The following is a 99,518-nucleotide window of genomic DNA, read 5'->3' as shown; positions in this document are numbered from 1 at the left end:
CGCCCGGCAACGCCGGACCGCGACCGGCTAACCGGAGGAAACAGGTGAGGCAACGACCTGGCGAACCGGAGGTTCACTGCTGAGGCAACGATCAGTTCACCCGGAGGTATTGACATGAGGCATCACGTGCCCGGTTGTGCGGCCGCCTCCGGGCCGGTAGACAGGACCGCATGCGCGACCCCCTGCCGCTCGATGCCGTCCTGCACTATCCCGACGCCGTGTCCCAGGTCACGGCCACGTCCGCCGGTGTCCACTGGCTGGCGACCATCGCCGCGGAGGACGGCCGGGTGACCGTGCGCCGCCTGGCCGACGGCACCGTGACCGACCTCACCCCCGAGGCACAGGTTCGCTCGCGCGTCATGGAGTACGGCGGCGGCGCCTACGCCGTCGACGGCCATCTGCTGGCCCATTGCGACGATCGCACCCGGCGCGTCTGGCTGGTCGACGGCGATCGCCGGACGCCCCTGACGCCGGCCGACTCGCCCTTCGTCTACGGCGGCCTGGCCCTCAGCGCAGCCGACGGAGTTCTCCTGGCGGTGCGGGAGGACCACTCCGCGTCGCCGGAGCCGCGCACCGAGATCGTCGCGCTGTCGCTGTCGTCGGACAATCCCGACGGCGGCCGCGTCCTGGTCACGGGCGCCGACTTCTACGCCGGCCTCCGCCTCCGGGCCGGCCAGCTCGCCTGGTACCAGTGGAACCACCCCGACATGAGCTGGGACACCAGCGAGGTCTGGACCGCCCCGCTCGCCGATCCCGGCCTCGCGCGCGCCGTGTCGGCCCGCCCCGGCGTGTCGGCCCAGCGGCCCCTGTGGCTGGATGACGGCAGGCTCGCCCACACCACGGACGAGTCGGGGTTCTGGAACTGGCGCGTCGAGGACGGACCCGCGTGGCGCGTCCCGCACGACTGCGACGTCCCCACCTGGGTCCTCACGCCCCCGGTGGCCGCCGTCGTGGCGGGCGGCGCCATCGCCTCCGTGGAGTTCGACGGCGGCATCGGGTCGCTGGCCGTGTGGGATCCCCGCACCGGCGCCGTCACCCACCCGCTCCCCGGGACGACGTCGATCGAGTCGGTCGCGGCACACGATGGCGTCCTCTACGCCGTCGCGGAGTGGCCGGACCGGCCCGCGACCCTGGTGGGGCTCCACCCCGACGGAACGCACCGCATCCTGGCCGGTGGCGGGTCCGGCCGGGTCGTCGCCGCCCCGCGGGCCGTCTGGGCAGACGGGCCGGCCGGCCCGGTGCACGCATGGCTCTACCTGCCCGGCACGCCCCGACCCCCGCTGATCGTGCTGACGCACGGCGGGCCCACCTCGATGACGACGGCGTCCTACGATCCCGGCATCCAGTTCTGGGTCTCGCGCGGATTCGCGGTGGTCGACGTCAACTACTCGGGGTCCACCGGCTTCGGACGCGCCTACCGTGACCGGCTGCGCGGCGCCTGGGGCGAGCTCGACGTCGCCGACGCCGCCGCGGTGGTCGGCGTCCTGGCGTCGGACGGGACCGTCGACGCCCATCGGGTCGCGATCACCGGCGGCAGCGCCGGCGGGTACACCACCTTGAAGTCACTCGTGTCGACCGACGTCTACGCCGCCGGCATCAGCCGCTACGGCATCGGCTACCTGCCGACCCTCGCCACCGACACGCACAAGGCCGAGTCACGCTATCTGGACTCGCTCATCGCTCCCTGGCCGGCCGGGCGCGAGGTGTACGAGGCCCGCTCGCCCATCAACCATCTGGACCGGCTCCGCACCCCGATGCTGATCCTGCAGGGCACCGACGACAAGGTGGTGCCCCCGGACCAGGCCGAGCGCATGGCGGAGGCAGTCCGCGCCGCGGGGCTCCCGGTGGCGCTGGTCATGTTCGACGGTGAGGGTCACGGGTTCCGCTCGATGTCGGCTCGGCGTGCCGCGTTGGAGTCGCAGGTGTCGTTCCTGGAGCAGGTGTTCGGGATGGCCCCCAGCCCTGACGTGCCGCGGCTCGCGATCGAGAACCTCTCCTAGTTCTCGCGGGGGCCGAACACCGCGGTCCCCAGCCGGACCGTCGTGGCGCCGTGCGTGATGGCGATGCGGTAGTCCCCTGACATGCCCATGCTCAGGTCGTCCCAACCGCCCCCGTCGGCGTCACGCAGCGCGTCCCGCAGCCCCGCGAGGGTGCGGAAGCAGGCCGCCACCGCATCGCGGTCCGGGCTGTTGACCGCCATGGTCATGAGGCCGCGGGCCTCGAGCAGGTCGTAGGGCCTGAGTGCGGCGGCGAACGCGGCCGCCTCGTCGGGCCGGACGCCGGACTTGGCCTCCTCTGCGGAGGTGTTGACCTGGATCAGGACCGGAAGGCGGCGCCCCGTTCCCTCCAGACGACGCTGGAGCGCCTCGGCCAGGCGGATGCTGTCCAGGGAGTGCAGTTCTGCTGCGAGCTCCGCGACCTGGCGGGCCTTGTTCGTCTGGACGTGACCGATGACGGCGAACCCGATCCCCTCCCCGTGCAGGGCCGCGTGCTTGGCGGCCATCTCCTGCACCTTGTTCTCGCCGAAGAGGACGTATCCGGCGGCGCGCGCCTCTCGGATGCTGTCAACAGTGTGGTACTTCGACACCGGCAGCAGCCGGACCTCGGCGGGGTCGCGGCCGGCCTCGCGGCAGGCGTCATCGATGTCGGCCCGGACGGCGGCCAGGCGCTCAGCGATGCTCGCCACGCCTCACCTCCCGATCGTCAGGGCCCCACGGTCCATTCAAGCACCGGCCGGGCGGGGACAGGCAATCGGGTGGGCCGTTGGCCCCCCCCCATACAGGCCAACGACCCACCCGGCCCGGATGAGTGAGCTGACCCCCACGGTAGTGCCCGTACGTGGCAGTGGCTGGCGCTGGTCCAATTCGGTACCGAACCCGTACGACCCGGTACGCCCGATCAGGGCCAACGGGCGCCCAGCGAGATGACGCCGAGCGCGGCCAGGGCGGCGAAGATGATGGCGAGCCCCGCGTAGCGGTCGGTCACCTCGGCCGGCACCCGCTCCGTCCCGACCGAGCGCCGGATGGCTTCGTACACCTCGCGCAGCTGACCGCTGTTCTCCGCCGCGTACTTCTTGCCACCCGAGAGTCGGGCGATCTCGGACAGCTCGTAGTGGTCGACGGCGACCCGCTGGCGTTGCCCGTCCTGCTCGACATAGCCGTTGTCGGTGCCGTACGCGATGGTGTAGACGGGAACCTCCTGGCTCGCCGCCAGTTCGGCCGCGCCGGCCGAGCTCCGGCCGATGTTGGTCGCGCCGTCGGACAGCAGGACGATCGCGGCGGGGGCGACGGCCTCCGGGTCGTCCGGGTCCGGGGCCACCAGCGTCAACGCCTTGAGGCTGGCGTAGACGCCCTCCCCGACCGCCGTCGAGGGTGCGAGTTGGACGGCGTCGATGGCCCGGGCGACGGCACCACGGTCGATGGTCGGGGGCACCGCGATGTCCGGCGTGCCCGCGAACGTGACCAGCGCCACGTTGAACCTCTCGGGCAGCGAGTCGATGAAGGCCTTGGCGCCGGCCTGGGCCGCCGCGAGCCGGTTGGGTTCGACGTCCTCGGCCTCCATGGACCAGGAGACGTCGAGCGCGACGACGATGGTGGCCCGGTCGCGCGGCTGATCGACGTAGTCCTTCGGCACCGCCCACGCGATGATGAGCGAGCCGAGGCTCAGGAGCGCGAGCAGGACGGCGCCGTGCCGCTTCCACGCGGCGTCACGGGGCAGGACGACCCGCAGGCGGCTGCTCATCGGTCGCTCGACGCGGCGCCCGGCGAGCAGGACGTACAGGACCGCGATGAGCGGGATGATGGCCAGCGCCCACAGCCGCTCGGGTCGCATGAACTCCAGCATGAGGGGCGTCATCGCGGCCACCTCGCGGCCATCATGACGGCCCCCAGAGCGGCCACGATGGCGAACCCCAGGGCGGCGAACGCGTACTGCGCCGTGATGGGCTTCTTGACGTCCTCATAGCCGACCACGGAGCCGATCTGTCGATACGCCGTCGCGAGGGACTCGGCGTCGTCGGCGTCGACCGAGCGTCCGCCGGTCTCGACAGCGATCCGCTCCAGCGTCGCGGCGTCGGGAGCGACGTTCTCGCGCTGGCCGTCGATGTCGACGAAACCGTTCTGGGTGCCGTAGGCGATCGTGAACACCGGGATGTCGCGGCCCTTGGCGCGGCTCACCGCCTGGTCCGGGGCTGCGCCCTCGGTGGAGGCGCCGTCGGAGAGCAGGACGATCATGGCCGGCGCCGGCTCCTCGTCGTCCTCTCCGGGGGGCGCCTGGTCCACCGCGCGCAGCGCGGCGTCGATGGAGTCGCCGATGGCCGTGCCGTCGGCGAGTTCCAGGGCCGCGATGGCGCGCTGCGTGACGCCCCGGTCAGTGGTCGGGGGGACGACGATCGAGGGGCGGCCGGACAGGGCGACCACGGCCACGTTGAAGCTGTCGGGGAGGTTCTCGACGAAGGTGCCGGCGGCGGACTTCGCCGCCTGGAGCCGGGAGGGCTCGACGTCCTCGGCCGACATGGACAGCGAGGTGTCGACCACGAGGACCACCGTCGCCCGCTCGCGGGGCTGACGCTCGGTACCGAGCGGGTTCGCGTAGGCAAGACCCAAGGCCACCAGAGACGCCAGCGACATCGCCACCGCGAGATGCCGGGTCCAGCGGCGCTGCGCACCGACGACGCGGTTGAGGACCCCGGTGTTGGTGAACCGCAACGCGACGCGGCCCTTGAGCCGCAGCAGCACGAGGTAGACGATGACGAGCACGGGCAGCAGGAGCAGCGTCCACAGCCGCTCCGGGTTCTCGAACTCCGGGATCACTTGCTCACCCCCTGGGGGGGCTGGTGCAGCATGCCCGCGATGCGCCGGTAGTTGAGGACGAACCGGGCGATGTCTGCCACCCAGTCCCGGTCCGTGCGGAGCTGGATGTGTCCGGCGCCGGCGCGCCGCAACGCGACGCGCACCCGCTCGCGCTGAGCCCGGGTGGCGGCGTCCATGCGGCGCCGGGCGGCGTCGTCGGAGGTGTTGACGTAGCGCGCGAACGAGGTCTCCGGGTCGTGGATGAGCATCTCGCCGACGTCGGGCAGCTCCAGTTCGTGTCGGTCGACGACCTCGACGCAGAGGACCTGGTTACGCACGGCCAGCCGGCGCACCGCCTTCTCCCACGGCGGCGGGACCTCGGGATCCAGCTCCGAGTCGCCCGGCGTGAGGAAGTCCGAGACGATCACGCGCATGCCGCGCCGCCGCTGGGACCGGGTCATGTGTTCGATGCCGTCGGCGAGTTCGAGGTCGCCCGGGGCGTGGTCCGGCACGATCGGCTCGACGAGCATTTTGCGCAGCAGACCGTAGAGCGCTGTGCGGCCTGAACGGGCGGGCAGGCGCTTGACCTGGTCGGGAAGCATCATCATGCCTCCGAAACGGTCGCCCATCCGCTGGCTGAGGAAGCCGATGGTGGCGATCGCCGCGATCCCCAGGTCGCGCTTGGTGACGCCCTCGGTCCCCCAGTTCATCGACGGGGTCACGTCGAGCAGGGCCCAGACCTCCAGCTCGCGGTCGGCCATGGTGTCGCGGACGTGCGGGACGGTCGTGCGGGCCGTGACGGCCCAGTCGATCTTGCGGACGTCGTCCTGGCCCGGCTGATAGACGCGCGCGTCGTTGGTGTCGGAGCCGGCACCCGGCAGCAGCCCCAGGTGGTCACCGTGGAGGAAGCCCTCCAGCCGGCGCACGATCGTCAGTTCGAGCCGGCGCAGGGCCGCCTCGGGGGCGAGCCGCGTCAGTGGGATCGTCGGCCCGGTGGGCGGCCTGAGGACCGACCATTCGGCGCCGCTCTCGTCGGGTCGGGCCACGGGGCGGTCCCTCAGCTGCGCCCGGGCTGGTGGGCATGGCTCTGGTGCGCCGCCTCGCGCTGCTGCTCGTTCCACACGGGTGTGGGTGCCGGAACCATGGCGACGATGCGGTCGACGACGTCGGTGGGGTTGATGTTGTCCGCCACGGCGTCGAAGGCCAGCACGATGCGGTGCGCCATGACGTCGCGGGCGACGGCCTGCACGTCGGTGGGGAGCACGTAGTCGCGGCCGTTGATGAGCGCCAGCGCCCGCGAGGCGGCCACGAGGCCCAGGGTCGCGCGCGGCGAGCAGCCGATCTGGATGACGCCGGTGAGGTCCGGCATGCCGAAATCGGCGGGGGTCCGGGAGGCGAGCACCAGCCGCACGATGTACTCGGCCACCAGGTTGTGGACGAACACGTTGGAAGCCATGTCCTGCAGATGGCGCACCGACGCCGGGTCGAGGACCCGGTTCGCCTCCGGCGGGCTGACGCTCATGCGGCGCAGAATCTCCAGCTCCTCGTTGCCGCGCGGGTAGGGCACATCCACCTTGAGGAGAAAGCGGTCCCGCTGGGCCTCGGGCAGCGGGTAGACGCCCTCCGACTCGATGGGGTTCTGGGTGGCGATGACGATGAAGGGCTTCGGCGCGGGGTAGGTGCGGCCCCCGATGGACACCTGCTTCTCGGCCATCAGCTCGAGCATCGCGGACTGCACCTTGGCGGGAGCTCTGTTGATCTCGTCGGCCAGGACGAAGTTGACGAACACGGGGCCGAGCTCGATCTCGAAGCTCTCCGTCCGCGCGGAATAGATGCGCGTGCCGACGATGTCCGAGGGCACGAGGTCCGGGGTGAACTGCACCCGCGCAAAGTCGCCGCCGACGACGGTCGCGAACGACCGGACGGCCAGGGTCTTCGCGACGCCGGGCACGCCCTCGAGCAGGCAGTGGCCCTTCGCCAGCAGCGCCACCATCAGCTGCTGCACCATGTGCTCCTGGCCGACGATGACCCGCTGCACCTGGCTGATCGCGTCGCCCAGCAGGCGTGCGGCCCCGGCGACGTCGCGCGGCAGATCGGTCTCGTCGATCGACGGTGTGCTCACGCGGTGACTCCTTCTGGTTCGGTCGTGACCCGCGCCCAACGATAGCGCCCGGAGGAAGCGCTCCCGCGGGCCCGAGCGCGCCGACCGGACACGCGCCCGCCCGGTGACGCGTGGTTTGATGGTACCGATGAGCACCCACGACGACGCCGGCCGCGACCCGGCCCCGATGGCCGGTCACCATCCGCTCCGCGACGACGACCCGGCGCGGGTCGGAGACTTCTGGCTCGACTCGCGCCTCACCGCGACCCCGGCCGGCACGGCGTTCGCGGCGCACGAGGACCGCGGAGACGCGGTCCTGCTCATCCTGCTGTCCGAGGGCGCGGCCGCCGACCCCGCGGCGCGCGCGCGCTTCGCCGGCGAGGTCAACGCCATGCACATCGACACCGTGGTCGCCCGCGGCGGGCAGGACCAGGACGACGGCCGCATGGCAGTGCGATTCCGCGGGGAGGCCGAGGACCCGGCCCTCGCGGACCACGGTCCGCTCGCCCCCTGGGCGGCGCTGGCCTTCGACGGCTCGCTGGCCGCCGTTCTGGAGGCCGACCGCGTGTTGCGGGCGGTCGACCTGTCGATGAGCCCGCCGCTCAGCGAGCCGTCCGGGCCCGACTACCGGCTGCACTGGATCGACCGCACGGGCACCGGACCGACCCGTGCGTGGCCGCTCCCCTGGCCCGGCCGCACGGACCGCGCCGGGTGGATCACGATGCTGGTGTCGTTCCTGCTCATGGCGCTGATCACCGCCGTCGCGATCCTGCTGGCGATCCTCGCGTTCCAGAACCAGCCGCCCGTCAACGCGCCCCAGCCGATCCCCTCGATGGGCGAGGGCAGCGGCTCCGGCTCGCCGTCCGGCTCGCAGACTGGCTCGCAGTCGGGTGAGCCCCAGTCGCCGTCGGGCAGCGGCACACCGTCTCCCGGCAGCGACCCGGGCCCCTACTCGGACAGCCCGTCGATGAACCAGCCCAGCGGAGAGCAGTCCGGTCCCGGCGCCCCGACGGTCAACCCTCGGCTCTGACCGGCCCAGCCGGCCGCGCTATGCTGGCGGCCCGTCACGGGGCGATAGCACAGCCGGTTAGTGCAGCGGACTCATAATCCGCGGGTCGCGGGTTCGAGCCCCGCTCGCCCCACTCAGGCGCCGACGCGCGACGCCACCTCCGACAACCACGCGGCCACCCCCGCCGGCCCGTCGGCCAGGACGTCGGCCCGGTCGCCGAGCGCCGGGAGCTCGGCCGAGCCGCTGACCACGCGGCAGGTGGCCAGACCGGCCGCCGCGAGGTCGTCCAGGAGATCGAACGCTGGCAGGTCGCCCAGATCGTCGCCGCACATCGCCACGACCAGCGCACCGGTCTCCTCGACGATGTCCCTGAGCGCCTCGCCCTTGGTGACCGTCGACGCGCGCAGCTCGAGGATGAATTTTCCGGGCTCCAGGACCAGGCCGTTGGCGGCAGCGATGCGCGCGACGTGCGGCTTCAGCTCGGCGAAAGCGGCCGCCGGATCCGGGCAGCGCCGGGTGTGCACCCCGACCGCCCGGCCCTTGTGCTCCAGGTGCACCCCGGGCGGGCCGACCTCGTCGAGCAGCCGCTCCAGCTCGACGGTGGCCACAGCGACGCTCTGCGGGGTCTCGGGCGGGGTGGCGACGCCAGTCGCCGCATCCCACCGCTCTGCTCCGTACTGGCCCAGGACCACCAAGCGGTCCAGGCCAGGCCGCTCCGCCAGCCGGCCGAGCCGCACCACCGTCTCGACCGGGCGGCCCGTGATGACGACGAGATGGCCCACTCGATGGCCCAACTCCGTGAGCGCGGTCGCGGCCGCGGGATGCAGCGCGGAGAGGTCCGGATCGTCGACGATCGGGGCCAGGGTGCCGTCGAAATCCATGGCGACAAGGACCCGGTCCGGGGCCGCCGCCGCGGCGTCGAAGAACTCGTGGGCTGCGTCTGAGATGGCTCGCCAAGAAGTCATGCCCACACTCTGCCACGGCGGATCGTCCCGGCCAGTCGCTAGGGTGTAGAGCAGGAGGAACCAATGTCGCAACTCGCCAGCTTCGTCGTCGTCGCCAATCGCCTGCCCGTGGACCGCGTCACCGCATCCGATGGGAGCGTGGACTGGCGGACCTCACCCGGAGGCCTGGTCACGGCGCTGGAACCCGTGATGCGCCAGCGCGGCGGGGCCTGGATCGGATGGCACGGGGCCGCGGACGAGCAGGTCGCCCCGTTCGAGCACGACGGCTATTCGGTGGTGCCCGTCCCCCTGAGCGCCGCCGAGTACGAGGAGTATTACGAGGGCTTCTCCAACGCCACCCTCTGGCCCCTCTACCACGACACCGTCGCGTTCCCCGAGTTCCATCGGGAGTGGTGGGACGCCTACGTGACCGTCAACCGTCGGTTCGCGGAAGCGGCGGCGGAGGCGGCCGACGAGGGCGCCACGGTCTGGGTACAGGACTACCAGCTGCAGCTGGTGCCGCAGATGCTGCGGGAGCTGCGGCCCGACCTCAGGATCGGCTTCTTCCTGCACATCCCCTTCCCCCCCATCGAGTTGTTCCTGCAGCTGCCGTGGCGCACGGAGATCCTCGAAGGGCTCCTCGGCGCGGACCTCGTGGGTTTCCAGGTCCCGGGCGGCGCCGCGAACTTCCTGCGCCTCGTGCGGCGGCAGACCGGCCTGAAGGTCGAGCGGGACCGTGTGAAGGTCACCGACTCCCATGCCAGCGTGGCGCGCGCCTACCCCATCTCCATCGACACGCAGGGTTTCGAGGACCTGGCGAACTCCCCTGAGGTCATCGCCGAGTCCGAGGCGTTGCTGGAGGAATTGGGCCACCCCAAGCGCATCTTCCTGGGGGTCGACCGTCTCGACTACACCAAGGGGCTGCGGCAGCGCATCCGGGCCATGGGAGAGCTGTTCGAGGAGGGCAAGCTGAACCCGGCGGAGGACGTGTTCCTCCAGGTGGCCACGCCCTCACGGGAGCGCGTGGAGGAGTACAAGCGCCTGCGCGACGACATCGATCTGCTGGTGGGACGCATCAATTCCGAGGTGGGGGGCATCGGCCGGCCCGCGATCGTCTACCGGCACGCCGGGTTCCCCCGCCAGACGATGGCGGCGATGTACCGCATCGCCGACGTCATGGTGGTGACGCCCCTGCGCGACGGGATGAACCTCGTCGCGAAGGAATACGTGGCCTGCCATCCGAACACCGGCGGAGCCCTCGTGCTCAGCGAGTTCGCCGGTGCCGCCCTGGAACTGAAGCAGGCCTATCTGGTCAACCCCTACGACCTCAACGGCATGAAGGCGGTCCTCATGCAGGCCGCCACCGATCCCCTGAAGGCGCGGGAGCGGCGCATGCGGGCGCTGAAGAAGCAGGTCAAGGCCAACACCATCGACCACTGGGCGGACGCGTTCCTCGGGGACTTAGCCGGGCTGGACTGATCGGGGGTCAAGCCGGCGTAGTGCCGGCGTCGACGCCGCCCCGTGCACCACGACCGACAGCAGGATCGTGAAGGCGACCGCCGACCAGAGCCACTGCTCGTCCGGGAGGGCGACCAAGCCACCGGCGTAGGCCAGGTAGTAGAGGGATCCGACGCCACGGACCCCGAAGAACGCCGCGACGAGTCGCTCGGCCGGCTGGAGTCCTCCGGGCTGGTCCGGGTCCCGCGGCGCCAGGGTGAGCGACACCCACGCGGCGAGGGGCCGGATGACGAACACGAGCGAGAACGCGAGGACGACGGCGCGCCAGTCCACGCCGCCGAGCAGGGTGCGGGTCAGCGCCATGCCTAGGAAGAGCAGGATGACGAGGATCAGCAGCCGTTCCAGATAGCCGACCACCTGATGCATGGCCCGATGGTGGTCGTGGTGGCGCTCGACGCTGCGTAAAGCCAGGCCGCAGGCGAACACGCCGAGGAATCCGTACCCGCCGGCGACCTCCGTCGCCCCGTAGGACAGCACCAGGGCGGCGACGGCCAGCAGCGGCTCACCGCGCTCCGCGATCCGCAGGCGGTGGTCCGCGGCCCGGAAGGCGAGCCGCCCGAGACCCCAGCCGACGAGCGCGCCGACCAGGACCCCGAGCAAGATCTTGCCGACCAGTTCCCAGGCGAGCCAGCCGGCTCCCCACTCGGAGACCGGCCCGCGGGATGCGAGGAACACGGCGGCGTAGACGAACGGGAACGCGAGGCCGTCGTTGAGGCCCGCCTCGGAGGTGAGCGCGAACTTCACCTCGTTGCGCTCGTCAGGCTCCGCTTCCTCCGCCGAGCCGCCCGTGCTCGGGCCGTCGACCTGCACGTCGCCGGCGAGCACCGGATCGGTGGGAGCGAGGCAGGCACCCAGCAGGAGGGCCGCCGGGGCGGCCACCCCCAGGACGGTCCATCCCAGGACGAAGATGGCGGCGATCGTCAGGGGCATCGCGACGAGCAGCAGCCGCCACGTCGGGGACCACGAGCGCCAGGTGTCTCTGCTCAGCGGCCGATCCAACGCGAGGCCCACGCCCATGAGCGCGACGAGCACGGCGACCTCGGTGACGTGCTCGACGACCTTCCGACCCGCGACAGGGTCGAGGGACCATCCGTCCGGCATCGGCAGCAGCCCGATGAGCATGCCGAGGAGCAGGAGCACCATGGGTGCGGACAGCGCGATCGACCGAACCAGCACCGGAGCCAGGACGGCGACGAACAACGCCAGCCCGGCTACCAGCCACACCGCATCGGCGCTCATGTCCGTGACTCCTCTGCCCTCACTCACGCAGTATGCCGTGCCAAGCCGGTGGAGGTGTTCGGCGGTCGGAGACGGCCTCAGCCGGGCTGGGCGGGACGAGGCAGACGCCCGCGGAAACAAGAACAAGCCGTTCTCACCAGCGTTCAGCTGGTCAGAACGGCTTGTCCGTCGGCTCCCCGGACTGGACTCGAACCAGTAACCCTTCGATTAACAGTCGAATGCTCTGCCAATTGAGCTACCAGGGATCAGTGGTTACCCACGCGAGGAAGAACGTTAGCAGATCATCCGTGATGCGGCGAAATCAGAAGTACTCGGTCTTCAGCCGGTCCGTCTCGGCGACCACGAGCTCCCGCGTCCGGGGATCGGCCAGGTCAGCGCCGCCCGACGGGACGGCGTACCAGTGCATGGTGGGATGGTGTCCGAGGCTGCGACGGCCGACGATCTGCACCTGGCCTCGCGGGGCCTCCACCGTGCTCTGCACCACCGTCGACGCCTGCACGCGTTCCTGGAACAGCTCCGGGAGTCGCCCCGGCTCATCCAGCCGGGCCTCGAATCGTTCGCCCTCGACAGTCCGCCACCGGAAGGTGCTGCCCTCGCCGGACCACGACCCGCTGCCGATCTCCTCCCATCCCCACACCCGCCAGGTGTCGCCCATGCGGCGGGCGAGGCCGGTTCGGGTGCCGACCAGCACCACCCCCTCGCCGATGCCGTGCGCGAGGACGTCAGCGCGGTGGCCGAGCACGGTGTCGAGTTCCTCGATCAGCTCGGGATCCAGGCGATTGAACAGCTCCATAGCACCATTGTGCTCCTCTGTGGACAACCGCGCCGCGCGTAGCGGATCCATCCACAGGCGGCGCGATCCGCCCCCCGGTGATCCCGGCGGCGGCCGAGGCTGGCGCCATGGACCTCAACACGATGCAGCTGCCCGCGGTCGATCTCCGCCCCGGGCAGGATGAAGAGCTCGCCCGCGCCGTCGAGGCCGGGGTGTACGCCGAGCAGCTCCTCGCCTCGCGGGGCGCGGATCCGGAGCTGGAACGAGTCGTGGCTCTGGGCAGGGAGGCCCAGGCCCGGATGTGGTCGGCGGGGATGCGCATCGCCATGCAGCAGGCGAGGCGCGCCGCAGTGGCCCGCGGCCTCCCCGCCGAGGACCTGTTCCAGGACGCCTGCGTCGCCGTGGCGGAGGCGATCCTCCGCTACGACTTCACCCGCGGGACCCGCTTCACGACCTTCGCGTTCGAGAGCGTGTCGTGGGCGTTGGGCGACGGCAGCCGCCATCGCACCGGCCGCCCCACCCTGACGCGGTGGGAACGCCGGGCCGCGCGGCGGCTCCGGGCCGAACTCGATGCACGGCAGTCGGCCGGTGCCGCGGCCGACCTGGGCGAGGCTGCGGCGGCCGCCGGCGTGTCGGCGGCCGCCGCCCAGCGGGCCATGGTGCGATGGCTGAGCCTCGACGAGGCGACGATCGCCGACCCCGCCACCGAGGACTCCTTCGCCGACGTCGGCCACGGCCTCGACTTCCTCGAGCTGCTCACCCCCCGGGACCGGCGGGTGCTGGAGTTGCGCTACGGCATTGGCGCCACCCCGCACACCCTGGCCGCGGCGGCCGAGCGGCTGGGCGCCTCCCCGTCGACGGTGTTCCGCTGGGAGCGCGAGGCGCTGATCGCGGCACGGGCGCTGCTCAGTGGCGACCGGACGACGGTGCCCGTCAGTGGACGATCGCCTCGCCCGCCCCTGCTCCCGTCATCGAGCGAACCTCCATCTCGATCGCGAACTCCTCGTCGCCGCGCCGGCTCGAGGTGACGGTGCCCAGGAAGCCTGCCAGGAAGGCGAGCGGCACGCTGACCAGGGCGGGGTTGTCGAGCGGGAACCACGAGAAGTCGATCCCCTCCCCCAACATCGACCCGGGCGATCCCGAGATCGCTGGCGAGAAGACGATGAGCAGGGTCGCCGACACGAGGCCGGTGTAGATGGACCACACCGACCCGCGCGTGGTGAAGCGCCGCCAGTACAGCGTGTACAGGATCGACGGCAGGTTGGCGGAGGCCGCGACAGCGAACGCCAGCGAGATCAGGAAGGCGATGTTCTGACCGTTGGCGGCGATGCCACCGAGGATCGCGAGCACCCCGACGACGACCGACGTGATGCGCGCGACGCGGACCTCCTGCGCCGGGTCGGCCTTGCCGTCCTTGAGGATCGAGTTGTACACGTCGTGGGCGAACGACGCCGACGCGGTGATGGTCAGCCCCGCCACGACGGCCAGGATCGTCGCGAACGCGACGCCGGAGATGACCCCCATGAAGACCTCGCCGCCGAGGCCGAGCGCCAGGAGGGGCGCCGCGGAGTTGGCGCCACCGGGGGCGGCGAGGATGGCCTGCTGCCCGACGAGCTTGGCGGCCCCGAGCCCCAGCACGAGAGTGAACAGGAAGAAGATCCCGACGAGGATGATGGCCCACACCGCGGAGCGGCGCGCCTCCCGCGCCGTGGGCACGGTGTAGAAGCGCATGAGCACGTGCGGCAGCCCGGAAGGGCCTGCGATGAGCGCCAGCGACAGCGACAGGAACGACAGCTTGGTGAACTCCGACGCACCGTAGCGGCCCATGGGCTCCAGCAGATCCTTGCCCGTGCCGGTGGCCGGATCCAGCGCCGCCTGCTGGGCCGCAAGGGCCAGCGCATCGAGGTTGAACCCGTCGCCCATCAGCACGAGAAGGGTCATCACCGCAGCGCCGGTGACGAGGAGCACCGCCTTGATCATCTGCACCCAAGTCGTGCCCTTCATGCCGCCGATGAGCACGTAGACGATCATCAGCACGCCCACCAGCCCGATCACCACGCCCTGCATCGACCGGTCCGAGACGCCAAGCAGCAGCGCGACCAGCCCGCCGGCACCGGCCATCTGCGCCAACAGGTAGACGAACGAGATCACGAGCGTGGAGGTGGCCGCCGAGAGGTAGTCGCCGGTGATCGCGAGTCCGTTCTGGCGGCCCGAGAACTTCGCGCCGCCCGTGTAGAAGTCCGATGCCTTGGACTTCTGCCGGCTGACGACGATGACGACACCGAGGGTGGCGGCGACGAAGACCGCGAAGACGCCGATGTTGATCAGCGGGTTGCCGTAGGCGGCGGCCTCCAGGGGGATCACAGGTCAGCTCCGTCCACGAGACGCTCACGCAGAACCGTCGACAGCGGGTCGAGTCGCCGGTCGGCGACCCGCACGTAGATGGCGGTCCACACCCACACGACGGCGAACTGGAACAGGCCGAGCACGATGCCGGTGTTGAGGCCCTCGAGGCCGAGGAAGGGGGCGGCCATGAAGTCGGTGGCGTAGATCGATGTCTCGACGTGAAGATAATGTAGGCAGGCCGATGCGGACAATGCAATACCGGACTTTGTCAGGTCGTCCCGGTCTGCCGTCTCCGGGCCGACGGGTGGCTCAGCTGAGCCCGACCGACAGCAGCTGCTTGCGACGCATCTCCAACTCGGTCAACTGCGCGAACTGGGCGCGGTGCCCGCTGGGGTCCTTCACCGGGTCCGTGCGCTGCAGGCGGGACTTGAGGTCCGCGATCTGCCGCGTCACGCGCGCCAGCTTGAGCCGAGAGCTGTGCTGCAGCGCATAGGTCTCGTCGGCCTCGCGCAGCAATGGCTCCACCACAAGGGCCACCATCAGCTGCCGCACCAGGTCCGACGGCGCGGCCGCGCGCAGCCGGTCGGTCCACGCCTCGCCCCAGGGAACCTCCGCGATGAGGCGGAAGACCGCGGCGTAGGCGGGGTGCGAGAAGTCCTCCGCCTCGACCGCGTTCCAGGCCTCGTCGAACGTCATGGGGCACTGCAACATGAGTTTGAGGGTGTCGCGCTCGAGCCTGAGGCCCGGGTCGTTCGGGTTCGGCCACGCGGGGTCCGGACGAGGAGCGTCGTCAGCCCCGTGGTCGGGCTCCGGAGACCGGTGACGGGCCCGCGACGCCTCACGGCGGACCTCGTCGACGTCCATGCCGAGCACGGCCGAGAGCTCACGCAGGTACTGGCTCACCAGGGACTGGTCCCGGATGGAGCTCAGCAGCTCCGCGCCCTCCCTGGCGGCCCCGAGCCGTCCGTCCGCCCGATCGAGGTCGTAGCTCTTGGCGATGTTGGCCATGACGAAGCGGTACAGCGGGATGCGGCGCGCCACGAGCTCCCGGACCGCCGCGTCGCCGTGCTGGAGGCGCAGGTCGCAGGGATCCAGCCCGGAGGGTTCCACCGCGACGTAGGTCTGGGCGATGAAGTTCTGGTCGCCCTTGAACACCTTGAGGGCGGCCGCCTGCCCCGCCTTGTCGCCGTCGAAGGTGAAGATGACCTCGCCGTGCAGGCCGTCGTGGGTCCCCATGAGGCGCTGGAGCAGGCGGGCGTGATCGTCCCCGAACGCCGTGCCGCACGAGGCGACGGCGGTCTCCACGCCCGCCAGGTGCGCGGCCATGACGTCGGTGTAACCCTCCACGATGACGGCCTGCGCCTTGCGGCCGATCTCGCGGCGGGCCAGGTCCAGACCGTAGAGCACCTGCGACTTCTTGTAGACCGGGGTCTCTGGGGTGTTGAGGTACTTAGCCGGCATGCGGTCGTCGTCGTAGAGGCGCCGCGCCCCGAAACCGAGGACGGCCTGCGCCGAGTCCCTGATGGGCCACAGGACGCGGCCGACGAAGAAGTCCCGGCCGCCCTGACGGGTGAGGCCGGCGGTCTGGAGGACCTCATCGGAGAAGCCCTGGGCGCGCAGCGTCTGCCGCAGCGCACCCCCGTGCCGGGGCGCGTACCCGATGCCGAAGCGCAGCGAGATCTCGCGGTCGAAACCGCGGCCGTGGAGGAAGCGCCTCGCCTCAACCGCCTCCGCGGACTCCAGCTGCGCGGCGAAGAACGCCTGCGCCGCCTCGTTGGCCTCCATGACGCGGCGGCGCATCCCGGGTGCCTGCGTCGGTCCTCCGTCGTCCTCGACGCGCAACACGATCCCGCTGCGGTCGGCCAGCACCTGCACCGCCTCGGTGAAGGACAGGTTCTGCTGCTTCTGCAGGAAGGTGATGACGTCCCCGCCCTCGCCGCAGCCGAAGCAGTAGAAGAACCCGCGCGCGGGCGTCACCGTGAAGGAGGGGGTCTTCTCGTCGTGGAAGGGGCACAACCCCTTCAGCGATCCGCCGCCGGCGTTGCGCAGCGCCACATAGCTGCCGACCACGTCGTCGATCCGGCTGCGTTCCCTGACCGCCGCGATGTCCTCGTCGTTGATCCGGCCCGCCACGGTGCCACTCTACCCGCTGCTCAGGCGCCGCGGCCGATGCCCTTCGGGAGTCGCTTCGGGTCCCAGCCCAGGAGGTGTCGGGCCTGCTCGAACGCGAACCGGTCGGTCATGCCGCCGACGTACGTGACGGCGCCCCGGACGAGATCGTCGCCGCGGTACTCGGCGGGCAGCGCCGCGGGCGACGCCAGGTAGAACTCGACCAGATCGGTGAGCACCCGCACCACCGTGTGCGACTGCGCGACGGATTCGGCGCGGGTGTAGATGCGCTCGTAGTTGAACCGGCGCAGCTCGCCGAGTGCCTCGGCGGTCACGGGGTCCATGCCGACGACGCCGGTGGCCGAGGTGGTGTCGATGACGGCGTTGATGAACGTCGCCAGCTGCTGGCGGCGGGTCACCCCCGCCACCTCTCGCACGACGGCGGGTACGTCGGCCGTGGCGACGATGCCGGCGGACACCGCGTCCTCCAGGTCGTGGGCGCAGTAGGCGATCCGGTCCGCCCACGAGACGATCTCGCCCTCGAGGGTCGCCGGCGCGGGGCGCGACCAGGAGTGGTTGCGGATCCCGTCGAGTGTCTCCGACGTCAGATTAAGGTCACGTAGAACGACGTCGGCCCCCCACGGGCCGTGGTCGTAGCCGCCGGCGATGAACCGGTCGAACGCGTCCTCCGACGCGTGGCCGCCGGGCCCGTGGCCGCAGTCGTGGCCGAGCGCGATCGCGTCGGCCAGCGTGACGTTGGCGCCGACCCCGCGGGCGATCGCGACCGCCGCCTGGGCGACCTCGACGGCGTGCGTGAGCCGGGTCCGCTGATGGTCCGTGGGATACACGACGACCTGGGTCTTCCCGGCCAGACGCCGGAAGGCCGCCGAGTGTACGATGCGGTCACGGTCGCGCTCGAAGCAGGTGCGGAACGGGTCCGGTTCCTCGGGTCGTTCCCGGGTACCGGCACCGACGGCGAAGCTCGCCTCCGGCGCGAGCGTCAGCCGCTCGATCTCCTCGCGCTGCTCCCTGCGCCGCGGCTCCCGGGCGCCGACCCGCGCGGTCGACGAGGCGTGCGCGGTGACGACGTCGTCGCCATGTCCGTGCATGGTCGACGCCCAGAGCCGGGTGCGCGGGAGCGGTGTGTCCATCGCTCCCAACCGTAGCCGAGGTCAGCGCTCCGACCGCGGCATCCACTGCGACAGTGGGTTGCCGACGTAGACCTGGCGGGGCCGGTAGATGCGCTGGCGAGGGTTGTCGGTGACCTCCTTCCAGTGCGCGATCCAGCCGGGGGTGCGCCCGATCGCGAACATCACGGTGAACATGTCCAGCGGGATTCCGATCGCGCGCAGGATGATGCCGGAGTAGAAGTCGACGTTCGGGTAGAGGCGTCGCGACGCGAAGTAGTCGTCGGCCAGCGCCGCCTGCTCGACCTCGCGTGCGATGTCGAGCAGGGGGTCCGTGATGTGCATGGCGTCGAGCAACTTGTCCGCCGCGTCCTTGAGGATGCGGGCGCGGGGATCGAAGTTGCGGTAGACGCGGTGCCCGAATCCCATGAGCTTGACGCCGGACGAGCGGTCCTTGACGCGGGCCAGGTAGGCCTCGGGCGTGATGCCGGTGGTGCGGATGTGCTCGAGCATCTCGATGACCGCCATGTTCGCGCCGCCGTGCAGCCGGCCCCACAGGGCGTTGACGCCCGCGGAGACCGACGAGTACATGTTCGCGCCCGACGATGCGACCATCCGCACCGTCGACGTCGAGCAGTTCTGCTCGTGGTCGGCGTGCAGGACCAGGAACATGTTGAGCGCGTGCGCCACCTCGGGGGTGGGCTCGTAGTCCCGGTACGGCACGGAGAACATCATGTGCAGGAAGTTCTCGGCGTAGTTGAGGTCGTAGCGCGGATACGCGATGGGCTGGCCGATGTGCGACTTGTAGGACGCCGCCGCGATCGTGCGGGTCTTGGCGATGAGGCCCGCGGCCGCGTACTTGAAGTGCGCCGCGTCGGTGGTCTCGATGTCGTGCAGCTCGTGCGTCTGCAGCGCGTTGATCATGGCCGACAGGATGGCCATGGGATGGGCGTCGGCGGGGAAGCCGTCGAAGTGCTTGCGCATGTCGCGGTGCAGTGCGGCGTTCTCGCTGAGCAGGTGGCGGAACTCGGTCCGCTCCTCCTCGTCGGGCAGCTCACCGAAGATGAGCAGCTCCGCGGTCTCGATGAAGCTGGACCGCTCCGCGAGATCCTCGATCGGAATGCCGCGATAGCGGAGGATGCCCTGCTCGCCGTCGATGAACGTGATCGCCGACTGGCAGGACCCTGTGTTGCCGTAGCCGTCGTCGAGTGTGATGAGCCCGGTGGTCGAGCGCAACGACGAGATGTCGATGGCGCGCTCCCCCTCGGTGCCGGTGACGACGGGCAGTTCGTAGCTGGTGCCGTCGATGATGATGGTTGCCGTCTCGCCCATGGAACCTCCTGGGACAGGGCCGGCCCCGGCCGGGCCGGCGCTGCGCTCAGAATAACGACGGCACGCCGCCGCCCCCGGGCGGCCCCTACTTACGCGTCTGGGCGCGGCCCATGAACAGCAGGGCGACCCCCATCACCGCGATGCCGAAGGCGCTGCTGCCGATCCGCTCCCAGGTGAGGACCTCCTGCGGTGTCCCGATGGAGACGAAGTAGGCGCTCACGAACAGGACGAGCACTGCAAGGAGCGCGACCGCGCGCCCCGCCTGCGCCCAGATCGGCAACTTCTTGCGTTCCGCCATCGTCATCCTCCGCTCACGCCGATCTCGGCGTCCGACAGGTCAAGTTCACACCCGGAGGTGTCGTCGTACCAACCGTAGGGCAGGACCACGCGCCCGCGGGGCGACCCCTGCCGACCGCGAGGCGTGCCGAGTTCCGCCACCGGGAACTGCGCCTCCGCGTCGAGAAGAGACACCAGCTCGCGCAGCTCCGCCAGGGACGACACCATGGCGAAGCGACGCCGCAGCTCCCCCACCGGATAGCCCTTGAAGTACCACGCCATGTGCTTGCGCAGATCCGTCAACCCGTGCCGCTCCCCCATGAGCTCGGTGAGGAGTTCGGCGTGCCTGATCAGCATGCGACCGACCTCCCCCAGCGCCGGCCGGTGCCGGAGCTCCTCGCCCGCGAAAGCGGCCGCCAGGTCCCCGAAGAGCCACGGGCGGCCGAGGCAGCCACGGCCGATCACGACACCGGCGCAGCCCGTCTCGTCCATCATCCGCAGCGCGTCCTCCGCCTCCCAGATGTCGCCGTTGCCCAGGACGGGGATGTCGACGGCGGCGACCAGCTCGGCGATCCGGGACCAGTCGGCCTCACCCGAGTAGGCCTGCTGGACAGTGCGGCCGTGCAAGGCGACGGCGGCGGCGCCCTCCTCCTGCGCGATGCGACCGGCGTCGAGGAAGGTCTCGTGCTCGTCGTCGATCCCGATGCGGGTCTTGATGGTGACGGGAACACCGAACTCGTCGGCAGCCTGCACGGTGGCCCGGACGATGGCCCGGAGCCGGTCTCGCTTGTAGGGCAGCACCCCGCCCCCGCCCTTGCGGGTGACCTTCGGCACCGGGCAGCCGAAGTTCAGATCGATGTGGTCGACGTCGAAATCGCGGATGAGGATGCGCGCCGCGTCGGCCATCACATCGGCGTCGACGCCGTAGAGCTGCACCGAACGAACGGTCTCGCCCGGGTCGAACCGGAGCATGTCGCGCGTCTTCGGGTCGCCGACGACGAGGCCCCGCGACGTGATCATCTCGCACACGTAGAGTCCGGCGCCCTGCTCCCGGCACAGCTGCCGGTAGGCCGCGTTCGTGACCCCAGCCATCGGCGCCAGCACCACGGGCAGGTCGACGACGACGGCGTCGGGACGGCTGGGGGCGTGCAGGCGCAGCGGCTGGACGGTGGGCATCGGGCTCCTGGGGGTGATGGGCGGCCCCCCAGCCTACGTCACGCCCCCGACGTCAGCCGAAGCCTGATCGCGGCGACGGCCGCTCCCCTGGCGAAGTCGCGGAAGTCCAGCGGCTGCAGCGCCAGGTCGGGCAGGTTCAGGTCCTCGCGCCAGTCCTCCGCCATCACCTCGCGGACGGCGTCCAGGGAGCCGCCGAGCAGGTCGATGCCCTCGCCGGTCAGGAGGATCCGGGCGGGGGCGAAGGCGATGGCGGCGGCCGCGGCCAGGTGGCCCATGGCCCGCACCGCGTCGTCGACAGCCCCGGCCGCCCGCGGCTCCGCCAGCGCCTCGCGGAATCCGAGCCGTCGCCCGACCGCCTCCGATGCCGCGGCGGCGACTGCGGGCTCCGACAACACGTCGCCGAAGATGCGGCCGTCGGGCAGCCACAACCGGCCGAGGATCGCCGCCGCCCCCTGGCAGCCGAGCAGGAGGTTGTCGTCGACGACGGCGCCGCACCCGACGCCCAGCCCGAACGTCACCACGACGAAGTCGGTCAGCCCCCGGCCCGCCCCGAACCAGTGGTGGTACAGCGTCAGGCCGTCGATGTCGTTCGCGGTGGCGCACGGCAGCCCGGTGAGGGCGCTGATCCGGCCGGCGAGGTTGCCACCGCCGGGCCAGCCCAGCATGCGGGTGGCGTGCAGCACCCCGTCGGGCTCGACCGACGCGGGGAGACACACCCCCACCCCCGCGGGGGTCGGGAACCGGGCGATCACCTCGACGAGACCCTGCGCCGTGGACTCCAGCGTGTCGGTGTCCAGACCGATCTCCTCGGAGTGCCACACCTGGCCGGCAAGACCGGTCTGCACCACCCACGCGTGGCCCGGCACGATCTTGACCCCCAGGAACTGCGCGGCCTCGTCGACGATCCGCAGCGGCACCGGTGGCCGGCCGATCTCCAGCGCCGACGGCGGCCCCTGCTCCAGCAGGCCCTGCTCGATGAGCGGCTTGGTGATCCGGGTCAGCGACCCCGAGGAGAGCCCGAGCATGCGGGCCACCTCGGCGCGGGAGATGGGCCCGTGGCGGAGCACGGCCAAGGCCACGCTCCTGGTGGTGGGGTCCATAAGGATCGGGTGCATCTCAGATCCGGTCGAGCTCGAAGATCACCGCGGTGTCGGGCAGCATCTGGGGGGCCCTGAGGCCGGTGTGCATCAGGACGTGGCCCGGCAGCTCGAGCGGTCCGGGGGCCGCCTCCCAGGGAACCAGGTGGATCGCGGGGATCCTCTGGTGGTCGATCACGGTGACCCGGTAGGTGGCGTCGGGGTCGAGGCCGGGGAAGCGCAGCATCCCGAGGCTGACCGCCGGGGACACACTCAGCATGGAGAGGGAGAAGATGGCCTTGTCATCGGCGACGACGCCCTTGAAGTAGCACTGCGGTTCGCGCATGTCGACGCGGACCTGACGGCCGCCGAGGAGGACGCGCCGGTTGTGCTTGTACCAGTCGATCCACCACCGCAACCGGGCCAGTTCGTCCTCCGTGGCCTGGGCCAGGTCCCATTCGATGCCCAGATGCCCGAAGACGGCGGTGGCCGCCCTGAACTCGATGTCGTGCCAGCGCGCCGTGCTGTGCGAGCGGCCGGAGGCGATGTGACTGCCCATGAACTCGGGCGGGAGGAGCTGGCCCGTCCACGGCAGCAGACGCTGCCGCTCGGCCGGATCGATCACGTCGGACACCCAGACGCGCTCCACGCGGTTCATCACCTCAAGGTCGATCCGGGCCCCGCCGGACGAGCAGGACTCGAACTCGACGTCCGGGTGCCGGTGCCGGAGCGCGTCGAGGAGTCGGTAGTACGCCCGGGTCTGAGCGTGCACGGCGGGCTCGCCGTGCGGCGCGGTGCCGGCGTCGATGAGGTCGCGGTTGTGGTCCCACTTGACGTAGTCGATCCGGTACTCCGACAAGATGGCGTCCATCTGGTCGAAGACGTGGCGCCACGCACCCTCAACGGACAGATTGAGCACGTGCTGGTAGCGCGACTCCACGGGCAGGCGTCCCGCCGGCTGCATGATCCACTCGGGGTGGGCGCGCGCGACGTCGGAATCAAGGTTGACCATCTCGGGTTCGAACCACAGTCCGAACTCCATCCCCAGGTTCTGCACGTGGTCCACGAGCGGGTGCAGTCCGTCGGGCCACACGTCCCGCGCGACGACCCAGTCACCGAGGCCGGCATGGTCGTCGCGGCGGGCGCCGAACCAGCCGTCGTCGAGCACGTAGCGTTCCACGCCCAGCGCCGCGGCCCGCTCGGCCAGATCGATCAACCGCGACGCGTCGTGGTCGAAGTAGACGGCCTCCCAGACGTTGAGCGTCACGGGGCGCTCCGGCGACGGGGCGTGCGGCAGCGCGCGCAGCCAGCCATGGAAGCGGTCAGCCTGGGCGTCCAACCCGTCGGCGTAGTTGAAGTACACCCACGGGGTGGCGTAGCTGTCGTCGCGGCCCAGGCGCACCTCTCCGGCGAGCAGGAGCTCGCCGCCGCTGAGGACCTGGTGTCCGATGAAGTCGCGTTCCGCCACGTGGAGGTGGTTACCGCTCCAGGCGGTGTGCACCGACCAGACCTCCCCGGAGCGGAAGCCGAAGCCGGGTGTGCCGGCGTGAAGGACGAAGGAGGAGTCCGCCCCGGTGCGGCCGTGGCGCCCCTCGCGCCGATGCTGGCCGACGAGGAACTCACGCCGCTGCGCGAAGCGCTCCACACCCCACCGGCCGGCGAAGTCGAGCAGCTCCGACGCGGCGCTGGGCACCGGCAGGCCAACGGTGAACTCGTCGACCGCGAACGGCGCGTCATCCAGGTTAGTCAGCCTGCCGCGGACCCGGATGAGACCCTGGTGCGTCAGATGGAACGTCAGGAGGAGGTCGAGCCGCGACTCCTCGGAGCTGGCGCGGAACTCGACGGTGGCGGCCCCCACGACGACCATCTCCCCGGCCGGTCGTCCGTCGACGGTGACCGACGTGACCGCCCAGTCCGGTGTCCAGTCGCGGCCAGCACGTGAGCCGATGAGTCCCGGACGGCCCGTCCAGCCGTAGCGTCCCTCGAGCAGCAGCCCGAAGCGGGGAGGCTCGTCGGGATTGTTCGGCCCGGCCTGGTACCGGTGGGCCAGGACCAGCGCATCGAACTGGTCCGACGTCAAGGGCGACAGCTCGTGACCCCAGTGGACGACCTCTGGCAGCCGCGCGCCGTCGACGACGAGCGCGACGGACACGCCCGCGGTGGTGAGGAGCAGTCTGCTGGTCATGGTGTCCTCTCGTTCAGTCGGTGTCGCGGGGAACGTTGACGCTCATCTCCTCGACGGGCAGGTAGGCGCTGGACTCGTCGACGGCGCGTGACAGGAGAGGAGTGAGGATCATCTTGGCGTCATAGCCGTTGAAGGAGCGGCGGTAATCCCCCACCGAGGCCCACCGACCCACCAGGGCGAAGAGATCCGGGTCGTCGAGGTTCTGCACCAGGTCGATGCCGAGGCAGCCGGGACGGGCCGACCACCAGTCGACGACGGCCCGGGCCTCCGCCAGGAAGCCGGGGCCGGGGGACGCGAATCGGGTGATGACGAGCATGGGACGGAAGGCTACTCCCGGGCCCGTGGTGGTCACGGACCCGGGATCACCGAGCGTCAGCCCTTGACGGCGCCCGCGGTGAGTCCGCGGACGAAGTACCGCTGCAGGGCGAAGAACACGACGAGCGGCAGGACCATGGACACGAAGGCGCCTGCGGTCAGCAGGTGCCAGTTCTCGCCGCGCGTGCCCAGGACGCCGGCCAGCGCGATGGTCAGGACCGCGTTGTCACCCTGGCCCAGGAAGATCAGCGCGACCAGCAGGTCGTTCCAGACCCACAGGAACTGGAAAATGGCGAACGACGCGAGCGCCGGCGTGGACATCGGGATGATGAGCCGCCAGAAGGTCTGCCAGTGGGACGCGCCGTCGATCTCGGCCGATTCGACGACCGATTTCGGCAGCGACGCCATGTAGTTGCGCAGGATGTAGACCGCCAAGGGCATTCCGAAGCCCGTGTGGGCCAGCCACACGGTGGCGAACTGCCCGTTGATGCCCATCTGCTGGAAGATGATCGACAGCGGCACGAAGGCCACCTGGTTGGGCACCACCAGCAGCCCGACGATGATGATGAACAGCACGTCGCGGCCGGGGAAGTGCATGAACGTGAACACGTACGCGGCGAACGCGGCGATGAGGATCGGGATGATCGTCGCCGGGATCGCCACCGTCATGGAGTTGACGAACGCGTCCGCGAACGGGATGGCGCCGGTGGTGAGCACCTCGCGGTAGTTGTCGATCGTGATCTGCGTCGGGTTGGCGAAGACGTTCCACCACCCGTTCGAGTTGGACTCGGTGCGGGGGCGCAACGACGTGATGAGCAGGCCGATGGTGGGGATGAGCCAGAGGAGGCACAGAATGACGACGACGGCCTCGATGAGCCAGAGCATCTTGCCGGAGCCGACGGAGCGTGCCTTGTCCTCACCACGCTTGGCTTTGATCGTCTTGGTGGGGGCTGCGACGGTCATGCGTTCGCCTCCTGGAGCCGGAACTGACGGACCTGATAGACCAGGACCGGGATGATCGCGATGATGAGAATCACAACGATCGCGGACGCGACACCCGGGTCACCGGCGCGGAACAGCGACGCATAGAACGCGTTGCCCAGCACGTTGGTGTTGTAGTTGCCGTTGGTCATCGCGTAGACGATGTCGAAGACCTTCATCACGCCGATGAGGACCGTGATGAAGACCGTGACCACCGTCGGCCAGGCCTGCGGCAGGATGATCCGCCAGAAGATCCTGCTCTCGGAGGCGCCGTCGATGCGGCCGGCCTCGATGGTGTCCTCGGGCACGCCCTTGAGGGCCGCCGAGAGCAGCACCATGGCGTAGCCCACCTGGGTCCAGATGTAGACGACCATGAGCAGGAAGGAATTAAACCGCAGCATGTCGATCTGCAGCCAGGTCTGGGGAGATCCGCCGAGTGAGACGATGATCTGGTTGAGCAGGCCGATCTGAGAGGAGCCTTGGGGCTTCCAGGCGTAGACCAGATTCCAGATCGTGGAGGCGCCGACCATCGAGATGGCCATGGGCAGGAAGATGATCGACTTGGCCACCTTCTCGGCCGTGGGGCGGAGTTTGTCGACGAGCACGGCCACGAGAAGGCCGAACGCGACGATGGCCGCCGGGGCCACGATGATCCACAGGACGTTGTTGATCAGGGTGTTGATGAAGTTGGGGTCGCCGAAGAGGCGCGTGTAGTTGTCGAAAGCGACGAACTCCAGCAGCCGGCCGCGGCGGCCGCGGCGGAAGCTGGCGATGACGGTCTCGGCGGCGGGGTACAGCAGGAAGACGGTGATCGCGGCCATGGCGGGCAGCAGCAGTGCGTAAGGCTTGAGCCGGAGTTCCCATTTCTTCGGGAGAAGCTCGACGGCTTTGTTGAGTAGCCAGAACAGCGCTACTGCGCCCAGGACACCGACCACGACCGCGCCGAGTGCGAGGCCGAGTTTCTCAATCATGAGGTGCTCCTAGGGATGGGGCTGGCGGTGGCCCGGGATCCGGTCCACCGCCAGCCGTTCACGGGGTCGGGACTAACTCGCCGGCCAGCTGGCGTCGATCGCCTGCAGCGTCGCATCGAGGTCGGTGCGGCCGCTGGTGTAGTCGACCATGCCGGTCCAGAAGCTGCCGGAGCCGACGGCGCCGGGCATCTGGTCCGACCCGTCGAAACGGAACACCGAGGCGTCGGCGACGGCGGCCGCGACGTCCTTGAGCACCTGGTTGGGGTACTTCTCCGCGTCGAAGGTGGTCAGCGGCGACAGCCACGCGCCGGTCTGGACCTGGTTGTCACCGAACTCGGGGTCGGTGGTCATGAAGGCCATGACCTTCTTGACGTTGGCGTCGTTCTTCGTGAAGGCCGCCGCCAGGTCGCCACCGCCGAGGACCGGGCTCTCACCCTTGACGCTCGGGGTCACGAACATGCCGACGGTCGTGTCGAGCTCAGCGAAGACGTCGTCGGGGAAGAATCCCTTCTGCGTGATGAAGTTGCCCTGCTTGCCGAGGTAGCACTTCGGCTCCTCATCGAACATCGGGTTGAGAGCCGTGGCGAAGGCGTTGGACGGCGCGTTCTGGATGCCACCGTAGACGTTGCCCTCGGTCATCAGCAGCTCGTCGTAGATCGCGAAGGCCTCGCGCACCTCGGGGCTGTCGAACTTGATCTCGCCGGAGACCCACTTGTCGTACACCTCGGTGCCGCCGGTCTGCAGGACGTAGTCCTCGATCCAGTCGGTGCCGGGCCACCCGGTGGCCGAGCCGGACTCCATGCCGTAGCAGATGGGGGCGACCCCGTCGGCCTTGATCTCCTCGACGAGGGCCAGCAGCTCCTCGTGCGTGGTGGGCACGGTGTAGCCCGCCGCCTCGAAGGCCGGCTTGTTGTACCAGTAGAACGACTTGCCGTTCATGGCCATCGGCGCGCCGTAGACGGTGCCGTCGACGGTGGCGGCGTCGAGGAAGCCCGGGATGATGTCGGCCTCGAGCTGGTCGAGATCGACCTGCGTGCCGAGCTCGGCGAGTTCGCCCTCTTCGGCCAGGGCCCGGAGGATGCCCGGCTGCGGGAAGATGGCGATGTCGGGCGCGTTGCCGGACTGGACCTTGGAGTTGATCTGGACCTCGAACTCGTTCGACTGGATCCAGTCGAACGTGATGCCGTTCTCCTTCCCCCAGGTCTCCATGTCCTTCTGGAAGGCGGTCGACTGGTCGCCGGAGAAGGCGTACATGATCTGGATGGTCTCCTTGGCCGTCTCCTCGCCTCCGCCGTCCGTCGCGTCCGGCGTCGAGTCTGCGCCGAGACATCCGGTGGCCAGCAGGCTGACGGCCGCGATACCGGCGAGCCATGAGTACTTCTTGCGCATGAAGGTTCGCTCCTTTGCACTGGAGATGACTGACGCCTGACGGTCCTTGCCAGGCTGCTCCTATCGGTGATCCTGCCACTCGGGCGCAGCGTCGCGCCTTAGTTTTGCCCCAAAGTTATCAAACTGTGACGTTGTGCGGCCGACTTGCGTCGAGCCTGGCGCTAATTGATAATGGTTCTCATGTCACGTTTGATGCGCCTGCTCCCCGCCGGACTCACCGCGCTCGCCCTCGCCGCCTGTGGCTCCCCCGCCGCTGAGGAGGACGGCGCAGCGCCGCGCGTCGTCGCCGCCTTCTACCCGCTCGAGTGGGCGGCCGGCCAGGTGCTGGGCGAGCACGGTTCCCTGAGCGGGCTCACGACGCCGGGGACCGAGGCACACGATCTCGAACTCACCGCGCAGCAGATCGCGTCGCTCAGCGACGCCGATCTCGTGCTGCACCTGGCAGGGTTCCAGCCGGCCGTCGACGACGCCATCGCACAGAGCGGGCCTGCCTCAGTGATGGACGCGGCGGACGTAGTCGGGCTGATCCCCGCCGCGGCGGCACACGACGACGAGCACGCCGACGACGGTGGCGAGCACGCCGACGACACCGATGAGCATGCCGACGAGGCTGATGACCACGCAGACCTGGATCCGCACTTCTGGCAGGACCCGGCACGCATGGCCACCCTCGTCGAGGAACTGGGGGCGCGGCTCGCCGAGGTGGACCCGGACAACGCGGCGGACTACACCGCCAACGCGGACGCGGCCGCGGAGGAGCTGCTGGCCCTCGACGAGGAATTCACGACCGGCCTCGCCACCTGCGAGCGTCGGGAGTTCATCACGACCCACGCGGCGTTCGGTTACCTGGCCGACCGCTACGACCTCACCGAGATCGGCATCTCCGGCGTCAACCCCGACGCCGAGCCCTCCCCCGCCCGCATTGCGGAGATCCACGAGGAGGCGGCGCGCCACGGCATCACGACGATCTTCTTCGAGACGCTCACGTCGGACGCCGTCGCCACCTCCATCGCGGGGGACCTCGGCCTGGAGACCGCGGTCCTGGACCCCCTCGAGGGCCTCACCGACAACTCCCCGGGAACGGATTACCCTTCGATCATGCGCGCCAACCTCACCGCACTGCGCTCCGCCAATGACTGCGCCTGACCCGCTGCACGCGGAAGGGGTGTTCGTCTCCCTGGGTGGCCTGCCGATTCTCCGCGACGTGTCCATCTCCGTGGCAACGGGCGAGGCGGTCGCCCTCCTCGGCGGCAACGGCTCCGGGAAGTCCACGCTGGTCCGCACACTCATGGGACTGGTCCCGCACCAGGGGGGGAGCATCTCTCTGTTCGGCGAGCCGCTGGCCACCTTCCGCGACTGGTCGCGCATCGGGTACGTTCCGCAGCACTCCGCCGTCGCCGTGGCCAACGCGACCGTCCGCGAGATCGTGTCGTCGGGCCGGTTGGCGCACCGCCGGCCCTTCCAGTGGCTCCGCTCCGCAGACCACGCGGCCATCGACTGCGCCCTCGACCAGGTGGGTCTCGCTGGGCGCGCCGGATGGCCATTCGCGGCGTTGTCGGGCGGGCAGAAGCAGCGCACGCTCATCGCCCGCGCGCTCGCCACGCAGCCGGAGCTGCTCGTCATGGACGAGCCGCTGGCCGGCGTGGACCTGCACAGCCAGGGCGGCCTTGCCGACTTGCTGGGCCGGCTGGCAGACGAGGGGCTCGCCCTCCTGGTCGTCCTGCACGAGCTCGGCCCGATGGCACCCGTGCTGCACCGAGCCGTGACGCTGTGCGACGGGCGGGTCGTCGATCAGGAGACCACAGGGGCCCACGAATGCCAGCCGGGCCCGCCGCTGCCGTCGCTCACCGGCCTCGCGGATCCGATCTCGGGGGTGCGGTCGTGATCGAGGCACTCACCTTGCCGTTCATGCAACGCGCCCTGCTGGCGGCCGTCCTCAGCGGCCTCATCGCGCCCGCGATCGGCACCTTCATCGTGCAGCGCCGGATGAGCCTGCTCGGCGACGGCCTCGGCCACGTGGCGATCATGGGGGTCGGATTGGCGCTCATGACCGGCTGGGCTCCCCTGCCGGTGGCCGTGGTCACCTGCGTCGCAGGCGCCGTCGTGGTCGAGCTGCTCCGGCAGCACGGCAAGGCGTCGGGCGACCTGGGCCTGGCCATCCTCTTCTACGGAGGGCTCGCGTCGGGCGTCCTCATGGCCGGCGTCGCCGGCCAGGGCGCCGGCGGCCTGTCGGCGTACCTCTTCGGATCCCTCACCTCCGTCAGCACGCAGGATCTCTGGATCATCGCCGGCCTGGCCGTCGTGATCCTCGCGCTCACCGTGGGGCTGGCGCCGCGGCTGTTCGCCGTGTCGGTCGACGAGGACTACTCGCAGGTCCTCGGTATCCGGGTGCGGTTGCTCAACCTGCTGGTCGTCGTGCTCGCGGCCGTCACCGTCACCATCTCGATGCGCACCGTCGGCCTGCTGCTCATCAGCGCCCTCATGGTCATTCCCGTCGCGACGGCACAGCAGTCGTTCATCGGGTTCACGGCCTCCTTCTTCGGCGCCATGGGTATCGGCGCGGCTGCCGCCGTCACCGGCACCGTCGGCTCGTTCTATCTCGACACCGCCACCGGCGCGACCATCGTCGTGACCGCCATCCTCCTGCTCGGGCTCAGTTGGCTCGTGGGCCGGCGGTTGCGCGGGGCGGAGCGCTTCATCCCCTACGTCGAGGACCACGGCACCCACACGCACGTGCCCGCCGAGGGACACGACGACGCCTTCGCCCACCGGCCCGGGATCGCCGTGATCCAACACGGCGACCACGTCGACTACGTCCACGACGGGCACCGCCACGCCCGGCACGGCGACCACTATGACGAGCACTAGGACCGGGGCCCGCAACACGTGGCAGCGGGCCGCCATCCGCGACCTGCTCGAGGGGTGCGAGGAGTTCCGCACGGCGCAACAGCTGCACGACCAGCTGCGGGAGTCGGGCGCGAAGGTGGGGTTGGCGACGGTGTACCGCGCGCTGCAGGCCATGACGGAGGCCCGCGAGGTCGACATGCTGCGCAGCGCCGACGGCGAGGCGACCTACCGGCGCTGCTCGTCGTCGCACCACCACCACCTGGTGTGCCGGGAGTGCGGCTACTCCGTGGAGATCGTCGCCCGACCGGTCGAGGAGTGGGCCGCGGAGGTCGCCGCCTCCAACGGCTTCACCGAGGTCGGCCACGAGGTCGAGGTGTTCGGCCTGTGCCGCGCCTGCTCGGGGCGGGACGACTAGCGCTCGAAGAACGGGAGCGACCGCAGCGCGTGGTCCAGATGCCACGTGGCGTAGGCCACCACCATGCCGTCGACGCGCCTGGCCGTGGCGACATCGGTCGCGGTCACCGTGTCCCACTCACCGCTGAGCAGGGCGCCGAGGTGCACAGCCTCCGCGGGGCCGAGCTGCCCCGAGCCTGATGACCGGCAGCCGGTGCACACGGCCCCGCCGCCCATGGGCGAGAACCAGCGGATGTCCGCGCTGCCGCAGCCCGCACAGCGAGCCGTCGCCACCGCGTAGCCCGCGACCGCCAACGCCCGCAGGAGGTACGAGTCGACGACGAGGGGCGCCGCCCTCTCCCCCGCCTCCAGCGCGCGCAGCGCCCCCAGCAGCAGGCGGTACTGCTGCAGCGAGGGGCTGTGCTCCTCCGCCACCAGCCGGTCGGCGGTCTCGACCAGGACCTCGGCGGCCGTGAACCGGGTGTAGTCCTCGGCGAGGCGGCTGACGTGCAGCGCCTCCGCCTGCGTCACGACCTCCAAGGATCCGCGGCCCTCCGCGAACTGGATGTCGATGTGCTGGAAGGGTTCCAGCCTGCCCCCGAACTTGCTCGACGTCTTGCGCACGCCCTTGGCGACCGCCCGGATCTTGCCGTGCGTGCGCGTCAGCAGCGTGATGATGCGGTCCGCCTCACCGAGCTGGTGGGTCCGCAGCACCACGGCCTGGTCGCGGTAGGTGGGCACGCCCCCGAGTGTAGGCCGGTACGCTCATAGCCGTGCCCACGCCCCGCCGCCACCCCACGCCGCACCCCAGCGGAGCCGTCCCCCCACAGCTGCCGGCCAAGGCCAAGCCCCGGCACGTCGCGATCGTCATGGACGGCAACGGCCGTTGGGCCAAGGAGCGGGGACTCAAGCGCACCGAGGGACACGCGCGCGGCGAGGCGTCCTTGCTGGACGTGATCCATGGGGCCATCGAGATCGGCATCCCGTATCTGTCGGCCTACGCCTTCTCCACGGAGAACTGGAAGCGGTCACCCGACGAGGTCCGCTGGCTCATGGGCTTCAACCGCGACGTCATCCACCGTCGCCGGGACGAACTCAACGAGCTGGGCGTCCGTATCCGGTGGGCGGGACGGCGGCCGCGGCTCTGGGGATCTGTCATCCGCGAGCTGGAGACGGCCGAGGAGATGAGCGCCGGCAACGACACGCTCACGCTGCAGTTCTGCGTCAACTACGGGGGACGTGCCGAGATCGTGGACGCGGCACGGGAGATCGCCAGGCTGGCCCGAGCCGGCAAGCTCGATCCCGACCGGCTGACCGAGGAGCGCTTCGCGCGGTTCCTCGACGAGCCCGACATCCCCGACGTCGACCTCTTCGTGCGCTCGTCGGGCGAACAGCGCACCTCGAACTTCCTCCTGTGGCAGTCCGCCTACGCCGAACTGATCTTCCTCGACCGGCTGTGGCCCGATTTCGACCGCCGCGACCTGTGGGCCGCCGTCAGCCAGTACGCGACGCGCGAGCGCCGCTTCGGCTCTGCCTGATCAGAGGTCTGGCGGCAGCTCACGCGGCATCGGGCGCAGGAGACGCTCCCGGATGTCGATCATGGCCCGGGCATGCTCCGCCAGTGCCACGTCGCCGGGCAGGACCGGCCGCCACGGCGGCACCGGACGCTTCCGGCCGAGCTCGTCGACGCCGCAGTAGACGATCGTGCAGTGCGTCGTCTCACGCAGGTCCCGGGTCCGCGGGTCGCCCGAGCGCACATGCACCGAGATGTGCATGCTCGTGGTGCCGGTGTACAGCAGGCGCGCGTCGACCTCGACGAGGTCGCCGATGAACATGGGGCGGTAGAAGCGCACCCCGCCGGCGAACACCGACGCCACCGGGCCGGCATGCCAACGTTCGGCCACCACCTGCGCGGCCTGGTCGATCCAGCTCATGACGTATCCGCCGTGCACCTTCCCGCCCCAGTTGACGTCGGTGGGCGCGGCGAGGAAGCGCAGCGTCTCGCGGCAGGCGCCGGTGTCACCGGCGTAGTCCTGGTGCTGCATCTCCTCCTCGATGGCGCGCCGGGCCACGTTGATCTCGAGCGCCCGCTCGTGCTGGCCGAGCTCCCAGTCGTCACGCGGCACGAACGACGGCACCGGCACCGGCCTGCCGTCCTCCATGGCGACGAACTGCAGCACGCACTGGGTGTTGAGGACGCGCGACGACGACCGCGGGTCGCCGCTGGAGACCGTGCACACCACCTGCAGGGAGGTGCGCCCCGTCAGGACGACCCTGGCCTGGATGACGACCAGGTCGCCCACGTTGATCGGGCGGGTGAAGTGGATGTTGCCGACGTACCCGGTGACGGCGTACGTGCCCGCCCATCCCACGGCGGCGTAGCCCGCCTTGTCGATCCACTCGAGCACCTTCCCGGCGCTCATGACCCCACGCACGTTGGCGTCCATCGGCTCCGCCAGGAAGCGCAGGGTCACGCCGCGTTGAGTCCCAGGCACCGGTGTCTCCCCTCGATCAGTCCATCCGGGCGAACGCCGCGGCCCGCACGACGGCGGTGCCGGCGGCGTCGCTCGCCGCCAGGTCCGCCTCCGCCCGGATCATCCAGTCGTGATTGCCCTCCGGGTCGTGGACGACCTGGAGGATCGTCCACCGGTCCCGGCCCTTCTCGATGCGGAACAGGCCCGGCCCGCGGGCGTCACCGTCGGTGAGCAGGTCGTCGTGTTCGTCCCAGTATTCGCCCAACGACTCGTCCCAGGCGTCGGCGTCCATGAGCACGGGCAGCGGCGGGTCGGCGAGCGCGGACGCCGCCGCCTCGAGCGCGGCCAGAGCGTCGACGTCGTCACGGGCCGCCAGCTCGATCCGGCGGAACATCGCGGTGCGGATCATGGCGGTGAAGGCGCGTTCGTTGCCGGTCACCGGTCGCGGTGGCGGCGGCGGGGCGCCCTGAGCGGCGGCCTCCGCGGCGGCGGCCACCTTCTCCGGGTCGGTCAGCGCCTCCCACTCGTCGAGCAGCGACGAGTCGGTCTGGCGCACCGTCTCCCCCAGCCATTCGACCAGGTCGTCGAACTCCTCGCTGCGATGCTCGTCGGGGACGGTGTGCCGCAGAGCGCGGTACGCGTCGGACAGGTAGCGCAGCAGGCCGCCCTCGGTGCGCTGCAGCTTGTAGAACGACACGTACTGCGTGAAGCTCATGGCCCGCTCCCACATGTCGCGGACGACCGCCTTCGGCGACAGCGCCGCCGCCTCGACCCACGGATGGGACTGTGCGTAGATGCCCATGGCGTGGTGGAGCAGCTCGTCGAGCGGCTTGGGCCAGGAGACCTCCTCGAGCAGTTCCATGCGCTCGTCGTACTCGACGCCGTCGGCCTTCATCTGCGCCACGGCCTCGCCGCGCGCGAGGAACTGCTGGGCGAGGAGGACCTGGAACGGGTCCTCGAGCACGGCTTCGATGACGGAGACCACGTCCAGGTGGTAGGTGGGCGAGTCCGGATCGAGCAGCGCCAGGGAGGCCACCGCGAAGGGGGCGAGGGGCTGGTTGAGGGCGAAGTCGTCGCGGACGCCTTCGGCCATCGCGCACCAGCGGCCCTCCGGGTCCGGCGCGGCCAGCTTGACCAGCACCCCAGAGCGCAGCAGCGCACGGGTGAGGGCCAGCGCCCGGCGGGTGAGGGCGCGCTTGCGGTCGCGGGACTCGTGCGAGGACTCGATGAGGCCGCGCATCGACTCGGCGCCACTGCCGGGGCGCTGCGCGATGTTGAGCACCGTGGCGTGCGTGACCTGCATGCGGGAGATCAGCTGCTCGGGCTGCGCCACCACGATGCGCTCGAACGTCTCTTCGTTCCAGCCGACGAAACCCTCCGGCGGCTTGCGGCGGACGACCTTGCGACGCGCCTTGGGGTCGTCGCCGGCCTTGGCCAACGCGCGCTCGTTCTCGATGACGTGCTCGGGCGCCTGGACCACGACGAAGCCGACGGTGTCGAAGCCCGCGCGGCCCGCCCGGCCGGCGATCTGGTGGAACTCCCGCGATTTCAGCCGCCGCACCCGCGTCCCGTCGTACTTCGTCAGGCCCGTGAACAGCACTGTGCGGATCGGGACGTTGATGCCCACGCCCAGCGTGTCGGTGCCGCAGATCACCTTGAGCAGGCCCGTCTGCGCCAGCTGCTCGACCAGGCGGCGGTACTTGGGCAGCATGCCGGCGTGGTGGACCCCGATCCCCCTGCGCACCAGGCCGGAGAGGATCTTGCCGAAGCCCGGACCGAACCGGAACGCCCCGATCTCCTCGGCGATGCGACCGGCGTCGATCTTGGTGATGAGGTTGAGCGACAGGAGCGCCTGTGCCCGCTCCAGCGCCTCGGCCTGCGTGAAGTGCACGATGTAGACGGGCGCCTTCTGCTCCTGGATCAGGTCGACCACGCGCTCCTGCAGCGGCGTCATCGACCACTCGAACAGCAGCGGCACGGGCCGCTCCGCGTCGCTGATCAGGCTGGTGGGGCGCCCCGTCCGGCGGGTGAGGTCGTCGGCCAGTGCCGAGACGTCACCCAGCGTCGCGCTCATGAGCAGGAACTGTGCCTGCGGGAGTTCGAGCAGCGGCACCTGCCACGCCCACCCACGGTCGGGCTCCGAGTAGAAGTGGAACTCGTCGGCGATGACCAGCCCGACGTCGGCGTGGCGCCCCTCGCGCAGTGCGATGTTGGCCAGCACCTCGGCCGTGCAGCAGATGATGGGCGCCGAGGCGTTCACGGACGCATCGCCGGTGATCATGCCGACGTTGTCGGCGCCGAACACCTGGCACAACGCGAAGAACTTCTCACTGACCAGGGCCTTGATGGGCGCGGTGTAGAAACTCACCCGGTCCGTGGCCAGCGCCGCGAAGTGCCCCGCCAGCGCCACCATCGACTTCCCCGAACCCGTCGGTGTCGACAGGATGAGGTTGTTGCCCGTGAACAGTTCGATCGCGGACTCGTCCTGGTGCGGGTAGAGGGAGATGTTCTCCCCCGCCGCCCAGGACGAGAACCGCTCGTACAGCGCGTCCGGGTCGGTGCCGACCGGGTCGGTGAGTCTCGGCACCGGTCAGGCCGGCGCCATGGTCCAGGACGCGGCCCGGTTCAGCGCGCTCAGGATCGCCTTCATCGAGGCGCTGGTGATGCTCGTGTCGACGCCCACGCCCCACAGGACGGTCGTGTCGTCGCCCTCGCCGACCTCGCACTCGACGTAGGCCGCGGCCTTGGCGTCGCCGCCGGCCTCGAGGGCGTGCTCGGCGTAGTCCAGCACGCGCACATGCGCACCGGCCTGCACCAGGGCGTCCACGAACGCCGAGACTGGTCCGTTGCCCTCGCCGTCGACTTCGACCCCCTGGCGGGTGGGGCCGTCGACGACCGCCGTGACGTGGAACTGCCCGTTGCTCGATGTCGAACCGGCCGACGTCAGGCGCCACGGCCCCTGGCCCAGGTACTCACGCTCGAAGATGGAGTACATCTGCGACGGGGTGACCTCGGTGCCCGACTCGTCGGTGTGGGCCTGGACGACGCGGGAGAACTCGATCTGCAGACGCCGCGGCAGGTCCATCTTGTACTCGGACTTCATGATGTAGGCCATGCCGCCCTTGCCGGACTGCGAGTTGACGCGGATGACCGCCTCGTAGGTGCGGCCCACGTCGTGCGGGTCGATCGGCAGGTACGGGGCCTCCCAGTCCACCTCGTCCAGCAGCTTGCCCTGCCGGGCGGCCTCGGCCTCCAGGTACTCCAGGCCCTTCTTGATGGCGTCCTGGTGCGAGCCCGAGAAGGCCGTGTAGACCAGGTCCCCCGCGTACGGGTGCCGCGGGTGCACGGGCAGGCCGGTGCAGTACTCGACGGTGCGTCGCACGTGGTCGATGTCCGAGAAGTCGACCTCGGGGTCGACGCCCTGCGTGTACAGGTTCAGCGCCAGCGTGACCAGGTCCACGTTGCCGGTGCGCTCGCCGTGGCCGAACAGACAGCCCTCGACGCGGTCCGCGCCCGCCATCTGCCCCAGCTCGGCGGCGGCGACGGCGGTGCCGCGGTCGTTGTGGGGGTGCAGCGACACCGCCACGTGCTCGCGGTTGCGCACGTTGCGGATGAAGTACTCGATCTGGTCCGCGTACGTGTTGGGGGTGGAGCGCTCGACGGTGGCGGGCAGGTTGAAGATGATCTCGCGACCCTCGCCCGGCTGCCACACGTCGGCCACCGCGTTGCAGACCTCGACAGCGAAGTCGGTGGGCGTCTGCGTGAAGATCTCGGGCGAGTACTGGTAGCCGAATTCGACGTCGCGCAGGTGCATGTCGGCGTACTTCATCACCAGCTCGGTGCCGCGGGTGGCCAGCTGCACGCACTCGTCCTCGGAGATGCGGAAGACGACCTTACGGAACAGTTCCGCCGTCGCGTTGTACATGTGGATCGTGGCGCGGTTGGCGCCGATCAGCGACTCGGCGGTCCGGCTGATCAGGTCCTCGCGGGCCTGGGTCAGGACCGAGATCGTGACGTCGTCGGGGACCTTGTCGCCCTCGATCAGCTGCCGGACGAAGTCGAAGTCCGTCTGGGAGGCCGACGGGAACCCGACCTCGATCTCCTTGTATCCGATGTCGACCAGCAGCTCGAACATCCGCATCTTGCGCGACGGCGTCATGGGATCGATCAGGGCCTGGTTGCCGTCGCGCAGGTCGGTCGACAGCCACCGCGGCGCTTTCTCGATCCGCCGGGCGGGCCAGGTGCGGTCCGGGACGTCGACGGGGACGAAGGGGGTGTAGCGGTGCACCGGCATCGGCGTCGGCTGCTGAACGGGAACGGGCTGCGGGCGGGTGGTGAAGGTGGTCATCTGAGTCTCCTGGGCTGTGCTGGTGCGCCAGACGCGACGAAGCACCGCAGCGAGGTTTCTGGCTCAGAGATACTGGGCCTCGCTGCGGCAGCCAAGAAGGAGGGTATGCCGTGCCACGTCGGCCACTGTAGCACCGCCGCTGCGGGATTCCACTACTTGACCGAACCGGCGGTGAGGCCGCCGATGAGCCGCTTCTCGATGAAGCTGAACAGGATGACCACCGGCACGATCGCGATCATCGCGACGGTAAACAGGTACTGCCAGTCCTTGATGTAGAGGCCCAGGAAACGCGGCATGGACACGGTGAGGGGCTGCAGGTTCGTCTGCTGCACCAGGATGAACGCGGCGGAGAATTCGTTCCACGAGTTGACGAACACGAAGACGATCGCGGTGACGATCCCCGGCCACACCAGCGGCAGCGAGATCCTGAACATCGTCTGGAGTCGGCCCAGCCCGTCGATGAGGGCGGCCTCGTCGATCTCCTTGGGCACCGAGGCGAAGAAGGCCTGCATGATCCAGATGGCGAACGACAGGTTGAAGGCGGCGTTGATGAGGATGAGCGCAGCCCACACCGCGTACCCCTGCCAGCCCTTGAACTCCTGGAACAGGCCGACGGCCAGGACGGTCGGCTGCAGCATCTGCGTGCACAGCACGAGGAGGAGGAACACCATGCGGCCGGGGAAGCGGAACCTCGCCACGTAGTAGGCGGCGGGAGTGGCCACGAGCAGCACCAGCAGTGTGGCGCCGAGCGCGATGACCGCGGTGGCCAGCAGCGACGACGCCGGGTCGACCTCCGACGCCCACACGGTGAGGTAGTTGTCGAAGCGGGGCGCCGCCGGGAAGTAGTCCGGTGGGATGTTGGTGATCTCCAGGCGCGTCTTCAGCGACGAGATGAACATCAGCGCGTAGGGGAAGCCGAAGAACACGACGATGGCGATGGAGCCGAGGGCGATCACCCACGGGCTGGGCGGCTTGTTGATGCCGCCGCGGACGGACCGGGTGCGTGCCATGGCTCAGGCCACCTCCTTCGTCGGCTGCACGATCGCTAGGTAGATGGCGATGATCACGAGGCAGAAGATGAAGTTCAGCACCGACAGCGCCGACGACACACCCGGGCCCAGTGCCCGCTGGTACTCGAACATCAGGGTCGTGGTGATGTGACCGGTGTGATAGCCGGGGGTCTCCTGCAGCAGGCGCAGGATCGGCAGCGAGTTGAACACGTTGATGATGTTGATCAGCGCCGCCACCGCGATCGCGGGCCGAAGCAGGGGTAGGACGATGAACCAGTAGCGGCGCAGCCCGTCGGCGCCGTCGACGTGGGCGGCCTCGCGCACGTCGTCGGGCACGGCCTGCAACCCGGCCAGGATCGTGTAGGTCGTGAAGGGCAGCGAGACGTAGATCGCCACGAACACCGCCACCCAGAAGGCGCTGGTGGGGTCCTTGGTCCACGCCTGCGCGCGCTGGAGGATGCCGGTGTCGACGAGGAGTCGGTTGAACAGGCCCACGTTCTCCTGCAGCCCGTAGCGGAAGACGGTCGCGGTCATGACGACCGAACAGGCCCACGGGAGGATCACGAACAGGCGCAGCGCCTTGCGGCCCCGGAACTCGAGGTTGAGGAACTGGGCCAGCGCCAGTGAGAGCACGACCGTGATGAGGACCACGACGGCGACCCACAGCACCGTGTTGAGCAGGATCCGCCCCACGGGCACGCCGGGGAACGTCAGGGCCCCCGCGGTGCCGATGTAGTTGTCCAGGCCGACGGGGGCGTCGCCGCGCTGGATGCCCCGGTTGTTGTACTTGAAGAACGAGGTGTAGATCATCAGCGCCGCCGGGTAGAGCACGACGCCGAGGATCAGGACGAGGGTGGGCACCAGCCAGGGCAGTGCGGTGAGGACGGCGTGGGTACCGGAGCGCTTGCGGCGCCGCGTGCTGTCCCGGACCATCGACGGGGTGGCGGTCAGTGACACGGTGGCTGTGTCCTCCTCGGATCGTCATGGATCGGGGTGGCACCGGATCCTACCGGCGCCACCCCGCGACGGGTGTCAGCTCTGAGCGTCGACCTGGGCCTGGATCTCGGCCAGGACCTCGGCCGGGTCACCACTGCTGACCTTGTAGGCCGAGCCCTGGAGCGCGGTCTGCAGGACGTCCCACGCCGGGTTGCCCACGGGCAGGAACTTGACGATCGACAGCGCCTCGAGGAACGCGGCGCCGTTCTCGTCCGACTCCGCCTTGCCCTTGTCGATCATCGACGTGGTCACGGGAAGCAGCCCGGTGCCCTTGTACCAGCCCTCGTACATCTCGTCGGAGTACATGAGGTCGAGGAACGCGGACGTGGCGGCCTTGCGGTCGGCGTCACCGTTGTCGAACGCGACGATGAAGTCGGTGACGCCCAGCGCCACGCCGTCGCCGCCGTCCTTGGCGGGGATCGGCGCCAGCGCCACGTTGACGCCCTTCGCCTCGGCGTCGGCGACGATCGCCGAGTGGGCCATCATCATGCCGAGCTTGCCGGCCTGGAAGAGATCGGCGATGTCGACGCGGTTGTCCTCGAGGTTGGACTGCGTGTAGCCGGCCTCGTACATCTTCTTCATCTGCGCGAACGCCTCGGTGGCCTCAGGCGTGTCGGCCTTGAGCCCCTCGCCGTCGGCCCAGTCGCCGCCGGCGCCCCACAGCCAGAGCGACGACTCGACCTGCGCCTCCTCGCGCCCGAGCGGCATGCCGTAGCCGCGCACGTCGTCGCCCAGTGCGACGAGCTTCTCCGCGGCGGCCTCGAGCTCGGCCCACGTCTTCGGCGGCTCGGTGATCCCGGCTGCCTCGAACAGGTCGACGTTGTAGGCCATCATGCGCGCCGACGCGATGTCGGGGGCGGCCCACTGCGTGCCGTCGGTGCCGACGCCGTTGGCGAGCAGCGACGGCTCGATCGCGGCGAGAGTGTCGGCGGAGAGGACCTCGTCCATCGGGTACAGGATCCCGGCGTCGGCCGAGGCGGCGAAGGCGTTGTCGTTGAGGATATCGGGGTAGTCACCGGCCTGGATGCGCGCCGACACCTTGTCCGTGAACCCGTCCCAGCCCTCGATCTGCAGCTCGACGTCGACGTCGGGGTAGGTCTCGTTGAACTTGTCGATGATGGCCTGCCAGTCAGCCTGCGACGAGTCCGAGTACGACGGGGCGAGGATCTTGATGGTCGTTTCGAGCGAACCGGGATCAGCCGGCTCGCTGTTCGTGGCGGCGGGCTCGCTGCCGCCGCAGGCGGACAGGGCGAACGCGCCGGCGAGGGCGACCGCGCCGAACTTCAGGACACGCTTGTTCACGTGCACTTCCTTCCTAGGTGTCCTCCGCCGGGCGGAGGGGGTGTGATGCCTGCGATCCTAGGAGTGTGCTCGCTGCGCGCATCGGGCGCGCGCTGGTCGTGACCAAATAGTTACCGGCGAGACATATTCGCGCAGCCAGAGTGCGCGACTCGTCAGAATCCGAGCCGGTTGAGGTGCTTGGCGTCGCGCTGCCACTCCTTGAGGACCTTGACGTGCAGGTCCAGGTGCACGCGGGTGCCCAGCAGCCGGTTGATCTGCTCCCGCGCCTGTGTCCCGATCTCCCGGAGGCGGGCGCCGCGGTGGCCGATGATGATGCCCTTCTGCGAATCCCGCTCCACGACGATGGACGCGAAGATGTCGGTGAGCGGCTTGTCCTCGGGCCGGTCCGCCCGCGGCATGATCTCGTCGATGACGACGGCGATGGAGTGCGGCAGCTCGTCGCGCACCCCCTCGAGGGCCGCCTCGCGGATCAGCTCGGCGATGAGGGTCTCCTCCGGCTCGTCGGTGATCTCACCGTCGGGGTAGTACATCGGTCCCTCGGGCAGCAGCGACAGCAGCACGTCCCGCACGGTGTCGATCTGGTCGCCGGCGGTCGCCGAACACGGCACCACCTCGGCCCACTCGATGCCCAGCTCCTCGGCGACGTGACCGATGTCGACCAGATGCGACAGCTGTCGATCCCGGCTCACCAGGTCCGTCTTCGTGGCCAGCGCCACCAGCGTGGGGCGGTGGCCGAGCTTCGCGATCTCGCCGATGATGAACTTGTCGCCGGGGCCGATGCGCTGGTCGCAGGGCAGGCAGACGCCCACGACGTCGACCTCGGACCACGTCTCGAACACCAGGTCGTTCAGGCGCTGCCCCAGCAGTGTCCGCGGCCGGTGCAGCCCAGGGGTGTCGATGAGGACGAGCTGGCCGTCATCGCGCGTGATGATGCCGCGCACCGCGTGCCGCGTCGTCTGCGGCTTGCTCGACGCGATCGCGATCTTCTGCCCCACGAGCGCGTTGGTGAGGGTGGACTTTCCCGCGTTCGGGCGGCCCACGAAGCAGGCGAATCCGGAGCGGTAGGGGGTGTCAGTCATCGTCGCCTCCAGTGGCGTCATCGGTGGGCAGTTCGTCCTGGGTCAGGCGCCGGGCGAGCACGGTCCCGATCTGGTGGCGGCGACCGACCGCGCGGTCGGCCACCAGTTCGATGTCGCCGACGGTGGTCCGCGCCCCGGGGATGGGCACCACGTTGAGCTGCTTGGCCATGAGCCCACCGACGGTCTCGACGTCGTCGTCGTCCAGGTCGACGTCGAACAGCGCGCCAAGCTCGTCGACCGGCAGCCGCGACGAGATCCGGTAACGCCCCTCCCCCAGGTCCACGACGGCGGGCTGATCCTGGTCGTACTCGTCGACGATCTCGCCGACGATCTCCTCCAGGATGTCCTCGATGGTCGCCAGGCCGGCGGTGCCCCCGAACTCATCGACGACCAGCACGAGGTGGGAGTGGCTGAGCTGCATGTCGCGCAGCAGGTCGCTCACCGGCTTGGAGTCGGGGCAGAACACGGCCGGCCTCATGAGGTCTGCCACGGTCTCCTGGCGCTCGGCATCGGGGAAGTCGTAGACCCGCTTGGAGACGTCCTTGAGATAGACGACGCCGAGGATGTCGTCGAGGTCGGTGCCCACCACCGGGATGCGGGAGAAACCGGAGCGCAGGGCGAGCGAGAGGAGCTGACGCAGCGTGCGGTCACCGGTGACGTAGACCACGTCCGTGCGCGGGACCATGACCTCCTTCACCAGGGTGTCGCCCAGCTCGAAGACCGAATGGATCATCTTCGACTCCCCGGCCTCGATGAGCTCCTGTTTCTCGGCGATGTCGACCAGGTCGCGCAGTTCGGCCTCGGTGGCGAACGGGCCGTCCGCGTAGCCCCGACCGGGGGTGAGGGCGTTGCCGAGCAGGATCATCAGTTGGGCGATGGGCCCGAAGATCGTGGTGAGCCCCGACACGAGCGGGCCGAAAGCGCGCATCGTGCGCTCCGGGTTCTGGCGCCCGAGGGTGCGCGGCGCGACTCCCCAGAGGATGAAGGACACCACCAGCATGGTCACGATCGTGACGGCCGCGCGCTGCCAGTCCAGGGGGAACTGCGTGAACACGACGAGGCCGGCCAGCACGATGGCGGTGATCTCCAGGGCCATGCGCGCGAACATGACGGCGTTGATCGAGGGCGCCGGGTCCTCGGCGATGAGCTTGATGCGTTCCGCGCCGCGCACGCCCTGGTCCACCATGCGCTCGGCCCGGGCCCTCGTCGTGACGCCGAGGGCGGTCTCGACGGCCGCGAGGAGAGAGGCGGCCAGCGCGCACGCCAAGGCGATGCTGAGTTCGATCCACTCGGACTGGGTCACTGGGGGTGTTCAACTCGCTCAAGTCGGGGACGCTGTGGCGCCCGAGTCTATCGCAGCGGGGCCGGCGCGAGGCGCCGCCAGAAGACGCCCGCGGCCAGCACGGCCACGCCCCCGAGGATCGACTGCCACGGGAGCGTGACGATCAGCAGCAGGCAGAGGGCGAGTCCGATCACCTGCCAGGCCTTGGGGTAGCGACGCTCGGGCGGTTCCTGCGTGAGGGCGGCCGCGTTGGCCACGGCGTAGTAGAGCAGGACTCCGAATGACGAGAACCCGATGGCGCCGCGCAGGTCGGCGACGAGCAGGATGACGGTGAGGACGGCGGCGAGGGTGAGGTCGATGCGGTGCGGCACCAGGGTCCGCGGGTGGGTGTGGTCGAAGAAGCGCGGCAGGTCGCCGTTGCGCGCCATGGCCAGCCATGTCCGCCCGATGCCGGACAACAGGCCGAGCAGCGCGCCGCCAACGGCGGCGGTCGCCCCGATGACGAGGACGACGCGGGCGCCGGGCCGGTCGTCGACCAGCAGGGCCAGTGGTGCGCTGGTCGTGGCCAGGCGATCGCTGCCCACGAGCAGCAGCAGGCTCACCGCCACCACGGCGTAGACGACGAGCACGACGCTCAACGCCACGACGATGGCGCGGCCGATGGTCCGCCGGGGATCGCGGACCTCCTCCCCCATGGTCGCGACCCGCGCGTAGCCCGCGAACGCGAAGAACAGCAGTCCGGCCGATTGCAGCACCCCGTACCACCCGGCCGGTCCCGCGGGAAGGGCCAGCAGCGTCCCCCCGCCCGTGGACCCCGCCTGCCACCCGACAATCAGGGCCGCCGCGAGCGACAGCAACGCCACCGATCCCAGCACCATCGCCGCCCTGGCGGTACGGGTGACGCCGAGCAGGTTGATGGCCACCATCGCCCAGACCGAGGCGATCGCCACGGGCACCCGCCACGCGTCGGGCGCGAGGTAGGCGGCCAGCGTCATGGCCATGGCGGCCACGGACGCCGTCTTGCCGATGACGAAACTCCACCCGGCGAGGAAGCCGGGCCAGTCCCCCAGCCGCTCGCGTCCGTACAGGTAGGTCCCACCCGCCGAGGGATACTGCGCGGCGAGCTGGGCCGACGACGTGGCGTTGCACCAGGCCACGAGCGCCGCGAGCGCCAATCCGATGAGGAGTGCACCCCCCGCCGCGGCGGCGGCGGGGGCCCACACGGCGAACACGCCGGCGCCCACCATGGAGGCGACACCGATGGCGACGGCGTCAGCCAGGCCGAGGCTGCGGCTCAGCTGCGACCGCACACCTGATCCCAGGCCGCGATGATGCGGTCGTTCAGGCCGAACATGACGGCCTTCTCGTCCGGCTCGGCGTGATCGTGGCCGAGGAGGTGCAGCAGGCCGTGGATGAGCAGGTACTCGGCCTCGCCGTCGGCGCTGCGGCCGTTGTCGGCCGCCTGGCGGGCGGTGACCTGGGGGCAGAGGACGATGTCGCCCAGCAGCCCCAGCGGCGGCTCCTCGTCCTCCGCGGGTTCGCGGAGCTCGTCCATCGGGAAGCTCATCACGTCGGTCGGGCCCGGGAGGTCCATGAACCGCTCGTGGTACTCGGCCATCGTCTCCTCGTCGACCAGCACGATCGACAGGTCCGCCTGGGGATGGATGCGCAGCTTGTCCAGCGCGAACCTCGCGAGTTCGACGAGGCCCAGCTCGTCGGCCTCCATCCCGGACTCGTTGTTGATGTCGATCATTGGCGGCGTCCCTTGCGCTCGGAGGTGAGGCTCTCGAACTGATCGTAGGCCGCGACGATGCGCCCCACCAGGCGGTGCCGGACGACGTCGCGGCTCGTCAGCGTGCAGAACTCGATGTCGTCGATGCCGTCGAGGATGTCCATCACGCCCCTGAGCCCGCTCTTGACACCGCCGGGCAGGTCGACCTGCGTGATGTCGCCGGTCACGACGACCTTCGACCCGAAGCCGAGGCGGGTGAGGAACATCTTCATCTGCTCCATCGAGGTGTTCTGCGCCTCGTCGAGGATGATGAACGCGTCATTGAGGGTGCGGCCGCGCATGTACGCCAGCGGGGCCACCTCGACGGTGCCGGAGGTGAGCAGCTTCGGCACCGAGTCGGCGTCGACCATGTCGTGCAGGGCGTCGTACAGCGGCCTGAGATACGGGTCGATCTTGTCGTTGAGGGTGCCCGGCAGGTAGCCGAGCCGCTCCCCGGCCTCAATGGCCGGCCGCGTGAGGATGATGCGGCTGACCTCCTTGGCCTGGAGCGCCTGGACGGCCTTGGCCATCGCGAGATAGGTCTTGCCCGTGCCCGCCGGGCCGATGCCGAACACGATGGTGTGCCGGTCGATGGCGTCGACGTAGCGCTTCTGGTTGAGCGTCTTGGGCCGGACGGTCTTGCCGCGCGACGACACGATGTTCTGGGTGAGGATCTCCGACGGCGTGGCGTGCGGGTCGTCGGCGAGCTGGATGACCCGCTCCACCGTCTCTCCCGTCAGGCCCTGGCCGGTGCGCAGGATGGTGATGAGCTCGGTGAGGACCTCCGTGGCCTTCGCCACCTCGGCGGAGGGGCCCGACAGCGTGATCTGACCGCCGCGGACGTGCAAGTCGGCGTCGAGCTTGTCTTCAAGGATGCGGAGGAAGTCGTCGCGGGGGCCCAGCAGGTTGACCATGTCGATCGAGGCCGGCACCGAGACGGTGCGCGTCGCGTGCTGCTCCGGATGGTTCGTGTTCAGGGTGTGATCCTTCTGTGGTGCGGCGGCGCCCTCCGCCACCGGCCGCCCAGTCTAGGCGCGTCGCGGGAGCGTCAGCTCTCCAGGACGGCCAGGTCCTCCTCGTCGTCCTCGGAGATGATGTGCATCGCGGCCTCTTCCGCGCTCGCAGCACCCCCGCCGTAGCCGACGTCCACCCCGAGGGTGTGCTCGACGCCGCCACTGCCCTGCACCGCCATGAGACGACCGGCGCGGGCCGCTCCGACCTGACGTGGCTCGTGCGTGGGGTTCCACTCGACCTCGTCGCCCGTCGGTTCGGGCTCCTCCTGGGCGATGCGCATCTCCAGCGTCTCGCCCTGGCGCATCTCTGCGACCGTGTTGCCGAAGCCCTGCGCCGGCGACCACTTCTCGGGGGTCACGTACCCCTCGTCGAGCACGTCGTCGACGCCACGGTCGATCAGTGAATCGCCGGGTTGCAACTGGTCGAGCTGCTCCGACTCGTCCGGCACATACTCAACTGCGCTGTCGTCCATGCCTGAATCTTGCCACCGTCCCGGCCTTGTCGCGCGTTTACTCGCAGGCTCCCGCTGAACTGGCCCGCGCCCAGCGAGCCGTCGATGCACCCCGCATTGACGGCGTACAATGCCGCGGTGCAACAGACGAGCCCACGCCCCGAGGCCACACCGCGTCCGTCCTTCGCCGACCGTCCGCAGGGCGTATTCGACGTCGTCGTCGCCCTGTTCTGCGCTCTCCTGCTCATCAGCAACGTGTCGGCGGTCAAACTGATCCAGTTCGGACCCGACTGGACCCCCCTGGGGATTCCTGTGCTGCCCATCATCACCGACGGCGGCGCGTTCCTGTTTCCGCTGACCTATGTGCTGGGCGACGTGCTGGCGGAAATCTACGGGCTGAAGGGTGCGCGGCGCGCCATTCTGCTCGGATTCGCCGTGTCGATCCTCGCGTCGGTGACCTTCCTCGCCGTGGGCGCGGCGCCCGCCGCCGCCGACTGGCCGAACCAGGGCGCCTTCGACGCCATCCTGGGCTTCGTGCCACGGATCGTGATCGCCAGCCTGCTCGGCTACGTCGCGGGCCAGTTCCTCAACGCCTGGGTCCTGGTCAAGCTCAAGGCCCGCAGCAGCGAGGGTTCCCTGTGGGCACGCCTCCTGGGCTCCACCGTCGTGGGTGAGGCGGCGGACACGACCATCTTCTGCGTCGTGGCCTTCGCCGGCGTCATCACGGGCGGCACGCTGCTCAACTACATCGTGGTGGGCTACGTGTACAAGGTGCTGGTCGAGGCGCTCTTCCTGCCCGTCACGTACCGCATCATCGCGCTGGTGAAGCGCCACGAACCGAGCTACGCGCCGGCGCCCCTGCGGTAGAACCTGCCCAGGAACTCGTCGCGGAAGGCGTGGAAGTCCCCCGACTTCAGGGACGCGCGGATCCGGTCGACGAGGCGCACCGTGAACCGCTCGTTGTGGATGGTCGCCAGCGTCGACGACAGCATCTCCTTCGCCTTGAACAAGTGGTGGAGGTAGGCGCGCGTGTAGTGCGTGCAGGTGTAGCAGTCGCACCCCTCCTCCAGGGGGATGAAGGAGCGCCGGTGCCGCGCGGTGTTGACGTTGTAGCGTCCGTCCGCGGTGTAGATCGCCGCGTTGCGGGCGACCCGCGACGGGTTGACGCAGTCGAAGGTGTCCGCGCCAGCCTCGACCGCGGCGAAGAGGTCGTCGGGCTCGGAGATGCCCAGCAGGTGTCGCGGTTTGCGCTCGGGCAGTTCGTCGACCATCCAGGTGATGATCGTGCCGAGGTTCTCCTTCTCCAGCGCCCCGCCCAGCCCGAAGCCGTCGAAGCTCCGGCCGTCGACCTCCAGCTCGGCCAAGCCCCGGGCGGCCCCGCGGCGCAGGTCCTCGTACTGGGCGCCCTGGACGACCCCGAACAGGGCCTGATAGGGCCGGCCACCGCGCTCACGCGTGAGGCGCTGGTGCTCGGCCAGGCATCGCTCGGCCCACCGGTGGGTGCGTTCCACGGACGCCTCCTGGTAGGCGCGGGTGTTCATGAGCGTGGTGAGTTCGTCGAAGGCGAAGATGATGTCGGCGCCCAGCTCATGCTGGATCCGCATGGAGACCTCGGGCGTGAAGCGGTGTGACGTCCCGTCCAGGTGGGAGCGGAACGTGACGCCGTCGTCGTCGACGTGGGCCATGCGGGTCTTGCCGTCGGCGATGACGTCGTCGTCGGCCAGGCCGGCGGTGTCCATCGCGAGCACCTTCTTGAATCCGGCGCCGAGGCTCATGACCTGGAAGCCGCCGGAGTCGGTCACCGTGGGGCCGGGCCAGTTCATGAAACGGCCGAGGCCACCCGCCTCGTCGACGAGGTCCGAGCCCGGCTGGAGGTAGAGGTGGTAGGCGTTGGCGAGCACCGCCTGCGCCCCGAGGTCGGCGACGGCCTCCGGCAGCACCGCCTTCACGGTCGCCTTGGTGCCGACCACGATGAAGGCCGGGGTCTCGATATCGCCGTGCGGGGTGTGGATGACGCCGGCCCGGCCCCGGGCGCCGTCGAGATGGTGCGTGACGTCGAAGGAGAAGCCGCCGGTCACGGGCGTCTCGCCAGCACGTCCAGCTGGCCGAGCGCGACGGCCGCGGCGGTGGACGTGCGCAGCACGCCGTCGCTGATGGCTACCGGGACGGCGCCGGCCTCGACGAACCGGTCCAGTTCCTCGGGCGCGATGCCGCCCTCCGGTCCGACGATCACCAGGCCCGTGCCCTCCTCGGGGAGGTCGATGTCGGCGATGTGCTGGGGCGCGTCCTCGTGCAGCACCAGGGCGATGTCGACCGCCGCGATCGCGTCGGCCACGTCGGCGGTGCTGACCGCCACGACGTCCGGGACGAGGAACCGGCGCGACTGCTTGGCCGCCTCCCGCGCCGTCGCCCGCCACTTGTCCAGGGCCTTGTCGCCCCGCTCCCCCTGCCAGCGCACGATGGACCGTGCGGCCTGCCAGGCCAGGATCTCCCGGGCACCGAGCTCGGTGGCCATCTGGACCGCCAGCTCGCTCCGGTCGCCCTTGGCCAGCGCCTGCACGACGCCCCATCCGATCGACGGGGTGGCGGCGGGGATGACGTCGAGGACGCGGGCGGCGAGTTCGCGCCGTTCGGCGGAGATCACCTCGGCGCGCACCCCGACGCCGTCGCCGTTGGCCAGCAGGACCGTCTCGCCGGGCACGATGCGCTTGACCGAGACCGCGTGGTGGGCCTCCTCGCCGGTGACCGTCACGAGGTCACCGGGGCCGACGGCGGCGTCGAAGCGGGCGAAGAACAGCGGGTCAGTCACGAGAACCACTCGGAGAGCTTGCCGAACACGCCCTTGTGGCCCTGGGCGGCGACGCCCTCCGGCGCGGACTCATCTCGGGCCTCGGCGAGTTCCCGCAACAGCTCGCGCTGCCGGTCGTCGAGCTTGGTGGGCGTCTGGACCAGCAGCGTCACGCCGAGGTCGCCCCGGCCGCCGCCGCGGAGGCGAGGCACGCCGCGGCCCTTGAGCGGGATGCGGGTGCCCGACTGCGTGCCGGCCGGGACCTCGACGGCGACCTTGCGGTCCTCCAGGTCGGATCCGTCCCACTCGGCCTCGAGCGTGGCCACGTCGATGCTGGTGCCGAGGGCCGCCGCGGTCATCGGGACCTTGACCACCACCTCGAGGTTGTCCCCCTCGCGGCGGAAGGTCTCGTGGGCCTCGACGGCGAGCTCGACGTACAGGTCGCCCGCCGGACCGCCGCCCGGGCCGACCTCGCCCTGGCCCTCCAGATGGATCCGGATGCCGGTGCTGACGCCCGCCGGGATGCGCACCTGCAGCGTGCGGGTGGTGCGGACCCGTCCCTCACCCGAGCATTCCCCACAGGGCCGGGGGATGATCGTGCCGTAGCCGCGGCAGGTGGGGCAGGCCTGGGACGTGCGGATGTCGCCGAGGAAGCTGCGCTGGATCTGCGTCACTTCGCCGGAGCCCTGACATGTGGTGCAGGTCACGGGTTCGGAGCCGGGCTCTCCGCCGTGTCCGGAGCACTTGGGGCACAACACCGCGGTGTCGACCTTCACAGGCTTGGTGGTGCCGAAGACCGCCTCGTGGAGCTTGAGGGAGACCCGGACGAGGGCGTCCTGGCCCTGACGGACGCGTGAGCGGGGCCCGCGGGTGCCCGCGGCCCCGAACATGGCGTCGACGAGGTTGGAGAAGTCGAACCCGCCCGCGAAACCGCCGCCGAAACCCGAGAACCCGGCGCCCGCCGAGGACATGGGGTCCCCGCCGCGGTCGAAGACGGCGCGCTTGTTGGGGTCGCTGAGGACCTCGTACGCCTCGTTGAGTTCCTTGAACTTCTCCGCGGCGTCGGCCTCCTGGGCGACGTCCGGGTGCACCTTCATGGCCCGCCGGCGGTACGCCTTCTTGATGGCCTCCGGGGAGGCGTCGCGGTCGACGCCGAGGATTGCGTAGTAGTCCTTGCTCATGGGTTCTTTCTGTCGATCAGCCTTGGCTCAGGAATCTGCTGACGTAACGGGCCACGGCGCGCACCGCGGCGATGTGGGAGGGGTAATCCATGCGGGTGGGGCCCAGCACGCCGAGGCTGGCCGACAGGTCCGCCCCGTATCCCGCGGCGATGACGCTCGCGCTGCGGAAGCCCTCGGTGGTGTTCTCCTCGCCGATGCGCACGGTGACGTCGTCACCGGCCGCCTCGCCGAGCAGCCGCATGAGGACCACCTGTTCCTCGAGCGCCTCGAGGAGCGGCCGCAGGTTGGTCTCGAACGTCTGACTGGCGGCCAGGTTGGGCAGCCCCGCGACCACGACGTGCGCCGCGGGCTCCGCCGCGATCGCCTCGAGGACGGCGGCCACCACCGGCGCGGCGTACGGCCGCTCGTCCGGCGCCAAGGCGTCGACGAAGGTGCCCAGCGCAGCTGCGGCGTCGGCCGTCGCGCGGCCCACGATGGCCTCCGCCACGCGGTTACGCAGCGCCTGGAGCCTGCCCTCGTCGGACGACGGGGACTCCAGGACGGTCTGGTCCACCCGCCCGGAGGACTGCACGACGATGACCATGAGCCGCTCGGGGGTGAGCAGGAGCAGGTCCACGTGGCGCACCACCGTGCGCTGCGCGATCGGGTACTGGACGATCGCGACCTGCCGCGTGAGTTGCGCGAGCAGCCGCACCGTCCGGGTCACCAGGTCGTCGACGTCGGCCGTGCCGTTGAGGTAGGTGGTGATGGCGCTGCGCTCCGCCGGCGACAGCGGCTTGATCTGCGCCAGGCGGTCCACGAACAACCGGTACCCCTTGTCGGTGGGGATCCGGCCGGCGCTGGTGTGGGGCTGCGCGATGTAGCCCTCTTCCTCCAGCACCGCCATGTCGTTGCGGACGGTCGCGGCCGACACGTCGAGCTTGTGGCGCTCGACGAGGGCCTTGGAGCCGACCGGCTCGCGGCTGGCCACATAGTCGGTGACGATGGCCTTGAGGACGTCGAGCTTGCGGTCGTCGAGCATGTCACCTCCTGGCTGGCACTCGTGGCGGTCGAGTGCCAGTGTACCGGCATCTATGCTGGCTGCCATGACGCTCGCCTGGACCCCGGTCACCGACCGCGTGTACGTGACCGCGCTCGAACCGCACCGAGTCAACGTGGGGCTGGTCGTCGGGCGGGACGCAGCCCTGCTGGTCGACGCCGGCAACACCCCCGCGCAGGGAGCCGACCTCGTGCGCTCCGCGGCGGACCTGGCCGGCGTCCCGGTCACGCACGTGGTGCTGACCCACGGCCACGCGGACCATGTCGGCGGGCTCTCGGGCATGGCCGGGCTGATGTCCATCGGGCACGAGGATCTGGCGGGCGCGGAGCCGACGGAGGTGTTCTCGATGGCCCGCGCGGTCGATCTCGGCGGCCAGCGGGTCGAGCTGCTGCACTTCGGACGCGCGCACACGCAGGCGGACGTCGTCGTGTTCGTGCCCGGCGAGAACGTGGTGTTCGCCGGCGACCTGCTGGAGGAGGGCGCGGATCCGCAGGTGGACGAGTCCACCTCCCTGGCGAACTGGCCGACCGTGCTCGACGGCGTGCTGGGGGCCAGCAACGCCGGGACCCGGTTCGTCCCGGGCCACGGTGCGGTGGTGGACCGCGACTTCGCGTTCGTGCAGCGGGCCGAGGTCGCGATGCTCTACAGCTCGAGCGAGATGCTGATCCAGCAGGGCGTGACCGCCGAGCAGGCGGCGACCGCGGTCGAGTGGCCGTTCAGCGCCGAGACGCTCGCCGTCGCGCTCCCGAAGGCGTACGCGGAGCTGGCCGAGAAGGGCGTCGTGCCGAAGCGGCAACTGCCGATCTTCGGCATCTGACCTCAGCGCGCTGGCCAGGCCTCCTGCGCCGCCGCCCACGTCTCCGGGTCCGAGGCGATGAGCAGGCCCCTGGCGCGCGACGCGACCGTGTAGTCCTCGCCGGCGAGGGTCCGGCTGACGCCGCCGGCCTCCGTCACCATGAGCGACCCGGCGAGATGGTCCCACGGGTGGACGGTCGTGTAGACGAGGAAGTCGACGTCGCCGTGCAGCACCTTGGGGTAGTCGAAGGCGCAGCACCAGGCGCTCTCGACGACGGGACTGAGCCGGCCGTCGGCCGTGAAACCGTGCACGGAGCGCTTGGAGGTGGCGCCGAGCGGTGCACGGTCGGCGCGGGTCCGGTCGATGCGTGATCCGTTGAGGGTGACTCCGCCGCCCAGCTCGGCGATGTACATGCGCTGCGCCTGGGGCTGCAGGATCCAGCCGCGCGTCGTCACGCCGTCGCGCACCTCGGCCAGCATCACGCCGAACTCGTCGCGGCCGGCGACGAAGTTGCGGGTCCCGTCGATCGGGTCGATGACGAACGCGTGCTCGGCCGTGGCCAGGCCGTCGAGCAGGCTCGCGTCGGCGAACACGCCTTCCTCCCCGACGATGACGGCCCCGGGGTGGGCCTCACGGAGCAGGCCCGTCAGGTAGTCCTCGGCCTCGCGGTCGGCGATGGTGACGAGGTCGCCGGGCTTCTTCTCGATGACGTCGCCGTGGGCGAGCTGTTGGAAGCGCGGAAGGATGATCTCGGCGGCGGTCTGTTCGAGCAGGCGCGCGATGCCCTCGGTGTCCATGGCCCCACCCTATCGGCGCCGCCTCAGGCGTCGTCGAGATGGTCCTGCGTGACGAAGTCGATGAGGGTCTCGACCACGGTGTTGAGCTGCGGTTCGAGGTCGCGCCAACTCGTGACGCGCGCGAGGATCGCCTGCCAGCCGCGGGCGACGTCGGCCTGATCGGCGTGGGGCAGCCCGAGGGCTGCGAGGGTGCCCTTCTTGAAGTCGATGTCGCGGGGCACGTCTGGCCACGCCTTGCGCCCGATCCGGTCCGGGCGGACGGCCTGCCAGATGTCGATGAAGCGGTGACCGGCGACGAGGACGGTGTCGCGGTATCCGGCGCGGTACACCTCCTCGGCGATCCGGCTCTCCTTGCTGCCCGGCACCAGGTGGTCGACCAGGACGCCGAGGCGGCGGCCGGGCTCGGGTCTGAAGTCGGCAACGATCGCGGGCAGGTCGTCGATGCCGCCGAGGAACTCGACGACGACGCCGACGTGGCGGAGATCCTCGCCCCAGACCTTCTCGATCAGCTCGGCGTCGTGGCGGCCCTCGACGTAGATCCGGCTGGGCAGGGCCACGCGGGCCTTCGCCGGCTCCGCGGACACCCGCGATCCCGATGCCGTGTAGGCGGGTCCCGCGGGCGTGCCTCGCAGCGGCGGCCGGAGCGCGACGGGCTGCCCCTCGAGGAGGAAGCCGGGGCCGAAGGGCGCGGCCCGCCGCTTGCCGCGTCGGTCCTCCAGGAGGACGAGGCCGTTCTCCCAGCCGACGACGGCGCCGCAGAAGTCTCCGAACTCGACGACGACGTCGAGTTCGACGGGCACGTCGCGGGTCTTCTTGAGGTGCGACTTCTGCCACCCGGGGGCGAGGACGTCTCGTGCGTAGCGATCCACGATCGGCGACGCTATCAGCGCCGCGCCGCCCATCCGGCCAGCGACACCGCCTCCTTCCGCAGCCGGAGTTGAGCCTGATTCCCGACTCGTTCGGCCTGCAACCGATTTCAGAGGCCATACGCGCTGTCGAGGCCGGGCGCAGGCTCAACCTCCTCTGGCGAGCCGCGTGTCAGGCTCAACCGGCCTCGGCGAGCCGCGTGTCAGGCTCAACCGCGGTCAGTCGAGGAGGTCGCGGATGACGCCGTCGGCGAGCAGCCGGCCCTCCCGCGTGAGGCGCAGCCTCGGCCCCGGCTCCAGCGCACCACCGTGCTCTCCCCCGAGGCTGTGGACGACGGCGGCGAGCCCCCGCTCGACGATGCCGTCGATCCGCGACCCCTCCGACGGCGTCAGCACCGACAGCGGAACGCCGTGCGCCAGCCGCAGTTCCAGCAGGACGCGCTCGACCCGGCGATCCTCCTCACCCAGCACCTCGCGGGCCAACGCCGGCGACTCCCCCGCCGCCAGCGACGCCGCGTAGCTGCGCGGGTGCTTGCGGTTCCAGAACCGCACCCCGCCGATGTGCGAGTGTGCCCCCGGCCCGATCCCCCACCAGTCGGCGCCGTGCCAGTAGGCCAGGTTGTGCCGGCACTCCCCGCCCGGCATGGCCCAGTTGCTCACCTCGTAGTTCGCCATCCCCAGCGACGTCAACAGGGCGTCCGCCAACTCGTACTTGTCGGCCAGGTCGTCGTCGTCCGGCATCGGCAGCTCCCCGCGACGGACCCGGGCCGCCAGCCGCGTGCCCTCCTCCACGATCAGCGAGTAGGCGCTCACGTGGTCGACGGGCGCGCCGGCGACGGCATCGAGGCTCGCCCGCCAGTCGTCGAGGGACTCCCCCGGCGTGCCGTAGATGAGGTCCAGGCTGATGTGCTCGAAGCCGGCGTCGCGCGCCCAGCCGGCCGCGTCGAGCCCACGCCGGGGCGTGTGCTGCCGGTCCAGCACCGCCAGCACGTGGGGTACCACCGACTGCAGACCGAGCGACAGGCGCGTGAATCCCGCGGCGCGCAGGGTGACCAGGTAGTCCGGGGTGAGCGTCTCCGGGTTCGCCTCGGTCGTCACCTCCGCGTCGGGCGCGAGATCGAACCGCTCCCCGACCGCCCCCAGCAGCCCGGCCAGTGCGTCGGCCGGCAGCATGGTGGGTGTCCCGCCGCCGAAGAACACCGTCGACACGCGCCGCCGGCCCAGGACGCGCGCAGCCAGGTCCAGCTCGGCGACGGCCGCGCTGAGATAGGTGCCCGGTGCCAGGTCGCCCAGCTCCGACGGGGTGTAGGTGTTGAAGTCGCAGTACCCGCACCGCACCCGGCAGAACGGCACGTGCACGTAGAGCGAGAGCGGGCGCGCCGCATTCAGCGCCGACGCCGGCAGGGCGCCGTCGGGCGGGGCGGGGTCGCCGTCGGGGAGCTGGGCCACCGCCCCAGCCTACGCAGCCCCGCGCGGATCAGCCCAGACGCCGCAGCAGCAGGACCAGGTCCTCGCGGCTGGGACGGACCGGGTTCGTGGCGGTGCAGCCGTCGTCCAGGGCGGTCCCGGCCATGGCGTCGACGACGGCCCGGTACTCGGCCGTCGACACGCCCGCCTCGGCGATGAGCGCGGGGATGCCCAGCGCGCCGTTGAGTCGGCGCACCGCCGCCACCAGCGACGTCACGGCCGCGGCGCCCGTGGCCGACGGCGTCACGAGCCGCCCCAGGCGCGTGTAACGGTCCGCGGCTGCCGGGCTGCGCTCCGCGTTGAACGCGATGACGTGGGGAAGCAACATCGCGTTGAGCCGGCCGTGCGCGATCGGGAAGTGGCCGCCCACGGCGTGCGCGAGGGAGTGGGTGATGCCCAGCCCCACGTTGTCGAAGGCCATGGCGGCCAGGCAGGAGGCGTTGTGCATGTGCCCGCGCGCGTCGCGGTCGTCGCCGTGGGTGTAGCAGCGCACCAGGTGCGCGACCACCAGCTCGACCGCCTTCTCGGCCAGGGCGTCGGAGAAATCACAGGCGCCCACGGACACGTACGCCTCCACGGCGTGCGTCAGCACGTCCATGCCCGAGTCGGCGGTGATCGCGGGCGGCACCCCCACGACCGCCTCGGGGTCGAGGATCGCGACGCGCGCGACCATGTCCGGGGACACCAGCGGGATCTTGGTGTGCGTCCGCTCGTCGGTGAGGACCGCGAACGACGTCACCTCGGATCCGGAACCGCTGGTCGTCGGGATCGCCACCAGCCCGTGGACCGCGCCGAAGCCCGAGTCGAGGGCCGCCTTGTGCATGGCCTTGGCCGCGTCCATCACGGACCCGCCGCCGTAGGCGACGACGACGTCGGGGCGGGCGTCGAGGTACGCCGCCGTCCCCCGGCTGATCGTGCCGATCGTGGGATTGGGCTGCACGTCGCAGAAGATCGTCACGTGCTCGCCGAGCCGGCCGGCCACCGAGGCGAACAGGGGCGTCGTGGCGAGGAAGCCGTCGGTCACCAGCAGCACGCGCTGCCCGGCGTGCTCATCGAGCGCACCCAGCGCGTCTGGCCCGATCCGGACGTGGGTGGCGAGCCGGAACTCCCTCATGGCCGGTCCTGGCGGGTGTGCTCGTCGCGGAACTCGCTCGGCGTGACGCCGACGAGCTTCTTGAAGGTGCGGGAGAAGTAGTTGGCGGGCTGGAACCCCAGCTCGGTCGCGATCCGCAGGACCGGCTTGGGGGTGTGGATGAGCATGAGCTTGGCCCGCTCCAGCCGTTTCGCCGTGACGTAGTGGATGAAGCTCTCGCCCGTCTTGTCCTTGAACCGCCGCGCGAAGTGCGACTCCGACCACATGAGGTACTCGGCCGCCTTGCCGCACGTGAGGAAGCTCGTGGGGTCCTTCTCGATCTCGTTCAGCAGCGTCGCGATGGTGCGCTGGCGCGGCAGCAGCTCCGGCTCGACCAGGGTGTGCAGGAGGATCAACAATCTCTCGCAGTACAGCTGACACTCGTAGCGGTTGAGGTCCGGGCGACGCCGGTTGCGGTGCCGGATCACGACCTGCGACACCTCGCGCCCGTGGTGCACCCCCTCGCCGGAGGCCAGGCCGATCAGCACGTCCTCGTACTCCGCCAGCCGCGACGGCGGCAGCTTCTGGCTCCATCGCGGAAGGAGGCGGTCCAGGTAGTCGCTGAGCAGTTGGAGGTTCGCGCCGACGTCGGCGGCGTGCAGGTTCCGCGCGATGCGCTCGGCGTCCAGGCTCTCGTCCGGGGCGAGCGCCTGGAGCGGCACGAGCGGCAGCTGCTTGACCTTGCCGGCCAGGAGCGGGGCCAGGACCTCGTCGCTCGCGGGGTCCTGCGGCGGCAGGGGCTTGAGGCGCCCCAGGTAGGGGCCGGTGGACGCCGGCAGATGGTAGGTCGCGCTGCGTCCGCTCAGCGTGCGGTTGGCCAGCGTGACGATCGCATCCGCGGCGGATTCGATCTTCGACAGCTCGACGACCCGCACCTGGTCCATGAGCTCGGCCACCGCCCCGGGGTCGCCCAGGTCGTCGCTGGTGGCGAGGATCTTCGACAGCGAGCCCTGTCCGCGGGTCAACAGCACCTGGCCCGCGAGGATCGCGCCCAGGTAGTGCGGGCCCATCATGATGCCGACCGAGAAGTCGACCAGGCCGGCGTGGCAGCGGTAGACGAACGGCTTGCCCTCCAAGGCCGACTGGAACCCGCCGTGGGCGTCGCACGAGAAGCAGCGGCGCCGGATCTCCGGGTCCTGCCGCAGGAACCGGCACAGGGCGCTGAACTCCGAGGCGCGGGTCACCGGCGTGCCCATGGAGTCGACGGTGATCATGGCCAGGCCGGTGTCGGCCGCGAAGTCGTCCTGGATGCGCTGCAGTTCCTCCAGATCGATCAGCGTGCGCAGGTCCACCGCGGCCAGCCGCGCGTCGCTCACTTCGACGACGGACATCCCAGTACCTCTCTCACGTCGTCGAATCCCGCCCCGGTGACCGAGTCGACCGCCAGCACCGGGTCGGCCCCCGCCGCTCGCAACCGGGCCACCGCGTCGTCGACCTGCGCCGGGGTGGCCAGCATGATCTTGGTCACGACGCCGAGCACGCGCCGGTTGAACGCCCCGGCGAAGCCCGGCGGGATGTAGGACTGCTCCTCCGTCGGATCGAGGAACAACACGACGGCGTCGGCGTCGAACGCCACGACCTGCAGCGCCCGCTGGAGGCGGCCGTGCTGCAGGAACTCGCCGGGGGTGTCGATGACGCCGTCGAACGACTCGACCGCCTGCGTCTTGACGTACTCGATCTCCGTGGCCGCCAGCCGCTGCCGGAAGGTCGTCTTGCCGCAGCCGACGGAGCCGACCAGCAGCAGCGTCCCGGGCGCGGTGTCGACTGCGCTCATGTCCGCGTCAGAGGGGCCGGAGTGAAGCCGAGCACGGTCTCCAGCGTGTCGACGACGCCGCGGACGGCCGACTCGACGTCGGCCAGGGTTCCCACGATGAGCAGCGAGCCGGAGAAGCGGTCGACGAATGCCAGCTCGACCCCGGAGGCCTTCGCCGCCGCGTCGGCGGCGATGACCGCGGCCTCACCCGGCGTGATCGTCAGCACCCCGACGGCGCCGCGCGTCTTGGCCGTGAGCCCGATCTTCGCGTACAGATGCTCGTCCGGGTTGGCGATGATGTGCGCGAGCGTTACCTGCTTGCCCGGCACGAACTCCTGGATGATGCGCTGCTTGTCCTGCACGTCCATGAACCACCTCGTCCCCGTGTGCGTCACCCACACTAACCCGGGCCTCCCGGGGAGGAAATAGCGCCCCCCGGCGACAGCAGGAATGTGTAACAAGTGGCCTGATCCGTGTAGCGGAAGCCGCCCTATCGTGACGGACGAGTGACCAGTGACGGCCACTTAGTCACGACGAAGGAGTCCTGTGATGCAAGAAGCACTCGGCATGGTCGAGACCAAGGGATTCGTCGGCGCCGTCGAGGCGGCCGACGCCATGGTCAAGTCAGCCAACGTCCAACTCATCGGCAGCGAGAAGATCGGCGCGGGTTTCGTGACCGTCTTCGTGCGCGGTGACGTCGGCGCGGTCAAGGCCGCGGCGGACGCCGGCGCGGCTGCCGCCAGCAAGGTCGGCGAACTGGTGAGCGTGCACGTCATCCCGCGCCCGCACACCGACGTCGAGAAGATCCTCCCCTCCAGCGCGAAGTAGGCGAGCATGTCGGATGAACTGATCACCAAGGTCATGGCCGAAGTCATGAAGAAGATGGGCGACTCCGCCCCCGCGGCCGCCGGCGGCTCCCGCCCCGCGGCCACCGAGTTCGTGGGCACCAACGCCCTCGGCGACACGATCGGCCTGGTCATCGCCAACGTCGATCCCCAGCTGCACGAGATGATGAAGCTCGACGGCCGCTACCGCTCCATCGGCATCGTCGGCGCCCGCACCGGCGCCGGCCCGCACATCTTCGCCGCCGACGAGGCCGTCAAGGCCACCAACTGCGAGATCCTCACCATCGAGCTCCCCCGCGACACCAAGGGCGGCGCCGGTCACGGCTCCCTCATCGTGTTCGGCGCGGAGGATGTCTCCGATGCCCGCCGGGCCGTCGAGGTCACCCTGTCCGAGCTGGACCGCACGTTCGGCGACGTGTACGGCAACGAGGCCGGCCACCTGGAGTTCCAGTACACCGCCCGCGCCTCCCACGCGCTCGCCAAGGCGTTCAACGCCCCGCTCGGCAAGGCCTTCGGCATCACGGTGGGCGCCCCTGCGGCCATCGGCGTCGTCCTGGCCGACACCGCGGTGAAGGCCTCGACCATCGACGTCGTCGGCTACGCCAGCCCCGCCGCCGGGACCAGCTACTCCAACGAGGTCATCTCGTTCTTCAGTGGCGATTCGGGTGCTGTCCGCCAGGCGATCGTCGCCGCCCGCGACGTCGGCCGGGCCCTGCTCGGTGCCCTCGGCACCTACCCCGAGTCCAGCACCCATCCCTACATCTGAGGACGCAACCCCCATGAGATCCAAGAGATTCGAGGCGCTGGACGCGCGTCCGGTCAACCAGGACGGGTTCGTCACCGAGTGGCCGGAAGTCGGCCTCATCGCGATGGACAGCCCCAATGACCCCAAGCCGTCGCTCCGCATCGAGAACGGCAAGATCGTAGAGCTCGACGGCAAGCAGTGTGCCGACTTCGACATGCTCGACACGTTCATCGCCACCTACGGCATCAACCTGGAACGCGCCGAGGAGGCCATGGCGATCGACTCGCTGACCTTCGCCCGCATGCTGTGCGACATCAACGTGCCGCGCAGCCAGATCATCCCGCTGTCGACGGCGATGACCCCCGCGAAGGTCACCGAGGTCGTCGGCAAGATGAGCGTGCTCGAGATGATGATGGCGGTCACCAAGCTGCGCGCCCGCAAGAGCCCGGCCAACCAGTGCCACGTCACCAACGTGCAGGACCATCCCGTCCTCATCGCCGCCGACGCGGCCGAGTCCGGCATCCGTGGGTTCGCCGAGATGGAGACCACGGTCGCCGTCGTCCGCTACGCGCCGTTCAACGCGCTCAGCCTGCTGGTCGGGGCCCAGACCGGGCGCCCCGGGGTCCTCACCCAGTGCGCCGTCGAGGAGGCCACCGAACTCCAGCTCGGCATGCGCGGACTGACCGCCTACGCCGAGACGGTGTCCGTGTACGGCACCGAGGCCGTCTTCATGGACGGCGACGACACGCCCTGGTCGAAGGCCTTCCTCGCCTCCAGCTACGCGTCGCGCGGCCTGAAGATGCGCTTCACGTCGGGCACCGGCTCCGAGGTCCAGATGGGCTACGCCGAGGGCAGGTCCATGCTCTACCTCGAGGCGCGCTGCCAGTTCATCACCAAGGCAGCGGGTTCGCAGGGAACGCAGAACGGCTCCGTGAGCTGCGTCGGCGTCCCCGCCGCGGTCCCGCAGGGCATCCGCGCCATCCTGGCCGAGAACCTCATCGCCATGATGATGGATCTCGAATGCGCCTCCAGCAACGACCAGACGTTCACCCACTCGGACCTGCGGCGCGTCGCCCGGTCGCTCATGCAGTTCGTGCCCGGCACCGACTTCATCTGCTCCGGCTACAGCGCCACCCCGAACCTGGACAACATGTTCGCCGGGTCCAACTGGGACGCCGAGGACTACGACGACTGGAACATCATCCAGCGCGACCTCCACATCGACGGCGGGCTCGTGCCCGTCCTCGAGGAGGACGTCGTCACCGTGCGCCGCAAGGCCGCCCGGGCCCTCCAGGCCGTCTTCGCGGAACTGGGCCTGCCGCCGATCACCGACGAGGAGGTCGAGGCCGCCACGTACGCGCACAGCTCCAACGACATGCCCAAGCGCAACGTCGTGGAGGACCTCAAGGCCGCCGAAGAGATGATGAAGCGCACCGTCACCGGCTTCGACGTGGTGCGTGCCCTCATCAAGGGCGGTTTCGAGGACGTCGCCAAGTCCGTGTTCAACCTCCTGCGGTGCCGGGTCGCCGGCGACTACCTGCACACGTCGGCCATCTTCGACGAGCAGTTCAACGTCAACTCCGCCGTCAACTACCCGAACGACTACGCGGGCCCGCAGACCGGCTACCAGATCTCCGACGAGCTCTGGAACCGGATCAAGGACATCCGCCAGGCCGTCAGCCCGGAAAGCATCTGAGGTGACCGCAATGAGCATCGACCAGAGCACACTCAAGCAGCTCATCGAACAGGTGATGCGCGAGATGGCCGCCGAGTCCCCCTCGGCGCCTCCCGGCACCGCCCGCTCGGACGCCGCCCCCGCGGGCCGGATCCGCCTCACGGAGTCCGGCCCCGCCGAGCGCGGCACCGACCCCAAGGAGGTCGTCATCGCGCTGTCGCCCGCCTTCAGCTCGCAGATCTACGAGACGATCATCGGCCTGCCGCACGGCGACGTGATCAAGCAGATCTGCGCGGGCATCGAGGAGGAGGGCCTCCACTACCGGATCGTCAAGGTCTACCGCACCGCCGACGTCGGCTTCATCGCACACGAGGCGGCGAAGCTCAGCGGATCCGGCATCGGCATCGGCCTGCAGTCCCGCGGCACGACGGTGATCCACCAGAAGGACCTGCCCCCGCTCAGCAACCTGGAGCTGTTCAGCCAGTCCCCGCTGATCGACCTGGACGCCTTCCGCGCCATCGGCAAGAACGCCGCCAAGTACGCCAAGGGCGAGTCCCCGAGCCCCGTCCCGACCCGGAACGACCAGATGGCGCGCCCGAAGTACCAGGCCATCGCGGCCCTCCTGCACAACAAGGAGACCCGGCTGTGTGACCTCACCAAGAAGACACAAGCGCTGCAGGTCAGCCAGGCCTGAGGAGACGACATGGATCAGGAACAACTCATCCGCCAGATCATGGCCGAGGTCATGGCGAACCTCGGCAAGGAGCAGGTGACCTTCGCCAAGGCGTCCACCCCGTCCAACGGGTCGGCGTCCGGGCGGATCGGACAAGCGCAGTACCCGCTCGCTGAGAAGCACCCCGAGCTGGTCACCACCAACAACGGCAAGCCGTTGGCCGACCTCACCTTCGAGAAGCTGCGCTCGGGCGAACTCAAGCCCGAGGACTTCCGCATCTCGTCGGAGACGCTCGAGCTGCAGGCCCAGGTCGCCGACGATTCCGGCCGGCCCACGCTGGCCCGGAACCTGCGCCGTGCCGCCGAGCTGGTGAAGGTGCCCGACGAGCGGCTCCTTGCCATCTACAACGCGCTGCGTCCGTATCGCTCGACCAAGGCGGAGCTCTACGACATCGCCGCGGAACTCGAGGGCTCCTACGGGGCCACGGTGTCGGCCGGTTTCGTCCGGGAGGCCGCTGACGTGTACGAGAGCCGCGGCCGGCTGCGCGTCGACTGACCAAGTAAGGGAGATCCGTAATGGGGATGGTGGCCGGCATCGACATCGGCAACGCGACAACCGAGGTCGCGCTAGCCGAGCGACACGGCGGGGAACTGCGGTTCCTCGCGAGTTCCACGATCCCCACCACCGGGATCAAGGGCACCGAGGCGAACATCAAGGGCGTCGTGCATGCCCTGCGGGTGGCGCTCGACAGCGCCGGCCGAAGTCTGCGCGACGTCGATCTCATCCGCATCAACGAGGCGGCCCCAGTCATCGGGGACGTCGCCATGGAGACCATCACCGAGACCATCATCACCGAGTCGACGATGATCGGGCACAACCCCGCCACCCCCGGCGGGCTCGGCATCGGCGTCGGGAAGACGATCCGCATCGACGACCTGCCCGGCACTTCCACCGCCGAGCCGCTCATCGTCGTGGCGGACCGGCGGCACGACTACGACGACGTGGCGCGCCGCATCAACGAGGCCGCGGACCGCCTCACCATCGCCGGTGCCATCCTCCAGGCCGACGACGGCACCCTGGTCCACAACCGGCTCCGGTCGAAAATCCCGATCGTCGACGAGGTCTCGCTCATCGACAAGGTCCCGATCGGGATGCTGGCGGCCATCGAGGTGGCCGAGGTGGGCCGCATCGTCGAGACCCTCTCGAACCCGTTCGGCCTGGCCACGCTCTTCGGGCTCGACGCGGCGGACACCAAGCAGGTGGTACCGCTGGCCCGGTCGCTCGTGGGGAACCGGTCGGCGGTGGTCATCAAGACGCCGAAGGGCGATGTCAAGGAGCGGCGCATTCCCGCCGGCACCCTGACCTTCCGCGGGGAGAACCGCAGTGTCGAGGTCGACGTCGACCGCGGCTCCGAGGCCATCATGGCCGCCGCCCAGCAGATACGAGCCATCGACGACATCGTCGGCCAGCCGGGCACCAACGTCGGCGGCATGATGGAGAAGGTCCGCGTCACCATGGGCGGCCTCACCGGCCAATCGCCCCGCGACATCCGCATCACCGACCTGCTCGCCGTCGACACGCAGGTCCCCAAGCAGGTCTCCGGCGGCATCGCCAACGAGTTCTCCATGGAGGCCGCCGTCGGGATCGCCGTGATGGTCAAGACGGACAGGCTGCAGATGCAGCGCATCGCCGCCGACATGGCGGCGGAACTCGGCATCCGCGTCGAGGTCGGCGGCGTGGAGGCCGACATGGCCATCCGCGGCGCCCTCACCACCCCCGGGACCGCCGCCCCGATCGCCATCCTCGACATCGGAGCAGGCTCCACCGACGCGTCCGTCATGCACGCCGACGGCTCCGGGACCTCCATCCACCTGGCCGGCGCCGGCAACATGGTCACCCTGATAATCCAGTCCGAGCTCGGCCTGGACGCCTGGGACACCGCCGAGGACATCAAGCGCCACCCGCTGGCCCGCGTGGAGACCGTCTTCAACATCCGCCACGAGGACGGCACGGTGCAGTTCTTCGACGAGCCGCTGCCACCCCACACCTACGCGCGCGTCGTCGTCCTCAAGCCCGAAGGGATGGTCCCGCTCGAACTGGACCTGCCCCTGGAGACCATCCGGCAGGTGCGCATCCGCGCCAAAGAGCGGGTCTTCGTCACCAACGCCGTCCGCGCGCTGCGAAAGGTCAGCCCGACCGACAACGTCCGCGACATCGACTTCGTGGTGCTCGTCGGCGGCTCCGCCCTCGACTTCGAGATCCCGCAGCTCGTCACCAAGGCGCTCGCCGAGTACCGGGTGGTCGCGGGGCGCGCCAACATCCGCGGCACCGAGGGCCCGCGCAACGCCGTCGCGACCGGACTGGCGCTCAGCTGGGCCGCCGAAGGCGGTGCATCGTGATGGACTCCCCGCCGGCCATCCTCGTGCACGTCCACCAGGCCATCGACGGGCGGCACCTCACCGACCTGCTGCTCGGCATCGAGGAGGAGGGGGTGCCGGTCGAGGTCACCAGGCACGACCACCTCAACCCCCTCGTCCTGGCCCACGACGCTGCCGTGACGTCCCGGCTGGGCATCGGGCTCGGCATCGCCCTGGACTTCGTCGTCATCACCACCGAGAAGCTGCCCGAGTCGCGGCCCTACATCGCCCGCACCTTCCACCGCGGGGGCCCGGCCGACCGCATCCTCGGCTCCAACGCGGCCCGCCTCGTCAAACGCATCCCGCTCCGGGATCACCCCTCAGCACCCTGAACCGCCGTGAACGAAAGGAAGTGACCGCTATGCAAGCGCTCGGCACCATCGAGGTGGTCGGGCTCGTCGCCGGCGTGGAGGCCGCGGACGTGGCCTGCAAGGCCGCCGACGTGCAGCTCGTCGGATACGAACTGGCCAAGGGCGGCGGCTACGTCACCGTCAAGGTCCTGGGCCAGGTCGGCGCCGTCACCGCGGCGATCGACGCGGCGGCCGTGGCCGCGGCCCGGCTCACCCGCGTGGTGAGCAAGCTCGTCATCCCGCGTCCCTCAGACCAGATCGCCGCACTCGTGGCGAACTCCGCGACCGTCGGATACACGCCCAGCCCCGCGACACCCCCACCCGCTCCGGCAGCACCGGACGCCCCCACCGCACAGCCCACCGCCGCTGCACCAGCCGCGGACGTGTCCCCCGCCGCCACGGAACCCTCCGTGTCCCCGGCCCCTGAACCCGTCGTGGCGCCCGCCCCGACGTCGGCGGATCCCGCCACCCACACCACCACCAGGAGGAAGCACCCATGAGCCAAGCGCTCGGTCTCGTCGAGACCAAGGGACTGGTCGGGGCCATCGAGGCCGCCGACGCGATGACCAAGTCCGCCAATGTGACGCTGCTCGGCAGCGAGAAGATCGGTGCCGGGTTCGTCACCGTCATGGTCCGTGGTGACGTCGGCGCCGTGAAGGCCGCCGTCGACGCCGGCGCGGCCGCCGCCGCCAAGGTCGGCGAGCTCGTCAGCCAGCACGTCATCCCGCGCCCGCACACCGACGTCGAGAAGCTGCTGCCGAAGGCCTGAGCCATGACCGAAGCCCAACTGATCTCCACGATCGCGGACCGGGTCCTCGCCAGGATCGGCGAGAACGACCCGGAACGCGTGATCGTCGGCATCTCCAACCGGCACGTCCACCTGTGCGACGCCGATTTCCGGACCCTGTTCGGCTACGACGCCCCGACCGTGCGCACCATGGTGCGGCAGCGCGGAGAGTTCGCCGCGGAGGAGACGGTGACGTTGCACGGGCCGCGGGGTGCCATGGAGCGGGTGCGGGTCATGGGGCCGAACCGGCCTGCGACGCAGGTCGAGCTCAGCCGCACCGACTGCCGCCAGCTCGGCGTCGATGCGCCCATGGCTCAGTCCGGCCACCTGGACGATGCCGCACCGATCGAGATCTCCGGGCCGGCCGGCCGCGTTGCGCTCGACCACGCCGTGATCGTGGCGGGCCGGCACATCCACATGGGGCCGTCCGACGCGGCCGCTCTCGGGCTCGCCGACCAGGACCGGGTCAGCGTGCTGTTCGAGGGCGACCGCGGCGGGCGCCTCGACCACTTCCTCATCCGGGTCAAGGACTCGTACCTGGCCGAGCTGCACCTCGATACCGACGAGGGCAACGCGGTCGGGGCGAAGACCGGCGACCGCGTCCGGATCGTCAAGGACTGACCCGTGCACGCCCTCCCAGCCCGCCGCCTGCACCGCTTCGCCGGACTCGTCCGGTCCGGTGACGTGGCCCCCGCCACCGGACCGCTCCGGCTCGGCGTCGACCTCGGCACCGCCAACATCGTGCTGGCCGTCGTCGACGGCGGCGACCAGCCGGTGGCCGGCGCCTGGCGCGGCGCCACCGTCGTCCGCGACGGAGTGGTGGTGGACTGGCTGGGAGCCGTACGCGTCGTCGGCGAGCTCAAGACGCAGCTCGAGGACCGGCTCCGCGCCAGGTTCACCGCCGCCGCCGTCGCGATCCCCCCGGGGATCGACGCCGGAACGACAAAGGTCTTCGGCAACGTGCTCGAGGCGTGCGCTCTGGCCGTCGACGAGATCGTCGACGAGCCCGTCGCCGCGGCCACCGCCCTCGGCGTCACCGACGGCACCGTCATCGACGTCGGCCACGGCACCACCGGGGTCTCGCTGCTCGACGACGGCGCCATCGGCTTCTCGGTCGACGAGGCCACCGGCGGCCACCACATGACACTGGTGATCGCCGGCGCGCTCGGCATGGACTACGACGCCGCCGAGGCCTTCAAGCGCGACCCGGCCAACAGCGAGCTCGTCTTCGGGCTCATCCGGCCCACACTGGAGAAGATGGCGACCATCGCCCGCGACGCCCTCCGCGGCACGGCCGACCCCGGCACGACCCACCTGGTGGGCGGCTCCAGTTCCTTCCCGCGCGCCGTCGAGGTCTTCACCGAGGTCCTGGGCCACCCCGTCGTCCGCCCCGCCGACCCCCTCTTCCCCACGCCGCTCGGCACCGCCATGCGAAGGAGCCAGCCATGACCGAGGCCCAGCTGCGGGACCTGATCCGCGAGATCCTCGCCGACCTCCTCCCCGGAGCCCGGCCCGCGCCCGCGCTCCCCCAGCACGCCCTCGTGCTGTTCACGGGCGCCCTCCTCGGGTTCGAGGAGGCGTGCACGTCCCTGACGAGACTGCGCGCGGACCTGCCTCTCGACTGGATCCAGACCGGCTCCGCGCGCCGCATCCTCGACCAGCCGACGATCGAGGCCATCGGCATGACGCCGGCTGACAAGTCGCTGGTCGCCAGCCACGACCTGCTCATCGTCCCCACCCTCACGGTCAACATGGTGGCCAAGGTGGTCCACGGCGTCGGCGACTGCCTCGCCTCCAACGTCATCGCCGAGTTCATCATGAGCGGCAAGCCGGTGGTCGTTGCGACGAACGCCGCCTGCCCCGACAGCGCCGGCAAGCGCGAGTGGTTCCCCCGCATGCCGGCCGGCTACCAGGCCATGCTGCGCGAGAACCTCACGCGGCTGCGGTCGTTCGGCGTACACCTGGCCGACGCCTCCCGCCTCGACCGCGCCGTGCTGCGCCAGGTCCGCGGCGATGCGCCCACCCCGGGCGCCGCGCCCGTCCTGGACCGCGTCGTCACGGAGGCCACGATCGCCGGGCTCCCCGATGGCGCCGACGTGCGGCTCGCGCCCCGGGCCATCATCACCGACCTGGCGCGCGAAGCCGCCGCCAGGCGTCACATCACGCTGAGAGAAGGATCCTGACATGTACCTCGCCAAGGTGGTCGGCACCGTCGTGTCGACGAGCAAGGACGAACGGCTCGTCGGGTTCAAGCTGCTGCTGACCCGCCGCGTCGACGAGGCGGGCCGCGCTACCGGCCAGCCGGAGGTGTGTGTCGACACCGTCGGCGCCGGCGCCGGCGAGGTCGTCATCGTGACGAAGGGCTCGTCGGCCCGGTTCGCGGCCGACCGACAGACCGCCCCCCTGGACGCCACGATCGTCGGCATCGTCGACACCGTCGAGATCGAGGACCAGTAACCCCATGCCCGCCATCTACACCCGCACCGGCGACAAGGGCGACACCGGCCTGTTCGGCGGCTCGCGCGTCGCCAAGCAGAGTCTGCGCGTCGAGGCCTACGGGTCGGTCGACGAGGCCAACGCGGCACTCGGCGAGGCCAAGGCCCGGCTCCGGGACGGGTGCCCCTGGCGCGAGCGGCTCCACGCCGTGCAGCACCGGCTGTTCGTCCTCGCGGCGGAACTCGCCAGCGACGCCGAGGGCGCGGCCCGCCTCGGCGGCACCATCGACGAGGCCGACATCGCCGATCTCGAGCGGCTGATCGACGACTGCCTCGCGGTGACGGGGCCCCAGCGGTTCTTCGTCGTCCCCGGCCGCGACGAGCGCTCGGCCGCCTTCCACACCGCCCGGACCATCGTGCGCCGCGCCGAGCGACGCACGCTCACGCTCGCCGACCACGAACCGGTGCGCGCCGAGCTCATCCGGTACCTCAACCGACTCTCCGACGCCGTCTACGCGCTGGCCCGGCTCACGGAGACGTGGGCGGACCGCGACCGCATCGAGCGCATCGTGCGCGACGCCGTGACGCGCAGCGTCACCGGCGCCACCGCCGCCGCGGCCGACGACCCGTGCCTCCGCACCGCGACCGCGCTGGCCGCCGCGGCGGAGCGACGAGCCCGTCAGCTGGCGGTGCCGGTCGTCATCGCGGTCGTCGACGCCGCGGGCCACCCCGTGGTCCTGCACCGCATGACCGGCTCCTTACTGGCGTCGATCGACATCGCGTCCAACAAGGCCTGGAGCTCGGCCGCCTTCCGCAAGACCACCGCCGAGCTCGGCGAACTCGCCGCGGCTGGCGGTCCGCTGCCCGGACTCGCCGACGGCAACGCCGGGAGAGTCGTGCTGTTCGGAGGCGGCGTGCCGCTGCTCGACGGCGACCGCCTGCTGGGCGGCTTCGGCGTCTCCGGCGGCACCGTCGAACAGGACATCGACATCGTGCGTCACGCACTGGACGAAGTGATGGGAGAACAATCATGAAGGTGGATCCGTCCCTGCTGGAGGCGACGATCCGTCGGGTGCTCGCGCAGCTGCCGGTCGAACGGACCGGCGACGGCGTGTTCGCCGACATGGACTCGGCCGTCGCGGCCGCCGCGGCCGCGGAACGCGAGTACCTGACCCGGTCCATGGCCGACCGGCGCCGCTACGTCGCCGCGATCCGCGAGGTCATGCTCGACCCGGACAACCTCGACTACATGTCCGTCCAGGCCGTGCAGCAGACCGGCATGGGTGATGTCGGACACAAATACCTCAAGAACAAGGCGGCCGCCGAGCTGACCCCCGGCGTCGAGGACCTGGTGACCGAGGCCTACTCGGGCGACGACGGGCTCACCACCGTCGAGTACTCGGCCTTCGGCGTCATCGGGGCCATCACCCCGACGACGAACCCGACCGAGACCATCACGTGCAACTCGATCGGCATGCTCGCGGCCGGCAACGCCGTCGTGTTCAGCCCGCATCCGCGGGCCCGCGACCTATCCCTATGGCAGGTGCAGCAGATCAACCGGGCGCTGCGGGCGGTGGGCGCCCCCGACAACCTCGTCGTCACGGTGGCCGAACCGTCGATCGAGAACACCACCGCCATGATCGCCCACCCGGCCGTGCGGATGATCGTCGCCACCGGAGGTCCCGGCATCGTGAAAACGGTCCTGGCCTCGGGCAAGAAGGCTATCGGCGCGGGAGCCGGCAACCCGCCCGTGGTGGTCGACGAAACGGCCAACATCGACCACGCCGCCAAGTGCATCGTGGACGGCGCCTCCTTCGACAACAACCTGCCCTGCACGGCCGAGAAGGAGATCATCGCGGTCGACGCCATCGCCGACCTGCTGAAGTTCTCGATGGTCAAGCACGGCGCCTACGAGCTGACCGCCGACGAGCAGGCGCGGCTCGAGGGCGTCATCCTCACCGCCGAGCGCCGCCCGGTGGTCGAGTGGATGGGCAAGCCCGCCTCCGCGATCCTGGAGGCGATCGGCGTCGAGCCGCCGCCGGGCGTGCGGCTCCTGGTGTGCGAGGCGACCGCTGATCATCCGTTCGTCGTGCACGAGCTGATGATGCCGGTGCTCGGCCTGGTCCGCTGCCCCGACGTCGTCAGCGCGATCGATCTCGCCTGCGAACTCGAGCACGGCAACCGGCACACCGCGATCATGCACTCGCAGGACGTCAGCAACCTCACGCGCATGGGCAGGCTGATCCAGACCACGGTCTTCGTCAAGAACGGGCCCTCGTTCACGGGGATCGGGATCGGCGGCGAGGGGTTCTGCACCTTCACGATCGCCGGGCCGACCGGAGAGGGGCTCACCCGGGCGCGGAACTTCGCCCGCTCGCGGCGGTGCGTGCTCGTCGGCGACCTCAACGTCCGCTGACATGCGCCCACTGAAAGTCGCCGTCACCGGGGCGGCCGGGCAGATCGGCTACTCGCTGCTCTACCGGCTCGCCGCCGGCGACGCCTTCGGCGACCGGCCCGTCGAGCTGCGGCTGCTCGACCTCCCCCAGGCGCTGCCCGCCCTGGACGGCGTCGCGATGGAGCTGGTCGACTGCGCCTCGCCCCTGCTGGCCGGCGTGGAGGCGGGAGCCGATCCGCGCCGGATCTTCGACGGCGTCGACGTGGCGCTGCTGGTCGGCGCCTCCCCCCGCAAGGCGGGGATGGAGCGGGCCGATCTGCTCGCCGCCAACGGCGCCATCTTCGCCGAGCAGGGACGGGCGCTCGCCGCATCGGCCTCGGCGGACCTGCGGGTCGTCGTCACCGGGAACCCCGCCAACACCAACGCGTGGATCGCGATGCGCCACGCCGACGGCGTCCCCGCCGAGCGGTTCACCGCGCTCACCAGGCTGGACCACAACCGCGCCAGGTCGCTGCTGGCGCGCCGGGTCCGGCGTCCGGTGTCCGACGTCACGCGCATGACGATCTGGGGAAACCACTCCACGACCCAGTACGCCGACGTGCACCACGCCCTGGTGTGCGGCAGGCCTGCCACGCAGTGGGTAGACGACGGATGGGTGACGTTCGACTTCCTGCCCCAGGTGGCCAGGCGGGGGGCCGCGGTCATCGCCGCACGCGGCAAGTCCAGCGCGGCCTCGGCGGCCAACGCGACGATCGAGCACGTCCGCGACTGGTTCTCCAGCACCGCCGCGGGCGACTGGACCTCGATGGCCGTGCCGAGCGACGGCTCGTACGGCATCCCCGAGGGCCTCGTGTGCTCCGTCCCCGTCACCACGGAGGCGGGGCGCTTCAGCGTGGTGCCGGACCTGCGGCTCAACGCCTTCGCCCGCTCCCGGATCGACGCGTCGGTGGCCGAGCTCCGGGCCGAGGTGGCGGCGGTGCGCCGGCTCGGTCTGGCCTGAAGCTCAGACCTTCTTGGTGGGCTCGGAGGTGGACAGCGCCGCCACGAAGGCCTCCTGGGGGACCTCGACGCGGCCGACCATCTTCATCCGCTTCTTGCCCTCCTTCTGCTTCTCGAGCAGCTTGCGCTTGCGGGTGATGTCGCCGCCGTAGCACTTCGCGAGGACGTCCTTGCGGATGGCGCGGATGGTCTCGCGGGCGATGACCCGCGAGCCGATGGCGGCCTGGATGGGCACCTCGAACTGCTGACGCGGGATGAGCTCCTTGAGCTTCGACGCCATGAGCAGCCCGTAGGAGTAGGCCTTGTCCTTGTGCACGATCGCCGAGAACGCGTCGACGGGGTCGCCGTGGAGGAGGATGTCGACCTTGACCAGCTCGGCCGCCTGTTCGCCGTCGGGTTCGTAGTCCAGCGAGGCGTAGCCCTTGGTGCGCGACTTGAGGGCGTCGAAGAAGTCGAAGACGATCTCCGCCAGCGGCAGCGTGTAGCGGATCTCGACGCGGTCCTCGCTCAGGTAGTCGAGGCCCCGCTGCACGCCGCGACGCGTCTGGCACAGCTCGAGGATGGTGCCGATGTACTCCGACGGGGCCAGGATCGTTCCGCGCACCACCGGTTCGTAGACCTCGGCGATCTTGCCCTCCGGGTACTCCGACGGGTTGGTGACCGTGTGCTCGGAACCGTCCTCCATCACGACGCGGTACACGACGTTGGGGGCGGTGGAGATGAGGTCGAGGTTGAACTCGCGCTCCAGGCGCTCGCGCACGATCTCCATGTGGAGCAGGCCGAGGAACCCGATGCGGAAGCCGAAGCCGAGGGCGCCGGACGTCTCGGGTTCGTAGGTGAGGGCAGCGTCGTTGAGCTGCAGCTTCTCGAGCGCCTCGCGCAGCTCGTTGAAGTCGTCACCGTCGATCGGGTACAGACCGGCGTAGACCATGGGGTTGGGATGGCGGTAGCCGCCCAGGTCGGTGGTCGCGGGCCGGGCGTCGAGGGTGACGGTGTCACCCACGCGGGACTGGCGGACGTCCTTGACGCCCGTGATGAGGTAGCCCACCTCGCCGACGCCGATCGCGCCGGCCTTGACCGGTTCGGGTGAGATGACGCCGACCTCGAGCAGGTCATGGGTGGCCTTGGTCGACATCATGAGGATGCGCTCGCGGTGCCGCAGCTCGCCGTCGACCACGCGGACGTAGGTGACCACGCCGCGGTAGGTGTCGTAGACGGAGTCGAAGATCAGGGCCCGGGCCGGGGCGGCGGGATCGCCCTGCGGCGCGGGGATCTGCTCCACGACGGCGTCGAGGAGTTCCGCCACGCCCGCACCCGTCTTGCCGGAGACCCGCATGACGTCACTCGGATCGCACCCGATGATCCCCGCGAGTTCGGCCGCGAACTTGTCGGGGTTGGCGCTCGGCAGATCGATCTTGTTGAGCACCGGGATGATGTGCAGGTTGGCCTCGAGCGCCAGGTAGAGGTTGGCGAGCGTCTGCGCCTCGATGCCCTGCGCGGCGTCGACCAGCAGGATCGCCCCCTCGCACGCCTGGAGCGACCGCGAGACCTCGTAGGTGAAGTCGACGTGGCCCGGCGTGTCGATCATGTTGAGGACGTGCACGACACCGTCCTTCGTCCACGGCATGCGGACGGCCTGCGACTTGATGGTGATGCCGCGTTCCCGCTCGATGTCCATCCGGTCGAGGTACTGGGCCCGCATCTGCCGGGCGTCGACGACCTCGGTCAGCTGCAGCATGCGGTCGGCCAGGGTGGACTTGCCGTGGTCGATGTGCGCGATGATGCAGAAGTTACGGATGATCGCCGGGTCGGTCTTGCCGGGGCGCGGAGCGGGCATGCGTCTCCTCGTCGATGAACATGTAGACAGGCCATCTTCTCATGGCCGGTTCACTTGTCGAAACGCCGGCGCGGGCCGGGCCCGGAGGGGGATTTTGCGGCTTCGGACGCGCTCGGGTAACCTAGAGCGTCGCGTGTTCACACGCACGCATGACCGAATCTTTTCAAGTTTCCACCCGTAAAGAGGCTTGCCCAGTGGCGAACATCAAGTCCCAGAAGAAGCGCATCAAGACCAACGAGATCGCGCGGCAGCGCAACAAGGCCGTGAAGTCGGCCCTGCGCACGCACATCCGCAACGTCCGCACCGCGGTCGCGGCCGGCGAGTCCGACAAGGCCGCCGAGCTCGCGAAGGCCGCGAACCGCGCCCTCGACAAGGCTGTGAGCAAGGGCGTCATCCACAAGAACCAGGCCGCGAACCGCAAGTCGGCCATCTCCACGGCCGTCGCGGCTCTCTGAGCCACCAGCCGTAGCGTTCGCAGACAGCGCCTTGACCCTCGGTCGTCAAGGCGCTGTTTCGCGTCCCCGGCGACGGGTCAGCGGCGCCGCAGCCGCAGGACGCCCAACACCATGTGCTCGAGGGCGTAGTCCGCGTCCGTCGCGGCCCCCTTCACTGCGGCGTCGGCCGTGGCGATGAGCTGCATGGCCTCGGCCACCGCACCCGTCTGCCAGATGCGCGACGACTTCGCGTAGTCCTTGATCTTCCACGGCGGGATGCCCAGCTGCCTCGCCAGGTCCGCGTCGCTCATCCGCAGGCCCTGCGCCTCCAGATACCTGCCCATGCCGCGGAACGCCGACGCCATGGCGCTGGTCACGAGTACCGGAGCCGCGCCCGTCCCGAGCGCCCAGCGCAGCCGCTCGAGGGCGAGGCTGGGATTGCCGCCCATGACCGCGTCGGCGACGGCGAAGCTCGTGACCTCGGCCCGGCCGGCGAAGTACCGCTTCACCATCGCGGCGTCGATCTCGCCTGAGTCGGCGTCGGAGGCGAGCTGGCTCACGGCCGACGCGAGGCTCCGCAGATCATGGCCCACCGCGGAGACGAGCTCGCCGGTGGCGTCCTGGCCGATGCGCACGTGGTGGCGCCTGGCCTCCTCCGCGACGAACTTCGGCAGTTCCCACGCCTTCGGTGCGGTGACGGTCTCGGTGCGGACTTTGCCCTTCTTCAGCTTGTCGATCAGCCCCTTGCCCTTCATGCCGCCGGGGTGCACGAGGATCAGGCACAGCTCGGGCGGCGGGGCGAGCGCGGCGGCCAGAAGCTGATCCACCGCGGCGGGCGGGCAGGCGCCGACGTCGTCGATGACGGCGATGATGTACTCGGTGAACAGCGAGCCCCCGATCACCTCGGCGAGCATGGCGTCCTCGAGCTGATCGGCCGAGATCTCGTTGACGTCGGCCTCCGGGTGCGCCGCCAGCGCCGCGGCCTTGGTCTGCGCCACGATGCGCTGGGCGAGGAGGGCCTCCGGCCCGGTGATGAGGAGTGAGGTTCCGAAGGGCGATGACGTCACGGACCCAAGCTTGCCAGGCTCTGCCGACTGTCTCCTCACTCCTGTCCGCGCCGCTGCGTCGTCACGACGACGGCGCCTTCCCGACGGTGGACCGCCACCGCCCCCTGGGTGTCGGTTCTCGCCGTCGCCATGCCGTGGTCCGCCGCCAACCGCAGGGCCGCGGCGGACGGGTGCCCGTAGTCGTTGTCGACGCCCGCGCTCGCCACCGCGACCACCGCGTCGGTCGCGTCGAACAGGCGCGGCTCCTGCCGGGACGATCCGTGGTGCGGCAGCTTGAGCACATGCGCGCGCAGGTCCACGCCCGCCCGGGCGGCCGCACGCAGAGCCACGGCCTGCCCGGCCGGTTCCGCGTCCCCGGCCAGCATCAGCCGCAGCCCGTCCCCCGTCTGGGCCACCGCCACGACGGAGGCGTCGTTCTCGGCTGATCCCTCCCCCTCCGTCTCGACGGAGGGATCCCCTGGCGGCTGCCAGGCGGAGACCACGGTCCAGACGAGGTCCCCCACACGGACGACGTCACCGGTCTGCGCCGCCCTCACCTGGCTCCCGGCGGCGCCGGCCGCATGCCGCAGCCACTCGGGTGCCGGCCCCGAACGGGTGAGGATCAGCTCCGGCCGGTATCGCTCGACGACCGCGGCCGCGCCCCCGGTGTGGTCGGCGTGCCAGTGGGTGAGGACGAGGAGCGGCACGCGGCGGACCCTCAGGTCCTCGAGGCAGGCCAGCGTGGGGCCCGGCTCCGGGCCGGTGTCGACGAGGGCGGCTCCGCCCCCGCCCGTGGTGAGCACCGTCGCGTCGCCCTGCCCGACGTCGCAGAAGACCGCCGACCACGGGCCGGGCCACCCGGGGGTCACGGGGCGCATGAGGGTGACGGTCACCAGGACCGCGGCCATGCCGAGTGCTGCCAGCCGCTTCGCCAGCAGCACCGGAAGCACGACGGCGAGCGCGCCGGCGGCGATCGCGACGCCCGTGACGCCGAGTGCGGTGGGAGGCCAGCGCAGCGAGGCGCCGGGAAGCGCCGCACCGCCTTCCGCGAGCCAGATGATCGGCTGGGCGCACCACCCCGCGAGCCACCCCGGCCCCGCCGCGAGCCACGGCGCCCACCACAGGAGCGCCGCGGCGAATCCCAGGACCGTCGTCGGGCCGACGAACGGTCCGGCGAGGGCGTTGGTGACGATGCCCACGAGAGAGACCTCACCGCTGAGTCCCGTCACGATCGGCTGGGTGGCGAGCTGAGCGGCCAGGGGGATCGCCACGGCCTCGGACACCCACCTCGGCGCCCAGGACGTGAGTGCGGTCACCAGCGCGGGGCCCAGCAGGACGATCCCGGAACAGGCGGCCACGGACAGCGCGAACCCCGCGGACCTCGCCAGCCAGGGGTCGAGCCACAGCAGGCCGAGCGCGGCCACGCTGAGCGCCCTGAGGCTGCGCCGGCCCGAGGCCGCCCCGACGGCGGCCAGCCCCACCAGCCCCATCGCCGCGGCGCGCAGCACGGACGGCTCCTGGCCGCACACCACCACGAAGCCCAGCACGCCCGCCACGGCCGCGGCCCGCACCCACCACCCGCGGACCCCGAGGCCGCGGACCGCCGCCAGGATGACGCTCAGCATCAGCGTCAGGTTGGCGCCGGAGACGGCCATGAGATGGGTGAGGGCGGTCACCTGGAACTGCGCCCGCATGTCGTCATCGACCCCCGACGTATCGCCCACCACGAGCGACGGCACGAGCGCGGCCTGGCGGGGCGGCGAGTGGGCCACCGCGCCCCGGAGCCCCGATCGCATCGCGGTGGCCGTCGCGTCGAACACCCCCGGACCGGTCACCAGCTCGGGCTCCGAGCGCAGCCTCAGCACGGCCACGTCGGCGTCCCCCGGCGTGGGCGGGGCGAGTCTGACCACCATCCGGTACCGGGCACCGGGGACGGCGGAACGCAAGCCGGTGGCTGCGTCCCCTGTCGCCAGCACAGTCACCGGCATCGCCGTCCGGAGCCCGCGGCCCCGGGCGTCGAGGCGGAGCAGCGTCCCGTCGGCCACGACGGTCTGGTCCCACCTGCGCGCCTCGGCGCGGATCGACACCTCGGCGGTGGCCGTGGCGCGGGCGGCGGCAAGGTGCGAGACCGGCGAGTCGTGCCGCTGCGCCGCCCGCGTCCCCGTCAAGAGACCCGTCACGGTGAAGACGACGACCACCACGCAGGTCCATGTCCGGCGGAGGCGGGCCGCGGCGAGCGCGATGAGGCCCAGCCCCACGGTGAGGGCAGTCAGGGTGGCCGCGTCGGGGCGCCAGCCCGTGGTCCCGAGCCACGCCGCACCCCAGGCGGCTGCCGCCACCGGCACCAGCCGCCAGTCCTGGTCGCGCATCACCCCACCCGCACCAGGGGCTGAAGCTTCTCGAAGGTCTTGGGCCCGATGCCGCTGACCTCCTGCAGTTCCTCCACGACGGTGAAGGGGCCGTTCTCCTCACGCCAGGCGATGATCGCCTCCGCGGTAACGGGGCCGATCCCGGGCAGCTCTTCGAGGTCGTCGGCCGTGGCGCGGTTCAGGTCCACTCCGGGACCCGCGGCGTCCCCCGCCTCGGAGCCCGTCCCGGGGGCGCGGACGTCGCCGCGTGGCTGGTCCTCCGAGCCGATGAGGATCTGCATGCCGTCCGACACCGGGGCGGCCAGGTTGAGCTGGTCCGGGTCAGCCGATGGCGCCAGTCCCCCGGCGGCCTCGATGGCGTCCAGCACGATGGACCCCGGGGGCAGCGTCACGACCCCTGGCGTCGCCACGTGCCCCGCGACGTGGATCCGCATCTGAGGCGGTGGCGACGGGGTCGCCGCGGCGACCGACACCTCGGGTGTGGCGGAGGGGACGGGGATCTCGGTCGCCTCTGACCTGCTGAGCGCGGCGACAGCGACCCCCACTGCGCACAGCAGGAGCACCGCCACGACGAGGACGTGCTGGCGCGTGAGGCGCCGCGGAGGCCCCAGAGCGTCGGGCGGGGGCGTCGGCGCGCGCGGCGGCGGCGGGGAGTCTGGCGGCGGCTCCGCGGCGGCCCGGCGGGGCGCGCCCAGCGGCGGCCGCCCCGCGCTCACGTAGGCGAGCCGGGCGCGGGCCACCTCGTCGGCCTGCTGGGGGTCCATGCCACCGTGTTAGGCGGTGACCGCGCCCGTTTGCCGGGCGATCAGCGAGCTGTGGAGAACCTCAGCGGGGCACGAGGCTCAGCATCTTGGGCAGCCGCGCGATGACCTTGGCCACCTCGCGCCCGTCCAGGGACCGCTGGACGCCCGCGTCCGCCAGGGCCAGCGCCAGGGCCTCGTCCTCGGCGATGGCGGCCGGCACGTCGATCTTGGCGCGGATCTTGCCCTGGATCTGGACCACCATCGTCACGGTGTCGTCGGCGGTCAGCGCGGGATCGGCGACGGGCCAGGCGCTGCTGGCCACCGACGGTGCGTGGCCGAGCACCTCCCACATCTCCTCAGCCACGTAGGGCGCCACGACGCTCAACGCCTGAGCCACGAAGGTGGCGGCCTCGCGGACGGCGGGATCGGCGGGCCCCGTGGCGCCGTCGATGGCCTTGCGCGTCGCGTTGACGAGTTCCATGACGCGGGCCACGGCCACGTTGAACCGGCCGGACTCGATGAGCATCGACACGTCGGCGATGGACTTGTGCGTCACCTTCCGCAGCGCGGCGTCACCGGCGGTCACATCGGCGTTCACCGGAGAGGCGACGTCCGAGGCGATGCGGTAGGCGCGCTGCAGGAACTTCAGGCTCGACGCCGGCGACAGGTCCGCCCAGTCGATGTCGTCCTCCGGGGGTCCGGCGAACACCATGGTGAGCCGGACGGCGTCGACACCGTACTCGTCGATCTGCTTGCCGAGGTCCACGCCGTTGCCGAGCGACTTGCTCATCGCCTTGCCCTGGTTGATCACCTGGCCCTGGTTGAGGAGCCGCAGCATGGGCTCGTCGAAGTCGACCAGGCCCATGTCGCGGAGCACCTTGGAGAAGAAGCGCATGTAGAGCAGGTGCAGGATCGCGTGCTCGACGCCGCCGACGTACTGCGCCACCGGCATCCAGCGCCGGACATCCTCGGGGTCGAAGGGGCCCTTGTCGTAGCCCGGCGAGCAGTAGCGGAAGAAGTACCACGACGAGTCGACGAACGTGTCCATCGTGTCGGTGTCGCGCTTGGCCGGTCCGTGGCAGGTCGGACAGGTCGTCGCGACCCAGTCGGTGGCGGCGGCCAGCGGAGAGGTCCCCTTCGGCGCGAGGGCCGCCCCGCGCAGGTCGGGGAGGCGCACGGGCAGCTGGTCGTCCGGGACCGGGACCTCGCCGCACGTGTCGCAGTGCACGACAGGGATGGGGCAGCCCCAGAACCGCTGGCGCGACAGCAGCCAGTCCCGCAGCCGGTACTGGATGGTGCCGGTGCCCAGACCATCCGCTTCGAGCTGGGCGATGATGCGGGCGACCCCGGAGGCCTTGTCGGCCAGTCCGGTGAGCGGACCGGAGTTGACGTAGGCGCCGTCACCGCTGGTGGCGATGCCGGTGTCGGCCGGATCGGTCCCGTCCACGTCGATGACGGTCCGGACGGGCAGCCCGTACTGCCGGGCGAAGTTGAGGTCGCGCTGATCGTGCGCGGGGACCGCCATGATCGCGCCGGTGCCGTAGTCGGCGAGCACGTAGTCGGCGGCCCAGATCGGGATCTCCTCCCCGTTGACCGGGTTGATCGCGCTGCGGCCCAGCCACACGCCGGTCTTCACCCGCTCGGTGGACTGGCGCTCGATCTCGGTCTCCTTCTTGACCTGCTCGAGGTAGGTCTCGAAGGCCGGCCGCTGCTCGTCGGTGACGAGCTCCGCCGCCAGCGGCGCGTCCGGGGCCACGACCATGAAGGTCGCACCGAACAGGGTGTCGGGGCGGGTGGTGAAGACCGTGATGGGCTCCTCTCGCCCCTCCACCCGGAAATCGACGTGGGCGCCCTCGGAGCGGCCGATCCAGTTGCGCTGCATCGCGAGGACGTGGTCGGGCCAGCCTCCCTCGAGCTGGGTCATGTCGTCGAGGAGCTGCTCGGCGTACTCGGTGATCTTGAAGTACCACTGGTTGAGCTTGCGCTTGGTCACCTCGGTCTTGCACCGCTCGCACCGGCCGTCGACGACCTGCTCGTTCGCCAGCACCGTCTGGTCCGTGGGGCACCAGTTGACGAAGGAGTCCTTGCGGTAGGCCAGTCCGCGCTCGTAGAACCGCGTGAACAGCCACTGGGTCCACTTGTAGTAGTCCTCGTCGGAGGTGTGCAGCCGACGGCTCCAGTCGAAGCTCAGGCCGTAGCGCTTGAAGGAGCGCGCCTGCGTCTCGATGTTGTTGTAGGTCCACGTGGCGGGGTGGGTGTCCGCCTTGATAGCCGCGTTCTCGGCGGGGAGCCCGAAGGAGTCCCACCCGATGGGATGCATGACGTCGTAGCCCTTGAGCCGCCAGTAGCGCGCGATGACGTCCGCCATGGCGTACGCCTCGGCATGCCCCATGTGTAGGTCACCGGACGGGTACGGGAACATGTCGAGCACGTAGCGGCGCTCGCGACTGCCGTCGTCGCGGGGGCGGAAGGTCTCGTCCTCCTCCCAGAAGGCCTGCCACTTCTCCTGGGCCTGGACCTTGTCGTACTGACCAGCCTCTTGGCTCACGACCATCTCCTGCTTTCGGGCGTCACACGTGCGCCAGCGGCGCGGTGCCTCAATATACCGGCCCGCGGACGGCGTCTCGCACGCGCTCAGACGAGCAGGGCGTCGACCTCCGCGGCGGTGGGCGGCTGGGCTCCCTTGCGGGTGCAGACGATGGCGGCGGCGGCGACACCACGGGCGAGCGCGGCCTCGACGTCCGTGGGGTCCTCGGCGTAGGCCGACAGGAACCCGGCCATGAACGTGTCACCCGCGCCGACCGTGTCGACGACGTCGACCCGGCGCCCCGGGACCTGGATCCGGCGGCCGTCGGGCTTCACCGCGACGACGCCGTCGGGGCCCAGCGTGACGATGAACATGCTGAGTCCGTACTCGGCCGCCCAGCCCTCCGCGTAGCCGAGCGGGTCGCTGTCGTCGTCCACCAGCCAGGCGATGTCCTCGTCGGATGCCTTGGCGATCCCGCCGTTCTTCCCGACCGCCGTCAGCAGGTCCGAGATGAGGCCGAAGTACTCCGCCCGGTCCGGCAGCGTCGACGGCCGGACGTTGAGGTCGAAGCTGACCCCGGCGTCCGTGCGTCGCACGAAGTCCAGGACCTGCCGGGCGCCGGGGGCAATGATCGCCCCGATGGACCCGAAGTGCAGCCAGTCGTCGGCGTCGAGGTCCGGCAGCTCACCCGGCGCCCAGTTGAACGCGGAGGTCCCGGCGAAGTGGAAGTGGTAGCTCGCCCGCCCCTGGGTGTCGAGGGAGACGACGGCCAGCGACGTCGGATCCTCCGTGGGGACGGCGATCGAGAGGTCGACGCCGGCGCCCTCCAGGTGGCTGCGGAGCTGCCGGCCGAAGGTGTCGGTGCTGAGGCGCCCGAGGAACCGCGTGTCGAGGCCGAGCTTAGCCAGCGCGGTGGCTGTGTTGAAGGGGCCGCCGCCGGATCTGGCGATCCAGCGGCTCTCGGCCGGGGAGATCATCTCCTCCGGCATCAGATCGATCAGGGCTTCCCCGCACACGACGAAACGCATGGCAGCACCCTAGGGCACGCCCCGACGCTGCGCACTCGCCCGGTCATTCGTCCCACCGGCGCGGAGGAATGCCGTCGCGGTGGACCATCTCGACCAGGGAGCCGACGGCGTGACCCGGGGCGATGCGCTGCAGCTGCTCCAGGCACGACGTGTGGGCCGCGCCGTGCCCGCTCAGCCACGAGGCCATCCCGAGCAGCGCCAGCACGTTGGCCTCCGACTCGGGGGGCGCCACGCGTCGGGCCGCCGCGAGGTTGATCCAGGCCACCTCGGACGTGGCCCGGGTGAGTTGGGTCAGCACCGCGGCCATCCGGTCCTCGTCCTCGACGAGCACCGCGAGCAGCAGCGCCCGCGCCGCGGGAAGCGCCTCTGCGGACGACACGAGGTCCGCTAGCAGCTCCATCGTCTCCTGGTCGCTCATCGAGGCCACCATGGCGCGAGAGCTGGTGACCAGCTCCTCGGGGGCGGGATCGGAGGTCTCGACCGGCGCGACCGCCCCGGCCCGGTCCGCCGAAATGCGCACCCCTTCGTACACCGCCTGTGCGGCGACCGAACTGGTGTCGAACGTGAACTCCTGGGGTTCGAGGCCGTCCACCAGCGACCAGTACGTCCGACCGTCGGTGACGAGGAGGTCGACGGTCCGCGACTGTCCCACCACGCCGGCCATCTCCACCACCGACAGGCTGGCGAGATCGGGGTCCCCGAAGCCGATGAGCGCGAATCGGCAGCCCGGCACCTGGCTGGAGGCGCTGACGATCTGGTCGGCGACCTGGTCGAAGTGCGTCACGAACCAGTCGAGGTCGAGGCGGGCGCAGAAGGCCACCATGGACCCCTCGAAGCCCAGGACGACGCACGAGTCGGTCGGATGGAAGCCCAGGAGGACGGCGGGCATGGCGAGAAGGTCGGCTCGGCTCGAGCCGCGGATCACTGGAGTGCTCATGGCCCCGTGGTGGGGCACTCGATCGGGCGTTATGCCACACGGATGCCGAGGATGTGGACAACTCGCGCGGCTAGGCTGGCGGGACTATGAACTCGCAGCAGTGGCCGCCCCCCGGCGGCGGGCAGGATTCGCCCTGGGCCCACCAGGACCCTGGGCATCGGGCGCCACAGTTCCACGACGCGCAGGGCCGCGATCCGCGGCGGCCGTTCGGCGAGGCTCCCCCACCCCCGCCCCCGCCCGAACAACTCCGCCCGCCCCGCCCCACCGGTCCGGTGGTGTGGGCGGTCGTCGGCATCATCGTCGTGATCGCCGCACTCGTCCTCGGCATGCAGTTCGTGGGCGGTGGATCACAGGAGCCTCAGCCGTCGGGCTCGGCGGCCCCCACCTCCGTTGCCTCGCCGTCGCGGACCGGTAACTACATCCCGTTCGAGGGCAACGGCGACGGCATCTTCGAGATCGTGCGCCACGAGTGGACCTCCGAGGGCCTGCTGATCCGCGTCCGGGTCGAGATCGAACGCGGCGAGTACCAGTTCGGGCTGTTCGCCTTCACCAACGAGACGCGCGAGGCCTTCGATGCGCTGAACCCCGCCCCCTTCACGGTCCGCGCCGGGACGCCGTACGAGGCCGACGTCGTCTTCCCCATGCCGCAGGCCGACTCCACGATCGTGCTGTCGACGCCGTCGGGAGCGGTGGCGCTCAACGCGCTGCCCGTCCCCGGTTAATGGTGCAGGTGGATCACCTGGTCTGCCCGTGCGACCACCAGCGGGTCGTGGGTCGTCACCAGCGTCGCCAACCCCCGTTCCCGGGTGAGGTCGACCAGCAGGTCGAGCACTGAGGCGGCCGTCTCCTGGTCGAGTTGCGCGGTCGGCTCGTCCGCCAGGACCACGGTGGGAGCCGCGGCCAGCGCACGGGCGATGCCGACGCGCTGCTGCTGGCCCCCCGACAGTTGGGACGGCAGGTGGCGCGCGTGCCGGGAGAGACCCATCCGTTCGAGCAGTTCGGCGACCCGGGCGTCGCGACGCCGCGGCTCCTCACGGGCCAGACGCAGCGGCACCTCGATGTTCTCCGCGGCGGTCAGCACCGGGATGAGGCCGAAGTCCTGGAACACCATCCCGATCCGGGTCCGCCGGAGTTCCAACAGACGCTCGCGCGACGCTTCGCTGAGGACCTCGTCGCCCAGCAGGACGCGGCCGGAGTCTGGCCGGTCCAGGCCCCCGAGGATGTTGACGAGTGTCGTCTTGCCGGCCCCGGAGCGCCCCGTGACGACGGTGAGGGCGCCCGGCTCGACGGCGATGTCCAGCCCGGTCAGCACGTCGACCCGGCCGACTCCCGTCCCGAAGCTGCGGCGCAGCGACACACCCCGCAGCGACCCGCCGTCGGTCATGACCCCTCCTCCGCACCATGTCGCGGATCCCGGGTGGCCGGCCACACTTCGACGTGCCCGTCTCCGTGGCGGAGGCGGACGCGGTCGCGTAGGCCGAGCTCCTCGACGTGCGCCTTGGGGAGCTGTATCCGGCCCGCGCGGTCGATGACCGTGTACTCCTCCCACGCCTCGGTCCGGCCGGCGGCGTCGAATCTCCGGACGACCTCCGTGGACGTTCGGCCGTCGCGGATCTGGACGGTCCGCTCGACGTGATCGCTGACAGTCGGGTCGTGTGTGACGATCAGCACCGTGGTGCCGGTCAGCTGGGCGACGCCCCGCAGCGCCTCCAGGACCGCGGCGGAGTTCTCGTCGTCGAGTTCGCCGGTCGGCTCGTCGGCCAGGAGCACGTCGGGCGCGTTGGCGAGTGCCGTCGCGATCGCCACCCGCTGCTGTTGGCCGCCCGACAGCTCCGGCGGCAGCCGGCGGGATTGGTCCGCGAGGCCCAGCATGTCCAACAGGTCGTGCGCACGCGCGGCCCGGTCGCGTCGGCCCGCGATCATCATGGGCAGCATCACGTTGTCCGCCGCGGACAGGTGTGGGACGAGGTTCTGGCTCGTCTGCTGCCAAATGAACCCCACGCTGTGCCTCCGGAACGAGATCCGCTGACGGGGGCGCATCGCCGTCAGGTCATGGCCCGCGACGCGGGCACGGCCCCCCGTGGGCCGATCCAGTCCCGACAGGATGCCCAGCAGGGTCGACTTGCCGGATCCGGAGGCGCCGACCAGGGCCACCACCTCCCCCGGTTCGACGACCAGGTTGAGTCCCTGCAGCGCCTGGACCTCGGCGCCCTCGGTCGTGAAGATGCGCACCAGGTCCTCGCACCAGATGTCGGGCCCCGCGTGGTCCCGGCTGAGCGGGCGGGTGGGCGTGGGGGTCATGGCGCCTCCCCTTCTCGGGCCGCCCGTCGGGCGGCAGTGGTGATGACGGCCGCGAGCGCGACCAGGACGAGACCCAGCACGGCCGCGAGCCATGCCGGATCCAGGGCCAGCCGGGCGCGCCGGGCTCCGGTGATGAAGCCGTAGTCGAGCCAGCCCAGCAGGAGGGCCGCGGCGCCGATGCCGAGCCCGATGCCGCTCGCGACCGCGAGGAGGAGGCCCGGAGCCGTCTCCCAGGCGACGCTGAGCCGGATGTCGCGGTCGGGCGCCCCCAGTGCGCGTAGCCGGGCGGTCGCGTGCCGTCTCGTCGCCGCGACGACCGCGTCGGCCGCGAGGATTGCGCCCGTCATGAGCACAAGTGTCACCAGCCCGGTGGCCGTGGCCAGGCGCGCGAACGCGAGGGACGCGGGGACGTGTCGTCCCCGCCGCTGTTCCTCGGCCGTGCTCACCACCGCAGTGTCCAGCTGGACCCGCAGAGCGGACGCCACCTCGTCGGCCCGGGCGCCGTCCGCCACCGCCACCAGAGCGATGGTCGCCGTGGGCGCCTCGCCGCCTGCCGATGCCCACGCGTCCGAGGACACCAGGGCCCAGGCGTCCGGGGTGGCGATCCCGGGCAGCAGGTCGCGGTGCCCGAGCAGACGCACCTGTCCGACGGAGCCGAGCCTCCCGCCGGTCGCCCCCTCCGGTACCAGGCCGCCGACCACGGCCGCGACGCCGTCCGCGGAGCCGAACAGCGCCGGCGGGAGATCCGGGTCCACGGGACTCCCCCGGTAGGCGTCCAGCAGATGGTCGTCCGCCGCCCACACGCCGACGTGGATCGTTTGCTCCGGCAGCTGGAGGGGCACGGCGTCGGCGACCCGGGCCACCCGCGCGACGGATGCCACGCCGTCGACCGACTCGATGCGGGCGACGACGTCGTCGGTCATCCGGGGTCCCGCGATCCGCACCGGCGCCCCGTTGAGGCCCCAGGCGGCGTCGCGCGCCGTCGCGTCGAGACTCGCCGACACCGTGCCGCCGACGACGGCCACGGAGACGCCCAGCAGCACCGCGATCAGCGGCAGGGCGCCGCCGGAGCCCCGCAGGGCGCGCAGGACTCCGAGCAGCCCGGGCAGCGACCGGCGGGTCCGCAGCGGACCGACAAGGAGACGCAGCACCCCCTGCCGTAGCCGCCACACGAGGATGCCGCCGGCCACCGTGAGCAGGGTGGGTGCCACGGCGGCCAGCACGTCCGTTCCCGACAGGGAGCCGACGCCGGCGCCCCGTCCGGGGCCGGGGAGGGCCGCATCGACCACCGCGTACCCCGCGAGCCCGCCGACGAGCAGGACCACGACCCCCTCCGTCAGCGCCCAGGCCCGCAGCTGTCCGGGGGAGGCGCCGCGCGCCAGCACCAGCGCGGTCACCGTGACCCGCCTCGCCCGGACTCCGACCGCCGCCAGCCACACCAGCAGGATGCTCAGCCCCACGGGTCCGGCGGCCATCGCGAGGACGAGCGCCGTCAGGGTCCGCTGCTGCACCGACACGGCGCCGAGCACGTCGCCGAGCTCGGAGAACAGCCGGATCGAGAGCCGCCCGTCCGTCGTGAGGTCATGCGTGCGCGCGAGGGTGGCCGTCAGCTGCGCCGCCAGCACCTCGGCGTCCAGCCCTGCGCTCTCTGTGTCCGCCCTGATGCCGTACCAGAGGGTGTGGATGATCTGGGGTCGCTTCCCCGACACTCCGACGGCCAGGGCCCGCCGGTCCACGAACACGGCCGACACCAGCTCGGTGCCGAGGTTGGGATCGACCAGCTCCGCGTAGCGCACGCCCCGCGGGACCTGTTCCCACCTGCGGTCGTGCGGCTCCGTCGGGCGGAACGTCCCCGCGAGGCGGATGCCGGGGAGGGGCTCGCTGCCCAGAACCCACCCGAGGCGCTCGGCGGCGTCGTGGAGCACGACGGCCTCCGTCACGGGATCCGCGGCGTCCGGTGGGCGGGGCCATGCCCCGGACACCAGGCGGGTGTGTTCCTCCAGCGTCGCGTCAACGAGGACCGCGAAGGTGAGCCGGTGGTACCCGGAGGACGCGGGAGGCGTCACGGAGAGGGGGAATCCCAGCTCACCCAGGAGCTGCGGCGGCACGAGAACGTCGCGCAACGGCCGCGGCTGGGCCTGTCTGAGGTCCTCCGCCGCCTCGAGGTAGGCGGCGCCGGGGTCGGTCGTTGTCGCGGTCGCCGCCGGGGCGCCCCGCCAGCGCGCCATGAGATCGCCCTCCCGCGCGCTCAGGGTGGCGAACGCCCCGGACGTGGCTCGGCCCGCCAGGTCCGCGACGACCCTGGGTAGGGCGGCGATCAGCGCCACGGTCACCGCGACGGCGACCGCGACGGCGACGACGGGCGCCAGACCGGCGCGGAGCCGACTGACGATCCAGCTCAGCGGAGTCATCCGTGCCCCCGCCCCACCCGCGCCGCCTGGCGCGAGACCGTTCGCACGACCATCGCCAGCCCGAGGCCCACCCCGGCGGCGAAGAGAGCCAGCAGCACGCCGAAGGGCCCGGTGTCGAGGCTCAGCGGCACGGGCCACGCCGGATCCGCGCCCACCGCGGTCCTCACCAGCGGGGGTACCCCGACCCGTCCGGCCGCGGTGCCGGCCACCACGCCGAGCATGGCCGCCACCACCAGCACGGCGCCGTGCTCCAGCGCCCGGCTGCGCCCCTGGGCGGCCCCCGCCAGTCCCAGTCTGACGAGGATCTCCACCTCGCCGCGCCGGGCGTCGGCCTGCGCCACGAGCGTGGCCAGGATGCCCGCGATCGCCAGGATCAGACCACCGGCCGCTCCGGCCCAGAAGGTGCGGCGGGCGAGTTCCGCGACGGGAGATCCCCGCGGCGCCACGACGACAGTCTCGACGCCGGGCAGGGCGGCGATGCGGCCCGCGTTGGCGGCGACGTCGTCGGTGCGGACCCACACCTCCCGAGGCCAGGGCATCGGATCCAGCGTCGCGGCCAGCGCCCTCGCCACCGCCCGGGAGTCAGCCAGGACCGCGTGCGCGTCGGTGGTGCCGGGCACCGCCGCCGTCACGGCGGCGACCACGGCGGGCATGCGCCGTTGGAATGCGTCGACGTCGAACCTGTCGCCGACCTCGAGCGCCGCGGCCTCCGCCGTGGCCGGAGTGACGGCCACCGGCACCGCCACGGCGCCGGCCGAGGTCACGGCCGCAGCCGGAACGCGACCGGTGAACGCGATCCGTGGTCCCATGCGCAGCGTGGACAGCGCCCACGGCTCGCCCACCACCTGCCAACCCTCCGCTGTGGATGTGAGGAGGGGCGGCACATCGGGTCGGTTGGTGGCGACGGCGACGCCCGCCAGCCCGCCGTCGGAGACGGTCTCGGTGAGGCCGACCTCCACCGGGGTCTCGGCCATCAGCCGCCGGTACGGCCCGGCGAAGGCCTCCGGCACCGCGACGTCCGAGGTCCACGATGCTCCTGGCCGCAGCGGCATCCCATCGGCGCTCACCGCGACCGTCAGCCTGACGGTGGCCCCCGTCGGCCCGCCACTGACCCGCAGCAGCAGGCCGTCCACGACGTGCGTCCCGCTCTCCGGGAGCGTGACGGTGCCCTCAGCGGCGACGATCCGGCCGGGCCGCGCCTCGACGGTGTCTCCCCACACGAGATCGAGGCCCCCCACGGCCAGGTCCACCGCGGGGATCCGACGGGATATCCCCGTGCTGGTGTCGCGGATGAGGACCTCGACCCTGGCGTCGGCCCCCTCGCGCAGGCGTTCGAGCTCGTCGCGCGTCAGGTCCCGGGCCGTCGCGACGGGGTCGACCACGTAGGGCGCCTCGGCCTGCCGCCGGCCCAGTTCGGGCAGCTGCCTGGCGGCGGCCAGCTGCCACGGGTCGAGGTCGAGGCCCCCGGTCAGCCGGACCGTCAGTTCGCGGGCGCCGTCTGGAACCTGCAGTGGCCCGGGGGGCTCGTGATCGGCGAGCCCCCCGGGCAGGCTGAGTCCGGCCGGCAGCGCGGCCGCGGCGCCGAGGCGGTCCACCGGAGCGGCGACCAGCTTGACCGGTACGTCGCCCACCATCGCGGTCTCGTCGACCCACGCCGGGCTGGAGCCGCTGATCGTGGTGGACGTTCCCAGGTCCGGCAGCGCCGGCATGCCGCCGGCGGGAGGCCCGCCCAGGACCGCGCGCAGGTCCGCGCCGCGCTCCAACGCCGCGATGTCCGCGCCGACCGCACGGCTGGACCCGCCGAACAGTCCGGTGATCGTGACCCCGCCCAGCGCCAGGATCGACAGGACCAGCGGGACGGTGGCGGTGGCGGCACCACGCAGCACGTGCGCCCCGGCGAGCCAGGACACGACTCCGCGCGACGGCACCACGGGTCCGGCCGGCGACACCCCGATCCGAGCCAGAGCGGCAGCGACGTCGCGCCGCCCCTGGGCGGCCGCCCCCGACCTCACCGCCATGCCCGCGTGCGCCGCCCCGACGCCCACCAGCGCCGCGAACGCCGTCGCCGCGCCCACCGCCGCACCCACCAGCACCTGCGGCGTCTGCGCCCAGGAGCCGGCCAGGACGCGCAGCGCGGCGACGCCGACGCCGGCCCCCGCGAGCCCACCGACCGTCACCACGAGCGCCGCCTCAACAGCGGCGACCCCCGTCCACTGAGCGACGGTGGCGCCGCGCGCCAGGAGCAGGCGGGTCTCTCTCGCGCGCGCCAGGGCGACGACGTGCGCCACCTGACCGACGGCCGCGGCCGCGACGGCCCACGCCAGGCCGATCGGCACGATCCCGAGGCGGCGCGCGTCGGCCCAGCCCGCGGCCGCCGATGCCACCCGATCGGCCAGCGCGCCGTGGACCGTGACCCCGCGGCCAGTGTCGTCGGCGACTTCCGCCAGCTCCTTGGCCCGGGCGGCCCCGGAGCTGAGCGCCGCGAAGTCGTCCGCCTCGACGCGGTCGAGCGCCGGCTCCAGGAACCAGGCGAGCACCGGAGTGCCGGGGAGTTGGGTGATGACCGTCCGCGACACCAGGAGGGGGCCGATGAGCGCCCCCTCGGCGCCCCGCACGGCCAGCGGATCGGCCACCCAGCGCGACTCGGACGGATCGACCGGCCGCCACGTGGCGGTGACGGTCAGCAGCCGCCCCTCGACCTCGATCGTGTCACCGGGCCGGACGCCCAGGCGCTGGGCCGCGTCGGCCTGGAGCGCTGCCTCGTCGTCGGCGGAGGGTTCCCGTCCCGTCAGGGCAAGTCCTTCGGTTCCGGACCCAGCATGGCGCGCCACGACGCGCGCCTCACCGACCCGCACCGGCTCGGCGTCGATCGTCGTGGTCACCACCACTCGCGCGGGCGCGAAACCGGCCTCGAGTGCCGAGCGTGCCCGGCGGTCCTGGGCGTCGATGTCGGACCCCGCCCGCGCCCGGACCGTGAGGGTCGCGGGCGAAGAACCAGCGAGAGCGTCCCGGGCCGCGGCTGAGGCGACCGCATCGGTCAGACCGGCGACGACGCCCAGCACGGCTGCGGCCATGACCACCAGGCCGATGAGCACAGCGGGGAGCGCGGGCCGCGCGCGGACGCGCGCGACGCCCCAGCCGGTCCACTGCATCCTCGCACCCTAGCCCCGCGGGGCCGGTCAGCTGCCGGGCGGTACCGTAGCCGGCTCCGGGACGCCGATCTCGGCTGCCAGTCGTCGCTCCTCGACGGCATCGGGATGGTCCTTGGACAGCAACATGACGCCGTAGACCGCGATCGCGCCGGTCACGGCCATGCCGACCGCCGGGCCGACTCCCATGTTCATGCCCTCTCCGAGCACGATGAGGCCGAAGAGAACGGCGACGAACGGGTCGACCGTGGTCATGGTGCCGACGGTGATCTCGGCGGGCCCCGACGCGTAGCCCTGCTGGATCATCCAGGCGCCGATGCCGTAGCAGGCCAGCATCATGAGCACCGTGGCCAGCACCTCGAACCCGCCGAACGGCTGCCCGTGCTTGAGCACCAGGTCCATGGCCGCCTTCATGAACCCCGAGGCCAGGCCGTAGAAGGTCGCGCCGACCGAGGACCACATCATCGCCCGCGCCCACGGGGCGGCCTTGGTGGCGAGGTACGACAGGACCGCGCAGATGGCGCACACGACCAGGAAGGCGATGAACATCGGCGCGAACTCGACCTGCTTCTCCCCGGTCGCGAACAGCGACGAGAACACGGTGAACCCGACGACGCCGGCGACGGTGACCGCCACGGCGATCCACATCTTGTGGCTGAGCGCGTGCTTGTGGATGCGCGCGGCGAGCAGCACCGACCAGGGCACCGCCAGGATGCCGACGGGCTGCACCACCGCCACCGGTGCGAAGGACAGCGCGACGAGGTGGATGGCCGCCCCCATGAAGACGAACGTCAGCCCCAGCAGCCACTTCGGGATGGTGAACAGCTTCAGCAGCCCGGCGAAGGTGAGCTTGTTCGACGACGCCGTCGCCGAAGGGTGGAACGTCGACTTCACTCCGAGGCTCTGGAGGATGGCCCCGCTCGCGAAGAGGAACGAGGACACCACCTGCATTCCGATGGCCAGCACGATCACGCGGCTATCCGCCTTTCACTCAAATGACTCCGACGAGCCTACCTCTCGGTCGCGTCGATCCCGTCGGACTGTGGTCTCAGTCCGACGGGACTCAGGTGACGTCAGTAGACGACGACCTTGTCACCGACCCGCGCGGTGTCGAACAGCGCGGCGACGGCCGCCTTGTCGCGGACATTGACGCAGCCATGGGAGGCGCCGTTGTATCCGTTGCGGGCGAAGTCCGCCGAATAGTGGACCGCCTGCCCACCGCTGAAGAACAGCGCGTAGGGCATGGGCGTGTCGTACAGACTCGAGACGTGGTCGCGTGACTTCCAGTACACCGAGAAGACGCCGTTGCGGGTGGGGGTGAGCTCGGAGCCGAACCGCACGTCCATCGTCATCCGGATGCTGCCGTCGACCACCCAGGCCAACCGGCGTTGCGACTTCGAGATGCAGATCACGCGGCCGCTCAGGCAGCGGTCGTCCAGCGTCATCGATGACGGCTTCGGCGTCGCGACGATGTTGTTGAGTTCGTCGCTCGTCGGCTTGCGCGTCATGGCGTAGAGCCGGTCCTTCGTCCGCTGGTCGACCTCACCCGTCACCGGGATCTGCCGCTTGCCCTGGAATCCGCTGACCGCCTCGGCCGTCTTCGGGCCGTAGATGCCGTCGATCTTGGGCGCATACCAGCCGATCTGCTTGAGCCGGGCCTGAAGGTCCTTCACGGCGTCACCCGTGGCACCCTCGGCCAGGAGCGCCGGGCCGGGGCGCATGATGTTGTACATCTCGTCGCGGGTGGGTTCCCGCGTCATGGCCACGAGGCGGTCCAGCGTCGTCTGGTCCACCTGGCCGGTGACCGGAATGCCGCGCTTGGCCTGGAAGCCCTCGACGGCCAACCGGGTCGCATCGTCGTACGTGCCGGAGACGGGTCCCTCCATCCACTGGATCTGCTGGAGGCGGTGCTGCAGCGCGCGGACGTCGTCACCCTCGTCACCGAGCGCCATCAGCGCGGGCGGGGCCGACGGCGTCGGTGGGGCGGTCGCGGTGGGATCGGTGGTCGGGCTCGGCTCCACACTGGGAGTCGGCTCGGAACTGGGAGTGGGCTCGACACTGGGCTCGGGCTCCGGTGCCGGGCTCGGTTCAACGCTGGGCGGCGGTGCGTCGTCTGACCCGGGCTGCGGGGCCCGGGGGGACACGGTGGCGCTGGGCACAGCGGAGGGCGCGAGCCCGGCCGGAGCGCACGCGCCGGTGGCGAGGGCGACGGCGACGGCCAGGCTGGTGACGATCCTCCGCGCGGTGGGCAGAGCGGACATGGTGACCTCACAGTAGGGGAAGCGCTGACGTGTCAGCGGCAGCTTAGGCGGGAGGTGGGGTCGCGCCGGTCCTCAACACGCCCGTCTCCTCACTCCCACTACGCCCGGGGACCCGCCCCCGGTTGCACAGGGCCGTCAGCGAGTCGATCAGTGCACCGCGCAGCGGGGCCGCCCGCTCCGTAAACACCCGTTGGCGCGCCACGTAGTCGGCGCGGCCAGCGGCGGTTTCGACCGGGATCGGCTCATATCCCCACCCGGTGAGGTCATAGGCGGAGGCCTGCATATCCACCGCGCGGATGTCGCGCGCCAACCGGAACGTGGCGAACACCAGGTCTGAGGACACGGCGGGAGTGAGTTTGCCCGCCCACTTGTACAAGTCCATGTTGACGTGCAGGCAGCCGGGCTGGTCGAACTCCGCCTGCCGTTCGCGGGTCGGGTGGAGCAGGTTGAGCGGCTTGGCCGCGGGCGTGAAGAAGCGGAACGCGTCGATGTGGGTACAGCGGCATCCCACCTCCTCGACGATCCGGGCGATCTCGGCGGGCGGGTATCTCAGCGGCAGGTACGGGTGGCGGCTCTCGTCGGCGCGAAGCCGGTAGACCATCGCCCACTCGTGCATGCCGAAGCAGCCGAAGCGCGCGGGAGCCGCCTCCGTCGCCGTCAGGAGATCCAGCGCGGTTCGCACCGTCCCGCCGCGCTGAGCCAGGAAGGCGTCGACGTCCAGGGTGACCGCGCCGGACGGGAGCACCCGGTAGCGCCCCGCCCGCGCGTACTCGGCCGCGTCGGCGAGCGCCACCCCCGCGCCCGGATGCCACTGGGCCAGCTGCGACGGCCGCAGCGTGTAGTAGTGGAACAGGAAGTCGTCGACGGGGTGCTTGACTCCCCTGTCCCTCCGCGCCACGACGTCGGCCAGCTCGGCCTCGACGGCGCTGGCATGCGCCTCGGCGCGGGCCTGCCAGTCGGCGCGTTCCAGGACGATCACGGCCGTCCCCGCAGGGCACGCCGGCGGACCCGCCACTCCGGCAGGAGGGCGTCCATCCACCGGGTGAAGCCGGCGCCGTGGCCGCGCTCGTGCAGGTGGACCAGCTCATGCACCAGGACGTACTCCAGAGCCCACGGCTCGAGCTCGGCGAGTGCGACGTTGAGCGTGACGACGGCGGTGCGGGTGTTGCACGTCCCCCACCGGCTGGTCATGCGCCGCCAGCGGACCGACGAGGGAGAGCGTCCGACCCGCGCGCACCACCGGTCGAGGAGCGGCTCGAGCGCCAGGGCGAGTTCGCGGCGGTAGAGCCCGTCGAGCGCCCGACGGCGGGCGGCGTCGTCCTTGCCCACCAGCCGGAGGACGCCGCCGTCGCGCCGGGCCGAGGCCTTGGACCCGCCGGCCACCGACACCTCGTGCCACCGGCCCCAGAGCCGTGCCCTGCCCCCGTCCGTGAGCGGTTCCTGCGCCGGGGCGGCCATCCGGACCGTGGTCTGCGAGCGGGCGATCCACGCGCGGTTGGCGATGACGAAGTCCTCGATCCGCTCCAGCGGCACCCCCAGCGGCACCGACACCGCCAGGCGGCCGTCCGGGGGCAGCACGCGGAGTCGGAGGTTCTTGATGGGCTTGTAGGACACCTCCATCAGTCTCCCGTCGAGGCGCAGGACGGCGGTGGAGACGGTGCGCGCGGACATGCCGGTCATGATAGGTCGCCGCCTCCGACAGAATCGACGCCCGGCCCGCGCCGCCCACTGTTCACATGAGCTTCATGGCGCAGGCCTGCCGGTGAGCCTGTCGCTGCCGTAACCTGCCCCCGATTGCGCGATCCCGCCCGCCACGTAGCAGACTGGACCCGTGCCCCCCGAGTTGATCGTGCTAGCGCTCGTCGTCGTCGTCGCCCTTGTCTTCGACTTCACCAATGGATTCCACGACACCGGCAATGCCATGGCCACCTCCATCGCGACGGGGGCGCTGCGCCCCAAGACGGCGGTCGCGCTGTCAGCCGTGCTCAACCTCGTCGGGGCATTCCTGTCCGTCGAGGTGGCGCTCACGGTGACCAACGCCGTGGTCAACATCCAGGACAAGACCGGGGCCCCCAGACCGGAGCTGATCGCCGACGGCGGCCTGTCCCTCCTCCTCATCATCCTGTCCGGACTCGTCGGGGCGATCGTCTGGAACCTGCTGACGTGGCTGTTCAGCCTCCCGTCCAGTTCGTCGCACGCGTTGTTCGGCGGCCTCGTCGGCGCCACCATGGCCGGCCTCGGCGTGGAGGGCGTCAAGTGGGTGGGCGACGGCACGAAGCTCGACGGTGTCATCGGCAAGGTCGTACTGCCCGCGCTGATGTCGCCGGTGATCGCCGTCGTCATCGCGGCGGTAGGCACGTCGCTGATCTTCCGCATCACCCGGGGCGTCGCCGAGAAGTACCGCGAATCCGGATTCCGCTGGGGCCAGATCGGGTCGGCATCGCTCGTGTCTCTCGCGCACGGCACCAACGACGCCCAGAAGACCATGGGGGTCATCACCCTGGCGCTCATCGCCACCGGGTCATGGACGGACCTCGAGTCAGTGCCGTTCTGGGTCAAGGTCGCCTGTGCCGTGGCCATCGCGCTGGGCACCTACCTGGGCGGGTGGCGCATCATCCGCACCCTCGGCAAGGGGTTGGTGGAGATCGCCTCCCCGCAGGGCATGGCGGCCGAGTCCTCCTCCGCCGCGGTGATCCTCGCCTCGAGTCACCTCGGCTTCGCGCTGTCCACCACCCACGTCGCCACCGGGTCGATCCTGGGCACCGGGCTGGGAAAGAAGGACGCAACCGTCAACTGGCGCATCGCGGGCCGGATGCTGTTGGCGTGGCTCATCACCCTGCCCGCAGCCGGCACGGTCGGCGCGATCGTGTGGTTCGTCGGCCACTCGGTCGGGGGCTTGGCCGGTGCCCTCGTCGTGACCGCGATCCTCGTCGCCTCGGCGGCCTGGATGTATCTGCGGTCGCTGCGCACCGCCGTTGACCATCGCAACGTCAACGACGACTGGGTCGAGCAGGTCACCGACCGCCCGGTCCCCCATCACGGCGTCCGCGAGGAGACGAAGGCATGAACAACCTCTGGCTGGCGCTGCAGGGCGCGTGGAACGTGCTGTGGGTCGGGCTGCTGCTCGGCGCGGGGCTCCCCGCCATCTTCGCCCTCGGCATCAGGGCGCTGTCCTACGGCGTCGGGGGCGACGCCGACGCGACCCTGCACGAGCCGCATCCCGCCGCGAAGGTGGTGGCGTTCTTCTGCTTCGGCGTGGTCGTGCTGGCCATCGCCGCGGGCATCGGCGTCATCGTGGCCCACGGTCTGGGCGCGAAGCTGGTCTTCGACGGCATCGTGCCGGCGTTCGTGCCCAAGTGAGTCACTGACTCGGGGGGATCTCCCCTGACCCGCGGATGATCATGGTCGTCGGCACCACGACCTCCGTGACGGCCGTCGTCACGCCGTCGAGCCGGTCGAACACGATCGTCGCGGCCTCCCGGCCGATGCGCCTGGGATCTTGGGCCACCACCGTGACCGGCGGGATCAGGTGCGCGGCGAGCGGGATGTCGTCGAAGCCGACCAGAGCCGTCGTGTGCTGGGCGCCCGCCTCGCGCAGCGCGCCGATGGCACCCACGGTGATGACGTTCTGGGCGGTGAACAGCGCGGTGGGCGGCGCCGGATCGGCGAGGAGCCGCGCCACGGCGGCCGCCGCCGCAGCCTCCCCGCGCAGGTCACCGAGCACCAGCCGGGGGTCCACCTCGATCCCCTGGTGGCGGCACTCGTCCACGAACCCTCTCAGACGTTCCCGCGCGGTGAAGATCCGTTCGTCGTCGCCCAGGAACGCGATGCGACGGTGCCCGTGACTCGCCAGGTGGGCCACCGCCTCCCGCGCGCCCCGGTAGTTGTCCGACATCACGGTGTCCCCGACCACCCCGGACGGGCGGCGATCGACGAACACGACGGGCGTGCCGTGTTCGATCTCCCGCTCGAGGTATCCGTGCTCGTGGCCGATGGTGGTGAGGATCAGGCCGTCGACCCGCCGCCGGAGGAACGCGGCCACGGCCTCGCGCTCCCGTTCGGGGTCGTCGTCGAGGCTGGAGGCGAAGACCGCGACGTGGCGGGCGTGCGCCACGTCCTCGACGGCGCGGTGGACGGCCGCCGAGAACGGGTTGGCGACGTTGCCGACCAGTAGGCCCAGGGTGTTGGTCCGGCCCCGACGCCTGAGGAGTCCGGCGTGGAAGTCGGGCTGGTAACGCAGGGTCTCGACGGCGGCCTCGACGCGCGCGCGGGTCTCGGGGGCGACCCGCGGATCGTCGTTGATCACCCGCGACACCGTCGTCACCGCGACACCGGCCTCGGCGGCCACGTCCTTCATGGTGGGTCGCGGGGTTCCCGTCATCGGTGGCTCCGGAGCCTCGTCGCTCCCGTGATGGCGGAGAGCACTTCTTCGTAGCTGGCGGTGGCGGTGTCGAAGGAGCCGTTGTTGCGGCCGTGCCGCAGCACCTCGATCCGGTCGGCCACGGCCCGCACGTCGTTGAGGTTGTGGCTGATCAGGATGACGCCGAGGCCCATGTCGCGCAGGCTCTCCACGTAGCTCAGCACCTCCGCGGTCTGCCCGACAGAGAGGGAGGCGGTGGGCTCGTCGAGCACCACGAGGCGGGGCCGGCTCACGAGCGTCCTCGCGATCGCCACACACTGACGCTGTCCCGCCGACAGCTGCACCAGGGGCGTGCGCAGGTCCGGGATCCGGGCGTTCAGCTGGGCGAGGTAGGACCGCGCCAGGTCATCCATGCGATCGACGTCGAGCAGCCCGGACGAGCTGAGCTCACGTCCCAGGAAGATGTTCGACGTGACGTCGAGGTTCTCGGCCAGCGCGAACTCCTGGAACACCGCGGCGATCCCCATCGCGAAGGCCGCCTGGGCCGAGGCGATCGTGACGGCCCTCCCGTCGAGATAGATCTGCCCGCCGTCGGGCTGGTAGATGCCCGAGATCATCCGCGCCACGGTCGACTTGCCTGCGGCGTTGTCGCCGACGAGGGCCACGACCTCCCCGGCGCGGACCTCCAGATCGACGTCGACCAGGGCCTGGACACCGCCGAAGTGCTTGCTCACCGACCTCAGCGTCAGCAGCGGCGCATCTTCCATGTGAGTCATCCTTCCACCGTTACGCCCACACCCGCGTTGATGGCGTCGTGGATGGCCACGAGCGCCCCTCTGGAACAGCCCTCGGTGGGGAACGCGGGGTCCACGAGGAGCTCGTCCGGCGACGGCAGCAGGGGCCGCGCCCGCACGGACTCCCGCAGCGCCGCCACGAACGGCTCCCCCACCGCCGCGAGCTCGCCGCCCCAGGTGATCCGCTCCGGCGCGACGACGGTGGCGAGATCGGCCACCGCCGCCCCGATGGCGCTCCCGGCGTCCGCGACCACCTGCCGGCAGCCGGGGTCCCCGTCCGCCGCGGCCTTGACGATCCCCCGCAGATCCATGGGTCCGTGGCTGAGCCGCACCAGTTCGGCCAGCGCTTCCCCCGCCACCACGGTGTTGAGGCAGCCGCGGGCCCCGCAGCGGCAGATCTGGCCGGCGGAGGCGACCCGGACGTGTCCCAGCGCCCCGGCTGCGCCTCGGAAGCCCGCCAGCGGTGTCCCGGAGACGAGATAGCTCGAGTCGGTGGTGTGCGACGCGTACACATAGAGGGCTGAGGATGCCCCGCGGAGGGAACCGAGGCGGGACTCCGCCAATGCCCCCGCGTCTGCCTCCTTGACGACCAGGACCGGCCGCTGAATGCGGGCGGACAGGAGCTGGTCGACGTCGAGCTCCTCCCACCCCGGGAGCTGGAAGGCCGCGCCCCGGCCCTCCCGCCCGACGCTGGAGGGCAGCGCCAGGCCGACCCCGCCGATCTGGTCCATCGACGCGCCGACGTCGTCGGCCATGTCGGAGATCAGCAGGGCCGCCCGGTCGAGCGTGGTGTCGGAGCGGTGGTCCGGGGGCAGTGGGAGGCGCTTCACCGTCCGCACGTCAAGCGACGCGTCCGCGATGACGAGCTCGAGCGAGCGCCGGCCGATGTGCATCCCCACCGCGAGCGCCGATGAGGTCTTCAGGGCGACCAGTTGTGCGCGGCGCCCGGAGCGGGTGGTGGCGGTGGTCTCCACGACGTCCTGGTCGAGCAGCTGGCGCACGATGTTGGACACCGTGGCGGGCGACAGCCCCGTGACGCTGGCGAGTTCCACCTGCGTGATCCGGCCGTACGCCTTCACAGCTTCAATGATGCGGGAGCTGTTGGCCTCGCGCAGCGAGGGTTGCGAGCCCGGCGCTCCGACGACCCTGTTCACGCTTGAAGGCTAGCAGCTGGCTGAGCGTGGACCCAGGAGTTGCGTTCAGTTCCCAAACTAACGGCCGGCGCCACTGGTGTTAGCGATGAACAGGTATTGACCCTAGACAGAGCCTATGGCATCGATTCCATTTATCACGGTTTGATAACGCTTGTATTCAAGAGTTGACGCCAAGGCTGGGCGGCCCGTACGTTCAATCCATCGGGGGACGGCGACACTGACAAGTCGCTCAACACCCGCGGAGTCGAAGGAGACACGGGTAGGACATGGACAACAGTGAATCGGCCTGGGTTTCGTTCCTATCGGTTTCCCTGTCCGGCGGTCGCCGGGAGGCCTGATTCGAGGTCAGCGTAGTACGCGTCCTCGATCTCGATCGGGGTGCGCATGCCGAGTTCGCCGTGCAG

At 70.9% G+C, this 99,518-nt stretch carries 93 protein-coding genes, 2 tRNA genes and 1 pseudogene; 32 read left to right on the top strand and 64 right to left on the bottom strand.

Annotation, left to right across the window (positions count from 1 at the left end):
• Positions 1-170: 170 nt before the first annotated feature.
• Entirely contained in the window at positions 171-2,000 is a 1,830-nt protein-coding gene (locus tag ACFQPD_RS02925) for an alpha/beta hydrolase family protein (protein ID WP_385898242.1), read from the top strand.
• Here ACFQPD_RS02925 and ACFQPD_RS02920 read toward each other — a convergent pair.
• The 5 genes from ACFQPD_RS02920 to ACFQPD_RS02900 all read right to left on the bottom strand — a co-directional run bounded on the left by ACFQPD_RS02920 (position 1,997) and on the right by ACFQPD_RS02900 (position 6,912).
• Complete coding sequence (locus ACFQPD_RS02920) at positions 1,997-2,686, bottom strand: YggS family pyridoxal phosphate-dependent enzyme (protein WP_385898239.1); 690 nt, start codon at positions 2,684-2,686, stop codon at positions 1,997-1,999. The genes ACFQPD_RS02925 and ACFQPD_RS02920 overlap by 4 nt on opposite strands.
• 212 nt (positions 2,687-2,898) lie before the next feature.
• Positions 2,899-3,864 (bottom strand): VWA domain-containing protein, encoded by a 966-nt coding sequence (locus tag ACFQPD_RS02915; protein ID WP_385898236.1) that lies wholly within the window; start codon positions 3,862-3,864, stop codon positions 2,899-2,901.
• Positions 3,852-4,811: a VWA domain-containing protein gene (locus tag ACFQPD_RS02910; protein WP_385898234.1), complete on the bottom strand. Its 960-nt coding sequence runs from the start codon at positions 4,809-4,811 to the stop codon at positions 3,852-3,854. Before ACFQPD_RS02910 ends, ACFQPD_RS02915 begins: the two co-directional genes overlap by 13 nt.
• The gene (locus ACFQPD_RS02905; RefSeq protein WP_353080645.1) at positions 4,808-5,836 is read right to left on the bottom strand and encodes a DUF58 domain-containing protein; all 1,029 of its coding nucleotides are present in this window, start codon (positions 5,834-5,836) and stop codon (positions 4,808-4,810) included. The genes ACFQPD_RS02910 and ACFQPD_RS02905 overlap by 4 nt, the downstream gene beginning before the upstream one ends.
• An 11-nt stretch (positions 5,837-5,847) precedes the next feature.
• On the bottom strand, positions 5,848-6,912 hold the full coding sequence (locus ACFQPD_RS02900) for a MoxR family ATPase (protein WP_068752102.1): 1,065 nt from the start codon (positions 6,910-6,912) through the stop codon (positions 5,848-5,850).
• A 127-nt stretch (positions 6,913-7,039) separates the two neighbouring features.
• Between ACFQPD_RS02900 and ACFQPD_RS02895 the strand changes: the two genes are divergently transcribed.
• A complete protein-coding gene (locus ACFQPD_RS02895) occupies positions 7,040-7,921 on the top strand; it encodes a hypothetical protein (protein ID WP_385898232.1) in 882 nt (293 codons plus the stop codon).
• Positions 7,922-7,959: 38 nt separating this feature from the next.
• Positions 7,960-8,033 (top strand) — tRNA-Ile (locus tag ACFQPD_RS02890).
• 1 nt (position 8,034) lies between these two features.
• Here the strand turns inward: ACFQPD_RS02890 and otsB are convergent.
• A complete protein-coding gene (gene otsB, locus ACFQPD_RS02885; RefSeq protein WP_068752104.1) occupies positions 8,035-8,865 on the bottom strand; it encodes a trehalose-phosphatase in 831 nt (276 codons plus the stop codon).
• 63 nt (positions 8,866-8,928) lie between these two features.
• On the opposite strand from otsB, the gene ACFQPD_RS02880 reads away from it, so the two are divergent.
• Positions 8,929-10,323 (top strand): trehalose-6-phosphate synthase, encoded by a 1,395-nt coding sequence (locus ACFQPD_RS02880; protein ID WP_385898229.1) that lies wholly within the window; start codon positions 8,929-8,931, stop codon positions 10,321-10,323.
• On the opposite strand, the gene ACFQPD_RS02875 is transcribed toward ACFQPD_RS02880, so the two are convergent.
• The 3 genes from ACFQPD_RS02875 to ACFQPD_RS02865 form a co-directional block, all read right to left on the bottom strand.
• Positions 10,306-11,601: a cation:proton antiporter gene (locus ACFQPD_RS02875; protein WP_385898227.1), complete on the bottom strand. Its 1,296-nt coding sequence runs from the start codon at positions 11,599-11,601 to the stop codon at positions 10,306-10,308. The genes ACFQPD_RS02880 and ACFQPD_RS02875 overlap by 18 nt on opposite strands.
• Positions 11,602-11,773: 172 nt before the next feature.
• Positions 11,774-11,846: transfer RNA gene (locus tag ACFQPD_RS02870), tRNA-Asn, on the bottom strand.
• A gap of 56 nt (positions 11,847-11,902) precedes the next feature.
• Complete coding sequence (locus ACFQPD_RS02865) at positions 11,903-12,394, bottom strand: hypothetical protein (protein ID WP_068752107.1); 492 nt, start codon at positions 12,392-12,394, stop codon at positions 11,903-11,905.
• Positions 12,395-12,501: 107 nt separating this feature from the next.
• Here ACFQPD_RS02865 and ACFQPD_RS02860 point away from each other — a divergent pair, with 107 nt between their 5' ends.
• Positions 12,502-13,401, top strand: coding sequence for a sigma-70 family RNA polymerase sigma factor (locus ACFQPD_RS02860; RefSeq protein ID WP_385898225.1), 900 nt, complete (start codon positions 12,502-12,504; stop codon positions 13,399-13,401).
• Here the strand turns inward: ACFQPD_RS02860 and ACFQPD_RS02855 are convergent.
• From ACFQPD_RS02855 to ACFQPD_RS02795, 13 genes are all read right to left on the bottom strand, one after another.
• Entirely contained in the window at positions 13,307-14,737 is a 1,431-nt protein-coding gene (locus tag ACFQPD_RS02855) for a cation acetate symporter (RefSeq protein WP_385898223.1), read from the bottom strand. The two genes, ACFQPD_RS02860 and ACFQPD_RS02855, sit on opposite strands and share 95 nt — an antisense overlap.
• Complete coding sequence (locus ACFQPD_RS02850) at positions 14,734-14,970, bottom strand: DUF485 domain-containing protein (RefSeq protein ID WP_176715226.1); 237 nt, start codon at positions 14,968-14,970, stop codon at positions 14,734-14,736. The genes ACFQPD_RS02855 and ACFQPD_RS02850 overlap by 4 nt, the downstream gene beginning before the upstream one ends.
• Positions 14,971-15,028: 58 nt before the next feature.
• Positions 15,029-16,852 (bottom strand): DNA primase, encoded by a 1,824-nt coding sequence (dnaG, locus tag ACFQPD_RS02845; protein ID WP_068752109.1) that lies wholly within the window; start codon positions 16,850-16,852, stop codon positions 15,029-15,031.
• Between the two features lie 20 nt (positions 16,853-16,872).
• Positions 16,873-17,937: an HD domain-containing protein gene (locus tag ACFQPD_RS02840; protein WP_353080751.1), complete on the bottom strand. Its 1,065-nt coding sequence runs from the start codon at positions 17,935-17,937 to the stop codon at positions 16,873-16,875.
• A gap of 63 nt (positions 17,938-18,000) precedes the next feature.
• Complete coding sequence (locus tag ACFQPD_RS02835) at positions 18,001-19,287, bottom strand: citrate synthase (protein ID WP_385898220.1); 1,287 nt, start codon at positions 19,285-19,287, stop codon at positions 18,001-18,003.
• Positions 19,288-19,372: 85 nt separating this feature from the next.
• Positions 19,373-19,585, bottom strand: coding sequence for a hypothetical protein (locus ACFQPD_RS02830; RefSeq protein ID WP_385898218.1), 213 nt, complete (start codon positions 19,583-19,585; stop codon positions 19,373-19,375).
• Positions 19,586-19,587: 2 nt separating this feature from the next.
• Entirely contained in the window at positions 19,588-20,739 is a 1,152-nt protein-coding gene (gene dusB, locus ACFQPD_RS02825) for a tRNA dihydrouridine synthase DusB (RefSeq protein ID WP_385898216.1), read from the bottom strand.
• A 38-nt stretch (positions 20,740-20,777) separates the two neighbouring features.
• Complete coding sequence (locus ACFQPD_RS02820) at positions 20,778-21,854, bottom strand: ROK family protein (protein WP_385898215.1); 1,077 nt, start codon at positions 21,852-21,854, stop codon at positions 20,778-20,780.
• A gap of 1 nt (position 21,855) precedes the next feature.
• Entirely contained in the window at positions 21,856-24,000 is a 2,145-nt protein-coding gene (locus ACFQPD_RS02815) for an alpha-galactosidase (RefSeq protein WP_385898213.1), read from the bottom strand.
• Positions 24,001-24,013: 13 nt separating this feature from the next.
• Positions 24,014-24,316 carry a putative quinol monooxygenase gene (locus tag ACFQPD_RS02810; RefSeq protein ID WP_385898211.1) on the bottom strand — a complete coding sequence of 101 codons (303 nt, stop codon included), beginning with the start codon at positions 24,314-24,316 and terminating at the stop codon, positions 24,014-24,016.
• A gap of 56 nt (positions 24,317-24,372) precedes the next feature.
• Positions 24,373-25,278: a carbohydrate ABC transporter permease gene (locus ACFQPD_RS02805; RefSeq protein ID WP_385898209.1), complete on the bottom strand. Its 906-nt coding sequence runs from the start codon at positions 25,276-25,278 to the stop codon at positions 24,373-24,375.
• Positions 25,275-26,267, bottom strand: a complete 993-nt coding sequence (locus ACFQPD_RS02800; RefSeq protein ID WP_385898207.1) for a carbohydrate ABC transporter permease — start codon at positions 26,265-26,267, stop codon at positions 25,275-25,277. Before ACFQPD_RS02800 ends, ACFQPD_RS02805 begins: the two co-directional genes overlap by 4 nt.
• Positions 26,268-26,339: 72 nt before the next feature.
• Positions 26,340-27,656 carry an ABC transporter substrate-binding protein gene (locus tag ACFQPD_RS02795; protein ID WP_385898205.1) on the bottom strand — a complete coding sequence of 439 codons (1,317 nt, stop codon included), beginning with the start codon at positions 27,654-27,656 and terminating at the stop codon, positions 26,340-26,342.
• A gap of 180 nt (positions 27,657-27,836) precedes the next feature.
• Between ACFQPD_RS02795 and ACFQPD_RS02790 the strand changes: the two genes are divergently transcribed.
• The 4 genes from ACFQPD_RS02790 to ACFQPD_RS02775 are packed head-to-tail and all read left to right on the top strand — an operon-like array spanning position 27,837 to position 30,918.
• The gene (locus tag ACFQPD_RS02790; RefSeq protein WP_385898203.1) at positions 27,837-28,802 is read left to right on the top strand and encodes a metal ABC transporter substrate-binding protein; all 966 of its coding nucleotides are present in this window, start codon (positions 27,837-27,839) and stop codon (positions 28,800-28,802) included.
• A complete protein-coding gene (locus ACFQPD_RS02785; protein WP_385898200.1) occupies positions 28,789-29,541 on the top strand; it encodes a metal ABC transporter ATP-binding protein in 753 nt (250 codons plus the stop codon). The genes ACFQPD_RS02790 and ACFQPD_RS02785 overlap by 14 nt, the downstream gene beginning before the upstream one ends.
• Complete coding sequence (locus tag ACFQPD_RS02780; protein ID WP_385898198.1) at positions 29,538-30,524, top strand: metal ABC transporter permease; 987 nt, start codon at positions 29,538-29,540, stop codon at positions 30,522-30,524. The genes ACFQPD_RS02785 and ACFQPD_RS02780 overlap by 4 nt, the downstream gene beginning before the upstream one ends.
• A complete protein-coding gene (locus ACFQPD_RS02775; RefSeq protein WP_385898195.1) occupies positions 30,511-30,918 on the top strand; it encodes a Fur family transcriptional regulator in 408 nt (135 codons plus the stop codon). Before ACFQPD_RS02780 ends, ACFQPD_RS02775 begins: the two co-directional genes overlap by 14 nt.
• On the opposite strand, the gene recO is transcribed toward ACFQPD_RS02775, so the two are convergent.
• Positions 30,915-31,637 carry a DNA repair protein RecO gene (gene recO / locus ACFQPD_RS02770; protein WP_385898192.1) on the bottom strand — a complete coding sequence of 241 codons (723 nt, stop codon included), beginning with the start codon at positions 31,635-31,637 and terminating at the stop codon, positions 30,915-30,917. The genes ACFQPD_RS02775 and recO overlap by 4 nt on opposite strands.
• Positions 31,638-31,663: 26 nt before the next feature.
• Between recO and ACFQPD_RS02765 the strand changes: the two genes are divergently transcribed.
• Positions 31,664-32,434, top strand: a complete 771-nt coding sequence (locus ACFQPD_RS02765; RefSeq protein WP_385898250.1) for an isoprenyl transferase — start codon at positions 31,664-31,666, stop codon at positions 32,432-32,434.
• On the opposite strand, the gene ACFQPD_RS02760 is transcribed toward ACFQPD_RS02765, so the two are convergent.
• The 12 genes from ACFQPD_RS02760 to ACFQPD_RS02705 form a co-directional block, all read right to left on the bottom strand.
• Positions 32,435-33,391: an acyl-CoA thioesterase gene (locus ACFQPD_RS02760; RefSeq protein ID WP_385898190.1), complete on the bottom strand. Its 957-nt coding sequence runs from the start codon at positions 33,389-33,391 to the stop codon at positions 32,435-32,437. It lies immediately after the preceding gene.
• A gap of 16 nt (positions 33,392-33,407) precedes the next feature.
• Positions 33,408-35,957: a DEAD/DEAH box helicase gene (locus tag ACFQPD_RS02755; RefSeq protein WP_385898187.1), complete on the bottom strand. Its 2,550-nt coding sequence runs from the start codon at positions 35,955-35,957 to the stop codon at positions 33,408-33,410.
• 3 nt (positions 35,958-35,960) lie between these two features.
• Positions 35,961-37,664, bottom strand: coding sequence for a 2-isopropylmalate synthase (leuA, locus tag ACFQPD_RS02750; RefSeq protein ID WP_385898247.1), 1,704 nt, complete (start codon positions 37,662-37,664; stop codon positions 35,961-35,963).
• 206 nt (positions 37,665-37,870) lie between these two features.
• A complete protein-coding gene (locus tag ACFQPD_RS02745) occupies positions 37,871-38,728 on the bottom strand; it encodes a carbohydrate ABC transporter permease (protein ID WP_385898185.1) in 858 nt (285 codons plus the stop codon).
• 3 nt (positions 38,729-38,731) lie between these two features.
• Complete coding sequence (locus ACFQPD_RS02740; protein ID WP_197971762.1) at positions 38,732-39,685, bottom strand: carbohydrate ABC transporter permease; 954 nt, start codon at positions 39,683-39,685, stop codon at positions 38,732-38,734.
• Between the two features lie 75 nt (positions 39,686-39,760).
• A complete protein-coding gene (locus ACFQPD_RS02735) occupies positions 39,761-41,026 on the bottom strand; it encodes an extracellular solute-binding protein (RefSeq protein ID WP_385898183.1) in 1,266 nt (421 codons plus the stop codon).
• Between the two features lie 152 nt (positions 41,027-41,178).
• The gene (gene era / locus ACFQPD_RS02730; protein ID WP_385898180.1) at positions 41,179-42,126 is read right to left on the bottom strand and encodes a GTPase Era; all 948 of its coding nucleotides are present in this window, start codon (positions 42,124-42,126) and stop codon (positions 41,179-41,181) included.
• Positions 42,098-43,408 carry a hemolysin family protein gene (locus ACFQPD_RS02725; RefSeq protein WP_385898177.1) on the bottom strand — a complete coding sequence of 437 codons (1,311 nt, stop codon included), beginning with the start codon at positions 43,406-43,408 and terminating at the stop codon, positions 42,098-42,100. The genes era and ACFQPD_RS02725 overlap by 29 nt, the downstream gene beginning before the upstream one ends.
• A 47-nt stretch (positions 43,409-43,455) precedes the next feature.
• On the bottom strand, positions 43,456-44,697 hold the full coding sequence (locus ACFQPD_RS02720; RefSeq protein ID WP_385898174.1) for an APC family permease: 1,242 nt from the start codon (positions 44,695-44,697) through the stop codon (positions 43,456-43,458).
• Complete coding sequence (gene ybeY / locus ACFQPD_RS02715) at positions 44,682-45,140, bottom strand: rRNA maturation RNase YbeY (protein ID WP_068752129.1); 459 nt, start codon at positions 45,138-45,140, stop codon at positions 44,682-44,684. Before ybeY ends, ACFQPD_RS02720 begins: the two co-directional genes overlap by 16 nt.
• Complete coding sequence (locus ACFQPD_RS02710; protein WP_353080754.1) at positions 45,137-46,072, bottom strand: PhoH family protein; 936 nt, start codon at positions 46,070-46,072, stop codon at positions 45,137-45,139. The genes ybeY and ACFQPD_RS02710 overlap by 4 nt, the downstream gene beginning before the upstream one ends.
• Positions 46,073-46,206: 134 nt before the next feature.
• Positions 46,207-46,644 carry a DUF5709 domain-containing protein gene (locus ACFQPD_RS02705; RefSeq protein WP_385898171.1) on the bottom strand — a complete coding sequence of 146 codons (438 nt, stop codon included), beginning with the start codon at positions 46,642-46,644 and terminating at the stop codon, positions 46,207-46,209.
• Between the two features lie 117 nt (positions 46,645-46,761).
• On the opposite strand from ACFQPD_RS02705, the gene ACFQPD_RS02700 reads away from it, so the two are divergent.
• Positions 46,762-47,490 carry a queuosine precursor transporter gene (locus ACFQPD_RS02700; RefSeq protein ID WP_385898168.1) on the top strand — a complete coding sequence of 243 codons (729 nt, stop codon included), beginning with the start codon at positions 46,762-46,764 and terminating at the stop codon, positions 47,488-47,490.
• Here the strand turns inward: ACFQPD_RS02700 and tgt are convergent.
• Genes tgt through hrcA form a run of 4 tightly spaced genes read right to left on the bottom strand, consistent with a single transcriptional unit; the run spans position 47,466 to position 51,613 of the window.
• Positions 47,466-48,701 (bottom strand): tRNA guanosine(34) transglycosylase Tgt, encoded by a 1,236-nt coding sequence (gene tgt, locus ACFQPD_RS02695; protein ID WP_385898165.1) that lies wholly within the window; start codon positions 48,699-48,701, stop codon positions 47,466-47,468. The genes ACFQPD_RS02700 and tgt overlap by 25 nt on opposite strands.
• Positions 48,698-49,432, bottom strand: a complete 735-nt coding sequence (locus ACFQPD_RS02690; RefSeq protein WP_385898162.1) for a 16S rRNA (uracil(1498)-N(3))-methyltransferase — start codon at positions 49,430-49,432, stop codon at positions 48,698-48,700. The genes tgt and ACFQPD_RS02690 overlap by 4 nt, the downstream gene beginning before the upstream one ends.
• Complete coding sequence (gene dnaJ / locus ACFQPD_RS02685; protein ID WP_385898159.1) at positions 49,429-50,592, bottom strand: molecular chaperone DnaJ; 1,164 nt, start codon at positions 50,590-50,592, stop codon at positions 49,429-49,431. The genes ACFQPD_RS02690 and dnaJ overlap by 4 nt, the downstream gene beginning before the upstream one ends.
• A gap of 16 nt (positions 50,593-50,608) precedes the next feature.
• Positions 50,609-51,613 (bottom strand): heat-inducible transcriptional repressor HrcA, encoded by a 1,005-nt coding sequence (gene hrcA / locus ACFQPD_RS02680; RefSeq protein WP_353080674.1) that lies wholly within the window; start codon positions 51,611-51,613, stop codon positions 50,609-50,611.
• A 64-nt stretch (positions 51,614-51,677) separates the two neighbouring features.
• Between hrcA and ACFQPD_RS02675 the strand changes: the two genes are divergently transcribed.
• Positions 51,678-52,448 (top strand): MBL fold metallo-hydrolase, encoded by a 771-nt coding sequence (locus ACFQPD_RS02675; RefSeq protein WP_385898158.1) that lies wholly within the window; start codon positions 51,678-51,680, stop codon positions 52,446-52,448.
• A 2-nt stretch (positions 52,449-52,450) separates the two neighbouring features.
• Here the strand turns inward: ACFQPD_RS02675 and ACFQPD_RS02670 are convergent, their stop codons facing one another.
• From ACFQPD_RS02670 to ACFQPD_RS02640, 7 genes are all read right to left on the bottom strand, one after another.
• Positions 52,451-53,224, bottom strand: a complete 774-nt coding sequence (locus ACFQPD_RS02670) for an inositol monophosphatase family protein (RefSeq protein ID WP_385898155.1) — start codon at positions 53,222-53,224, stop codon at positions 52,451-52,453.
• 23 nt (positions 53,225-53,247) lie between these two features.
• Complete coding sequence (locus tag ACFQPD_RS02665; protein WP_385898152.1) at positions 53,248-54,126, bottom strand: DUF3097 domain-containing protein; 879 nt, start codon at positions 54,124-54,126, stop codon at positions 53,248-53,250.
• Positions 54,127-54,309: 183 nt separating this feature from the next.
• On the bottom strand, positions 54,310-55,539 hold the full coding sequence (gene hemW / locus ACFQPD_RS02660; protein ID WP_385898149.1) for a radical SAM family heme chaperone HemW: 1,230 nt from the start codon (positions 55,537-55,539) through the stop codon (positions 54,310-54,312).
• Between the two features lie 28 nt (positions 55,540-55,567).
• The gene (locus ACFQPD_RS02655; RefSeq protein ID WP_385898147.1) at positions 55,568-56,671 is read right to left on the bottom strand and encodes a 1-propanol dehydrogenase PduQ; all 1,104 of its coding nucleotides are present in this window, start codon (positions 56,669-56,671) and stop codon (positions 55,568-55,570) included.
• Positions 56,668-58,020, bottom strand: a complete 1,353-nt coding sequence (locus ACFQPD_RS02650; protein WP_385898144.1) for a PocR ligand-binding domain-containing protein — start codon at positions 58,018-58,020, stop codon at positions 56,668-56,670. The genes ACFQPD_RS02655 and ACFQPD_RS02650 overlap by 4 nt, the downstream gene beginning before the upstream one ends.
• Entirely contained in the window at positions 58,002-58,463 is a 462-nt protein-coding gene (locus tag ACFQPD_RS02645; protein ID WP_385898141.1) for a EutP/PduV family microcompartment system protein, read from the bottom strand. Before ACFQPD_RS02645 ends, ACFQPD_RS02650 begins: the two co-directional genes overlap by 19 nt.
• Entirely contained in the window at positions 58,460-58,810 is a 351-nt protein-coding gene (locus tag ACFQPD_RS02640; protein ID WP_353080682.1) for a BMC domain-containing protein, read from the bottom strand. Before ACFQPD_RS02640 ends, ACFQPD_RS02645 begins: the two co-directional genes overlap by 4 nt.
• A gap of 178 nt (positions 58,811-58,988) precedes the next feature.
• Between ACFQPD_RS02640 and pduA the strand changes: the two genes are divergently transcribed.
• The 16 genes and pseudogenes from pduA (at position 58,989) to ACFQPD_RS02560 (ending at position 71,764) form a co-directional block, all read left to right on the top strand.
• Positions 58,989-59,270, top strand: a complete 282-nt coding sequence (gene pduA / locus ACFQPD_RS02635; protein WP_353080683.1) for a propanediol utilization microcompartment protein PduA — start codon at positions 58,989-58,991, stop codon at positions 59,268-59,270.
• 6 nt (positions 59,271-59,276) lie between these two features.
• Entirely contained in the window at positions 59,277-60,053 is a 777-nt protein-coding gene (pduB, locus tag ACFQPD_RS02630) for a propanediol utilization microcompartment protein PduB (RefSeq protein WP_353080684.1), read from the top strand.
• 13 nt (positions 60,054-60,066) lie between these two features.
• Positions 60,067-61,728, top strand: a complete 1,662-nt coding sequence (locus tag ACFQPD_RS02625) for a propanediol/glycerol family dehydratase large subunit (RefSeq protein ID WP_385898138.1) — start codon at positions 60,067-60,069, stop codon at positions 61,726-61,728.
• A gap of 10 nt (positions 61,729-61,738) precedes the next feature.
• A complete protein-coding gene (locus tag ACFQPD_RS02620) occupies positions 61,739-62,401 on the top strand; it encodes a propanediol/glycerol family dehydratase medium subunit (protein WP_353080686.1) in 663 nt (220 codons plus the stop codon).
• Between the two features lie 9 nt (positions 62,402-62,410).
• Positions 62,411-62,935 (top strand): diol dehydratase small subunit, encoded by a 525-nt coding sequence (locus ACFQPD_RS02615; RefSeq protein WP_353080687.1) that lies wholly within the window; start codon positions 62,411-62,413, stop codon positions 62,933-62,935.
• 20 nt (positions 62,936-62,955) lie between these two features.
• On the top strand, positions 62,956-64,779 hold the full coding sequence (locus tag ACFQPD_RS02610) for a diol dehydratase reactivase subunit alpha (protein ID WP_385898135.1): 1,824 nt from the start codon (positions 62,956-62,958) through the stop codon (positions 64,777-64,779).
• The gene (locus ACFQPD_RS02605; RefSeq protein ID WP_353080755.1) at positions 64,779-65,129 is read left to right on the top strand and encodes a glycerol dehydratase reactivase beta/small subunit family protein; all 351 of its coding nucleotides are present in this window, start codon (positions 64,779-64,781) and stop codon (positions 65,127-65,129) included. The genes ACFQPD_RS02610 and ACFQPD_RS02605 overlap by 1 nt, the downstream gene beginning before the upstream one ends.
• A 29-nt stretch (positions 65,130-65,158) precedes the next feature.
• Positions 65,159-65,419 (top strand): annotated as a pseudogene (locus tag ACFQPD_RS02600) (BMC domain-containing protein); the annotation flags it as partial.
• A 224-nt stretch (positions 65,420-65,643) separates the two neighbouring features.
• Positions 65,644-65,916 carry a BMC domain-containing protein gene (locus tag ACFQPD_RS02595; protein WP_353080689.1) on the top strand — a complete coding sequence of 91 codons (273 nt, stop codon included), beginning with the start codon at positions 65,644-65,646 and terminating at the stop codon, positions 65,914-65,916.
• Positions 65,917-65,919: 3 nt separating this feature from the next.
• Entirely contained in the window at positions 65,920-66,555 is a 636-nt protein-coding gene (gene pduL / locus ACFQPD_RS02590) for a phosphate propanoyltransferase (protein ID WP_353080690.1), read from the top strand.
• A gap of 3 nt (positions 66,556-66,558) precedes the next feature.
• Positions 66,559-67,383, top strand: a complete 825-nt coding sequence (eutJ, locus tag ACFQPD_RS02585; RefSeq protein WP_385898131.1) for an ethanolamine utilization protein EutJ — start codon at positions 66,559-66,561, stop codon at positions 67,381-67,383.
• The gene (locus tag ACFQPD_RS02580; RefSeq protein WP_385898129.1) at positions 67,380-68,117 is read left to right on the top strand and encodes a flavoprotein; all 738 of its coding nucleotides are present in this window, start codon (positions 67,380-67,382) and stop codon (positions 68,115-68,117) included. The genes eutJ and ACFQPD_RS02580 overlap by 4 nt, the downstream gene beginning before the upstream one ends.
• A 1-nt stretch (position 68,118) precedes the next feature.
• Positions 68,119-68,391: a EutN/CcmL family microcompartment protein gene (locus ACFQPD_RS02575; RefSeq protein ID WP_353080693.1), complete on the top strand. Its 273-nt coding sequence runs from the start codon at positions 68,119-68,121 to the stop codon at positions 68,389-68,391.
• 4 nt (positions 68,392-68,395) lie between these two features.
• Complete coding sequence (locus ACFQPD_RS02570) at positions 68,396-69,403, top strand: cob(I)yrinic acid a,c-diamide adenosyltransferase (protein ID WP_385898127.1); 1,008 nt, start codon at positions 68,396-68,398, stop codon at positions 69,401-69,403.
• Between the two features lie 89 nt (positions 69,404-69,492).
• The gene (locus ACFQPD_RS02565) at positions 69,493-70,785 is read left to right on the top strand and encodes an aldehyde dehydrogenase family protein (protein WP_385898244.1); all 1,293 of its coding nucleotides are present in this window, start codon (positions 69,493-69,495) and stop codon (positions 70,783-70,785) included.
• A 1-nt stretch (position 70,786) separates the two neighbouring features.
• Complete coding sequence (locus tag ACFQPD_RS02560; RefSeq protein ID WP_385898125.1) at positions 70,787-71,764, top strand: malate dehydrogenase; 978 nt, start codon at positions 70,787-70,789, stop codon at positions 71,762-71,764.
• A 3-nt stretch (positions 71,765-71,767) separates the two neighbouring features.
• Here the strand turns inward: ACFQPD_RS02560 and lepA are convergent, their stop codons facing one another.
• On the bottom strand, positions 71,768-73,600 hold the full coding sequence (gene lepA / locus ACFQPD_RS02555) for a translation elongation factor 4 (protein ID WP_385898124.1): 1,833 nt from the start codon (positions 73,598-73,600) through the stop codon (positions 71,768-71,770).
• A 194-nt stretch (positions 73,601-73,794) separates the two neighbouring features.
• On the opposite strand from lepA, the gene rpsT reads away from it, so the two are divergent.
• Positions 73,795-74,055, top strand: a complete 261-nt coding sequence (gene rpsT, locus ACFQPD_RS02550; RefSeq protein WP_385898122.1) for a 30S ribosomal protein S20 — start codon at positions 73,795-73,797, stop codon at positions 74,053-74,055.
• 77 nt (positions 74,056-74,132) lie between these two features.
• Here rpsT and holA read toward each other — a convergent pair whose 3' ends face one another.
• The 6 genes from holA to ACFQPD_RS02520 form a co-directional block, all read right to left on the bottom strand.
• A complete protein-coding gene (holA, locus tag ACFQPD_RS02545) occupies positions 74,133-75,101 on the bottom strand; it encodes a DNA polymerase III subunit delta (RefSeq protein WP_353080698.1) in 969 nt (322 codons plus the stop codon).
• A gap of 35 nt (positions 75,102-75,136) precedes the next feature.
• Positions 75,137-77,449: a ComEC/Rec2 family competence protein gene (locus tag ACFQPD_RS02540; protein ID WP_385898120.1), complete on the bottom strand. Its 2,313-nt coding sequence runs from the start codon at positions 77,447-77,449 to the stop codon at positions 75,137-75,139.
• Complete coding sequence (locus tag ACFQPD_RS02535; RefSeq protein ID WP_385898118.1) at positions 77,449-78,213, bottom strand: helix-hairpin-helix domain-containing protein; 765 nt, start codon at positions 78,211-78,213, stop codon at positions 77,449-77,451. The genes ACFQPD_RS02540 and ACFQPD_RS02535 overlap by 1 nt, the downstream gene beginning before the upstream one ends.
• A 61-nt stretch (positions 78,214-78,274) precedes the next feature.
• Positions 78,275-80,746 carry a leucine--tRNA ligase gene (gene leuS, locus ACFQPD_RS02530; protein WP_385898117.1) on the bottom strand — a complete coding sequence of 824 codons (2,472 nt, stop codon included), beginning with the start codon at positions 80,744-80,746 and terminating at the stop codon, positions 78,275-78,277.
• A gap of 80 nt (positions 80,747-80,826) precedes the next feature.
• Positions 80,827-81,747, bottom strand: a complete 921-nt coding sequence (locus ACFQPD_RS02525) for a carbohydrate kinase (protein WP_068752145.1) — start codon at positions 81,745-81,747, stop codon at positions 80,827-80,829.
• Positions 81,748-81,790: 43 nt separating this feature from the next.
• Positions 81,791-82,684, bottom strand: coding sequence for a DUF4192 family protein (locus ACFQPD_RS02520; protein ID WP_385898113.1), 894 nt, complete (start codon positions 82,682-82,684; stop codon positions 81,791-81,793).
• A gap of 86 nt (positions 82,685-82,770) precedes the next feature.
• On the opposite strand from ACFQPD_RS02520, the gene ACFQPD_RS02515 reads away from it, so the two are divergent.
• Complete coding sequence (locus ACFQPD_RS02515; protein WP_385898111.1) at positions 82,771-83,406, top strand: hypothetical protein; 636 nt, start codon at positions 82,771-82,773, stop codon at positions 83,404-83,406.
• On the opposite strand, the gene ACFQPD_RS02510 is transcribed toward ACFQPD_RS02515, so the two are convergent.
• The 8 genes from ACFQPD_RS02510 to ACFQPD_RS02475 all read right to left on the bottom strand — a co-directional run bounded on the left by ACFQPD_RS02510 (position 83,403) and on the right by ACFQPD_RS02475 (position 94,477).
• Complete coding sequence (locus ACFQPD_RS02510; protein WP_385898108.1) at positions 83,403-84,068, bottom strand: ABC transporter ATP-binding protein; 666 nt, start codon at positions 84,066-84,068, stop codon at positions 83,403-83,405. The two genes, ACFQPD_RS02515 and ACFQPD_RS02510, sit on opposite strands and share 4 nt — an antisense overlap.
• On the bottom strand, positions 84,065-84,985 hold the full coding sequence (locus ACFQPD_RS02505; RefSeq protein ID WP_385898106.1) for an ABC transporter ATP-binding protein: 921 nt from the start codon (positions 84,983-84,985) through the stop codon (positions 84,065-84,067). The genes ACFQPD_RS02510 and ACFQPD_RS02505 overlap by 4 nt, the downstream gene beginning before the upstream one ends.
• Complete coding sequence (locus tag ACFQPD_RS02500) at positions 84,982-87,396, bottom strand: ABC transporter permease (protein ID WP_385898103.1); 2,415 nt, start codon at positions 87,394-87,396, stop codon at positions 84,982-84,984. Before ACFQPD_RS02500 ends, ACFQPD_RS02505 begins: the two co-directional genes overlap by 4 nt.
• Positions 87,393-90,548: a hypothetical protein gene (locus tag ACFQPD_RS02495; protein WP_385898101.1), complete on the bottom strand. Its 3,156-nt coding sequence runs from the start codon at positions 90,546-90,548 to the stop codon at positions 87,393-87,395. The genes ACFQPD_RS02500 and ACFQPD_RS02495 overlap by 4 nt, the downstream gene beginning before the upstream one ends.
• Before the next feature lie 27 nt (positions 90,549-90,575).
• Positions 90,576-91,517, bottom strand: a complete 942-nt coding sequence (locus ACFQPD_RS02490) for a hypothetical protein (RefSeq protein ID WP_385898099.1) — start codon at positions 91,515-91,517, stop codon at positions 90,576-90,578.
• A gap of 101 nt (positions 91,518-91,618) precedes the next feature.
• Positions 91,619-92,566 (bottom strand): peptidoglycan-binding protein, encoded by a 948-nt coding sequence (locus ACFQPD_RS02485; RefSeq protein ID WP_068752153.1) that lies wholly within the window; start codon positions 92,564-92,566, stop codon positions 91,619-91,621.
• A gap of 283 nt (positions 92,567-92,849) precedes the next feature.
• On the bottom strand, positions 92,850-93,785 hold the full coding sequence (locus ACFQPD_RS02480) for a 3-methyladenine DNA glycosylase (RefSeq protein ID WP_385898097.1): 936 nt from the start codon (positions 93,783-93,785) through the stop codon (positions 92,850-92,852).
• Positions 93,782-94,477, bottom strand: coding sequence for a M48 family metallopeptidase (locus ACFQPD_RS02475; RefSeq protein ID WP_068752245.1), 696 nt, complete (start codon positions 94,475-94,477; stop codon positions 93,782-93,784). The genes ACFQPD_RS02480 and ACFQPD_RS02475 overlap by 4 nt, the downstream gene beginning before the upstream one ends.
• 160 nt (positions 94,478-94,637) lie before the next feature.
• Between ACFQPD_RS02475 and ACFQPD_RS02470 the strand changes: the two genes are divergently transcribed.
• Both ACFQPD_RS02470 and ACFQPD_RS02465 read left to right on the top strand, forming a co-directional pair.
• Complete coding sequence (locus tag ACFQPD_RS02470; protein ID WP_068752156.1) at positions 94,638-95,873, top strand: inorganic phosphate transporter; 1,236 nt, start codon at positions 94,638-94,640, stop codon at positions 95,871-95,873.
• Positions 95,870-96,166, top strand: a complete 297-nt coding sequence (locus ACFQPD_RS02465; protein ID WP_068752157.1) for a hypothetical protein — start codon at positions 95,870-95,872, stop codon at positions 96,164-96,166. Before ACFQPD_RS02470 ends, ACFQPD_RS02465 begins: the two co-directional genes overlap by 4 nt.
• 1 nt (position 96,167) lies before the next feature.
• Here the strand turns inward: ACFQPD_RS02465 and ACFQPD_RS02460 are convergent, their stop codons facing one another.
• Genes ACFQPD_RS02460 through ACFQPD_RS02450 form a run of 3 tightly spaced genes read right to left on the bottom strand, consistent with a single transcriptional unit; the run spans position 96,168 to position 99,114 of the window.
• Positions 96,168-97,187: a LacI family DNA-binding transcriptional regulator gene (locus tag ACFQPD_RS02460; protein WP_385898093.1), complete on the bottom strand. Its 1,020-nt coding sequence runs from the start codon at positions 97,185-97,187 to the stop codon at positions 96,168-96,170.
• On the bottom strand, positions 97,184-97,933 hold the full coding sequence (locus ACFQPD_RS02455; RefSeq protein ID WP_228383393.1) for an ATP-binding cassette domain-containing protein: 750 nt from the start codon (positions 97,931-97,933) through the stop codon (positions 97,184-97,186). The genes ACFQPD_RS02460 and ACFQPD_RS02455 overlap by 4 nt, the downstream gene beginning before the upstream one ends.
• 5 nt (positions 97,934-97,938) lie before the next feature.
• Positions 97,939-99,114: an ROK family transcriptional regulator gene (locus ACFQPD_RS02450; RefSeq protein ID WP_068752160.1), complete on the bottom strand. Its 1,176-nt coding sequence runs from the start codon at positions 99,112-99,114 to the stop codon at positions 97,939-97,941.
• Between the last annotated feature and the right edge of the window lie 404 nt (positions 99,115-99,518).

It is taken from the genome of Tessaracoccus sp. O5.2, assembly GCF_964266725.1.
GTDB classification, from domain to species: Bacteria; Actinomycetota; Actinomycetes; order Propionibacteriales; family Propionibacteriaceae; genus Arachnia; species Arachnia lapidicapta.
Note: the sequence above shows the minus strand (reverse complement) of the source record. Positions and strands in the feature narration are given on the sequence as shown.

Excerpts from the sequence above, each read along its gene's own strand:
- ACFQPD_RS02925 (WP_385898242.1), top strand. The coding sequence starts at position 171 with ATGCGCGACCCCCTGCCGCTCGATGCCGTCCTGCACTATCCCGACGCC.
- ACFQPD_RS02895 (WP_385898232.1), top strand. The coding sequence starts at position 7,040 with ATGAGCACCCACGACGACGCCGGCCGCGACCCGGCCCCGATGGCCGGT.
- otsB (WP_068752104.1), bottom strand. The coding sequence starts at position 8,865 with ATGACTTCTTGGCGAGCCATCTCAGACGCAGCCCACGAGTTCTTCGAC.
- ACFQPD_RS02880 (WP_385898229.1), top strand. The coding sequence starts at position 8,929 with ATGTCGCAACTCGCCAGCTTCGTCGTCGTCGCCAATCGCCTGCCCGTG.
- ACFQPD_RS02875 (WP_385898227.1), bottom strand. The coding sequence starts at position 11,601 with ATGAGCGCCGATGCGGTGTGGCTGGTAGCCGGGCTGGCGTTGTTCGTC.
- ACFQPD_RS02865 (WP_068752107.1), bottom strand. The coding sequence starts at position 12,394 with ATGGAGCTGTTCAATCGCCTGGATCCCGAGCTGATCGAGGAACTCGAC.
- ACFQPD_RS02860 (WP_385898225.1), top strand. The coding sequence starts at position 12,502 with ATGGACCTCAACACGATGCAGCTGCCCGCGGTCGATCTCCGCCCCGGG.
- ACFQPD_RS02840 (WP_353080751.1), bottom strand. The coding sequence starts at position 17,937 with ATGCACGGACATGGCGACGACGTCGTCACCGCGCACGCCTCGTCGACC.
- ACFQPD_RS02835 (WP_385898220.1), bottom strand. The coding sequence starts at position 19,287 with ATGGGCGAGACGGCAACCATCATCATCGACGGCACCAGCTACGAACTG.
- ACFQPD_RS02830 (WP_385898218.1), bottom strand. The coding sequence starts at position 19,585 with ATGGCGGAACGCAAGAAGTTGCCGATCTGGGCGCAGGCGGGGCGCGCG.
- dusB (WP_385898216.1), bottom strand. The coding sequence starts at position 20,739 with ATGCCCACCGTCCAGCCGCTGCGCCTGCACGCCCCCAGCCGTCCCGAC.
- ACFQPD_RS02820 (WP_385898215.1), bottom strand. The coding sequence starts at position 21,854 with ATGCACCCGATCCTTATGGACCCCACCACCAGGAGCGTGGCCTTGGCC.
- ACFQPD_RS02815 (WP_385898213.1), bottom strand. The coding sequence starts at position 24,000 with ATGACCAGCAGACTGCTCCTCACCACCGCGGGCGTGTCCGTCGCGCTC.
- ACFQPD_RS02810 (WP_385898211.1), bottom strand. The coding sequence starts at position 24,316 with ATGCTCGTCATCACCCGATTCGCGTCCCCCGGCCCCGGCTTCCTGGCG.
- ACFQPD_RS02805 (WP_385898209.1), bottom strand. The coding sequence starts at position 25,278 with ATGACCGTCGCAGCCCCCACCAAGACGATCAAAGCCAAGCGTGGTGAG.
- ACFQPD_RS02800 (WP_385898207.1), bottom strand. The coding sequence starts at position 26,267 with ATGATTGAGAAACTCGGCCTCGCACTCGGCGCGGTCGTGGTCGGTGTC.
- ACFQPD_RS02795 (WP_385898205.1), bottom strand. The coding sequence starts at position 27,656 with ATGCGCAAGAAGTACTCATGGCTCGCCGGTATCGCGGCCGTCAGCCTG.
- ACFQPD_RS02790 (WP_385898203.1), top strand. The coding sequence starts at position 27,837 with ATGTCACGTTTGATGCGCCTGCTCCCCGCCGGACTCACCGCGCTCGCC.
- ACFQPD_RS02785 (WP_385898200.1), top strand. The coding sequence starts at position 28,789 with ATGACTGCGCCTGACCCGCTGCACGCGGAAGGGGTGTTCGTCTCCCTG.
- ACFQPD_RS02775 (WP_385898195.1), top strand. The coding sequence starts at position 30,511 with ATGACGAGCACTAGGACCGGGGCCCGCAACACGTGGCAGCGGGCCGCC.
- leuA (WP_385898247.1), bottom strand. The coding sequence starts at position 37,664 with ATGCCGGTGCACCGCTACACCCCCTTCGTCCCCGTCGACGTCCCGGAC.
- ACFQPD_RS02745 (WP_385898185.1), bottom strand. The coding sequence starts at position 38,728 with ATGGCACGCACCCGGTCCGTCCGCGGCGGCATCAACAAGCCGCCCAGC.
- era (WP_385898180.1), bottom strand. The coding sequence starts at position 42,126 with ATGACGCCACTGGAGGCGACGATGACTGACACCCCCTACCGCTCCGGA.
- ybeY (WP_068752129.1), bottom strand. The coding sequence starts at position 45,140 with ATGATCGACATCAACAACGAGTCCGGGATGGAGGCCGACGAGCTGGGC.
- ACFQPD_RS02710 (WP_353080754.1), bottom strand. The coding sequence starts at position 46,072 with ATGGTCAACCTGCTGGGCCCCCGCGACGACTTCCTCCGCATCCTTGAA.
- ACFQPD_RS02705 (WP_385898171.1), bottom strand. The coding sequence starts at position 46,644 with ATGGACGACAGCGCAGTTGAGTATGTGCCGGACGAGTCGGAGCAGCTC.
- dnaJ (WP_385898159.1), bottom strand. The coding sequence starts at position 50,592 with ATGAGCAAGGACTACTACGCAATCCTCGGCGTCGACCGCGACGCCTCC.
- hrcA (WP_353080674.1), bottom strand. The coding sequence starts at position 51,613 with ATGCTCGACGACCGCAAGCTCGACGTCCTCAAGGCCATCGTCACCGAC.
- ACFQPD_RS02675 (WP_385898158.1), top strand. The coding sequence starts at position 51,678 with ATGACGCTCGCCTGGACCCCGGTCACCGACCGCGTGTACGTGACCGCG.
- ACFQPD_RS02670 (WP_385898155.1), bottom strand. The coding sequence starts at position 53,224 with ATGGACACCGAGGGCATCGCGCGCCTGCTCGAACAGACCGCCGCCGAG.
- ACFQPD_RS02665 (WP_385898152.1), bottom strand. The coding sequence starts at position 54,126 with ATGGGCGGCGCGGCGCTGATAGCGTCGCCGATCGTGGATCGCTACGCA.
- ACFQPD_RS02655 (WP_385898147.1), bottom strand. The coding sequence starts at position 56,671 with ATGAGGGAGTTCCGGCTCGCCACCCACGTCCGGATCGGGCCAGACGCG.
- ACFQPD_RS02650 (WP_385898144.1), bottom strand. The coding sequence starts at position 58,020 with ATGTCCGTCGTCGAAGTGAGCGACGCGCGGCTGGCCGCGGTGGACCTG.
- ACFQPD_RS02645 (WP_385898141.1), bottom strand. The coding sequence starts at position 58,463 with ATGAGCGCAGTCGACACCGCGCCCGGGACGCTGCTGCTGGTCGGCTCC.
- ACFQPD_RS02640 (WP_353080682.1), bottom strand. The coding sequence starts at position 58,810 with ATGGACGTGCAGGACAAGCAGCGCATCATCCAGGAGTTCGTGCCGGGC.
- pduB (WP_353080684.1), top strand. The coding sequence starts at position 59,277 with ATGTCGGATGAACTGATCACCAAGGTCATGGCCGAAGTCATGAAGAAG.
- ACFQPD_RS02625 (WP_385898138.1), top strand. The coding sequence starts at position 60,067 with ATGAGATCCAAGAGATTCGAGGCGCTGGACGCGCGTCCGGTCAACCAG.
- ACFQPD_RS02620 (WP_353080686.1), top strand. The coding sequence starts at position 61,739 with ATGAGCATCGACCAGAGCACACTCAAGCAGCTCATCGAACAGGTGATG.
- ACFQPD_RS02615 (WP_353080687.1), top strand. The coding sequence starts at position 62,411 with ATGGATCAGGAACAACTCATCCGCCAGATCATGGCCGAGGTCATGGCG.
- ACFQPD_RS02610 (WP_385898135.1), top strand. The coding sequence starts at position 62,956 with ATGGGGATGGTGGCCGGCATCGACATCGGCAACGCGACAACCGAGGTC.
- ACFQPD_RS02605 (WP_353080755.1), top strand. The coding sequence starts at position 64,779 with ATGGACTCCCCGCCGGCCATCCTCGTGCACGTCCACCAGGCCATCGAC.
- ACFQPD_RS02595 (WP_353080689.1), top strand. The coding sequence starts at position 65,644 with ATGAGCCAAGCGCTCGGTCTCGTCGAGACCAAGGGACTGGTCGGGGCC.
- pduL (WP_353080690.1), top strand. The coding sequence starts at position 65,920 with ATGACCGAAGCCCAACTGATCTCCACGATCGCGGACCGGGTCCTCGCC.
- ACFQPD_RS02580 (WP_385898129.1), top strand. The coding sequence starts at position 67,380 with ATGACCGAGGCCCAGCTGCGGGACCTGATCCGCGAGATCCTCGCCGAC.
- ACFQPD_RS02575 (WP_353080693.1), top strand. The coding sequence starts at position 68,119 with ATGTACCTCGCCAAGGTGGTCGGCACCGTCGTGTCGACGAGCAAGGAC.
- ACFQPD_RS02570 (WP_385898127.1), top strand. The coding sequence starts at position 68,396 with ATGCCCGCCATCTACACCCGCACCGGCGACAAGGGCGACACCGGCCTG.
- ACFQPD_RS02565 (WP_385898244.1), top strand. The coding sequence starts at position 69,493 with ATGGACTCGGCCGTCGCGGCCGCCGCGGCCGCGGAACGCGAGTACCTG.
- ACFQPD_RS02560 (WP_385898125.1), top strand. The coding sequence starts at position 70,787 with ATGCGCCCACTGAAAGTCGCCGTCACCGGGGCGGCCGGGCAGATCGGC.
- lepA (WP_385898124.1), bottom strand. The coding sequence starts at position 73,600 with ATGCCCGCTCCGCGCCCCGGCAAGACCGACCCGGCGATCATCCGTAAC.
- ACFQPD_RS02540 (WP_385898120.1), bottom strand. The coding sequence starts at position 77,449 with ATGCGCGACCAGGACTGGCGGCTGGTGCCGGTGGCGGCAGCCGCCTGG.
- ACFQPD_RS02535 (WP_385898118.1), bottom strand. The coding sequence starts at position 78,213 with ATGGACCCCCAGCAGGCCGACGAGGTGGCCCGCGCCCGGCTCGCCTAC.
- leuS (WP_385898117.1), bottom strand. The coding sequence starts at position 80,746 with ATGGTCGTGAGCCAAGAGGCTGGTCAGTACGACAAGGTCCAGGCCCAG.
- ACFQPD_RS02525 (WP_068752145.1), bottom strand. The coding sequence starts at position 81,747 with ATGCGTTTCGTCGTGTGCGGGGAAGCCCTGATCGATCTGATGCCGGAG.
- ACFQPD_RS02520 (WP_385898113.1), bottom strand. The coding sequence starts at position 82,684 with ATGAGCACTCCAGTGATCCGCGGCTCGAGCCGAGCCGACCTTCTCGCC.
- ACFQPD_RS02515 (WP_385898111.1), top strand. The coding sequence starts at position 82,771 with ATGAACTCGCAGCAGTGGCCGCCCCCCGGCGGCGGGCAGGATTCGCCC.
- ACFQPD_RS02510 (WP_385898108.1), bottom strand. The coding sequence starts at position 84,068 with ATGACCGACGGCGGGTCGCTGCGGGGTGTGTCGCTGCGCCGCAGCTTC.
- ACFQPD_RS02505 (WP_385898106.1), bottom strand. The coding sequence starts at position 84,985 with ATGACCCCCACGCCCACCCGCCCGCTCAGCCGGGACCACGCGGGGCCC.
- ACFQPD_RS02500 (WP_385898103.1), bottom strand. The coding sequence starts at position 87,396 with ATGACTCCGCTGAGCTGGATCGTCAGTCGGCTCCGCGCCGGTCTGGCG.
- ACFQPD_RS02495 (WP_385898101.1), bottom strand. The coding sequence starts at position 90,548 with ATGCAGTGGACCGGCTGGGGCGTCGCGCGCGTCCGCGCGCGGCCCGCG.
- ACFQPD_RS02475 (WP_068752245.1), bottom strand. The coding sequence starts at position 94,477 with ATGTCCGCGCGCACCGTCTCCACCGCCGTCCTGCGCCTCGACGGGAGA.
- ACFQPD_RS02465 (WP_068752157.1), top strand. The coding sequence starts at position 95,870 with ATGAACAACCTCTGGCTGGCGCTGCAGGGCGCGTGGAACGTGCTGTGG.
- ACFQPD_RS02460 (WP_385898093.1), bottom strand. The coding sequence starts at position 97,187 with ATGACGGGAACCCCGCGACCCACCATGAAGGACGTGGCCGCCGAGGCC.
- ACFQPD_RS02455 (WP_228383393.1), bottom strand. The coding sequence starts at position 97,933 with ATGGAAGATGCGCCGCTGCTGACGCTGAGGTCGGTGAGCAAGCACTTC.